Here is a 115,343-nt window from a genome sequence, read left to right on the forward strand (position 1 = left end):
TCGTGATGCCAGAAGCACAGGTTCACCAGCGCATGGTGTTCGACCATGACACCTTTCGGCTGTCCGGTCGTTCCTGACGTGTAAATCATATAAGCGAGATGATCCGCCGTTGTTTCCGTCTGCGGGTTCGCTTCATCATTTTCATCAAGCGGCAGGCTCAGAATGGAGCGGCTGCCGTCAAGCAGAATCGTTTCTCCGTTGTAGCTGTCCGGCACGTCCAGCGCTTCCTGTGTGAGAAGAAGCTTCGCGCCGCTGTCCTGCAGAATGTAGCTGATCCGCTCTTCCGGATAGTCCGGATCAATCGGCACAAATGCCGCGCCCGCTTTCAGGACGCCGAGTACGCCCGCGGCCATTTCCAAGGACGGTTTCGTCAAAATGCCGACACGTTCGTCAGCCGTGACGCCGCAGTCCATGAGAATGCGCGCGATGCGATTCGCCCTTGCGTTCAGCTCGCCGTACGTCCATTTCGTGCCGTTGTATGCCGCGGCCGGCCGGTTCGCGTAGCGGGCGGCCGTTTCTTCAAAGAGACGGTGAACCGTTTTGTCCCGCGGCACAGAGAGTGTTTTTCCTTTCCATGCATTAAGGAGGGCTTGTTTTTCTGTTTCATTCACCAATGAAAGCTCAGAAAGCTTCGCAGCCGGATTTTCCGCTGCGGCTTCTAACAGATGAAGCCAGTAATGCTTCCATGTCTCTGCCGTTTCCGGTTTAAACAGCGCGGTGTTATATTCAAGCACAAACGTTAAGCCTTCGTCTGTGTCCTCAGCCGTCATTGTCAGGTCAAACTTGGCTGTTTTTCTGTCAAACGGATGGTGCTTCAGCTCAATTCCTTCCATGACCAGATCTTCCGCATTTGCATTTTGCATTGAGAATACCGCATCAAACAGCGGATTTCTGCTCGTATCACGCTGCACCTCAACCTTTTGCAGAAGGTCTTCAAGCGGATAATCCTGCGCGTCAAATGCATGTAAAGCGGTTTGTTTCACTTCTTTAAGATAGTCCGTGAACGTTTTGTCCGCCTCCGGATACGTACGAAGCGCGAGTGTATTCACAAAAACACCGATGACGTTTGCGAGATCCGCATGTGACCGTCCCGCAACCGGCGAGCCGACAATGATGTCATGCTGTCCGCTCAGTTTTGAGAGAAAGGCGCTGTATGACGCCAGCAGCACCATGTACATGGTAGAATCCGTTTGTTTCGCAAGACTGCGAAGAGCCGACGTCTGTTCCTCAGTCAGAGAAAAGACCAGCTTGTCTCCTTCAAAGGTTTGCACGGCCGGACGGCTGTAATCAGCCGGCAGCGTCAATACCGGAAGCTCGCCGTCAAGCTCCCGAAGCCAATGCTTCTCCTGCTTGCGGTACTGCTCTGATTGAATAAATTTCTGCTGCCATACCGCATAGTCTTTATAATGAATCCGCAGCGGCTCAAGCGTTTCGCCGCCATACAATCGGGACAGTTCATCTATCAGCACGCCGACTGAAGCGCCGTCCGAAATGATATGGTGCATATCAAACAGCAGCAGGTGGTCATGTTCAGCCAGCTTGACCAGTCCCGTTCTGACGAGAGGAAGCTGATCCAGGCGGAACGGCCGGATAAAGCTCTGAATAATCCGTTCAGCATCTTCTTCAGAGGCTTCATAATATTCCATGTCGATATCAGCTTCCGCCCATATGCGCTGAACCGTTTCTCCATCCTTTATGTCAAATGTCGTTCTGAAGGCTTCATGGCGTTCTGTCAGCTGTTTCATGACGGATTTCAGCTTTTCTGCATCAAGCTTTCCTTTTAAGCGGAGCACAGACGGCATGTTATAGCTTGTTTCAGCGCCTTCCAGCTGCTGAAGCACGAACATCCGCTTCTGCGGTGAAGAAACCGGATACGTTTCCCGCTCGGCCGCCGGTGTGATGCTCTCAGCCGCCTTCCGCTCAGCCCCTTCAATCAGCTGCGCCAGCCCCGCAGCCGTCGGAGAAGTGAACAGATCCTTTAAGGTAAGCTGCACGCCGAATGTCTTCTGGATAAGGGCCAGCAGTTTCATCCCCGCTAACGAGTGGCCCCCGATCTCAAAGAACTGATCATGGACGCCGACACGTTCCATTTGCAGCACCTCAGCCCAAATATCCGCCAGTTTTTGTTCTGTTTCATTGCGCGGCGCCGTATATGCCACGGCATTCGCTGCGGTCACATCCGGCATCGGCAGCGCCCGTCTGTCGATTTTTCCGTTCCCTGTAAGAGGCAGTTCATCCAATTGAATAAAGACGGACGGAATCATATAAGCCGGAAGATCCTTCGCCGTATGCTCCCTCAGCTCCCGGGAAGAGATTTCTCGGAGGCCGACAACATACGCGCAAAGAAGTTTGTCACCCGCGCCCTGATCCACAGCGAGCACAATGCATTCCTGAATCTGGTCATGGCTTTGGAGCTGATGCTCAATTTCGCCAAGCTCAATCCGCTGACCGCGGATTTTCACCTGATGATCGATACGTCCGATAAACTCGATATCGCCATTCGGAAGCCATCTGGCCAAGTCGCCCGTTTTATACATCCGTTCACCTTCCTTAAACGGATGCTCTACAAATTTTTCTTCCGTCAGTTCAGGACGGTTGTAGTACCCTTCTACGAGACCTTCCCCGCTGACGCACAGCTCTCCCGCGATACCCGCCGGCTGAATGCGTCCGGCTGAGTTCATAATAAAGACTTCCGTATTGCTGACCGGTTTCCCGATCGGAACGGAGAGCGTATCCTCTTCAATGACATCCACCGGATGGTATGTCGCAAACACCGTGCTTTCCGACGGGCCGTACATATGAAGCAGTCTTCCTTTTCCGACTGCCGCCAGCGCTTTTTTGACATGTTCTACAGACGCTCTTTCGCCCCCGAACATGATTTTCCGAAGCGTCGTCAGACAGGACGGCTCCATATCAACAAGCAGGTGGAACAGGGCCGTCGTAATCATCAGAATGCTGACGTTCTCCCGTTTGATCACACGGGACAGGCGTGACATATCCAGCACCGTATCTTTCGGGACGATCACAAGCTTTGCACCGTTTAACAGCGAACCGAACATATCAAACATAAAAGCGTCAAAGACGTAGTTTGACAGACCGAGCACTGTGTCCTCTTCAGAAACAGTCAAATAGTTCGTGTTTTTTACCGTCCGCAAAATGTTGGCATGTGTGACGATGTTTCCTTTCGGCGTTCCCGTCGTGCCTGATGTATAAGTGAGATTGGCAATCGTTTTGGAATCAAACGGCAATGCTGGATTGCGAGAGTCCTTTTCATAGCTCGCCTCATCATCAGCAAGCACAATGACGCCTTGAAAACCGGCCTTTTCCGCAAGCGGCTTGAGGCTTTGCTGAGTCATGAGCACATTCGCCCCGCTGTCGCGGAAGAAATGCTGAATCCGCTGAACCGGATGCTCAGGATCAATCGGCACATAGGCGGACCCCGCTTTTAACACAGCCATAATGGAAACAATCATATCCATTGACCGTTCACACAGAACAGCCGCGGTTTTTCCGCCGCCTCCGACCGAAAGAATATGCCGCGCAAGCCTGTTGGCGCGTTCATTCAGCTGCTGATACGACAGGGTTTCCCCTTCGAACTGAAGAGCCGTCCGGTCAGGGTTCTTTCGGGCTTGTTCTTCAAAGATCTGCACGATCGTTTGCTCTTTCGGGTATGCCGTGCGTTCCGGGTTGAACCGCTGTAATTGAGTCAAAGCCTCCCGTTCAGAAAGCAGATCATATTCGCTGATTTTCGCATCCGGCTGAGCTGCCGCTCTCTCCAGCAGACGGACATAGTGCGCAAGCATGCGATCCGCAGTTGAGCGCTTAAACAGCTTCGTGCAATAATCCAAATCAAGCGCAATGCCTTCCGCTGTTTCCCGGGCCTGCATGGTCAGGTCGAATTTGGCGATATTGAAGTTTGTTTCATAAAGAGCCAGCGTCAGATTACCGATCTCCGGAATTCCGTCCGAAGCATTTTGCAGACTGAACATCGTGTCAAATATCGGATGCCTGCTCATGTCCCGGGGTACGTTCAGCTCCTCGGTCAGCCACTCAAACGGATAATCCTGGTGGGAAAACGCATCCAGCACCTGCTTGCGCACATGACCTAACAAGCCGGCAAATGTCTGACCCTGCTTCACGGAGCTTCGCAGCGCAAGCGTGTTGACAAACATCCCGATAAGCCCCTCGGTATCAGAGTGGTTTCTTCCCGCTGATGGTGTTCCCACGATGATGTCTTCCTGTCCTGAATACTTAGAAAGCAGCGTATAGTATGCCGATAACAGCACCATGTAAAGGGTGGCTCCGTTTTTCTCGGCAAGCTTCTGCAGCCGTTCCCGCAGCATTTTCGGCAGCTTGACGGACACGCGGTCACCTTCAAAGCTTTGCACCTGCGGCCGCGGATAATCAGGGAGCAGCTGAAGCACCGGCAGTTCCCCGCTGAAGACTTCTTTCCAGTACGCCCGCTCCTTCTTGTAGCCTTCTTTCGCCCGTTCCGCCTGCCATACGGCATAATCTTTATATTGAATGCGCAATTCAGGCAGCTGATTTCCCCCGTAGATGTCAGCCAGTTCCTTCAGCATGATGGAAATAGACACCCCGTCAGAAATCAGGTGATGCATATCAAACAGCAGCAGATGGCTATTGTGACCGAGCGTTTGCAGGCCGATTCTGAACAGCGGCGCCTCAGATAAATCAAAACGGCGCACAAAGTCCTTCATGACCTGTTCATTCGTTCTTCCGCGCGCTTCGATCATTTCAATATGAAACGGAACATGCTCGCCAATCACTTGTCTCGGCGTGCCGTCCTCTGATTGAAACGATGTTCTGAGCGCTTCATGCCTGCTGATTAAGGCAGAAAATGCACGCTCAAGCTTTTCACGGTCTAAAGCGCCCTCAATCATGGCCGCAGCCGGCATGTTATATCCGACTCCCGCGTCTTCAAATTGGCTTGCGATATAAGTCCGCTGCTGAGCGAGCGAAAGCGGATAGCTCGCCTGCTTCTCAGCCGGCTCAATTGCATTGAATGCCGGTCCTTCGTTTCGGTTTTCCGCATAATCGGCAAGCGCCGCAATCGTCGGATGCTCAAACAAGTATTGCAGCGGAATTTCAACGCCCATTTGCTTATGAATTTTCGTCAGAAGCGTCATTGCCTTTAATGAATGACCGCCTGACTCGAAGAAATGATCATAAATGCCCGCCTTGTCCATTCCGAGGACTTCCTGCCAGATGACGGTGAGCATTTCCTCCGTTTCATTTCTCGGCGCGGCATATTCGGATGAGCTGACAGCCTGCACATCAAGCGCAAACAGCTTTTTGCGGTCCGCCTTCCCGCTCGGCGTGAGCGGAATTTCGTCCGTTTTTGTAAAGTAAGCGGGCACCATGTAATCAGGAAGGTGCTTGGACACATACTCCCTGTACTCGGCAGGGTGAAACTCGGTTCCTTTTTCCTGAACGATATATGCGCAGACATCTAAGCTGCCCTGCTGATCCGGCCGTGCCAGCACGACGGCCTGCGCCGCGCCCGGAGCTTTTCTGAGCACCGTTTCAATTTCTCCCAGCTCAATACGGTAGCCGCGGACTTTCACCTGATCATCTTCACGGCCGATATATTCGATCGTCCCGTCCGGCAGCCAGCGCGCCATATCACCCGTGCGGTACATGCGGCCGCTTCCGTTAAACGGGTCCTGCAAAAACTTCTCTGCGGTCAAATCCGGAAGATTTAAATAGCCGCGGCCTACACCATCACCCGCGATATACAGCTCACCGGCCGTGCCGTCGGGCTGAAGCCGCTGGTGCTTATCCAATATATACAGACGGGCGTTGCCGAGCGGTTTTCCGATCGGAACGTACGCCGCCTGTTGATTCATTCCGTTATCGGCTGACATCTGATGCACGGACGCATCTACGCACGTTTCTGTCGGCCCGTAGACATTCGTCAGACGCGGCGTCCTGCCCGATTGATGAAAGAGCGTCATCAGCTGTTCAGCAACAGCCGCGGACAGGCCCTCTCCCCCAATGAGCATGTGGCTGAGTTCAATTCCGCTGACATCTCCCGCCGCAACCATCATCTGCAGATGCGCAGGCGTTCCGTCAGTGGCTTCAATCCGGTTTTGACGATAATAGTCCAGCAGTGCCGAGCCATTCGTTACAGTCGTTTTCGGCACGATATAAAGCGTCTGTCCCAAAAGAAGCGAGGCGAATATCTGTTTGACGGACGCATCAAAATGAAACGGAGCCAAAAGCGCCATTCTTAATGTCTGCTCACCGCATTGATAAATCTCCTGCTGCAGTGATTGCACCAGATGATGAACTTGCCGGTGCTCAATCATCACGCCTTTCGGCCGCCCCGTTGTACCTGACGTGTAGATGATGTAAGCCAGCCGGTCTGATTGTGTGCTGACACCGTCCGCAGCCGTCTCATACTGAACAGCCTCGTCAAAATCAATCCGTTCGGCATCCGCTGCAGGCGCCTGTATTCCGGCTTCCGTCAGAACAGCCTTCGCTCCGCTGTCCTCCAAAATGTACTGAATCCGATCCGCTGGAAAGTCAGGATCTATCGGCACATAGGCGCCGCCCGCTTTCAAAATTCCCAATATTGCCGCAATGACACGCTCAGAACGGCCAAGCAGCACCGCGACAGGAGAATCGGCTGATATCCCGGCTTGAAGAAGACGTCCGGCAATACGTCCTGACTGTTCATGCAATGTGCGATAGGACAATGTTCGGCCTTCATACACAACCGCGGGTTTGTCAGACAGTGACTTCACTTTCTCTTCAAACAGCCCCGGAATCGTCATCTCCTTGCGGTAATTCACCGGATTGCCGGAGGCCCGTTTCAGCAGCCGCTCTTTCTCGGATTCAGAAAGAAGAGTAAGTTCATCAATTATGCGATCAGGAGATGAAATCGCATCTTCAATCAGCGTGATCAAACGTTCAGAAACAGATTCAATCTCTTCCCCCTTGAAAATGTCGCTGCGATAGTCAAAATCAATTGTCAATTTCCCGGTGTCCCATCGTTCCTTCACATGAATTGAAATATCATTTGTACCGCTTCCGCTGAAAATAGGGTCTGTCAGGAAGGACAGATTCTCTTTTTTCTGCCACTGCATCACCTGGTACTCCAGAGCCACCGTAAACAATCTGCTCAGCGAACTTTTCGAAGCGCGCAAATCATTGACAAGCAGGTTATACGGATACTTTTGGTGGCGGAGAATTTTCATCAGATCCTTCATCCGGCCTTTAACGAATTCCAAGAACGACTGTCCTCCGTCAACGCTTGTCCGCACAGGCACCGTAGATACGAACATCCCGAGCATCTGCTTTTCTTTCGCATTCGTCCGGTTTCCCATAAACGTACCCGTGACAACGTCATCCCGGCCGGTCACTTTGTAGAGATAAGTGATCAGAGCTGACTGGAACAGAGACAGTACGCTGACTTTATGCTCCTCGCAGAATGAATGAATGCGGCCATATAAGTCGTGAGGAATTTCTTGAGAAAACCGTTTCGCATTAAGACCCGCATCTGCCTGGCTCCGTTTCAGGGACACAAGCTCCGGCACGGTCTCAAACTGCCCGTTCCAAAAATCCCGATCCTTTTTAAACCGCTTCGACTGCACATATTCCTGCTCTGTCAGCACATGCTCAATAAAAGAAGGAATCTCCGTCTGTTCCTCACTTGTCCCGCCTGAAAGCTCCAAATAAATATCAGTAATCGCATTGCCCAGAATCGTCATGGAAATCCCGTCTGAAATAATGTGATGCACATTAGCGTAAAACCAGACCTCATTTTCACTGATCGTGTGCACGGAAAAACGGAATAAATCCTGATCATATAACGCCAGAGGCTTGCCGGCTTCTTCACGCCCCCATTTGGACAGCTCGTCCGCAGAGCAGCCGGCTTGTCTGATATCCGTGTGCCCGATAGAGAGCGGACGGTATTCGCTCACATATTGAACGGGCTCCCCCTCATCATCAAGCCGCAGACGGATTCTCATCGACTCATACCGCCGGACGAATTCCTGTATCGCTTTCTCAACGTAATGAGCCTGTACGCCGTCTTCAGAAATGAGTTTCCCGAAACCGGCTAGATTTGAAATGCTTGTGTTCGGATAGAATTTTTCTGTATACCAGATACGTTTTTGAGCATTTGTTAAAGGATAAAAAGTTATTTCCATATGTGTGCGCCTCCCCTTTTTAAGATAAAGTTGTCAATTCTCCCTTAGAAACAGCCTCCCTCTATGTCCCTAACTCATTCTCAAGCCAAAAGAACCACTTACCTCCAAAAACGATCCCGATTCAATCACCGCCGAAATCCGTCATCCGTTCACCCGCGCAGTCCGAAATGCGGCATCAAATTTATGAGAAATCAAGACAAAAAGCCATTGATTGTAAGCACGAAAGGTTTACCTATTTCTGCATGTATTTCTATATATCTACTTACGTTCACTTTATATGAAAATATTGTTTTTATCACCGAAAAATGGGTGAAAAGTTTCATGCGGCACACCGAAAAAAAATCCGACGAATCCAGAGGGTATTTTGCGGCATCCCGCAATTTATTTTCAAAAATATTATTTACGTAAAATTAAAAATCTTTAAACTATAATGAAAATCTGTCGAATATCCAGTTATGGCAGAATGAAAAAAATTTACGTACGTAAGCTGACCCGGAAAAAACAGCGCAAGAACCGAAACAGACGGCCCGAATGTTCGCAATATGATTTCATTAAACCGCAAAAAAAGCACTCTATTTTACATAGAGCACTTCAAAAAGATTCCTTTATTGCAGTTTTATCAATGTTGATTAATTCCATATAATCTTTTCCCCACTTATACATGGCGTCCAGAATCGGCATAAGGCTTTCTCCTTGCGCCGTTAAAGAATACTCCACTTTCGGAGGGACGACAGGGTAAACTTCCCTGTGAACGATCAGATCCTGCTCCAGCTCCCTGAGCTGATTCACAAGAATTTTGTGCGTAATATCCGGAATTAAAGCTTTCAGCTCATTAAACCGCTTCGTCCCTCCTTTTCCCAAGTGCCACATAATCAGCATTTTCCACTTCCCGCCTATCACGGCAAGCGTCAATTCCTTTTCGCAATTAAACGTTTTCTCATCCATTCGGCTCACGGACAATTCTCCTTCCTCTTACTTTTTGTACGGTCATCATCTATTCATACACGCTTACTTTTTCACACAACTTTCGTCAGTTTATACTACCACGCAGTTTTGCTGAAACAAAGCGCATTGCCTGCGGGGACAGTATCCTCAAAGTAACTATTAGACTTCAAAGTGCGTACTTCTCAACATGCGGGGCACTCTATAGAATGGAAATACATGAAAAAGAGGAGTGGATATAAAGTGGAATTACAGCTGGCATTAGACTTAGTAAATATCCCGGAAGCAATTGAACTTGTGAAAGAGGTCGAACAATATATAGATGTTGTAGAAATCGGCACTCCCGTTGTCATTAATGAAGGACTGAAAGCCGTGCAGGAAATGAAAACAGCCTTTCCTCACTTGAAAGTGCTTGCCGATCTTAAAATCATGGATGCAGGCGGTTACGAGATCATGAAAGCGGCAGAAGCGGGAGCCGACATCATCACCGTTTTAGGAGCGACAGACGACTCAACGATCAAAGGGGCGGTTGCCGAAGCAAAAAAACAGCAGAAAAAAATCCTTGTCGACATGATTAACGTAAAAAACCTTGAAACACGGGCAAAAGAAATTGACCAACTCGGTGTTGATTATATTTGTGTTCACACAGGTTATGATCTTCAAGCAGAAGGAAAAAATTCATTCGAGGAACTGACGGCGATTAAAAAAGCGGTCAAGAGCGCTAAAACCGCAATTGCCGGAGGCATTAAACTTGATACGCTTCCTGAAGCCATCAAACAAAACCCAGATTTAATCATTGTCGGCGGAGGCATTACGGGAGCTGACAATAAAGCGGATGCTGCTGCTAAAATGAAACAGCTGATCACACAAGGATCATGAAAACGACTGAATACTTACATGAAATACTAAATGAAATATCCCGCACCGCAGCATTAATATCCGACAGTGAAGCTGACAAGCTTGCGGATCAGATTTTATCGGCAGATCAAATCTTCACGTCCGGAGCGGGCCGTTCCGGCTTTATGGCTAAAGCGTTCGCCATGAGGATGATGCACATCGGCCTGAACGCTTACATCGTCGGTGAGACGCTTACCCCTCCCCTCCAAGAAGGCGGTCTCGTCATCATCGGCTCAGGCTCAGGCGAAACAAAAAGTCTGCTTCATACGGCTGAAAAAGCCAAAAACCTTAACGGCATCATCACTGCATTAACGATTAACCCCGCTTCAAGTCTCGGCAAACTTGCGGATCTTACAATAACGATTCCCGGCTCTCCTAAGGAAGAGACCGGCGGAGACAGAAAGACGATTCAGCCGATGGGTTCTTTATTCGAACAAACTCTTCTGCTGTTCTACGATGCGGTTATTCTAAAAATCATGGAGAAAAAAGAATTGAATTCAGCAGACATGTTTACAAAGCATGCGAATCTGGAATGATTTGCTGACGGCCTTCTTATCAGATGGCCGTCTTTTTATCGTCCTGTTTCGCACGACACTCGCAGACGAAGATACCTCGCCGGTGAGCTTATCGCTATAATAAGTCAATTGACGATACGGCCGCAACCGTTCATTTCTGAATAGGGAAACGGCAAAAAACACTTTCTGATCGAATTTTTAATGAATAAAGTTGATTTGTGCGGATGGTTTTACAGATATTCAGCTGAATTGCGGCTGAGAAATATATTTTAACAGCTTTACAGCCGGCCGATTCTGCTTTATTCTTGGACCAGCTTAACAGCAATTTATAACTGGAGGTGATTGATACTCTTGAAAACATTAAAAGCACTGCTGCTTGTTCTTATCATCATTGCCGGAGCAGTCGCGGCCCTGATCAAGGGTGATCTTTTCTCAGATAACGAGCAGACCGTTCAGAAGAGTGATTACGACAAGGTAATCCTATTTCCGTCCGATCGATATCCGGAAACAGCAAAGCATATTAAGGACGCGATAAAAGAAGGACATTCCAGCATATGCACCATTGACAGAGACGGAGTACATAAGCGGCGTGAGCAATCTCTTAAACATGTGCCTGTCAAAACGGGATACGATAGGGATGAATGGCCGATGGCGGTTTGTAAACAGGGCGGAAATAATGCCTCCGTAGAATATATTTCTCCGGCAGACAACCGCGGAGCCGGCTCTTGGGTCGGACACCAGCTTACCAATGATCCCGACGGAACGAGAGTATTATTTAAAATCAAGTAAAAAACAGGAGGAACAGCGCATTGATTAAATCATGGAAACCGCAAGAACTGGCCATTTCTTATCATCAATTTACAATCTTCCAAAAAGATTCAGAACCGCCTGTTATCGATTGGACCGATGAAGCCATTGAAAAAGGATATGCGGAAGCTGACGGAGCTGTTTCATTTGAGGCAAGGAGAAATACGAGGGCATTTATCGTCCTCAGGCTTAACACAAGTGAACCGGTACCATCCTATGAGAAAAAAGCGACTGTTCCCTTTGAGGCTGTAAAAGATGGAATTGAGATTGAAAGCGTGATGTCAAAGCGGCTTTCTTTTAATATTCCGAAAGGCCGATACAGCCTTACCTGTTATTCAGTGCCTGCCGAAATATCCGATCTTCATGCGGATACGTATATTATTGATGCAGCCGCAATGTAAAAGAAAGCCCTGAGAGAATCATATTTCTCTCAGGGAACTTTTATAAACTTTTACCGTTTGTTTCAATTACATTTCGGTACCAATAAAAACTTTTTTTCCTGATCCGTTTCAAATCCTTTTCATCTTCTTCATCTCGATTGATATAGACAAAACCGTAGCGTTTTTGATAGCCGTTCAGCCAGCTTAACAGATCCGTGAATGACCAGCTGCAGTAGCCGATGAGACGAACTCCGTCACTAATGGCCTCTCTGCACTGTTCAAGATGGGAGCGTAAATAGTCAATTCTGTAGTCATCCTGAATTGAGCCGTCTTCTTCTATTTTATCGAATTCCCCCAGCCCGTTTTCTGTTATAAAAACCGGCAGATCATAGCGGCTCGTTATACGCCGGAGGCCGATGCGCAGACCTATCGGGTCAATCGTCCAATCCCAATTACTCGTCACGAGATTAGGATTCTTTTTCGTTTTAAACAGCCCCGGTATACCGGTATCCTGGTTTGTCCCTTTCTGACCAGTCGTGTTCATTTTCCCCTCCGATACACCGTCAAGAGGATTTCTTTCGTACGTAATCGTCTGATAATAATTAACACCGATAAAATCCGGCTTGCCTTTCGCAAGCAATTCCATATCCCCGGCTTCAATGGCGGGCGCCCAGCCCTTTTCCTTTAAATAATTGAAAGGAATTTGCGGATAAGTCCCCCGGCAATACATATCAAGCCACCAATGGTTCATAAATTCCTCTGCGTTTTCAAATGCAGTTATGTCTTCAGGGTGACTTGTAAGCGGATAAGCCGGTGAATAAGCGAAGCTCGGGCCGATCAAACCGTCAGGAACATATTGTCTGAAGGATTCAATCGCTTTGGCATTAGCTAAAAATGCGATATGATTCGCTGCATAAAATCGTTTTCTGTCCTTTACGCCGGGCGGATGTGCAGCTGTTATAAACCCGTTATGAAAATTATAATTCTGCTCATTTAACGTGACCCAGTATTTCACCTTGCCGGCAAATCTTTTGTATAACGCAATGCAGTAATCATTGAAATCATCAATAATTTTTCTTGATTCAAAGCCGCCGTATTCATCCATCAGCGCCTGAGGCAAGTCCCAATGATAAAGAGTCAGCACCGGCTCAATATCGTTAGAAATCAATTCATCGATCAGGTCTTCGTAAAATGCGACCCCTGATTCGTTAATTTCCCCTCTGCCATTCGGAAAAATTCTCGGCCAGCTGACAGAAAATCGGTAAGCTTTCAAACCCATTTCTGCCATCAAGACGATATCTTCTTTATAGCGCTCATAATGGCCGACTGCTGTATCACCATTTGAGCCTTTAAACGTTTTACCCGGTATTTTCGTGAATAAGTCCCATACTGAAGGTCCTTTACCGTCTTTATTCCAGGCTCCTTCAACCTGATAGGCAGCCGAGGCTGACCCCCATAGAAATGTATCAGGGAACAGGCCCTGTTTTTTATGTATCATGTGTTTCATCCTCCTGATGCGTATGATATTGATATCATACGTTATGAAACGCGTTTCAGAGCAATCCCGATAAAAACAAAAAAGCATCCGGCTTGCCGGATGCTTAAGAATGATGATGCCGCTTTTCCAATTTATGAGGCGGAGGCTTCGGGACAAACCCATTTTGTTTCATCATGTTAAAGCGCCTGTCCATATGCTGTTTAATATGTTCTGCTTTTTCTTTCGGCAGGACCCCGTACTCAACATATTTGGATATGACATGTTTTCGTTTTTCGAGCACTTCTTTTTCAAGTGATTCAATTTCTTTTTTCTGCTGTTCCGTGAGTGACATTGTTGAAGGCATTTTTGTTCCGGCGGCGTGTGCCGGCATTGTGAAAACCATTGCTGTAATGAAAAACGCAGCTAAAGACAATGCAGCTTTTTTCATGACTCTTTCCTCCTTTAACGTTTGTTATATGTTGCTCCCCCATCCATTTTTTATGCAAAAAAAGAGCGAAATTATTCGCTCTTTTCAATCGATTCGTCCGGCAGCGCGTATGTGACATACGTTCCCGCTACAAAATCGTGGATTGACCGTTTGTCTTCTCTCATACCGACCATGAATGCGCTCACGATCACACCGATTCCAAACGTCACCCCATATATCAGGCCGCCCACAAGCACTCTCAAAATCATAGTGAGAAAGCCTACCTGAGTTCCGTCTTTTTTGACGATGCGGATACCGCAGATCTTTTTGCCGATAACATAACCGTTCCAGTATACAGGGAGCAAAATACCATAAAGAGTCAAAATAATGCTGATCATTGCGCTCTCATTCGGATCTTTTCCTGTTGCCAGCATAAAAATAATCGCCAAAGGCACTGAAGTAATTAAATAGTCGAGTACCACGGCTCCCAATCTGATCCAAAATCCCGCCGGTCTGTAAATATTCATCGTGTTTCTCCTCGCTATGGCTTCAAAATCACTTTAATGTTGCCATCTTCTTTTTTGTCAAATATATCATATGCAGCAGGAGCTTCCGCAAGACTCATTTTGTGTGTAATGATATCCGTCGGATCAATTTCATTTTGTTCGATCATTTGATACAGCATCGGCATCAGATGAATAACGGGTGCCTGGCCCATTTTTAAAGAAACGTTGCGTGTGAAAAAATCGCCGAGCGGAAAGCCGTCCGCTTCAGAAATGTATGCGCCCGTGAGCTGCACGGTTCCGAACTTCTTAACGGCTTCTGATGCTGTAAGAATCGGACTGATCGTTCCGAACTGATTCGGTTTTTGCTCTGTTTTTTCTTTTGAAAGCGGCGTGCCGTCCATTCCGACACAATCAATCACTACATCCGCGCCCCCTGACGTTTGTTCATGCAGCAGTTTCCCGATCTCATCATGTTCTGAAAAATTGAAGGTCTCTGCTCCGTTTATGCGTCTCGCATGTTCAAGGCGGTGCGGGACTTGATCAACTGCGATAACCCGTTTAGCTCCTTTTTTCCACGCGAATTTTTGCGCCATTAAGCCGATCGGGCCTGATCCCAGAATAACGACTGTATCCCCTTTTTTCACTCCGCTGTGCTGGACGCTCCAAAAGGCGGTCGGCATGACATCTGACAGAAGCAGCACCTGCTCATCTTCAAGCTCACTGTCTGCCGGAACCAGAAAAGAAGAGAAATCAGCATAAGGAACACGTAAATATTCAGCCTGCCCGCCGGGATAATTACCGTTAAACTCCGAGAAACCGAATAAGCCGCCGGCATCTGTATGAGGGTTTGGATTTGATTCATCACACTGGCTTTCCATCTGGTGCTTGCAATAATGACATTCTCCGCAGCCGATGTTAAAAGGAATCACGACCCGGTCGCCTTTTTTCAGCTTTTTGACTTGACTGCCCGTTTCTTCAACGATTCCCATCGGCTCATGCCCGACGATATAACCCGGATCGGCGGGTATTCCGTTTTTATATAAATGAAGGTCTGAACCGCATATCCCGGTTGCGGTGATTCGAACGATGACATCTCTCTCATCTTGAATGGCGGGTGCCGGGACTTCTTTCACTTCCATATGTTCTTTTCCTTGGTATGTCAGTGCTTTCACACTTGGTCAGCTCCTTTTTCATCACTCCTTCCCTTTTCACCTGCTTCTAAACTTGGCCGGTATGTTATTCGGCCCGCTGAATATCCCATTGAAAAGGATCTTCAAGCTGCGACCAGTCGGAATCGAACTCAGACGGCGTGAGCAGGCACTGATCCAATTCCTTTGTAATGGCTGCTTCATCTAAATCTGTTCCGATAAACACCAGGTTCGTATGACGATCTCCGAATTGGTCGTCCCAATCTTCCAGAATCTCCGGTTCCTGCTGTTTGATCTGCTCCTGCTCAAGTTTCGGCATTGCCGCCACCCAATAAGAAACAGGCTCAATCGAAACCGCCGGACCCGCCTGAGACATCAGCAGCGCAAGGCTGTTGCGGGTTGCGCACCAAGCAATTCCTTTTGCGCGCACAATGTTGTCAGGCATTGATTGATGCAGCCAGCTGTCAAAACGAGCGGTATGAAACGGCAGACGCCGCGAGTACACAAACGAAGTGATGCCGTACTCTTCCGTTTCCGGAGTGTGCGCTTCATGACCTGCCGTCAGTTCCTTTATCCATCCTGCTGATGAACTCGCTTCCTCAAACTCAAATAAACCGGTATTCAATATGTATTCGGCGGGCACTTCTCCGCGGACGGACCGGATCAGTCTGGCACGGGGCTGTAATGCGCGAAGGACCGTTTCCAGCTGTTCAAGCTCTTTTTCGCCCACCATGTCGCATTTATTTAAAATGAGCACATCACAAAACTCGATTTGGTCAATTAATAAATCGGCAATCACCCGTTCATCCTCTTCTCCCGCCGCTTCCTTCCGGTCAAGAAGGCTGTCACCGGACTGGAAATCATGCCAGAAGCGGTTTGCATCCACCACGGTCACCATTGTGTCCAGCCTGCAGAATGTTGTCAGATCAATGCCCATTTCTTCATCTATATAAGAAAATGTCTGGGCAACGGGAATCGGTTCGCTGATCCCTGTTGATTCAATCACAATATAATCAAATCTGCCGTCTTTCGCGAGTTTCTCAACTTCGACTAATAGATCCTCACGCAGCGTGCAGCAGATACAGCCGTTGGATAATTCTACGAGTTTCTCATCCGTCCTTGACAAGCCGCCTCCCTGCTTCACCAATCCCGCGTCTATATTTACTTCGCTCATGTCATTGACGATGACGGCAATTTTTAAACCGTTGCGGTTTTGTAAAATATGATTCAAAACGGTCGTCTTTCCGGCACCAAGATAGCCGCTCAATACTGTAACCGGAATTTTTTTCATATAAATAGCCTCCTGACAAAATAGAATGATTACGATTTATATCCCGCACCTGCCCCTTTTTCATCATGATGTACATTGTTATAAATCGTAACCGTTACTATTTATTCTGATATATTCTCCGTTTAAAATCAAGTGAAAAATAATCAATCATAAAAAAGACACGCTGTCATACGTGTCTTCCGCCCAAACTTAAACATCCGCAGGACTGTTTTCAGTGCCATAGCTTTTTCTCCAAAAATAGCCTGCGGCCAGAACAAGCACAAATGCGAGCAATGCGATACATGAAAAAGAGATAAAACCGATCGCATAAGTTCCCGTCATCTGCTTCAATGATCCTAAAATATTGGGAAGGAAAAAACCTCCTATGCCGCCGGCCGCTCCGACGATTCCCGTCACCATTCCGATTTCTTTTGCAAAGTGCTGAGGGACAAGCTGAAATACTGCTCCGTTGCCCATACCGAGCGCCATCATTCCGATAAACAACAGAACGATCACCGTTGAAAGCGGAGGCAGGCTGCTGACTCCCGCCATACACAGAGCCGCGATGACAAACAGTACAGCGAGAACTTTCGCACCTCCCGCACGGTCTGAAATCCAGCCTCCTGCAGGGCGAAAGAAACTGCCCGCTGCAACACATATTGTGACGAAATCACCGGCATGGATTTTTGACAATTGATATTGATCAACGAAAAAAATCGCCAAAAAACTTGATAATCCCACAAAACCTCCGAAAGTGACGCCGTACAAAAGACAGAAACACCATGTCTCCTTCTGCCTGAAAACGTGAAGATAGTTTTTAAGCGGCTGCGGTGCGGGCTGTGCAGGAGAGTCCTTCGCCATGACGATAAACAGTATAAAAACGATCATCAACGGAAGAAGCGCAATTCCCATTACACTGTGCCACCCAAACTGTTCTGCGAGGCGGGGACCGAACAATGTCGCAAACAAAGTGCCGCTGTTGCCGGCACCTGCTATCCCCATCGCAAGCCCCTGCAAGTGAGGCGGATACCACCGGCTCGCCATCGGAAGCGCGACAGCAAAACTTGCGCCCGCCACGCCCAGCAGAATGCCGATCGCATACAGCTCAGTCAAAGAACGGCCACCGAATGCCCCCCAAAGCAGCGGGATCATTGTAATCAGCATCCCGATCACGGCTGTTTTCTTCGGACCGATCCTGTCCGTTAACACGCCTAAAATGATCCGAAACACAGATCCTGATAAGATCGGCAGAGCCACGACAAACCCTTTTTCAAAAGAAGATAACCCGAAATCCTGAGAAATATAAACGCCGAGCGCCCCCAGCATGACCCAAATCATAAAACTCACATCAAAATATAAGAAGGAACAGAGCAGAGTGAGCGGATGGCCGCTTGTTTTTAATTCCGACAGCTTCATAACATTCTCCTTTCTGGTCTTCTATCATTTCAAATTGCTGAATCAAGAATATATGACCGGCATTCACTGGAAAAGACATGTGTAAGATAATGCGACACATTTAATGCGTTAATCAGGCAATGTGCCATAATTTCTCATAGAGAAGCAAAACTTACAGGCAGCTGCAAAGGAGGTTTGGCGAATGAAGAAACAACGATTAATTGTTGCAGGGAACGGAATGGCCGGAATCCGCTGTATTGAACACATTTTAAAGATGAACCGTGACATGTTTGAGATTGTTATTTTCGGAACCGAACCTCATCCCAATTACAATCGCATTCTCTTATCCTCCGTTTTACAAGGTGAGGTTTCGCTTGATGACATTACGCTGAATAGCCGCGAATGGTACGAAAAAAACGGAATTACGCTTTCCACGGGAGAAACGGTTGTACACATAGATACAGAACGGCAGGTTGTCACAACGGATCGGAAGCGCAGCATGACTTACGATCATTTCATCGCGGCAACTGGCTCCTCTCCTTATATTCTCCCCATACCCGGAGCAGAGAAAGAAGGCGTCTGCGGCTTTCGGACAATAGAAGACTGCCAATCCCTTATCAATGCGGCCGGCCGGTATCAAAAGGCGGCGGTCATCGGCGCCGGTTTATTAGGTCTTGAAGCGGCCGTCGGCTTACGGCAGCTCGGCATGGACGTCAGCGTCATTCACCACTCTTCCGCCATTATGCAAAAACAGCTTGATCAAACGGCATCCCATCTGCTGCAGAAAGAACTGGAGCGAAAAGGCTTAGTCTTTCTTTTAGAGAAAGACACGGCATCCATTACAGGAAACTCACGGGCGGAAGGCATCCGTTTCAAAGACGGTTCTTCCATAGAAGCAGACCTGATTGTCATGGCCGCCGGTGTGAGGCCCAATATCCGATTGGCTGCATCTGCCGGACTTTCAGTGAACCGAGGAATCATCGTCAATCAATTCATGCAGACGAACAAACCGAATGTGTATGCCGTCGGTGAATGCGCGGAGCATGACGGGATTGTATACGGATTGGCTGCACCGCTTTATGAACAGGGAAAAGTGCTCGCACAGCATCTATGCGGCGTTCCGTGTGAAGGGTTTCAAGGCTTTGCACAATCTGCGGCCTTAAAAATAGCCGGTATTGATGTATGGTCGGCAGGAAAGGTGCACGAGGATGAGCACACAGCCGGCATATTGTTCCATGATGAGCATGGAGGCATCTACAAAAAAGCGCTCTTTGAGGACGATAAACCGGCCGGCTTTATTTTATTCGGGGACACGCGCGGTAAACAGCGGCTTCTCGACAGTCTTGTGAAGCAAAGGGACATTTCCATCGTGAAAAAACAGCTCATGGAACCCGATCAAGGCGGTATATCCTTTGAATCCATGCCACCCCATGAAACCATTTGCCAATGCAGCTCAGTGACCAAGGGCTCCATTGAAGAAGCGGTGAACAAATATGGCTTAAAAACCGCGGAGGAAGTGAAGCACATGACAAAAGCGTCCGGGTCTTGCGGGGGATGCAGGCCGCTCGTCGAAGACTTGCTGAAGTATATGGTAAGCGATGATTACACAAAACCTTCCCGCCAGCCTTCGTTTTGCGGCTGCACCGATTTGACGGAAGAAGAAGTCATCGCCGAACTTCGGCGCCGTCCATTCACTGATACCGCCGAGGTGATGGAAGTGATCGGCTGGAAAACAGAAAACGGCTGCCGCATTTGTATTCCGGCGCTTCACTACTACCTGGAAAGGATGCGGCCTGATTTTATGCAGTTCAATGAAATATCGGCAGAAGAGACATGCACCCTGATTCCGCAAATGTACGGCGGACTGACAAGTGCGGGAGAGCTCAAAAACATCGCAAACGTCATTGAAACATACGGCATCCCCGGCGTTTCAATTACTGACAGTCACCGGCTGAAGCTTTCCGGAATCAGGCCAAATGACCTTGCAACCATCAGAAAAGCACTGAACATGCCGGTTTTCTCCCCCCGGCACCGCTGGACGATTCAAATCAAAGCATGTACGTGCGGACAGCATCGCTCCTTTCAAGAGCTGGCAAGCAGGATTGAACGAGATACCGACACACTTGCCGTCCCCGCTTATGTATCCGTCAGCTTGTCATGTGAAAACAATTGCACCGATGTTTACATTCAGGATATCGGCGCGCTTCAGACACAAACTTGCTGGGAAATTTATATCGGGGGCGTCCGCGGAAAACAAGCCCGCGCCGGCAGCCTTTTTTGTGTGACGAATAACGAAGACAGTACCGCCGCTATGATGAAAGGCCTTATTCAATATTATCGCGAAACGGCTCACTACAACGAAGCGATTTATCAATGGGTTGACAGACTCGGCCTCGTCCATATCAGAGAAATGCTGTTTGAAGAAGATATGCGGACACAGCTTCTGAAAAATCTCCGTTCAGACATATCCCTGCTTCAAAACCTGTCTGCCGGGAAAACGCCATACGAAAGGATGAAGCTTTTTGACTGAACCGATGCTCCGTTATTTCCGTGACAAACTGCAAGATGTCCAATCGGAAAAAACATATGAGACGCAATGCCCGTTCTGCAGCATGCAATGCAAAATGCAGCTTACGGAACAAACCTTCGCGGCACGGAAGAAATACACTGCAATCGGCATTGATAATCCGACGACACATGGCCGTTTATGTACAAAAGGCATGAATGCCCATCAGCATGCCGTGCACTCTTCCCGCATTACACGCCCCCTGCTTAAAAAAAACGGTGAATTTGTGCCTGTCTCTTGGGCTGAGGCACTGAATCGCATAAAGGAACAAATCAATCTGATCCAAACCGAACACGGCAATGATGCGATGGCCGTCTATGGGAGCGCCTCAATTACAAATGAAGAAGCCTATCTGCTTGGAAAGTTCGCACGGGTCGGCTTACAGACGAAATACATCGATTACAACGGGCGGCTCTGTATGTCTGCCGCAGCAACGGCGGCCGGCCAGACATTCGGCGCGGACAGGGGCCTGACGAATCCATTATCGGACATTCCGCATACACGTGTCATCATCCTGGCAGGCACCAATATCGCGGAATGCCAGCCGACGATCATGCCGTATTTTGATAAAGCGAAAGAAAACGGGGCTTACATTATCGCCATTGATCCCCGGGAAACGGCGACGACTAAAATAGCCGATCTTCACCTGAAAATCAAGCCCGGCACAGACGCCGCTCTGGCAAACGGACTCGTCAAAATCTGCATTGACGAACAGCTTACAGACAAAGACTTTATCCGCACACGCACAAACGGATTCGATAAGCTCAAACGGCATACCGACGCTTTGGATCTGGAAGAGATCTCCGAGCAGACAAGTGTTCCTTTGGAGCTTATGCGAAAGGCCGCCGTGAAGTTTGCCAAGGAAACATCCGGCATGCTCTTTACAGCGCGGGGGATCGAACAGCAGACTGACGGTACCGCGGCGGTGAAAGCTTTCTTAAATATGGTGCTGATCACCGGAAAAATCGGCAAGCCCTTCTCAGGTTACGGGGCGATTACCGGTCAAGGCAACGGACAAGGCGCGAGAGAACACGGCCAAAAAGCGGATCAGCTTCCGGGCTACCGTTCTATCGAAATTGAAGAACACCGGGCGCATATTGCGAAGGTGTGGGGGATTCATCAGGATGAGCTGCCGCGAAAAGGTGTCTCAGCCTATGAAATGATAGAAAAAATAGATAACGGCGACATCAAAGGACTGTTTCTCATGTGTTCCAATCCGGCTGTTTCCGGCCCAAATGCGAATTTCGTCAAGCAGGCAATCAAGAAACTGAGATTTTTTGTCGCAGTTGACTTATTTATTTCTGAGACCGCGGCATTCGCAGATGTGATTTTACCCGCCTCCTCTTATTTGGAAGACGAAGGCACGATGACAAACGCAGAAGGCCGCGTGACATTAAGAGAAGCGAGCCGCACCTGCCCCGGCGAAGCGAAGCATGATTGGCAGATCATTTGTGATCTCGCATCCGCTCTCGGCAAGGGCCGCTACTTTTCTTATACGTCAGCGGAGGATATTTTTAATGAATTGAGAGAAGCGAGCCGAGGCGGGGTTGCCGATTATTCAGGCATCTCATACGACAGGCTCAGACGTGAAGGCGGCATTCATTGGCCGTGTCCGGAATCTGATCATCCCGGAACCGGGCGCTTGTTTACAGAATCATTTGCTCATCCGGATCAAAAAGCGGCATTAAGTGTGATTCCAAACGAACCACCTGTTCCTAAAGAGAAGCCGACAGCCGATTATCCGCTTTATTTAACGACAGGCAGAGTCATGTCTCACTACTTAACAGGCGTCCAAACAAGAAAAAGCTCTGCCTTGGCTGCAAGACATTTCGAATCCTTTGTGGAAATCCACCCAAAAACGGCGGCCGACTATCATATCGAAGACCGTGTTCTCGTGAAGATAGAATCCCCCCGGGGCAGCATCACGGTGCGGAGCAGATGGTCGGAGAACGTACGAAAAGACACGTTGTTTGTCCCCATCCATTGGTCTGACACGCAAAACGTCAACGATTTAATTGGTGAAGCCTTGGACCCGGACTGTAAAATGCCCGGTTTTAAGATGTGCGCGGTACGAATCAGCCCTATATAATTTTTCATAAAATTTTTAGATTTTTTAGTATTTTTTGTTACATTTCATAACATGCATCTTAAATATTTGTTTTTGCTGTGCTACGCTAAAAAAAACAAAGATAAGGAGCGGATCATCTGATGGGAAAAAAACAGCTAGTCCTTGTTGGAAATGGAATGGCCGGGGTAAGAGCGATTGAAGAAATACTGCGTGTTTCAAAAGACGAATTTGAGATTACAATATTCGGGGCCGAACCTCATCCCAACTATAACCGAATCCTTCTGTCAAAAGTGCTGCAAGGCGATACCGACATTCAAGACATTACGTTAAACGATTGGAACTGGTACAAAGAAAACAACATTCAGCTGTATACCGGTGAAACAGTCATCAAAGTCGACACGGAAAACAAAACCCTCATCACCGATGCAGACAGAATCCAGCCTTACGATGAACTCATCCTGGCGACAGGCTCTGTCCCTTTTATCCTTCCGATTCCGGGCGCAGACAAACAAGGCGTCACGGCATTCCGGGACATAAAAGATACAGACACGATGCTCGCCGCGTCAAAACAATATAAAAAAGCAGCCGTCATCGGCGGAGGACTGCTGGGTTTGGAAGCCGCACGCGGACTGCTGAATCTCGGAATGGACGTGTCTGTCATCCACCTCGCCCCATTCCTGATGGAGCGCCAGCTTGACGCAGCGGCGGGACGCCTGCTGCAAAACGAATTAGAAAAACAAGGCATGACCTTTTTCCTTGAAAAGCAAACCGAAGAAATTCTCGGTACTGACCGTGTCGAAGGCGTACGCTTCAAAGACGGCACAAGCATCGAAGCTGACCTGGTCGTCATGGCGGTCGGCATCCGCCCGAATACACAGCTTGGCACAGAAAGCGGCATTCCGGTAAACCGCGGAATCATTGTTAATGATTATATGCAGACTGACATTCCGCACATTTACGCGGTCGGTGAATGTGCCGAGCACCGCGGAATCGCATACGGTCTTGTGGCGCCGCTCTATGAACAGGCGAAAGTGCTGGCCAAACATATTTGCGGCATTGAAACAAAACCGTATGAAGGCTCCGTTCTCTCCACTCAATTAAAGGTATCAGGCGTCGAAGTCTTCTCTGCCGGTGACTTTAACGAATCAGAGGACAAAAAAGCGATTAAAGTGTTCGATGAGCAGGACGGCATTTATAAAAAAATCGTCCTGAGGGGCAATCAAATTGTCGGCGCTGTTTTGTTCGGAGACAGCAGCGAGGGCAGCCGCCTGTTTTCAATGATTCAAAAAGAAGCCGATATCTCTGAAACCTCCAAAATATCAATCTTACAGCCTCTTGATCAGGAAGCAGGCGCAAGCATGACCGCGGCGATGAGCGACGATGAAATCATCTGCGGATGCAACGGCGTTTCAAAAGGCGCGATTATTCAAGCCATTCAGGAAAAAGGCTGCACATCAACGGACGAAATCAAAGCATGCACCGGGGCATCCCGTTCCTGCGGAGGCTGTAAACCGCTCGTGGAAGACATTCTTCAATATACACTGGGCTCAGAATTTGACGCGTCCGCGCAAAAAGAAGCGATTTGCGGCTGCACCTCACTGTCGAGAGATGAAGTCGTAGAAGAAATCAAAGCCAAAGGGCTGTCCCATACAAGAGAAATCATGAACGTGCTCGGCTGGAAAACGCCGGAGGGCTGCTCCAAATGCCGTCCTGCCCTCAACTACTACTTAGGCATGATTAATCCGGCTACATACGAGGATGACAGAACATCCCGTTTTGTGAACGAACGGATGCACGCCAATATTCAAAAAGACGGAACATACTCAGTCGTGCCCCGTATGTACGGCGGCGTGACCAACTCTAAGGATCTCCGCAAGATCGCCGATGTCGTCGACAAATATGAGATCCCGCTCGTTAAAATGACCGGCGGCCAGCGAATTGATCTCATCGGCGTCAAAAAAGAAGACCTGCCGAAAGTATGGGCCGAGCTTGATATGCCGTCAGGCTACGCGTACGGAAAAACACTCCGCACGGTAAAAACGTGCGTAGGCGAACAATTCTGCCGCTTCGGCACGCAAGACTCCATGGCACTGGGCATTGCGCTTGAGAAAACATTCGAAGGGCTCAATACGCCTCATAAGGTTAAAATGGCCGTGTCCGCCTGCCCTCGGAACTGTGCGGAATCAGGCATTAAGGACCTTGGCGTTGTCGGCATCGACGGAGGCTGGGAGCTTTATGTCGGCGGAAACGGCGGAACCCATTTGCGCGCCGGTGATTTGCTGATGAAAGTAAAAACGAATGAAGAAGTCTTAGAATATGCGGGTGCTTACCTTCAGTACTACAGAGAAACGGCAAACTATCTGGAGCGGACATCCGCATGGCTTGAGCGCGTCGGTTTATCTCATGTCCAATCCGTATTAAACGATCCGGAAAAACGGCAGGAGCTCAACGACAGAATGAATGAAACACTCTCTGTCCACAAAGATCCGTGGCAATACTTCCTTAAAGATAAAAAAGCATCTAAAGATCTATTCGAAAATGTCGTCACGACTTCATAAAACAGTAAGGGGGAACGGACATGGTTAATAAAGATATGACAAAGGTTTGCATAGGCAAAGTAAACGAATTACCGGAGGAGTTAGGAAAAACCGTATATATAGAAGATAAAGAGCTTGCCGTATTTAAGCTTTCTGACGGGAGCGTCCGCGCCGTCGAAAACCGCTGTCCCCATAAAGGGGGCGTCCTGGCTGAAGGCATCGTCAGCGGAGAATACGTCTTCTGCCCGATGCATGACTGGAAAATCTCCTTAGAAGACGGAAAAGTCCAAGAGCCGGATCATGGCTGTGTCAAAACATACGAAACACTGATTGAAGGAGAGAATGTATACCTCCTGTATTGAGCAAAGACCGGATCACTTTTTCAAGTGGTCCTTCATTTTTTAAATTGCTGAAGGGATGACGCCATCATGAAAAACGGAATCGTATATTTTGTCGGTGCCGGCCCAGGAGACCCGGGGCTGATCACCGTAAAAGGAAAACAGGCTCTGGAGAAAGCGGATATTATTTTGTATGACCGGCTCGCAAACCCAAAGTTTCTTGAATATGCCTCACCGGACTGCCGGTTCATTTATTGCGGAAAGCTGCCCGACCGCCATTTTATGAAACAGTCTGAGATAAATGCCCTGCTGATTGAAAAAGCGGCGGAGGGCTGCACCGTCGTCCGCTTGAAAGGCGGAGACCCAAGTGTGTTCGGCAGAGTCGGCGAAGAAGCAGAGGCGCTTCATCAGCACGGCATCCGCTACGAAATGGTGCCCGGCATCACCTCGGGTATCGCAGCGCCGCTGTATGCGGGAGTCCCCGTCACCCATCGTGATTTCGCTTCGTCCTTCGCGATGATCACCGCTCATGATACATCATTGCAAGGCAGGCCGAATCTCGACTGGGAAGGGCTTGCCCGAAGCGTTCAAACGCTTGTGTTTTACATGGGCGTTAAAAATCTGTCATTTATATGCCGGCAGCTTACGGAGTACGGAAAATCCCCTTCCGTTCCCGTACTCGTCATTCAATGGGGGACGTGGGGGCGGCAGCGGAGCGTTAAAGGAACGCTTCAGGATATCCATGAAAAAGTTCAAAGCCAAAACATCACCAACCCTGCCATTATCGTCATCGGTGATATTGTCAATTTTCAAACACACAGCTGGTTTGAAAGCAAACCGTTCATCGGGCGGCATATCATGGTTGTCACTCATGGCGATGAAGAACATACATTGACAGACAAGCTGCGCGAGTATGGCGCCGATGTTATCGAATGGCCGAAGCGGATCGTTAAAAAAATGCCCGCAAACGAAAACATCCTGAAACAGATCAGCACCTTTGAACAACTATTTTTCACATCACGCCTTGCGGTATGCGAATTCTTTGACACACTGGCTTTCAAGCAGATCGACATCCGCCGGGTGACCGCAAGCCTGAATGCAGCAACTGAGGCCGCAAAGACGGAACTGACAAAACGGGGCTTTCTCCTATCCGAATGTCAACATGATTCTCCGCATTCACTCATTGTAGGAAGCCGTCAAGCGGCAGAAAACTTGTCAGAATCAAAATCATGCCCTTTTTATATCACCCATGAACATATCGCGGATGAGCGGTTCACTTCCATGATCGAACGCACGATCAGTGAGTCTCCTCTGCAAATGATTATCTGTACGGGCAAAGAATCCGCTCAGCATTTGATCAGCGCCGGAAAACAAATCGGCATATCACCGGATCCGTCGGCAAACCGCCCTCCCGTCATCTGCATGGGCGAAGACGTCCCCGCCGGCTGCGGGTTTACCGCTGTGAAAAACCAGGAGCAGTTATTTGCGTTTATACGAAATGAAATGAAAGACATGCTCGTTCACAGCTGATACGCCGGAATGCTTTTCTGACCCCCCAGACTCAACATCGGGGGTCAGCCTTTTTTATTGTGTCACCAATTTTTTATGATGAGTCGAATACATCGCCATCTGATCTGCCTGCGGGTCCAAATAGGCTTTGGCGCTGTTCACGGCGGTCGGCCCCTCCGTAAAACCGCCTGCAATCAATCTGAGCTTGCTTTCATAATGGGCGGCGTCACCGGCGACAAACACGCCCGGAAGATTCGTCCGCATATGTCTGTCAGCTTTAATCCTGCCTTCTTCTATCTCAAGCCCCCAGTCCTTCATCGGGCCGAGATCAATTTTAAACCCGTGGTTGATAATGAGCTCATCAAGCTTGATGACTTCAGAAAGTCCGGACTCAGTTTGGCAAACGGTGACGCTCTCGATCCGTTCCCCTGTGCCGTTGAGAAGCTTCAGACGATACGGCGCAAGCACCCGCACGGAAGACCGCTTCATTTTCGCCACGCTGCTTTCCAAACCGCCGAACTCCTCCCTGCGGTGCAAGACGGTAACAGACGCCGCAATCGGTTCCAGCTCATTCGCCCAGTCAACCGCGGTATCTCCCCCTCCGGAAATCACGACATGCTTATCTCGAAACGCATCAAGCTTCTCTACCTTATAATGAAGGTTCTTTCCCGAATAACGGCTCGCATCCGCGCTGTCAAGTTCATTGACCTCAAGCGTTCCCATGCCGACGGCCAAAATCACCGTGCGCGTATAGTGCTTTTCCCCTTTGGAACTTTCCAGCACAATGGTTCCGTCTTCCAGCCGTTCAAATCCGGTCACCCGCTGATTCAACACGATATCCGGCTTAAATGTCGCAGCCTGTTCCTTCAGCTGCTTAATCAGCTGTTCTCCGGCAATCCCGGGTATTCCGCCGATATCACGGATGATTTTTTCAGGGAAAAACATAGACACTTTCCCTCCGAGCCGCGGCAAAAACTCGATCACTTTCGTTTTCAGCTCGCGCATCCCGCAATAAAAAGCCGCAAACAGGCCGATCGGGCCTCCGCCTATAATCGTGACGTCGTACACCTCATGATTTTCCGCCATCGTTGTGCCTCCCGTTTATATCTATACTTCATAAATTTTTAATTGAGAATCAATATCAATGAAAGTATAACACATATTGAGGATCAGTGTTTATTCATTTCTCATCTTGCGGGAAAGGAGTGATTCAGAAGTGAGGTTCTGAGATTGATAAGCGGGAAGGTATTAAAACTGAAACCAGTACGGCGACTGGTTTCTTTTTTATCTCTTTTTCATCAGCATAATATCGAGATACAGCTGGCACCTTGTCCTGAAGTCGTTTAAATTAATTGATGTCATGTCAAGAATCTGTTTGATACGGTAGTTCAATGTGTTTTGATGAATAAAAAGCTGTTCTGCGGCTGGTTTTGTTTTGCAGTTATTGAGGAGATAGATTTCTAACGTTTTCAGCAGTTCTGTACTGCTTTCTCTGTCTTTGGCTTTTAATAACGCTAAATCATTGTTTACATATTCCAGTGAGGCGTTTTTTTCTTCGATGCTTTCAAGATAGCGGTAAATCCCGAGCTTACTGTATTCGTACGGGATATTTTCCTGGTTTCCGGTAATTTCGGCGGCCTTTATGACTTCAAGGGCCTCTATATAACTTTTGCCGAGCTTCAGGATGCTGCTGTATTCATTGCCGATTCCGATATAGATGGGAGTGGGGATCTTCTGAAAGTGAAAATGAGTCAGCAGTTTGTGGATGAATTCAGATGCTGCCGAAGTGCCGGAGCTTTTTTGCGAGAAGCTTGCGACGACGATGACAATATTGGAATCAATGGTTAAGACGTGACTGACTTTATCCCGCAAATTCAAGTACGATTTGATATTTTCCTTCACATCTTCGACTGCCTCCCCATCCCCATTTGCGGCGTGCAGGACGACTACCGAAAAAACCGACGGCAGCACGGCGTTCATCTTTTCCGCTTCCCGCCTGAACTCCTTTTCAGAGGAGAATTGCTGAAAGATCGCCCGTTTCACCAGGTCTTCCGCTCTCTCTTCTTTTTCCTGTTTCAGCCGGTTCGTTTTATAGATGATTTTTCCGACATGGAATGAAGTTTCATATAAAAAATCGAGCTCCTCGTCCGTCAAGTTTCGGTCGAGCTCCTGAATCCAGATGTAGCCCATCACTTCCCCTTTATGTTTTGCGCTTACAACCACTCTCTGATTCAGTCCGATACTGTCTATTTTTTCGACACGGAACGGTTCAGGAACGGTTTTCAGCTTTTCGATCACCCCGTCTTTCAGAAACCTTTCAAAAATCTGCACGGGGCATTTTTTTGAAAATATCGTCTGCTGGTTGGCGGAGTCGAAGTGATTAATGTAATAAGAATTATAGGCAAGCAAAAAGAAATCCGCGCTTTCCAGAATAACGGGCTTCTGCAATTCATAACTGATGAAATCAATTAATTTATCAATGTCCGTAAATGAAAAAACTCTCTCTAAAAGCTCTTCCATACCTATTTCTCCTATGCTCTTTTTATCTTTATCATACTCTGCGGGGTGACTTTTTGTATAGAAAAAAATTCACATATTCCCAAAACGGCACGATCCGAAAGCCTGTATCGTGAAAAGAGGAAAAAGGGCGGTCCCTTCTTCCTCTCGTTCCTTGCTTTTATTGAGAAAGTGTATCACGGTACTCATGAAACTGATCTGTGACATCTTTTGACGGAGCCTGTGTCAATAAGCTGACGACAAATACAGCGGCAAGGCTTACAGCAAAGCCCGGAATGATTTCGTACAAAAAGTCTGAAAGACCGGCATTCGCCCAAATGATTACGGTAATCGCTCCCGCAATCATGCCGGCGAGTGCCCCCCATTTCGTCATCCGTTTCCAAAATAAACTGAGCAGTACGACCGGCCCGAATGAAGCGCCGAATCCCGCCCATGCATAGCTGACAAGACCAAGTATCGTGTTGTTTTTCTCCCAAGCGAGCACCAAAGCGATGATTGACACCGCAAGCACTGCCATTCTCCCCAGAAATACGAGTTCCTTATCAGAAGCCGAACGCCTGAACATGGACTTATACAAATCCTCTACTAAAGAACTGGACGTAACGAGCAGCTGAGACGAAATCGTACTCATAATGGCCGCTAAAATCGCAGAAATGAGAAATCCCGTAATAATCGGGTGGAACAGAATGTTGCCGAGCTGAATAAAAATGGTTTCCGGATCAGCCAGCTTCAGTCCGTGCTGATGGTAATACGCGATTCCCGCAAGACCCGTAAACAGCGCGCCTAGTGCAGACAAAATCATCCATCCCATTCCGATCCGTCTGGCGCGTTTGATTTCTTTCACAGATGTGATCGCCATAAAGCGCACAATAATATGCGGCTGCCCGAAATAGCCGAGCCCCCACGCAAATAAAGAAATAATGCCGAGGACGGTCGTCCCTTTGAACATGTTAAACAGTTCCGGGTTGACGGAACGGATATCGGCAACGGTTTCCCCCGGTCCGCCCGTATGAAAAATCGTCACAATCGGCACGAGAATAAGCGCCGCAAACATAATGATCCCTTGGACAAAGTCCGTCCAGCTTACCGCCAAAAAGCCCCCGAACAAGGTGTAGGCGACAACGACGCCTGTCACGACCCACAGTCCCGTGTGGTAATTCAAAGCTAAAATGCTGTTGAATAAGACGCCTCCGGATACCATGCCGGATGATACGTAAAATGTGAAAAAGACGAGAATGACAAGACCCGAAAACAGTCTGAGAAGCTTCGTATGATCACCGAAACGGTTTTCAAGGAAACCCGGAATGGTGATGGAATTCCCCGCTTTTTCGGTATACGTTCTCAGTCTCGGCGCCACGAAAAGCCAGTTCGCCCACGCCCCGAGCACAAGCCCGAGCACAATCCAAGCGCCGCTTAATCCTGTCGAGAACATAGCGCCCGGAAGCCCCATCAAGAGCCATCCGCTCATATCCGCCGCTCCCGCGCTGAGCGCTGTGACGGCAGGGCCTAAAGAACGCCCCCCGAGCATGTAATCCGTCAGATTTGACGTCCGTCTGTAGGCGAAATAACCGATAAACAGCATGCCCGCCATATAAATACAAATGGAAATAATCAACTGAATGTTTGCTATGGCATTTCCTCCTCCGCTTTATATGTTTATGGTGAAATGGACACCCCCCGCGAGGAGGATGCCCATTCAGTCCCTCTTAAAACGTTTCACTGATTGTTTTCGCCTGCATGTGGAGGGCCAAATAATCCGGGCCGCCCGCTTTTGAATCAGTGCCGGACATTTTGAAGCCTCCGAACGGATGGTAGCCGACAATCGCTCCCGTACAATTGCGGTTGAAGTACAGGTTGCCGACATGGAATTCCTGTTTCGCCCGTTCAATATGTTTGCGGTTGTTTGTAATGACCGCGCCTGTCAGACCATATTCAGTATTATTTGCCACTTCTAAAGCTTCATCAAAGTTTGACACTTTAGAAAATGCCACGACAGGCCCGAAAATTTCTTCCTGCATGAGTCTGGCTTTCGGATCAAGGTCAGCGAAGATCGTCGGCTTAATAAAGTAGCCTTTTGAATCATCTCCGGTGCCGCCGCTTACTAAACGGCCTTCTTCTTTTCCGATTTCAATGTAGCTCATGATCTTGTCGTAAGAACCTTGGTCGATGACAGGTCCCATATACACGTCAGCGCTGTCAGGGCTTGCCGTCACTTTTGATTCAGTGATTTCGATGACGCGCTCTAATACTTGATCATACACTTTTTCATGGACAACTGCACGTGAACCTGCAGAACATTTTTGTCCCGCGAAGCCGAATGCTGATGTAAAGATGGATTGAGCCGCCAATTCAATGTCCGCATCTTCGTCAACGACAACCGTATCTTTACCGCCCATTTCTGCAATGACGCGTTTCAGATGCTGCTGTCCCGGCTGCACTTTCGCCGCGCGTTCGAAAATTCTCGTACCGACTTCACGTGATCCCGTAAACGTAATGATGCTTGTTTTCGGGTGATCGACGAGATAGTCTCCCACTTCCGCTCCGCTTCCCGGCACAAAGTTGACTACGCCTTTTGGCAATCCGGACTCTTCAAGCACTTCAACAAATTTTGCTGCAATAACAGGTGTAGCACTCGCAGGTTTTAGAACCACTGTGTTTCCAGTAACGATCGGCGCCACTGTTGTTCCTGCCATGATCGCAAACAAGAAGTTCCACGGCGGAATAACAACCGTTACGCCGGTCGGCGTGTATACATATTGGTTTTTCTCGCCCTCACGGCTGTTGACCGGTTTGCCTTTTGCCAGTTCGATCATTTGGCGTGCATAATACTCCATGAAGTCAATCGCTTCAGCCGTATCTGCATCAGCTTCGTTCCAAGGTTTTCCCGCTTCCTTGACGAGCAGGGCGGAGAATTCGTGCTTTCTGCGGCGGACTTTGGCAGCTGCGCGGAACAAAACGGCCGCTCTTTCTTCAGGGGATGTGTATCTCCACTCTTCGAACGCTTTCGCAGCTGCTTCAATCGCTTGCTCAGCGTGCTCCTGGGACGCCTTTGACACTTTTCCGACGACTTCTTCTTTATCAGCCGGATTGATTGAAACGATTTTCGCTTCCGTCTCTACCTTTTCACCGTTGATGACGAGCGGATAATCTTTTCCCAGATACTCATTTACCGTCGCAAGCGCTTTCTTAAATTCTTCAACGTTCGATTGATCTTGGAAATTCGTGAATGGTTCGTGTTTATAAGGTGTAGTCATTGTCATCTCTCCCTTTTTTACTTCTTAGTCATTCCTTTAAAGGCGAATGCGATGTTTGAGGGGCGTTCGGCGAGCCGTCTCATGAAATAGCCGTACCAGTCATCCCCGTAAGGCAGGTAGACTCTCATGCGGTATCCTTCTTCCACCAGGCTGAGCTGGGTTTGCGAGCGCATGCCGTACAGCATCTGAAACTCAAAACGGTCGTTTGGAATGCCGTGCTCTTTGGCAAGCTGTTTTGTAAACTCGATCATTTTGTCATCATGCGTGGCAACTGCCGTATAATGTCCTTTTAAAAGCTGTTTGCGGATGAGTCTTTTATAATTTTCATCGACGTCGCTTTTTTCAGGATAGGCCACCTTTTCCGATTCTTTATAGGCCCCTTTGACAAGCCGCAGAAACGGATTTAGCGGGCTGAGGTCATCAAGATCCTTCTCCGTTCTGTACAGATAAGCCTGCACCACGGTGCTAACATATTCATACCGGCTCCGGAAGTCTTTAAAGATATCCAGCGTCTTCTGGCATCTCGTTTCATCTTCCATGTCAATCGTCACCATGACTTTATGTTTTTCAGCCGTCTGGAGGATTTTCATCATATTTTCATAGACGAGATCGAGATCTATATCAAGACCTAAAGACGTCATTTTTAATGACACTTGGGAATTCAGCTGTTCATCAGCGATTAAGGCGATGGTCTGCATGCACTCCTCGGTGCGTTCTTTCGCGACATCACCGCTGTTGACAAATTCCCCCAAATGATCGACAGTAACTGACAGCCCTTGGCTGTTCAAATGTCGGATTGTCGGGATAGAACTGCGGAAATCCATTCCTCCGATGATTTTGCCGGCTGCCACACGGCTTCCCCAGCTTCGCGCCATCTTATTGAGAAAGCTGCTCTTGGATAAAAATAAGAAAAAATCTCTTGTAATCACTTCCAACCTTAACACCCCGCAATCTAAGAAGTATTTGTATGAGTCTATTGTAAATGGACAAAACATCCTCTCACAATATTCTAAAAATACAAAGATTCTGATAAATTTTTGTGGTTTTACCACAATCAGCTTCTTAGATAGCAGGCGGATTATGCCGAAAAAAGGCGGACGAAAATGACGGCAATCGTCAATTTCCGCCTTTTTCCCCCCACGCCTCTTCGACGGTCTGAATCAATAGCCGATTCAGTTCCTCTGTTATGTCAGGTTTCGGCGTTTTGATCGTTTTGACATAGTGCCCGATGCGTTCTATTTCTTCTTCTATAAATGCATGAATGATCGTATTTCTCGGTTCCGGAGCCAGCTCCTGACCGCTTTTTTTCCTTGTAAGCAGTGTATTGATTTCAGAAATGAGCGCTTCATCCGTCAATAAGGCATCGGCCAGTACGGGAAATGACATCGGCGGTACGGAGCCGAATGTTTCAATCCATCTGCAGGCAAGGAGAGGACGCAGAACGTAAAAATACTTTTTAATCTTCACTTCACTGCCCCGCAGTTCCGTTTTTTCATTCCGTTTTGCCATATTGAGATAATGATAGATGCCGGCTTCAGGCGAAAAGGCGCGGATTTTCAGTTTTCGAAGCTTTTCAGCCGCTGAGAAAGCTTCATAATAGATCATCTCCGAAGAGAGCCATTCCAAAAGAGGCGGATTTGATTTTTTAAAAAGCCTAAGCGCTTTTCTCAGTTCCCACCCGCTGATGTCAAGCATGTCATGAATCGGCTCTTCTATGACATCCCTATGCGGTTCGATCGAAAAGTACCATTCTTTTTTCGGCACATAGAGAAACCGTACATCGTAGTCGCTGTCGCTTGACGGAAATCCCCATGCGCGGCTCCCTGATTCTACGGCGTAAAGCACCTTGACGCCGTGCTGTTCTTCAATTCGTTTTAATTCTTCGATGATCCTTTGTTCCATCTGTATCCGTCCTTTTCCGTGATCATTCCTGAAAAAAGCCCAAGTACTTGGGCTTTTCGCTGTCGTCAGCCTTTCAGATGCGCTTTCAGAAAGGCCAGCTTTTCCGTATGGAAAGAAGGTATGTATTCATGTCCGAAATACCGGTAAACCTTCAATTGTTTTTCCGTTTCCAGATGATTGTAAGCGGCAAACACCGTCGACGGCGGAGTCACGCGGTCAATCAGCCCGATGGACATGAGCACCGGAACCTTTACGCGGTCCGCCAGATTCATGATATCAAAATAGGCCAGTGTATTCATCGCGGCCTTCTCCGTTTCAGGGCTGCCGTTCTTTCTGAAAAAGGAGTTAATCTCAAGATACGGCTCATCAAGAGCGACATCAATGGCCCGCTCAAAATTGCTTAAATAAGGATAATCGGCCGCAACCGCTCTCGGAATATCAGATAGTGCCGCCGCGGCGATTGAAAGTCCGCCTCCCTGGCTCCCGCCGATGACGGCGATCCTTGTTTCATCCACTTCATCAAAGCCGCTGATGACTTCCAAAGCCCGGACGGCGTCTAAGTACACGCCGCGGTAATAATATGTATCTTTATCTAAAATCCCTTTCGTCATCCAGCCGGGAACGTGTCCGTGCGGTGAGACGCTTGTATCTGTGCTGCTGTGCTGACCGCGGACAAGCATGCCGAACGCGGCATATCCGTGAAGCGCCCAATTTACGATGTCATGTATATCCCCGTCATAGCTCGCGTTATAGCCGTGATATTTCACGATGGCCGGATGCGGTCCTTGCCGGTCGGGAACGGCGTACCATCCCTCAATTTCCGCCTTGCCGAAGCTACGGTATGTCAGCCGGAATACTTTCACTCCATCAGCCGGGTAGCTTTCAGCCTTCAATTCAGGCTTTGCCTCTTCCTTTGCAAGCTCATGTAATGATGATGCCCAAAAATCTGAAAAGTCATGAGGAGCGGTTTTATTTGGTTTATAGGTTTGCAGTTGGTCGAGCGGCAAGTCGTATAATTGCATATCCGATTATTCTCCTTTGTTTTATAAGATTTAATTTTCTGACTCTATCTTAACACGATTTTACACTCATTTTCTAAACATTTTAATAAACGTTTGTTTAAAAACAAAAAAGCCGTGCGCTCACAGCGTCACGGCTCTTTTTACATCGGCTGATACAGGTCCCAGCCGATTTTTAACGTTTCTACGATATAATCGGCTATTTCTTCTGGTTCCAGATTATCCGTCGCCACTTTTGAATTATGTTTATCATAGATGCTTTGGCGCTCGTTAAAGAGCTGCTGCATTTCATCCATGGAACGGTTATGCAGAACGGGACGGCTTTCAATCAGCAGATCAGCCCGCTGCTTCCAATTCTCCCATGATAGATCAAGATGGAGCACGAGACAGTTTTCAAGGCAGCACTGTCTGATTTCCTCTTGTTTAAACGAACCGCCCCCAAGTGACACGATCTTGAATTTCGTATTGCGGCAAATATCTAATATATAATCCTTTTCGGTCTGACGGAAAAAGGCTTCACCTTTTTTCTCAAACATTTCAGGGATGGACATATTGAAATCTTTCTCAATCTGCAGATCAATATCAATGAAGTCTCTGTATAATTTCTTAGCGACCAGCTGGCCGATTGTTGTCTTTCCGACACCCATGAATCCGATCAGTACGATATTTCTTTCTCTTACGGGAATGGCACGTTTTGCGTTCATCTTCGGCGAAATCCTCCTAAGAAATGAAAAAGTTATGTTTATTATATGATAACTCAATATTGAAATATAGAGATAATGCAATGAAAGAAAACCCATCCTTTATAAGAAGAGATGAGTTTTTCTTTCTATCGGAGCGTAATGCGTTCCACCTTTCCGACAATGAAAATATAAGAAAATGCCCCGATAAATGCGACAGCGCCGACAAACAGAATCGCTCCGTTATATGAACCGGTCGCAGAAACGATAAACCCGATGATAAGCGGGGTGATAATACCGGCCATATTGGCGAAAAAGTTAAACACGCCTCCTGCCAATCCGATTGTCTCGCTTGGCGCCACCTCACTCAGCATCGTCCAGGATATATTGGACATGCCCTGCGCAAAAGAAGCAATGGATAAGATCGTCAAAACCGCAGGAGCAGAATCCGTAACATTCGCGAGCACGATGGAGCCTGTCAGCAGAAGACCGAGGATGACGGGCGTTTTCCGGGCAACGTTCACCGACACGCCCCGTTTCATCATTCCGTCAGACCAATATCCGCCGAACAATACGCCGAAAAAGGCGGCGATATACGGAATTGATGCGGCGAAGCCGACTTTTAAGAAAGCCATGTGCTTTGCCTCCGCCAGATAAGTCGGAAACCATGTCAAAAAGAAGAACAGCGTGGAGGCTACGGCGAACTGGCCGATATACAAGCCGACAAGCTTGCGGTATTTAAGAAGCTGGACGAAATCCGGCCACGTGATCCTGCCGGCTGATTCTGACACCTCTGTCAGTCCGCCGCCTTCTCTAATATAATCAAGCTCCTCCCGGTTCACTTTCCGGCACCGATTCGGCTCGTGATACATTTTGAACCAGAAAATGGAGAAAACAAGCCCGAGCACCCCTGAGGAAATAAAGACGGCGCGCCAGTCAAATGCCGTTAACACCCAGAATAAAACCGGTGTGGCGAACGCCAGCCCCACATATTCCCCCGCCGTATAAGCACCCGTCGCAAAGGCGCGTTCCCGCCTTGGAAACCATGTCGTGACAATCCGGTTGTTTGCCGGAAACGCAGGCGATTCAGCCAGCCCGATAATCAGGCGGCAGCCGAATAAAAATCCGAAACTGGCCGCAAAAGCCTGCACTCCGGTGAAAACAGACCAGATCAATAAAGAAACGCCGTACGTCCGTTTTGACCCGAATTTGTCCAAAATGAGCCCGCCGGGAATCTGCATTCCCGTATAAGTCCAGCTGAATGCGGAAAAGACGACGCCCAAAAGCGCGGGGCTTATGTTCAGCGATGTCTGAATGGACGGGGCGGCGATAGATACACTGGCACGGTCTATATAATTAATCGCAGTGATAAAAAACAAAAGAATCAGTATCACATAACGAGCGCGAGTCGGTTTATTGCGGACGGGACTGAAGTCCGTCAGCTCCGTTTCATTTTTCAATGGCTTCTCCCCCCTTACTCGAATGAAATTAATTGTACAACACTTCGGTCAATTATTTAATACTTTGACGCAAAAAAGCGCTAAACAATTTGTGTGCCGCACTGACCTGATGCAGACACACCCCGCTTATAAAAAAGTGTCTGCCCTTTTCACCTGTTTATCCGCATCGCACCCGGGGAAAAAGTACACATATGATAGACAGTTACGGGAGGATTACCGATGAAACTGAGTTTTTGCACGACAGGTTTTAAAAAAAAGCATATTCTCGACATCATTTCTTTCGCGAAGGAGCACTCCTTTGAGGGAATCGAACTGTGGTACGGACATGCTAAACAATATATAGAGGAAATCGGCCCGCTCGACAGGCTTGATCAGCAGCTTCAGGAGGAAGGCATCGGGGTGCCTGCCGTCAGTTTGTACACTGACTTCGCCACTCAGGATGAAAGGCAGGCGTTAAAGGATGTTCAAAGGGCATTAAGCGCGGCACGACAGCTGCACAGTCCCTTGATCAGAGTCTTTGCCGGCAATCTTCCTTCGCATCGGACGTCACCGGAAAAGTGGCAACGTGCGGTTGATCAATTTCAGCAGGCGGCACGGCTCGCAGATGACTATGAAGTCGATATCGGGCTTGAGATTCATTACGACACGTACGCGGATACACCGGAGGCGGCGCTGGCATTTTTGGAGGGTGTCGGACATCCGCGGGTCCGCACCATTTTTGACGGCTCCAACCTACACGTCAATCACGTTGACCAAATGCCCGCTTTAGAAAAACTGTATCATACCGTCAGCCACATTCATCTGAAAAACTATCACTGGAATTTTGACAACTGGTATCTCAGCAAGCCAACTCCGATTTTTCAAGGAGATCTCGATCAAAAAGCATTTTTAAAAGAGCTGATGAACAGACAATATGACGGTTTTGTTTCTCTTGAGTATTTTGGAGAACATGCCTTTACGCATATAAAGGAATCGCTCCGCGAATATACGTCTGTTTTTTCCCGCTGACTCTTCGATCGAAGGGTCTTTTTTGTATCATATAGAAAAAGGGGGATATCATGATGATCATTTGGATAAATGGGGCTTTCGGTTCCGGAAAAACACAAACAGCGTTTGAACTGCACAGAAGACTGAAACCGTCTTACGTATATGATCCTGAAAAGATGGGGTTTGCGATGCGTTCGATGATACCGCCGGATATCGCTGATGATGACTTTCAAAGCTACCCTCTGTGGCGGGAATTCAATTACAGCATGCTTTCCTATTTGTCAGATACATATCAGGGCATCATCATTGTGCCCATGACCATTACGAACGATCAATACTTCCATGACATGATCAGCAGGCTGAGACAGGATGGCCGGACCATTCACCACTTTACCCTGCTGGCTTCAAAGAAAACATTGCTGAAACGCCTGCGCACCAGAGCGGAAGGAAAAAACTCCTGGGCCGCAAAACAAATCGACCGCTGCATCAACAGCCTGTCTCATAGCCTCTTCACAGAACATCTCCATACAGACCAAATGTCTATTCAGCAGGTCGCAGAAACGATCGCTGCCCAAGCAAATCTGCCTCTTGAGCCTGATTCGAGAGGCAGCCTTCGAAGATTCACCGACAGATTGATGGTGAAGCTGAATCATATCCGCATCAAATAAAAAAACGTTTTGAAAACATGTCCCTGACCCATGCAAATGGATCAATAAATAAAAAGTCCCTCTGAAGGAATGTTTTTTTCAAATGAAGAAAAAAATTTCAGAAACATGGAAGGTATTTTATGGATAATCATCTAATTATTAACACTGTAATACATTTCATTTGAAAAGGGAGTGTTCGAAATGAAATTCAAAAAAGTGTTAACCGGTTCTGCGCTGTCTCTTGCCTTACTGATGTCTGCCGCTCCTGCCTTTGCCGCATCACCAACAGCATCCGTGGAAAATAGCCCAATCTCAACGAAAGCAGATGCCGGCATTAATGCCATCAAACTCGTTCAAAGCCCTAACGGCAACTTCGCTGCTTCTTTCGTTTTAGATGGAACAAAGTGGATTTTTAAAAGCAAATACTATGACAGCAGCAAAGGGTATTGGGTAGGGATTTATGAAAGTGTAGATAAATAAAAATGAGATAAACAAAAACCTCCCTTTCAAAAGGGAGGTTTTTTTCATTCTATTTCCACCAATCGTCAAACATTGATGCCGGCACCTGGCGCTTATGCTCCGTACTGAGGTAGCGTTTTTCCAGCGCCTCAATCACTTCGGAAGAAACGTCCTTGCCTTCTAAATAATCATCAATGTCATTGTATGTGATGCCCAGTTCGGTCTCATCAGTCTGCTGCGGTTTTTCATCAAGCAGATCGGCCGTCGGTAATTTCAAATACAGGCGTTCCGGCGCGCCGAGCTCTTCTAATAAACGTCTGCCCTGGCGTTTCGTTAATCCGGTCAGCGGCAGCAGATCAGCTCCGCCGTCACCGTATTTCGTGAAGAAACCGGTCACCGCCTCGGCCGCATGGTCGGTTCCGATGACAAGCAGCCCCTCTTGTCCGCCAATGGCATATTGAGCGATCATTCTCATTCTGGCCTTTACATTTCCTTTGTTAAAGTCAGACAGCTGATCGCCCGTGTCTTTTTTGTACTGATCGGCGAACGCGCTGACAGCGGACTTAATATCAAACGTCCAAGATTTATCAGGCTTAATGAATTTGAGCGCCATTTGGGCGTCATCCTCATCCTGCTGTGTGCCGTGCGGAAGGCGGACGGCGATAAATTCCGCGTTTCCGCCTTCTTCTCTGATGCTTTCAGCCGCCAATTGGGCGAGGCGTCCCGCAAGCGTGGAATCCTGCCCCCCGCTGATGCCGAGCACAAAGCCTTTGGCACCTGTTTTTTTCAAATATTGTTTCAGAAAGTTCACTCTGTCCTCAATTTCTTGTTTCGGATCAATTGAGGGCTTTACATGGAGATCATTCATAATTTGTTTCTGGATGCTCATCCCAATCACTCCTCCTGCATTGTTTCTTTATGATTCATTTCCCGTTCATGCTCAAAATGAATCATGCCACTATGTACGACTCTCTGTTAAATATAGCACAGGTGCGGATTTTAAGTGAATCAAATACACCGGGATCAGCTGATTTCCACCCGCAGCGCCGTGATGCTGTCTCCGTTGCATTTTCCTTTTTCGATCGGACAGGATGAAAACGCGACGAGGAGATCCATTTCCGCACGGAGCCGTACATAATCACCCGCGTCAGAAAGAGGCGTTTCGACTGATAAGTTCCCCTTCTCATCGAGCACCGTGTTCATAAAGATGGCAAATGGGTAATGCATATGCGGCCGCGGCACCCCGAACGGCTCAAGCGCCCCGCTCATATTGTCATAGCACGTATCCTGGAGCTCGTCTTTATGCTTTCCGTATAAAAGCCTGTTCATATCCGGACGGCAGGCGGGAAGCAGCAGGTCATGCTTGCCGACTGTATCCTCAATCAGCGTCAGCATCGGCTTGTATAAATTCGAATAAATATGATCACCCGTTTTTACATGAATGGACTGGTTGGCATCAATCGTCGCGCCCTGATCAAGATGTTCATAAAAGTCCTTGGCATGATACGCCGTGAAGTCAGCCACCTGCTGTCCTTCCACATCGACAACTTTTATAATCTGCCCTTTGTGAACCTTTAGACCAAGCCCTTTTTTCGGCGGTACGATAAATTGCTGTGTCATCAGACTGCTCCTTTTTTTCTTCTATTATGAACTCCGGCCGTTTGTTTCATGTAAAGCAATTTATTGGATGTATATTCCCCTTCTGACGGCTGCAATCTAAGCTTTGATAAAGGGGTTGAACTTCATGAGTAAATCACAGGACCAGCCTAAAGGAAATCTCGCTTGGTGGCAGCTCTCCTTAATCGGCGTCGGCTGCACAATCGGGACGGGCTTTTTTCTCGGGTCCAGCATCGCTATTGTCAAAAGCGGATATTCCGCGCTGATCTCATTTCTTATTGCCGGGCTTGGCACCTATTTTGTCTTTGAGCAGCTCGCCAAGCTTTCGGCTAAACAGCCCGAAAAGGGGTCTTTTTGCGCTTATGCGAGAAAGGCTTTCGGCACTTGGGCCGGTTTCAGCAACGGATGGGTGTACTGGTCGTCCGAGATGCTGATCACGGGAAGCCAGCTGACAGCGATCTCGCTGTTTACGAAGCATTGGTTTCCGAATGTGCCGCTTTGGATTTTCGCCTCCATCTATGCGGTGCTCGGTCTTTTGATTATATTTACGGGGCTGTCCGTTTTTCAAAAAACGGAAAATGTGCTCGCTGTTGTCAAGACGGCGGCGATTTTTATGTTTATCGTCATCGCCATATTGGCGCTGTGCGGTATATTTTCTCATAAACCGGATGTGCAGGTGCCGAACGAATCAAAGGATTTGTTCCCGCACGGAGCGATGGGGTTATGGACGGGACTGATTTATGCGTTTTACGCCTTCGGAGGAATTGAAGTCTTGGGGCTGATGACCGTACACTTGAAAAAACCGGAGGAAGCCTCAAAATCAGGCCGGCTGATGCTTGCCGTACTTGCGGTCATTTACGTCATTTCTCTCGGCCTGGCGCTGCTGTTAGTGCCGCTGGGCAAATTCACCGAACAGGACAGCCCGTTTATTACATCGCTGAAGGGTTTTCATTTAGATATCATTCTTGATATTTTTAACGGGATTTTTATTATTGCGGGATTTTCCACGCTCGTCGCCTCGCTGTTTGCCGTGACGACATTGCTTTGTACAATGGCCGATGACGGGGATGCGCCGAAATGCTTCAGGTTAAAGGAAAACAAAAAAATCTGCTGGCCTGCGCTCGGATTGACGTTTGCCGGACTCATCGTCTCCATCATCCTGTCACTGGTGCTGCCGAAAAACATATATGAACACATGACAACCGCGGCGGGCCTCATGCTTCTTTATACGTGGCTGTTCATTTTGTTCTCGGGCAAGAAACTGCTCGAAACGACAAAGATGGGAACCGCACAGATTGTTATCGCCCTTGTGCTGATTGTCGCGGCCGTCTCCGGGACGCTGTTTGAGAAATCGAGCCGGCCCGGTTTTCTGGTCAGCCTTTGTTTTCTCGCCGTCATTGCGATCGTGACATGGATCGTACAAAAAAAGCAGGGACACAGCCCTGCCGGATCATAGCTTATTTCGTCGGTTTAAACAGTCTTTTCAAATAAGAAAAGGGACACTTTGACACTTGCGTCTCATCATCACGGAGGAAATATTGCTTCCATTCGAAATTGTCTTTTCCTCCGTACCACCCCAATCGGGGATGAAGAGGGGCTTCATCATACGCCTCTAAGCGTTTTCTGATCAGCCGGCTCATGTTTCGTCCGAACGCGGTTGAATCATTTAATCCTTCGAAAATCCATCTCGGCTGAAACGCCAGCATAAAAAACGGGAAGCTTCTGCTTTGTCTCGCTTCATGCGCAGGCGTCGCGCACAGAATAAAATACGGCTCGCCGGCAAAGCAGAACTCCCATTTATAATGTTCAGGGTCTTCCGGCATATCTTCCGGCCAGTCATTCGGGTCGCAGCCGCTCAGCCGGTTTAAAAAAGACCAGAACAGCTCTTCATACGCCTCAATGGAATAATGCTCAGCTAAATCCTCAGGCGTATCAAAAATCACAAGCAGCGACGCGTATCTTCCGGTATCCCTTGAGATCTTTCCGTACTCTGACAGCAGCATCCCCACTTCCTCCGGGGTTCCCTCTTCGCGGGGATCACCCGCAAAGGATATCCGGAGCTGATCTGTCAAAAATCCCTGACGTCCGGGAATGCACGGAAACGTATCCGCTTTATCGCCTACTTTTTCTGATAGAAGCTCAAAAGCGATTCTCTGCCAATTTGGCAGATCCAATAACTTTTCCTCAAGGCAACTTTTTGTGTACAGCCCGCTTGCCATCGGCCCACCTCCAGTATCGTCATGATACGTTATGACGGAGATAGGCGATGGGTGACTCTTCTATTTATGAGATGAGCATTTGAATCCCCTGCCATCCGAAATAAAACCCGAAAACGATTAAAGACACACCTGCCGCTCCCGTCAGCCAGCGGAGCGCTTTTTCATGAAGGAGATTTCTGAAAGTGCTCGCGGCGACCGCCATGCAGAAATCCCAGATCAAAATGCCGAGAAGAATGCCGGAGCTGTAAATCAAAAGCTGATTTGCATCGAAGGATTCAGCGGTTTTGGCGAGAATGCTCCCGTATATGCCGAGCCAGAATAAAATGCTCAGCGGATTGGAAAGAGAAATAAAAAATCCCGCGCCGAATGTTTTGTAAAAAGCCGGTTTTCCTTTTCCGCTTCTGACATTCATGGCTTCCCTGATATTTTTTAACGTTTCGACTCCCGTATAGGTCAGCACGAAAAAACCGAAGAGCCACAAAAACGTTTTAACGAAAGGTGCCGTCAAAAATTGAGACAGCCCGAAATAGATCAGAATCATATACAGCCCGTCCGCGGCCATGGCGCCAAGACCGAAAATCCATGCATGCCAAAAGCCGTTTTTGATGCCTTTGTCAATTTGCGCCGCATTGACCGGTCCGACAGGTGCTGACAATGACAGCCCGAGAACGATGTAGCTTAAAAAGATGTTCATTGGCTTCCCCCTCATTCATGCAACTTGTACAAGTTATTCATGAATGGGCCGTGCTATGATACATTATTTTAATTTCTCAAGCTCGTCTTCCATCATGTCCGTCGCTTTTCCTAAAAAATCGAATATCAGCTGCAGTTCTTCTTCTTTATATTGCCGGCAAAGGCTGATCGTAGACTGGGATAAGGAGCTGAACAATTGTTTCACATTCGCTTTTCCTGCTGTCAGCGGCACGATGATCACCCGCCGTTTGTCTTCGGGGTCTTTTTTCCTCATGACATATCCCGCTTTTTCGAGCCGGTCAATGAGCGCCGTTACCGAACCTGTGCTGAGGCCGGTTTTTTTCCCAAGCTCGCCTGCGGTCATCGGGCCTGCTTCATTTAAGATATCAGCTGATTTCAAATCGGTCGGAAACAGACCGAGAGATTGAGCGGCCGCCTGATGAAAAAGGATCGTCCTTGTGGCCATCTTCCGGAATAACTGTATGGCGGTTTCCTCCGTCTCGCTTCTGGTATTTCTTGTTGACAACTGACAGGCCTCCCTATAAAATCAATTTATCTTGACGATCAAGATAATTTTCGGCAAATCTAATATGATCATAGCAAATTTAATGATCAAAAGTAAGTATGGGAGGAAAAAGCATGGAACAAACAGCCGCGAAGGACGCCTCGACGAAGTTTGTCGTCATCGGTCTTTTGCTGGGCATTTTAATGTCGGCTATGGATAATACAATCGTTGCCACTGCGATGGGAAATATCGTGGCGGACCTCGGAAGTTTCGATAAGTTCGCGTGGGTGACGGCATCATACATGGTAGCCGTTATGGCCGGTATGCCGATTTACGGAAAACTGTCCGATATGTACGGACGCAAACGTTTCTTTTTATTCGGTCTTATTCTTTTCTTAATCGGATCTGCATTATGCGGAATCGCCCAAACAATGGATCAGCTCATTATTTACCGCGTCATTCAGGGAATCGGCGGAGGCGCGCTGATGCCGATCGCCTTCACGATCATTTTTGATTTATTTCCGCCGGAAAAACGCGGAAAAATGTCGGGCATGTTCGGTGCCGTTTTCGGCCTGTCCAGCGTTCTCGGGCCGCTTTTAGGCGCGCTCATTACCGACTCCATCAGCTGGCACTGGGTGTTTTACATCAACGTGCCGATCGGTATTTTATCATTGTTTTTCATTCTGCGTTATTATAAAGAGTCCCTTGAACACAAGAAACAGAAAATCGACTGGGCCGGCGCAATCACGCTGGTGGTTTCCATTGTCGGTCTGATGTTCGCTCTTGAGCTCGGCGGAAAAACGTATGATTGGAACTCCGTGCAGATCATCGGTCTGTTCGCTGTATTCGCCGTGTTCTTTATCGCCTTTTTTATTGTGGAAAGAAAAGCGGAAGAACCGATTATCTCATTTTGGATGTTTAAAAACCGTTTATTTGCTACGGCACAGATTCTGGCGTTCCTTTACGGAGCCACGTTCGTCATTTTAGCGGTGTTTATCCCGATCTTCGTTCAGGCTGTGTACGGAAGCACCGCGACAAGCGCGGGCTTTATTTTGACGCCGATGATGATCGGTTCTGTTATCGGAAGTATGATCGGCGGAATTTTCCAGACGAAAGTGCGGTTCCGCAATTTAATGCTGATTTCCGTGGTCGCTTTCTTTATCGGAATGCTGCTGCTTTCCAATATGACACCGGATACGGCGCGTACGATGCTGACGGTATTCATGCTGATCTCAGGATTCGGCGTCGGCTTTAACTTCTCACTGCTGCCGGCCGCGTCCATGAACGATCTGGAGCCGCGTTACCGCGGAAGCGCCAACTCAACAAACTCGTTTTTGAGATCATTCGGCATGACACTCGGTGTGACGATTTTCGGAACCGTCCAGACGAATGTGTTTACCAATAAGCTCACAGATTCATTCAGCGGCATGAAAGGAGCGGGCGGCGCGATGCAGAACATCGGAAATCCGCAGGAGATCTTCCAGGCCGGCACGCGCGCTCATATTCCGCCGTACATTCTGGATCGCATTATTGACGCCATGTCGCAAAGCATCACATATGTATTTACGCTTGCGCTGGCGCCGATCGTCATTGCGGCCGTTACCATTTTGTTTATGGGAAAAGCGAGAGTAAAAACCTCTCAGGAAATGGCGAAAAAAGCGAATTAAAAAAAGCAGTACATGGCGTTTGTCATGTACTGCTTTTTTGTTTACTCTGCGAAATGCGGAGCGAGAATATCTTTCAGCACGTTTGCGCTGCGGCTGAATTGAGCCTGTTCTGTTTCATTCAGCTCAAGTTCCGTCACACCTGCGATGCCGTTCCGATTGACGACGGCCGGAACGCCGATAAAGACGTCGTTAACACCGTATTGGCCGTCCAGATATGTGCTGACGGTTAAAATGCTGTTTTCATTACGCAAAATCGCTTTTGTGATGCGGGCGAGGCTCATCGCCACTCCGTAATATGTCGCGCCTTTTTTCTCGATAATATGGTAGGCCGCGTTTTTCACATCGTCAACGATCTGATCCAGCTCGTCCTGTTTGTAAGCTGCATTTTTCTCCAGCAATTGCTGCACCGGCACTCCGCCGATATTGGCGTGACTCCATACAGGAAGCTCGGTATCGCCGTGCTCGCCGATAATGTGGGCGTGTACGTTTTGCGGAGCGGCTCCGAAGTATTCACTCAGCATATAACGGAATCGCGCAGAATCCAGTGTCGTGCCGCTGCCGATGACGCGTTCTTTCGGCAGCCCGCTGAATGTCCATGTCGCATAAGTGAGAATGTCGACCGGGTTTGTGGCAACGAGGAAGATGCCGTCAAATCCGCTTGCCATTACTTCACCGACAATGCTTTTAAAAATGGCGAGATTTTTTTCGACCAGCTCAAGTCTCGTTTCGCCCGGTTTTTGATTGGCCCCTGCACAGATGCACACGATATCGGCATCCTTGCAATCCTCATATGTGCCGTAAGACGTTTTGACCGGATGAGGCGCAAATGCCTTTCCGTGATTTAAATCCATGACATCTCCCATGGCTTTTTCTCTATTTACATCAATGATCACAAGTTCATCTGTGATCCCTTGGTTAATTAACGCAAATGCATAACTGCTTCCAACAAAACCTGCTCCGATTAATGCTACTTTGTTCACTCGTTCGTTCATCATGTATGCTCATCCTCCAGTGTTTCGTGGTGTCTGTTTTTATATTGTGAAGTATTTCACATATATATTGTGCAACACTTCACAAACTTTTGCAAGAGAAAAGTTTTATTTTTGGACAAAAAAATACCGGTGATGGTTTCCAGATTGTTGACAACACCCTAAAACGGAACCGTTTTAGGGTGTTGTCATCTTTTCAGCGTGATTGATTTCCTAACAGAAGCAAGGGTTTGATGTAATGATGTCTCTATTCATTAATGCGGAAGATAACCATTCAAACCAGAGTTGTTATACAAACCATTCTGCACATAATCAAAGCCGGGATGGTTCTGTCCGGGCACTTGGGCGCTGCCATTGTTAAAAATCACTTTAGCGTTGGCCGTATCCGCATTCGCAGGCAGCGTCAGCGTGTAAATTCCATCTGCATTCTTAGTCATGGCTTTCCCCGGCCACGATCCGGTTAATTCTATGGCCCCGCCTCCATCATGTTTATAGATATAAGCATTTACATTGCCCCAATGATCCGGATTTTGATAGCCAATGATGTTGGTTTGGGACGGGTCTTTTTTGACAAACGTGTATTCTTGGGTTCTCGATGCACCCTCGCCGTTCGTTCCGGTTAACTTGACGTTGTATGTCGTGCCGATTGGATCTTCTTTCCCGATCGTTAATCGGTCTCCATCCTTAAATGCTGTCTCCTGCCCATTATTGATTTGGTAAACGGCTTTTGTTGTTTTCGCATTTGCACGCAGGGTGACCGTCAGCTGATCATTGAAAGAATGGACTGCCTCTGTTTGGTAATTCTCAAGAAAGACATGAGGCGCATTTCCAATATCATCAGGATAAAGAACAGCCGCGGATCTGGCATTGATCGTACCTGTCAGTTTGCCGTTCGCTACTTGAAATGAACCGGCGCCGGCCCTATTATCATACCTGCCGTCAGGTAATTTCGTTGAAGTATTGATGGTGACAGAAGACGATCCTGCATTTGCCAGCACAACGCCTTTTGAGCCGCGCTGATTCATAAATATTTGATTGTTGCCATTCGGATTTGAGAGTTCCTCAGGCTGCCCGGCCATTTCATTGTGAAATTGATTGACCGCAGTGATCGCCTGGTCTTTAAATAAGGCGCTCCCGCGATCTCCTATTTGACTTTTTCCGGGAAATCTTACACCATTTCCTCCGCCCTCAGGCCTGGAAAAGAAAAGAGGCGTGCTTCCTGAGCGGGAACCAATCACTGCCCAGCCTAAACGAATATCGTCATCACTCATCCATGTGGACTCTTCATCATCATTGGCATACGTATCATGTGATTCCACCCATGTGACTAACTTGTCCGCAGACACATCAGATGCATAATGGGAGATATTCGACACACTCAGATTACGATTCTTTAAAGCGGATCTGATGGAATGCCCATAGTTAGAAGCCGTCACATTCATATAATTCGCATAAGCAGTATCTCTGGACGCGCTGTCTTGCAGGATTTCTCCGTATTGGAACTCCGCCGATGTATTTGTGATATTCGGCCAAAATTGGCTGCCGTAATTCCCATCATCCGGAAGCTCTATATGCTTGGCGGCATCATAGCGGAACCCGTCTGCTCCGTCATTCAATGCTCTTTCCAAGAAACCTTTCAGGTAGGCTTGCACCTCAGTATTCTGAGTATTCCAATCATACAGCCCAAGCAATGCATTTTGAGTGATGTCCCATCGGTCCGACCAATTTTTAATTTGTGTGTTTCCATGGGTCCAGTTTGGAATACGCTTAATCTCATCAGAAATCGCGCCATAATCGCTGGTGGTATGATTGACAACCGCATCGACAATGACTTTTACGCCATACTTTTCCGCGGCTGCACACATGTCCTTAAATTCTTGTTCAGTGCCTAAGTAACGGTTGCCGATTTGGTACGATGTCGGCTGATAGAGCCAGTACCAGTTCGACATGCTTTTATCTCCTTGGTTCCCTTCCTTTACTTGGTTAATCGGAGACGTCTGAATGGCTGCATAACCCGCATCACGAATCTCTTTCATATTTTGTGTTAACGTATTGAATGACCAATTCCATGCATGAAGGATGGTCCCGTTTTTGACCGATGAATCGGTCACCTCATTCGATTTGTTTGCAGTTTCAGCGTTTGCACCCGCTGGGCCTGACAAAACCAAATGAAACAGCAATAAAAATCCGGCGAATAACGGCAGTAAAGAGGTTTTGAATCGTTTTTTAAACATTTTTGACACTCCTTATTTGATTTTTGAAGACTGACTGCGGAGTCAAAAATTCCTCTTACTCTTTCTTCAGCTTCCTCCTTTCAATTGTTGTGAAGACTGGATAATTATGTTAACGCTTACATTTGAACTTACCACACACTCTCTATCAAAGCAACGCGGCAGAGTGAATTCAAATCTATATTCCTATCAAATTAAAAGACTTTTCTCTTATAAACAAAAAAAGAAACCACCTATCAAGATGATTTCTTTTTTATTTCTTTTATCGCTCTTCTGTAAGACAGCTTCACAATGACATACCGAAGCAGAAACAGAATGCCTCCGCAGACGATAAAAAGAAAGATCATTTTCAGCCAAGCAAAGAATGTATGGGGAAACCCCCTGTCGTACATCGTAAGCGCCGCTGCCGCAAAAGTGACCGCAATTGAATCTATCCGCTGCTGCTTCACCCGCTTTTTCAGTTCTTCTTTGGTGTCTATTCTCGGCATGAGCATTCCCGACGCTCCCGCCCTGATGCAATAATAAACAATTATAATGAAGAAAACCGCCAAGCTTCCGGCCCATTCCCTAAACGGACAGTTCAGAACAAGTCCGCGTACGATGATGTCAAGCAAAGACAGTGTGCCCACAAGCATTCCGACTTCTGACCAAATCATTCGTTCTTTCTCTTTCACACTCTCACTCTTTCCATTCACGTTTGAAAGTCCGTTCCGACGCTGATTCATGACTTCCTCCCGTACTATTAAGAATGGCTTACAACTCCCATTATATCTTGCCGATTCATAATGATAAACCGAAATATCATTGACAAAAATATTAATAAGGACCCCAATTGATCAGGACGCCTATGCAAATAAACACGAGGCCGATGACAAACCAAATCAGCGCCAGCGGAATCATGAAGCGAAGCCACTTTACGTACGGAATGCCGCTGGCAGCCAGTACGGCCATCAGCACGCCGGAAGTCGGATTGACACAGTTTACGACGCCTTCTCCGAGCATGACCGCTTCAACCGCGACCTGTCTCGTGATGCCCATCAGATCGGCAAGCGGCGCCAAGATCGGAATAAATACGACCGCCTCCCCTGAGCCCGATGAAATCAGAAAATGAAGCAGGGCGCTGGAAATATACATCCCGATTGCGCCTGCCATCGGGCTGAAACCGTGCAGCAGTGACGCAAGTCCATTGACTACCGTATCAAGCAGCTTTCCATGTTCCAGGATAACGGAAATGCTTCTCGCCATTCCGACGATCAGCGCGCCGTAAACGAGCCCCTGACAGCCTGTAATAAATGTTTTTGCGACATCATTTGCCGCCATTCCCGCAATCAGGCCGGACACGATTGAGATAAAAATGAACACGGCGGCCATCTCTGAATCAGACCAGCCAAGAGTAAGCGCACCGTATAAAAAGCCGGCAAGCGACAAAGCCGCGACAGCCAGAATCAATTTATGGCGGACGGTAAACGGGACATGCTTGTCCTCCGGCTCAGAAACCTGCGGGAGTGAACCTGCCGCCGGAAACCAATCGTTCCCCAGCAGACTGGCGTCCTTTGCTTTTCTGAGTTTTCTCGTATACCGATAAATATATAAAATAGATGATAACAGAAAACAAATGTAGACGGCAATCCGCAGGCCGATACCGGAAAACAGCGGCAGCTCCGCGATGCTTTGTGATAACCCGAGCGGTGAAGGCGATAAAATCGTCGCGTTAAACCCGGCATAACAGCCGATATAAATGACGGCCGCTCCGGCCACGGCGTCCCATTTCAGCGAACGGGCGACAATCAGGCCGATCGGAATAAAACCGATCACGGAATTAACGACGATGCCGGTTGTGCCGAGGATCGAAAATAGAGATCCGACAATCGCAATAAACAGCAGCTGTTTTGTGCGGAACGTACTGATGACATTACTGATCAATCCATTGATGGCGCCCGTTTTCTCCAAAATCGCAATGGTGCCGCCCGTAAACAGGATTAAAAAAATAATCGGCGCGGAACTTGTCATCCCTTCCTGAATCGCGGTAAAAAAAGCGATCGGGCTGACAGGAGACTGGTCTAAAGAATGATAGCTTCCCGGGACGGCGGACGTCACACTGCCCTTTGTCACCCTGTCAAATTCCCCCGCGGGAACGATGTACGACGCTATCGCGCATAGTAAAGCGGCAATGAACAGCAGCACATAAGCATCAGGCATCACAAACAATTTCTTCTTTTTCAATACAGGTTCGGCCTTGGGAACAGCCATACCATCACCATCCTGATTTAAATTTATAAACTATTCAGAAAATACAGATATGTGTGCTATATTATATACAGACCGATTGCCTGTTTTCAATATCAAAAATAAAAAACAGACAGCTTTTGAAGGAGGACTTACGGCATGAACAGACTCACAGAGCATGAGAAGCAAGTCATTATGGATATTTTTGACCACCTGCACGCCAATCCCGAAGTAAGCTGGAAAGAATATCAAACAACTGAATATCTGACTGAAAAACTGAAAGAGGCCGGCTGCCGGACCCGCACGTTTGATGATTGTACCGGTGTTGTCGGCGAAATCGGAGAAGGCTCGCCCGTTGTGGCTGTCCGGGCGGATATTGACGCGCTGTGGCAGGAAGTGGACGGTGTCTTTCAGGCGAACCATTCATGCGGACATGATTCACATATGACGATGGCGCTCGGCACGATGATGCTTTTAAAGAGTCAGCCGAAACTTCCGAAGGGCACCATCCGCTTTATTTTTCAGCCGGCGGAAGAAAAAGGCGGCGGAGCGCTGAAAATGATTGAAAAAGGCGTACTGGATGATGTTGACTTCTTATACGGCGTGCACGTGCGCCCCGTACAGGAAACGGCAAACGGCCGATGCGCACCGTCCATTCTGCATGGCTCAAGCCAGCATATTGACGGCCTGATTATCGGAGAAGAAGCCCACGGCGCGAGACCGCATCTCGGCCTTAACAGTATCGAAATCGCCGCTCTTCTCGTCCAAAAACTCAGCTTCATTCATCTTGATCCCGGCATCCCGCATTCCGTGAAGATGACAAAGCTTCAGGCAGGCGGAGAGAGTTCCAATATCATTCCGGGAAAAGCATCGTTCAGCCTTGATCTCCGCGCACAGACCAATGCCGCCATGGAGAAATTAACCGCCGAAACCGAAAGAGCCTGCGAAGCGGCTGCTGCCGCATTCGGCGCAAAAATTGAACTGCAAAAAGAACACAGCCTCCCGGCAGCCGAGCGAAACAAGGAGGCGGAAGCCATCATGGCATCTGCGATCAGCGGCATTCTCGGAGAAAAACATGTGGATGAACCTCTTGTGACAACCGGAGGAGAGGATTTTCACTTTTACGGGTTAAAGGTGCCGAACTTGAAAACGACGATGCTCGGCCTGGGATGCGGTCTGGAGCCGGGACTTCACCATCCGCATATGACATTTGACCGAAGCGCCATCTTTACTGGCGTTGAGATATTAACGGCCGCCGTCCTCAAATCGTTTGAAGCTTAAAAAAAAGCAGCCCGTTACAGGGCTGCTTTTCTTCATTACTTCTTCAAATCTTCAATTGAATTGACGTTTTTCATATACTGAGGAACGACCAGACCCATCTTGACGCCTGTCAGACTCGTTCCTACATCTTCATATTTGCCTTTATATTTAGACGCATATGCCTTATGGGTATTCGGAAGCCAAGCAGACAATGACGCATCCGCGCTGCCTGTCGCAATCGCAGTCCACATCGGTCCTGCCTCCACTTGCGTCAGCTTCACGTCATAGCCGAGGTCTTGAAATACTTTTCCGACCACGTTCGTACTTGCGATTTCACTGTCCCACGCCACATAAGCCAGGTTGATTTTATCCCCTTTGACTTTATGAGCGCCTTTTGTCCATTGAGCTACTTGATCTTTGTGTTTTTTCACATATTCAGCAGCGGCTTTGGCCGGCTTTTCGCCTTCCTCAACGGCAATCATGACTTCTCCCATATCGTCCTGCGTCCATTTGAACTGGCTGAGAACTTTGGCCGCGTTAGGCTGTTCCTTACTGAAGCCGGTTCTTGTAATCGTATGAATCTGCTCGGCAGTTCCGTACGTTTTTTTCGGATCATCAAGGAACTTCAGCTTGTATCTGGAGAACATCCAGTGCGGCGTCCAGCCCGTTACGATGATCGGCTTTTTCCGGTCATATGATTTCTTCAATGTCGCCGTCATGGCAGCACTTGACGCCGTGACGACATTCCAGTCTTTCAATCCGTAATCGTTCACGGCCTCATCCGTCAGGGCCATGATCCCCGATCCCGGATCAATACCGATAATGGTTTTGTTCACCTGGTCCGCAGCCGTTGCCTTACCATCAGTCTGCGAACCGCAGGCAGCCAAAGAAAGAGCCAGCGCAGCGGTAACGCCGACACCGATGATTTTCTTAAGCATCAGGCATTCCCCCTGCTCTTCTTCTTCACTTTAATGTTTTGCGTGATACGGTCGAGTGTAATCGCTACGATGACGATCGCGATACCCGCTTCCACTCCGACACCGGTTTTCAACTGTGTCACGGCGCTGTATACTTCAGAACCGAGGCCCGGCGCACCGACCATGGCCGCGATAACGACCATTGACAAAGCAAGCATGATGCTTTGGTTAATACCGGCAAGAATCGTTTTTGTGGCAAGCGGAAGCTGGACCTTGAACAGACGCTGAGACGTCGTTGAACCGAATGCTTCCGTCGCTTCGATCAAATCAGCCGGAACTTGTTTAATACCGAGAACCGTCATGCGGATCGTCGGAGGCATCGCGAAAATAACAGATGCTACGACGCCTGGCACAACCCCGATATTAAAGAAGAAAATTGCAGGCAGCAGATATACGAAAGCCGGCATGGTCTGCATTAAATCCAGAATCGGTGTGACAATGCGGCGGACCGTTTCTTTCTGAGACGCCCATATGCCGATCGGAACCCCGATAATAATGGAAATCAAAACAGATGTGACGACAAGCGCCAACGTTTGCAGCATCGGCGACCAATAGCCCAAATAATCAATAACAAGGAATCCGATTAACGTAAAGAGTGCAATTCCTCTCGTACTGATCCACCAAGCGAGAGCTGCAAAAATAACAGTCAATAAAATAGACGGGATGAAACCCAAACCGCTCACAATCGCGTTTACGAAAGCGGCCAAACCGTTTGAGATTCCGTCAAAGAAACCTCCGAACGTCATGGTAAGCCAGTCAACAAACCGGTCAACGATATCTGCTAACGGAATTCTAGGCAATCTGTCCATTTACTTCACCCCCTGAACAGAAGAATCCTGAGCTTGTTCAGCAGAATCTTCAACATTTATATAATCGTTATTTCCTGAAAGCGCGCCGATTAATGCGCCTTTCACGACAATGCCTTTCATGCGGTCCTTATCGTCCGTGACGGCGATCGGAATATTCGCATCAGACACGACATCGAAAATTTCCGTCAAGTACGTGCTTTCGTGCACAGTCGTAAATTCAGTATTTAAAATATCCTGAAGCGATAAGTCGGATTCCACCGCTTTTTTCGCATCCGCCGCGTGAATGACGCCGAGAAGCTGTTTCTGTTTATCAACGGCGTAAATAGAAGAAATACCGAGATTCTTCATGAGCTGCAGCGCTACACGAGGCCCTTTGTCAATCCGCACGGTTTCAGCGCGCTTCATGATGTGGCCCGCTGTCAGAACTTTGGATAAATCAACGTCCTCAACGAATTTCTCAACGTATTCATTGGACGGGCTCATCAGAATTTCTTCAGGCGTCCCGATCTGAACGATGTTACCGTCTTTCATCAGCACGATTCTGTCGCCGATGCGCAATGCTTCATCAAGATCATGCGTGATGAAGATGATCGTCTTGCCGACAGAGTCATGAAGGTCTAAAAGCTCATCCTGCATGTCTTTGCGGATCAGCGGATCAAGCGCACTGAAAGCTTCATCCATCAGAAGAATGTCAGGATCATTCGTCAATGCGCGGGCAAGTCCGACACGCTGCTGCATTCCTCCGCTGAGCTGATCTGGGAATTGGTGTTCAAAGCCTTCAAGACCGACAAGTTTAAGCGAATCAAGCGCTTTTTGCTCACGCTCTTTTTTGTCGACGCCTTGAAGCTCCAGGCCGTATTCCGTATTTTCAAGAATTGTTCTGTGCGGAAACAGTGCAAATTTTTGAAAGACCATGCTGATTTTTTTCCGGCGCACTTCCCGGAGCTGGTCTTTTGACATATTTGTTATCATGTCACCATCAATATAAATATTCCCGGCAGTCGGTTCAATAAGCCGGTTTAACAGCCGAACTAAAGTTGATTTACCGCTCCCCGATAGACCCATGATGACAAATATCTCCCCATCATATACATCAAAGTTTGCTTGATTGACACCAACGGTTGATCCGGTCGCTTTCAGGATCTCTTTTTTGTTTTTTCCGCTGGACAGCATCTGAATGGCTTTTTTTGTCTGTTTTCCGAAAACCTTAGATACATTTTCGACTTTTATCTTAATTGGTTTCTCATCCAAATTCATATTTTCCCTCCATAATAAGCAATCTTTAATACCGTAACACGTTTGTAATAAGTCAAACAAACATCATAATCCCTTTTATTTTGTATCATTACTTTAAAAACATCCCTGTGTCTTATTTTCCTCTGGTATGCTTCTAAATACTCTCTAATCCTCCTTATTGAGGATAAATTATAAAGGAAACCGGGCTTTTATCAGGCTTGAGAACGTTTCCATCGAATGTGCTGCAAACTGATTTCCTATCCTTTTTTTACAAATACAAGAATTTTTTTGCGACATTGTCCCGGAAAAAGAAGTTTTCCCCTCCTAAAAATAAGGGATATTAAGGAAAAATATAGGTCTGCCAACAGACAGCTCACTAAAAAAAGCACCTCAAAAGGGTGCTCATTGCGCAAGCTCTGTCTGTTTCGTTTCTTTTCCGAGAATAATAATGGTGATGACGGCAACCAGGATGGCCGCACAAAAGACGGCGAAAATTGCTGTAAACGAAACGTTCCGGGCTGCAAGCGATCCGACGAGAAGCGGACCGAAAATGCCGCCGATTCTGCCGACCGCCGCCGTTGTGCCGGAACCGGTCGCACGGATCGCCGCAGGATACTGCTCCGGTGTATAGGCGTAAAGCACGCCCCATGCGCCGAGATTGAAGAAGGACAGCAGCATGCCGGCCGCGAGCAGCATGGCCAGTGAATCCGCGGCACCGAAGAAATAAGCGCTGCCCGCCGTTCCGAGCAAATAGATGACTAAGATGGTCTTCCGCCCCGCTTTTTCGATCAGCCACGCCGCAGAGAAATATCCGGGAAGCTGGGCAAGTGTCATCAGAAGGACGTATTCGAAGCTCTCAATCATGCTGTAGCCTTTCATCAGCATCACGCTCGGCAGCCATAAAAACATGCCGTAATATGAAAAGACGACGCAGAACCAAACGACAGACAGCAGCACCGTCGGCCGGATATACGGTTTCGTCCAGACACTTCCCGCCTGCCCGCGTATGCTTTTTTTCTGCGGCAATGCCTGATGCGCCGGTGATTCCGGAAGGCTTTTCCGCAAGTACAGCGCATAAAATGCGGCCAGCGCCGTTAAGAGCAGCGCGGCCTGCCAGCCGAATGACGGTATGACAAAGTAGGAAATCACCGCCGCAAGAAGCCAGCCCGCGGCCCAAAAGCTCTCAAGCAGCACGATGATCCGTCCCCGCTTTTCGGGAGCGGACGCTTCTGACACGAGCGTCGAGGCGACAGGCAATTCCCCGCCAAGCCCCATTCCGATCAGAAAACGCAATATGAGAAAAACCGTCAATCCCGTTGCGAAAGCGGATATGCCGCTTCCGACAGAAAAGAATAACAGCGTGATCATAAACACTTTTTTCCGGCCGATCCTGTCGGCCAGCATTCCGAATACAAAGGCGCCCGCTGCCATACCGATGGAATTGACGCTTCCGATCCATTTCATTTGATCGGGTGTTAAATTCCAATCAGTGTGAAGCGCGGCGATAATAAACGACAAAATTCCGACATCCATCGCATCAAACAGCCAGCCCATTCCGGCAATCGCCAGAAGTTTTCGCGGAGTGACGGCAGGTTGTTTGTTCATAAGCAGCACCTCAAATCGAAAATGATTACCGTATAAGTTTACACCTGTCTTTACACATTGTCATTATCTTTTTTCGCAAAAAAATCCCGCTTGCCGTAAGCAAGCGGGGTGTTCGTTAATTCTTTAAGACTGCGTTTTTAATATTATCCTGAAGCTGTTGAATCCGTTTCGCGCCGTCTTCTCTGATACGTCTGTTCTCTTCTTCGATCTGTTTCGTTTCCTGCATACCGCTGACAATCGTATTCCAAGACGTTTCAATCGTCTCAATGTCAATGCTCGGACGGCCTGCCATACGGGCAATCTCCACGCTTTGGTTTGAAATATTTTCAGCGTTGCGCTTCAGCATTTCATTCGTGCGGCGGTCAAGCTCGCTCATTGAATCAGCCACAAGCTTTTGCCGTTTGACTGTGACAGCCTGAATGATGCCGTTTTTGAAAATCGGAATCGTAATGACGAAAGCGGAATTGATTTTCCCGATGAGCTTCGTATTTCCGCGCTGAAGGAGGCGGATCTGCGGCGCCGTTTGCAGCGCCACCATCCGCGCCATATCTAAATCATAGACACGTTCCTCAAGCGCCTGAAGCCCGTCACGAAGCGTATCGAGCTGCATTTGCGCAAGCTGGTTTCCGCCGGCCGCTTTTTCTTCATAAGAAGGAATGAGCGCCTGCATTTCCTCAAGCTTCATCTGCCCGGCAACGACATATTTTTCAAGCTCCATGTAGTAGTTAATGTTGTTTTCATACATCTCTTCTAGCGTATGGTTCGTCTTTGCCATTTCATCTTTGTATTTTGAAATTTCGACGTGGATTTTTTCAATTTCTCCGCCCAGGGTGCGGTACTTTTGAAAAATCTTTTCAATCATGCTGTTGCCGCGTTTGAACATTTTAGCGAGAAATCCTTTTGGTTCATCGAAATCATTTTTGTCGAAACGGTCCATGATTTTTCCGAGCTGCGTCAGCATTGTGCCTGAATCCGTGACACTTGTTGTTTTCATCATATTTAAGATGCGGTCTGAGAACTTCGAGATTTCAACTGCCGGTTCTTTTCCGTACTCAAGCAGCTCCATTTGGTTTTTCACGTCAATCTGCTGCGAAATGCGCTGCACCTCAGGGTCTTGGCGCAGCTGCACCCTGATGTCATCTGCTTTTTGTTCAGAAATCTCTTCATTTTTATCAAGAACAAGCGGATTTTGATTTTCTGTCATGTTTATTTACTCTCCCTGCTTTTGCGTAATGGTTCTAAACAGCTTTCTTACGAGTGACGGCTCCTTATATTCCTGCCGAAACACCATGTCCTCCAGCCAATGGACATCAAATTGGCTTTCTTCAATATAATGCTCAATATCTTGATGCCCCGGCGGATTATACAAGATGATATCGACGCCGAATTTATTTAAAAACAACAGAGCGGCGGCGTCAGAACGTGTGAGTTCGCCATTTTGTTCCGTATGATATAAAACGAGTTTCGGAACGGTTTGGGCGTAATCAAACGTCTGAATCAATTGCAGCAGCGAAGCGGGCAGGTTCGTCGCCTGGCGGAACAAATAGATTGCGGCATCCCTTGCCTGCTCCCCGGGCAAAGCCTTCAGCCCTGGGTTTCTGCACATGTCAGAAATCACATTGGCGATGGCGCTCTGCACGCCTGAAGGCAGATGCTTGTACTGCCAGATGTTGCTTCTTTTCAGCCTGTCCGCGTCAATCGCTCCTTCTTCGTTCAAAACCTGACTGTAGTGATACTGGTAGTTGGCTTTCAGCTCTTCCGTAAACGGAAAACTGCGGATCATGTGTGTCTCCTGATAGTCTGCGGCGGTATGGAGTCTGTTCCAATATTCTTTCGTATCTTTGGAAACCCCCATCACTTTCGCAAAAAGGTTCGGAACGGCCACCCGCTCCCTGTCCGCTTTAAATTGCGGCCGGATAAACGCCCGCTCCTTCGCAATGAGAAATAACTCATCATACGTCGTTTTTAATGTCACGGACTGCGGGGTATGATCCCTGAACTGCCAAGGCTTATACATCATAGATTCCTCATGATTCAGCACATGCTCAATTTCTTTCGTTGACCGGTAGGCCGTCGTGGACGTTCTGTCCGGCTTTTCTTTCGGGAATGGCTCAAGGCCGCCTGTTGCGGGGAGCTTTATCACAAAGCTGAGTTCCTCATCCGGATCAATCAAGCTGAACGGATCTTCCGCAGCCGGATGAAACAATAGGACGTCACAGCCGATCAGCATTATATAATAGAGAAAATAGAGCTGGCTTTTGGTAGCGTCTCCATACCACACCACCTTCGGCATCTCACGCTCTATATCGGCTTGTTCAAGCCATGGATTCAGGTGGTTCAGCGAAAACTTTGACACATCCAAGAGCACACGCCGGAAATCGGGATGATTCAGCCCGTTTTCATGCCGGTCCGCAAAGGTTTCCAAAAGCGTCATAAACGCGGTTCTCAGCCGGCGGTGCATAAGCGGATCAGCGTGTTTGGCAAGCAGCCTGCCTCCATCGAGAAACGCGACAAACCTGGAAACCGAAAGCCCTTTCTCCTTTTGATTGACGGAATGAATGTGCTGGAGCGCCTGAAACGTTTCAGGCGCGATAGTCTTATCCAGCGTCTCGCTTAACACATGGATGTTTTCATGAGAAGACAGCTCGAAAAGCTTATTGTAATACTCCGTCTCATCATAAGGAGTGCCCAAAATCCGGACGGCAAGCCGGGTAAACGCCAGCCCGTTTTCCCGCTCATAACCGGGACGTTCCGGCAGCGGCCGCATCAGAAACGTTTCCCAGTCACCGTTTTCCGGCTCGGCCTTTCGGATCACCAATTCTTCCTGCCTCATCATTTTCCTCCTTTCTCTTCATGATTATCGGTACAAAAAAGGAAGGAAATGAAACTCTCCCTCCTTTTTTGTTTTATTCTTCTTTAGATGCAGCCGTTTGCTCCTGAACCTGCTTTTGTTTGTTGAAATAGTGGATAATAAACGTTACCACAAACGCAGCGATGATGATTCCGAAGAACACCACGTGCGGCATTTCATAATCAAAGGCGCTCGCCGCCATTTTCACGGCGATAATCCCGATCAGCACAAAAGCCGTGTTTTCAAGCTCAGGGATTTTATCAATTAAAACAAGGAATACTTTTGCGACTGTACGCATCATGAGAATGCCGAGCATACCGCCGATCAAGAGCACCCACACTTTTTCCGATACCGCAAACGCGGCCAGAATGCTGTCAACAGAGAAGGCCAGATCCATTAACTCAACTGAAACGACAGTGGCCCAGAAAATTCCGAACGTACGGACCATCCATGAATTTTTCTTCATGCCTTCCGTATCGTCATCACCTTCTCCGATCCAGAAATGCTTAATGACGAGCCAAGCCAGGTACAGCGCGCCAAGCACTTTGATCCACCAGAACTTAATGAGCAGCATTCCGATCCCGATAAAGATAAAACGGAAAATATATGCCCCGAACAATCCGTATGTTAATGCTTTCTTCCGCTGTTTTTCAGGCAGATGCCTTACCATCACCGCAAGCACTAACGCATTGTCGGCCGACAGCAGCCCTTCCAGCAGAACCAAGGAACCGATCAGCCCCCATGATACAGGGTCAGTCAGCACCTCACCCCACATTTTCCAATCAAAAAAGGAAGCGTAGGTCGACATAATATGATGTAGAAAATCCAAGTTTTTTCCTCCTATTTAGTAAAACGGTAATTTCCTGCTTACACCTGCAAGCCGTAATTCCGGCAAAGTGATGCCAGACCGCCGGAAAACCCGCTGCCGATGGCGTTAAACTTCCACTCAGCCCCATGGCGGTAAAGCTCACAAACGACAACCGCCGTTTCAATCGAGAAGTCTTCCCCTAAATCGAAACGAAGCAGTTCATTCTGGCTGTTTTCATCGACGACGCGCACGAACGCGTTAGACACTTGTCCGAAATTTTGGCCGCGCGCTTCCGCATCATGAATCGTGACGGTGATGCCGATCTTTTCAATATTTGCGGGTATTTTTGAGAAGTCGACGATAATTTGTTCATCGTCTCCCTCGCCCTCGCCCGTCCGGTTGTCTCCCGTATGGATGACGCCCCCGCTCGGGTGTTCCAGGTTATTGTAGAAAACAAAATCAAGATCATTTACACAGTTGTCATGGGCATCGACAAGAAAAGCCGACGCGTCAAGGTCAAAGTCATGCCCTCCGGAGTACTTGTTCGTATCCCAGCCTAAACCGATCACCGCTTTTGTAAGACCGGGGTTCGTTTTTGTCAGATCAACACGCTGTCCTTTCGCCAATTGAATAGCCATGTGCTGTCTCTCCCTTCTGTGTTTGATATGGTTCAGCCGATTTGCAGGCCGTAATCTGTCGCAATACGGGCCAGTCCGCCTTGGTAGCCTGAGCCGATCGCGGAAAATTTCCATTCGCCGTTATGTCTGTAAAGCTCCCCTGCGATAATGGCTGTTTCAATTGAGAAATCTTCAGCCAGATCATAACGGATCAGCTCTTCATTTGTTTCTTCATTGACAATGCGCACGAACGCGTTGGAAACTTGTCCGAAGTTTTGGCCGCGCGCTTCCGCTTCATGAATCGTGATGACGAATGAAATTTTGTCAATAGCGGCAGGCACCGCGCTCAGGTTGACCCTTACGCTTTCGTCATCGCCTTCGCCCTGGCCTGTCAGGTTGTCGCCTGAATGTGCGACAGAGCCGTTTCCGCCTTCAAGCTGATTATAGAAAATGAAATCATCGGGCGACGCGCATCTTCCTGCTTCATTTAATAGAAAGACGCTGGAATCTAAATCAAAGTCATGTCCGCCGTCGTATTTGTTTGTATCCCAGCCAAGGCCGACAACGACTTTAGAAAGACCCGGATTTGTTTTAGTCAAATCTACTTTTTGTCCTTTTGCCAATGAAATTGCCATGAGTGCACTCTCCTTTTTATCGTTTAGGCGTATCGGTTAACGATATCGCCGATTTTTGTATCGTTTGTGCCTTCTCCTACTGCGGCGAATTTCCACTCGCCGTCCTGGCGGTAGATTTCAGCCGCGATCAGGCTCGTTCTGCCTGAATAGTTATCTCTTAAATTGTAAGTCACCAGTTCTTCGCGATTAGCCTGATCAACAACGCGGATGAACGCGTTTTGAATCATGCCGAAGTCCTGTTTTCGTCTGACGCAGTCGTAAATATTGACGACAAACACAAGTTTATTAATCTGAGCGGGCACTTTCGCTAAATCGATGAGAATTTGTTCATCATCGCCGTCGCCTTCACCCGTCAGGTTGTCACCCGTATGTACGACACCGCCGCACCGGCTTTTCAGATTGCCGAAATAGATGACGTTTTTGCTGTCTGTCATTTTATCATTTTCAAGCATCAGTACGGAAGCGTCACAGTCGATATTGGCACCGCCTCCGCCGAACAGCTTTCCGAAAAAGCCCCCGGATGATACAGGGTCCCAGCCGAGTCCGACCAGCAGTTTTGACAGGCCGGCTTTTCCTTTTGTTAAATCAATCCGCTGTCCTTTTTGTAAAGAGATCGCCATATGATTCACTCCTATTCTGTAAGGGTGCCGCTAAGCACGCCGCAAGTGCGCATTTTTACTAAATTCCAGGACAAGAATCCCGGTGTTTATTAAGATATACGTCTTTTATTATATCAAAGTTTCATAAAACATAAGAATTTTTGGCGAAAAACGGCGAAAAATCACTTCCTATATTCTCCTTCGTTCCGGAGAGAATAGAGAAAACAAAGAAATTGACGGGGACTGAACATTTTTCCTATCCTTATATCAATACATGTCAGGAAAGGGGCAGACGAGTGATTGATTTAAGCATACTTGATCAGGCGCCCGTATCCAAAGGAAACGGGCCGCACGAGACGCTCCGCCGTTCAGCGGAGCTCGCCCGCCTCAGTGAAGGATGGGGCTATAAGCGGTACTGGTTTGCCGAGCATCACGGCACAAGAGGGCTCGCAAGCGTTTCGCCGGAAATTATGATCGCTCATACCGCCGCAGCCACAACGTCCATCCGTGTCGGATCAGGCGGCGTGCTGCTGCCGCAGTACAGCCCCTATAAAGTCGCGGAAACTTTCCGTCAGCTTGAGGCGCTGCATCCGAACCGGATTGACCTCGGGGTCGGACGCTCACCGGGCGGCACAACGAAAATCCGGCTCGCCCTCACAGACGGGGTAAAGAAAAGCATGACCGAATTCAACAGGCAGCTTGAGGATTTATCATCCTTTCTGACAGATTCGATTCCCTCGAACCATGCTTATGCAGGAATAAAAACAGCGCCTTTGATTGAAACAGCTCCGCAGCTTTGGGTGCTCGGACTCGGGGAAAACAGCGCCAGACGCGCCGCTCTTCAAGGTGCGGGCTATGTCTTCGGCCATTTCATTAATCCGGAACGCGGGGAAAAAGCTTTTCAGATCTATCGGGACCATTTCCGGGCCTCCGCCCATTTTTCCGCTCCCGCCTCGCTCTGTGCCATTTTCGTCATATGCGCGGCTACGGATGAGAAAGCGGAAGAACTCGCCTTAAGCCAGGATTTATGGCTTCTTCGTGTCGGAAAAGGCGCCGACAGCCGCGTGCCGAGTGTGGAAGAAGCGAAGGCTTATCCGTATTCGCCGGAGGATCGTAAACAGATAGAAGAAAACAGGAAGCGGATGGTGGTCGGCTCTCCTGCCGCAGTGAAACGCCGTCTGCTTGAACTTTCCGAGCGGTATCAGACAAAAGAGATGATGGTGCTGTGCAACGTCTTTGATTTCGAAGCAAAAAAAGAGTCATATGAGCGTCTTGCTGATATATTTCTGTAAAAAAAAGCCGTCAAACGGAGCAGCAGATGAGACTGCTGCACCGCTTAACGGCGGTTTTTTCGTTCTTTTCCTTTTTTAAACGCATTCCAAATCCCCTGCAGCGTAAACCCGAGCAGAAGCAGAATGATTAACAGTAAAGTGATTGACGGCCCCGGAGGCGTTCCGAGCTGGTACGAAGACGTCAGCCCCATGAACACACTGAAAAGAGAAATAATAATGGCCGCCGCAAACACCCATTTAAACCCTTTGGCAATACGGATTGCAAAAGCCGCGGGCAGTACGAGGAGCGCGGAAACGAGCAGCACGCCGATAATCGGAATAATGACCGAAATCGCCAGCCCCGTCACGATGCTGAATGACATTGACAGGAGGTTTGTGTTAATGCCTGATGTCTTAGCCGTCGCCTCGTCAAAGGTAAGCAGGTAGAGCGGTCTGTTTAGTATAATAAAATAAAGCAGAATCAGCAGGGTAATGCCTCCGATAATATAGACCTGCTGCTGGCTGACCGTGACAAGCGATCCAAATAAATATTGATCGATGCTCATCGACGCGCCGCCTTTTGACAGGCTGATCAGAAACATCGCAAACGACAGCCCGGCCGCCATTAAGATTGCGATAGATACCTCTGAATATGTACGGTACGCCCGCCGCATGTATTCAATGCCGATCGCTCCGATCGTGACGACAACGATGCTCGCCGCCGTAATATTGGTACTGAGAAAAAAACCGATGGCCACGCCCGACAATGAAATATGAGACAGCGTATCCGCCATCAGCGCCTGTCTTCTCAGCACGAGATATACGCCTAATATCGGCGCCATAATTCCGATCATGCTTCCCGCTAGAAAAGCTCGTCGCATGAATTCCAAGTCAAACATTTCCATCCGCCTTTTTCCCCCCTCTCAAGCCGTATGACTTTATCCAGATACTGCTGTACTTCGTTTTGTTCGTGTGTCACCATGACGACGGTGCGGTTGTGATTTTTCACCTGATGGTGCATAAATTCGTAGAAACCCTGTCTGCTTTCATAATCAACCGCGGTTGTCGGCTCATCAAGCATCAGCAGATCCGGATTGCTCGCAAGCATTCTCGCAATGCAGATTTTCTGCTTCTGTCCGCCGGATAAATCGCCGATTTTCCGGTGGCGGAAATCCCACATTTCCACCATCTTCAGCGCGTTTTCCACCTCGTGGTGATCCGTTTCGTTCAATCGTTTAAACCATTTTCCTTTCGTATAACGGCCTGATTGCACAAGCTCCAGAACCGTGCTTGGGAATCCTGCGTTAAATGAAGAAATCTGCTGCGGAACATAGCCGATTGTCAGGCGTTTTCCGGCTGCATTTTTTTTACTGATCTCGGCCGTTCCTTCCCAAGGTCTGAGCATGCCAAGCATGACTTTCATGAGCGTCGATTTTGACGCGCCGTTCGGTCCTGTAATGCCGACGAATTCGCCGCTTTTGATTTCCAGCGACACGCCGTCAAGCACCGGTGTATGCGAATAACCAAAAACGATATCTTTTAATGTAACGAGATTCATGCTGACCTTCCTTTCCCGCATAGAAATAGTGTGCACCCCGCGGCGCACACTATGTTATTTAACCAATAGCGAATCTTTCAGTGCATCAAGGTTTTTCTCCATAATGTCGATATAACCGATGCCTTTATCCCGTTCTTTTTGGCTTAAACCTTCCAGTGTATTGAGCACTTCCGTTTTCGCGCCGATTTCACCGGCAAGTGTATCTGCAACTTTAGGCGATGCAACTTCTTCAAAGTAGATGATCTTCACATCATGCTTTTTGGCAAACGTTTTGAGATCCGCCAGTTTGGCCGCACTCGGCTCTTCTTCAGGAGAAAGGCCTGCAATCGCGACTTGTTTTAAGCCGTATTCTTTGGCGAGATAGCTGAATGCCGCGTGCTGTGTGATCAATTCTTTTTTCGCCGCTTTATTTAATGTTGTACGGTATAGTTTATCAAGATCCTGCAGTTTTGCAATATATTCTTTACTATTTTTCTCATAGTATGCTTTATTCTTCGGGTCCTGTTTTACGATCTGCGCCGTAATGGTTTTGACCTCTTTTTGCGCAAGAACCGGGCTGAGCCACACGTGAGGGTCCATGCTGTGGCTGTGGTCATGACCGCCGTGTCCATGTTCCTCTTCCTCTTCATCCGAACCTTCGAGTAAGTCAATTCCTTTTGACGCCTTTACAAACTTCGCATGATCAGAGCTCATGCTTTTTTCCGCTGAAGGAACCCATGTCTCCATATATTCGCTGTTGTATACGAAAAGATCGGCGTTTTGAATGCCGGCGATATCTTTCGGCGTCGGCTCCCAATCATGGGGTTCGACCGAAGACGGGATGAGAATGTCTACATCGCCTTTGTCTTTGACAATTTGTTTCGTGAATTCGTACATAGGATAAAAGGTCGTCACGACGTGCAGTTTGCCGCTTTTCGAAGAACCTGACGAACCTTTTGAAGATGAATTGCCGCAGCCCGCCGCGATTAAAAAGCATGCCGCAATGACAATGATTCCGCTCCATTTTTTAAACAAGCCGTTTCCCCCTGTTCTGCAAATCAGAATGATGACGATTTCCAAAGCGTACTTTCTCTTTCATTTGTTACCTATACCATAATAAAACGAAGTAATTACGTTTTGCAAGATATTTTTTTCTAAATTGATATCCGATTTACCTAAAAAGCCCCCGCCATGTATGGACGGGGGCGTCGTATCACATATCAGGCAAGCAGATAAACTCTTGTTTCATAAGGGCGGAATGTGATGCGGGATTCCGTGCCGCCGTCATTTTCATAGTTGCTGAGAAGCAGCTCGGCCCTTTCAGGTTCGGAGCCGTCCGGCCAATAAAAGGCGGCTTCTTCTTTCGATACGTTGCTGATGGACATGAGTTTTTGTCCGTTTGCCTGTCTTTCATACACAAACAGCTGCGGGTCATCAGGAAGCAGCAGGGTGTAGCTGCCTTTTATGATATCAGCATACTGTTTTCTCAGGCGGATCAGTTTTTTGTAAAAGTTCAATATAGAATCGGGATCATCCTGAGCCTCGGCCGCATTGACGGTTTTGTAATTGGGATTGACCTTCAGCCACGGTTCGCCCTCCGTAAATCCGGCATTCTTGCTGCCGTCCCACTGCATCGGTGTACGGGCATGGTCCCGGCTTTTCGCCATAATGGACGCCATGACTTCTTCTCTGTTGCGGCCCATTTCAAATACCCTTTTATGATACATATTGACGGTCTGAATATCTTGATAATCCTCTATTCTGTCAAACGGAGCGTTTGTCATGCCGATTTCTTCTCCCTGGTAAATGTACGGCGTGCCTTTCATGAAATAAAGCAGGGCGGCAAGCATTTTGGCGGATGCTTTGCGGTATGTGCTTTCGTCTCCGAAACGGGATACGATCCGGGGCTGGTCATGATTGCACCAATACAGCGTATTCCAGCCTTGATGTTCCAGTTTTTCCTGCCAGTCTGTGAGCACTTTCTTTAAATCGGACAGCTCAAGCGGTTTTACATCCCAATGCTCTTGGCCCGGCTTTTGATCAAGCTCCATATGCTGAAAATGAAAAATCATATTCAGTTCATGCTCATCGGTTCCCGTGTAGACGAGCCCTTCCTCAGGCGTCACTGATCCGGCCTCGCCGACTGACATCACGTCATATTTGGAAAATACCTCTTTCGTCATTTCTTTTAAGTAATCATGTATCCGTGCCCCGTTTGGCCGGAAAGGCTTCGGATCGGCCCGGCGGGCGATGTAATCTTCATATGGCGGCAAATATTCTTTTTTTGACAGAAGATGAAGCTGGTCTATTCGCAATCCGTCCACGCCTTTATCGAGCCAAAATCTCATCATCTCGTATACTGATTGCCGAACCTCGGGATTTTCCCAATTCAGATCGGCTTGTTTGACGGCGTTCATATGCAGATAATATTCGCCCGTATGTTCTTCGTACTGCCAGACGGATTGTCCGTAATCCGACACCCAATCGGTCGGCGGGCCGTCCGCGGTGCCCGGCCGCCAAATATAATAATCGCGGTATTTGCTGTCCGGATTCATTTCCGCCTCTTTGAACCAAGGATGCTCCGTGGAGGTATGATTTAAGACGAAATCCATCACAAGCTTTAATCCGCGGCTGCGGCATTCTGTAAGCAGATCGTGAAAATCCTCCATCGTTCCGTAGGATTCCATAATCGCTTGATGATCCGTCACATCGTAGCCGTTATCAACGTTTGGCGACGGGTAAATCGGGCAGATCCATATCACATCAGCGCCAAGTTCTTTTATATAATCGAGACGCGCGATAATCCCCCGCAGGTCGCCTATGCCGTCGCCGTTCGTATCTTGAAAGCTTCGCGGATAGATTTGATAGACAACGGCGTCTTTCCACCAGTCACTTGCCATCTTGCGGCCCTCCTGTTTTTTAGAGAACCATTTCCTTTATGATCCTTCCCTAAACAAAAAAGAGAAGGTTTCCCCCCCTCTTTTATCTGTCCAGCTGAGACGGATAAAGCGTCATGCCTCCGTCGACGAAAAGTGTCGTTCCGGTCACGTAACTCGCTTCTTCCGACACCATCCATGCGGCGGCCGCGGCGACTTCTTCCGGTTTGCCGAAGGCGTTCATCGGAATTTTTTTCAGCTGGGCCTGTTTATGTGTTTCATCTTCCAGATCCTTATTGGACTCCGTGGCGATCGTGCCGGGAGCGATGGCATTCACCCGGATGCCTTTGTCTGCGTAATTGAGCGCCATCGTTTCCGTCATCATTTTGATTCCGCCTTTGGATGCCGAGTACTGCACGTTTTCAGGGCGGGGTATTTGCTGATGAACGCTCGATATGTTTAAGACCGTTCCTTTTTTGCCGCGCTCGAGCATATGTTTCAGTGCCGCTTTCGCCCCCAAAAAGGTGCCGGTCACGTTGACGTCGATGACCCTTTGCCAATCCTCCAGGCTCATTTCATGGGGCATCGCTTCGGCTCCGTTAAAGCCGGAATTGTTGACCATCACGTCCACGCCCCCGAAATGCTCCTGCGCGGCATGAAACAGCGCCTGAATCCCTTCTTCTGAGGATACATCGGCTTTTACGGTGACGGCTCGGCCTCCCGCTTTCTCAATGATGTCCGCCGCTTCTTCCGCTCCGGAGGAATCACCGAGGTAGTTCACAACCACATTCATCCGCTCCTTGCCGAAGCGTTCGGCAATGGCCTTTCCGATTCCTTTCGAAGAACCTGTTACGATCGCTGTTTTTCCCTGTAAATCCTGATACATTGTCTCTTTTCCTCCCTGATGTTAATACAGAGCATGTACCCGGTTTTGATCGGCTGAAAACAAAAGGGATCATAAAAAGAACGATGAAACCGAAGCTCCCTCGTTCTTTTTTTCGTTATGCGTAGTTGTTCATTTGCAGCCTTTTTTGCACGCCGACAAGCCTGCTGAAAAAATAAGATGCCGCTTTGTAGTTCTCCCGTTGATGAAAGAAATGAGCCGCGTCCTGAAGCAGTTCCTCTGTGTCAGCCAACAGCTCTTTTGATTCCAGAATGTCAAAATACTCTTTGAGCGAATCCTGTCCGCCTTCCCCCTGATAAAGCTCTTTAATCAGACGGAATTTCGTCAGATAGATCTCATCTTCCCATTCCGCCGCGCTTCTCATGCCCCGCGCGCAGCTGGCGGCGGCTTCACTGTATTTTTCCGTTTTAAAGTAGATATGCGTGAGTGAAAAAACAGCCTGGATGACCTGCCGGAAGCTGTGTGCTTCAAATCCGGCGGCCGCCCGTTCAAAATCCTCCGCCGCCTTGCAAAAGTCACCCAGACTGTACATACAGTGCCCGATATTATAATAGGCTGCAGCAATCATATATTGATCATCAAGCCGCTCCGCGTGCTCCAAGGCGCATTCGAGGTATTCCAGCGCTTTTTTATGCTGCTGGGCGTCCATCAGATTTCCGGCAATGATAAATTTGCACTGCACCCTTCTCATTCCGTATAATTCATATTTCTTGTAAATATCAAGCGCCTGTCCTGCGTAATTCATCGAAAAGAAAGTCTGCTTGATATGATAGTACACCTCAGAAATTTTATACAAAAACTCGGCTTTCTCTATGTCATCTTCCACATATTCAAGTTTTTCCTCAGCCCGCTTATAATGAGAAATCGCTGAGATGAAGTTTTTCTGCTTAAATTCATACATTCCCCTGAAATAGTAAAAATAATATTCCAGTAAGCCGGTCAGCTTTTGCTGGTTCATCTCAATCTCAGTGAGCATTTCAGAGAACGGAGGCTGGCAGTCGCCGTCTTTCATGGGTTTTAATTTATCCAGCATGATGCGGTGCCGAAATTCCATCAATGAAAAATACAACAATAAATCCTGGTTCTCTTCCATATCTTCGAGTTCAAATTGAATCTCCCGCTTCAGCGCTTCAGCTTTATCGGCTTCAAACGCGCGGATCAGCTTATACCATTCATTCATCTTTACGGCCACTTCTTCAGATGGAATCTTGGATTTCATAGATTTGCCTCCTTCCTCCGGCTACTAATTATGTTATATTTTATCATAGCAAATTTATGGCAGTGAGCAAACAAAGATTTTAACCAATTAAAGAAAGAGAGAATTCACCATGAAACTATCAGTCAGAATTGCGCTGCTTTTGATCCTCTTCTTTTCCGCAGACCTATGTTTTTCCTATGTGCAGAAAGAATTGAGGCCGCAGACGGCATTACAAGACAGAGCCATTCCAAACGCTCTTCATCCGCTCGTGAAACAGAATGCGGAGCTATTGCAGACGGCCGCTCTGAAAAAAGGCATCACCGTCGTTATCACAGAGGGTTTCAGATCAATTGAGGAACAAAACGAATTGTACCGTCAAGGACGTTCAAAAAAAGGAAATATCGTCACCTACGCAAAAGGCGGGGAATCTTACCACAATTACGGCCTTGCGATCGACTTCGCCCTGCAAAAAAAGGATGGAAGCCTGATTTGGGATATGACGTACGACGGAAACCGAAACGGCACGCCCGATTGGCTTGAGGTCGTATCGATTGCCAAAACGCTCGGTTTTGATTGGGGAGGCGATTGGAGAGGCTTTAAAGATTATCCTCATTTACAAATGATCCCTGGCTAATAAAACCTTTTCTTTTTTCGCTTTTGCGCATCAATGTACGGAGGATAGACAGGCCTGTACACAAGCTTATATCCTTCATTGCCGGACGGCGTAAAATCGCGCTGCCACTCCAGCCGCAGATGGAAATCGGATAAAAAAGCGGCCTTTGCTTCTTCGGGAGTAACGGCCGGCACCGGATTGATCTTCTCCAGCTGCTCCGGGTCAATGTCAGGCGCCATGTAAGCTTCCACAAGCCCCGTTACGGGACTGACAAGTATTCTCGCAGCGCCGAACCGCAGCGGAATATCCTGATGCCATATGGAAAAATGGAAGCGGAACCTGCCCCTTCCGTCCGTTTTCACCGGGTTCATTTTAAAAAACTCGTCCGCTCTCGGATAAAGCTTGTATAAAAATTGAAGCGCGACGGCCTCACACTCTTCCGCAGAATAAAAGGCCGGGCCCTGATGCTCAATAAAAGATTTAAAGGCTGTCATTTTCCCTGTCTTTTTGTCCGTTTTCATCTTCATTGTATTTTTGTTGCTGCTTTCAAAATAGCTTTCGATACTCAAATCTTTCCGTTCCGGAACCGATCCTTTCCGCCATGTCGTTCCGATCTCATCCCCGAGATCGCGACGCCGCGTCTGAACCATATCCGCGGTAAACCCCATTAATTCATCCAGGCTGATTTCCCGTTTATGTTCAAACGCGGGAAGCGGTTTTGCCGGCTCATTCCTGTCTTCGCAAAGCTGCTGATCCGGCACGATATCATCTTCACCGGCCGGATAGCTGTAAGCCGGCAGAATCGGTTCATAGACGAGACGCGGTATTTTCTCAAAATTGACCACATCATAGACGAGACTGAATGTCAGCACACTCATATAATGCGAGACGACTTTTTCCCGATCGACGAATGTTTCCGGAACGGGCGCTTCACCCTTATCCCCGTAATAGATAAACTGCACGACGAAGCCGCTCCTGGTTACATCAACGAAAAAACCTGAATCGGGAAGCGGCCGGCCGAGCACTTTTTTTGTATAGATAAATCGGATGCACCCATTGCGTTCTTCCTTCGCCTGAAAGATGAAATTCATAAAAGTAAGCGGGCGGTGTCTCGCCGCAAACCGAAGAGCCGTCAGCTTTAATTCGGCGTCTGACAGCTGCATGTCTGAACCCGGACAGTCGTTGCGTGAATAGGTAAGCAAAGATCCGTCGTCGCCCAGCTCAATCGTGACCGTTTTATCCGGCTGGTTACGATCTTTCCATATATAATAGGCTTTCGTTTTTTGTTTTTCATCATAATCTTCTATTTCAAGCTCATAGTGCGGCGATATGTTCCCGATTTCCAGCGCTTTTTTTCTCAGATGTTCTTTCAGCAATGGGGTCATCCTTTCAGAAGAGTGTATAAAAAAGAACTGTTTTTTATTATATAAAAACGTCCTTATCCTTTTAAAGGGAAGAAAGTGCCTTTTATGTGTCTATTTTTAGCAAAGAGGGAAAAGAGCCGTATTCAGAGCGGCTCTTTTTCATACAAATGTCACATTCCCCGTGAAAGACCCGGGACGAACGCCTATGACCTTCAGCCTATTAAACTCGTGATCGCTTCTCCCGTATGAGCCTCAATAAACCGCGGGAAAACCGGCTTGTATACGAGCCTGTACACTTTTCCGCAGCTGTCGTCATCGTAACAATGGTCCCAAGCGAGCTCTGCTTTGATGGCCCGGCGGATCGCATCCTTCGCCTCTTCCATTGTCAATGAAGGAACGGGATCGATTTCCTGGAGCTCTTTCGGATCAATTTCCGGCGGCATATAAAAAGTGACAAGACCCGTCTTTTTGCTGACACAGATTCTCCCCTCTCCGAATCGCAAATCAACGCCGCCCGAACAAGCCTTATATGTAAGTCCCACGTTTTCTCCTTCATCATCCGGCTCATCATATTGAACCCGGAAATACTGATCCGCTTCCGGAAACATGGCGAATAAAAAGCGGATGGCCCTGTGATGGCATTCTTCCTCGGAAAACACCGGTTCGCCTTCAACTTTTATAAATGACATCACCCCGGTGAGCCGGCCCGATTCTTTATCATACCTTGTTTTCAATACGTGTTCATTCCGTTCTTTTAACAGACTTTCAAAGCTTTTATCTTCCCGTACGGATTTTGTTTTTTCAGGACGCCAGGCAATGCCGATACAGCCCTCTCCAAGATCGCTTTCCCTCTCTTTATAAAAACCGTCGTGCAGCCCGATCATGTCATTGATGCTCATCTTTTCCGCTTCAGGTGCAGGGCGTGAAATCGGGACATACGGCAGCGTGTCGTCTTCCAGCTCTTCATATTCGTCTATTTCTTCATTCTCTTCCTCTTCCTTCAGATCGGCCGATATCGGCCGCGTCGGAGACACGATTTCATAGACGAGATGGGGCTTGTCATCCCCCTGCACATAGACGGACTGATGCAGCACGGTGAACAACAGCTCTGCTTCAATATGTTTGACAAAGTGAGCCAATGCTTCCCGCTTGTCCGCAATTGTTCCGGGTCTTACAAGATTATCGGCCTTCCCATGGTAAGAAAAGCCGGTTACTTCCCCTGTCAAAGACAGATCGACGTAAAACCCGGTCAGCGGGAGCGGCAGACCGTCAGCCATCTGAACATAGGAATATCTCACATCACCATCATTGGCGGAGCCGCTGTTTTCCAATTCGAACTCAGCCAATGCCCCAGGACGATGGGTTTCTAAAAACGCCCGCATCCGTTCTTCTATGTCCGATTCCGAAAGAGGCGGCAGATCAGTCCGGAAAGCCGGACGGGATAAGTATTTCAGTTTTCCGTCCCGGTCTAATTCGACCATGATGCCGGCTTCCGGATCATTCTTATCTTCCCACCAAAACAGAACCTCATCTTCCTGGTATTCTTCCACATTACTCTCATAGCGGGCAGGTACGTTTCCGATTTGGAGAGCCAGCTGTTTCAACTCTTCTTTTTTCATCATAACACTTCCTTTTCTTCCAAAAAGATTGATGATTACCAAGACTCTTTTATACAAAACTAGTATAATTAACCTGTCTGTCTTCATGACTATCGAATTAATAACAACAGGGGGTAAACCAGATGTCCATCAAAAAAATGAGCGCCGTGTTTTTCATTCTGCTTCTCACGGCATTTACCGCCGCATGCAGCAGCGAAACGAGCGGCGGCCAGGAAAGCAGCACGGCGAAAGTGAAAATAAAAGAGACGGCATGGGCCGCTTCAGACGATACTGAACATTCGGCCGCGCTGAAAGTAACGGTCACCGTCAAAAATACGGGCAAAGACCCGCTTACCGTCAAAAGCAGCGACTTCTCGCTTTATCAGGATGACGCAAAAACAGCCAAGGCCGATAAGGAAGACTTGTTGCAGAGCGGCACGCTTCATGCGGGTAAGACAGTGACGGGCAATCTGTACTTCACGGCTGACGAAGGCAAATCCTATGAATTGGTATATCAGCCGCAGGCAAAAGACGCGAAGCCTTTATCTTATAAACTGAAAGTCAAAGGCACAGCCTCAAACGCAAAACCTGACCCGGCGGACGCATTATCCGCCTACATTGATGTGATGCTGTACGGCAAGCACAATAAAGATTTCACCCGCCTGACCGGTGTAAATGAAAAAATGACGGCCGCCGCATATCAGGAATCGGCGAAAGCCAGCTTTATCACCTCAGCAGGCATTTCACAAGAACAGGCGGATTCAAAAGCCATTACCGCTATTATTGACGCCATGTCATCAGCGCTTCGGGATAACACGGAGCTCAAGGTGCATACCAAATCCATGTCAGGCAAAAAAGCCGTCCTTGAAGCAAAAGTGACGCCGCTTGATATGTCTCCGCTTGCGGGCCAGCTGCAAGACCGCGTGCAAGACTATGCCGGAAAGCACCCTGATGCTGATGAAAACGAAATTGTCAGCCACCTTCTTTCTGTCTATCCGGAAGAGTTTATGCGCCTGAAACCGGCTTCTTCTTCCGTTACAAGAGAAATCGAGATGAAGAAAAACGCCCGCGGCCAGTGGTATCTGGATACAGACGCCGATCTGGAAGGATTGACAGAAGCGTTTTTGAAAACGTCCTGACAACAAGAAAGGAAATAGCGCAGGCTATTTCCTTTTTTTATTTTCACTTAAAGATGTCACTGATAAATTGAACCTCATCTTCGGTTAACTGCACATGAAGCGCGTCCAGATTGTGTTTCAGCTGGTCGGGGCGCTTGGCTCCGGGAATGATCGCATCCACCGCCGGCTGCGACAGAAGCCACGCGAGTGCGATATGCGCTGTCTGCACCCCTTTTTCTTCCGCAACGGCCCGAAGCTTATCCACTCGCTCCAGGTTTTGGTGAAAAGCTTCTCCCTGAAACAGCGGCCTGTTCTTTCGGCTGTCCTCAAAGACTGTGTCTTTTGTAAACTTTCCCGTCAGCAAGCCGGAAGCAAGCGGGAAATAAGGAATAAAGGAAATACCGTTCTTTTCACAATAAGGCAGCAGATCATGCTCCGCCTCACGCTGAATCAGTGAATATTCCGATTGAAAAACCTCTAAATAGCCGTCGGCGTTAAACTCCTGCAATTGCCGGAAGCTGAGATTGGACGCGCCGATTGCTCTGATTTTCCCTTCGTCCTTCAGTTCTTTTAACGTGCCCGCCACTTCGGAGAGCGGTGTTTTGCCGTCAGGGAAGTGGACGTAATACAAATCAATCACGTCTGTTTTCAGCCGCTTCAGGCTGTTTTCCGCCTCACTCCGGAGAAATTCACGGCTGTTGTCCAGCTCGATCTGTCCGTTGACCTCTTTGTGCGCGCCTTTTGACGCAATCACGAGGCTGTCCCGCACGCCGCGCTCTGCGACAACTTCACCGATTAACTCTTCGGAACGCCCCAAACCGTATATAAACGCCGTATCAATAAAATTGACGCCGCCGTCCAGCGCTGTGCGGATGAGTTCTTTTCCCGTTTCATCATTAAGATTCGGAAACAGATTATGTCCTCCGACCGCATTAGCGCCAAAGCCGATACGCTTTACCCGTAAATCTGTCCTGCCCAGCGTACGTGTCTCATCCATGGCTCAGGCTCCCTTCCTTTTATCGCTCTGTTTAGTATTAGATAGACGGTAAGAATTATCCTGCCTGAGAGCCTATCTATAGAAAAAACCTTGAAAAGCGTTTGCCCTTCAAGGTTTTTTGCTGTGTATTAAGATGTCAGAGCTGCGGCGAAGCGTTCGGCTTCATCCGTGAGAGCACCCTCGATTTCCTTATAGCGGCTGGAAATCGTTGAGGCGCTGACGCCGTACTTCTTCGCCAGCTTGGCTTGAGAAACGGACGCGCCGTTCAGAGAAATGCTGTTCACGTAATATTCGACCGCCGCTGCGAAAGCTTCAGGCTTTCTGATCGTCGGTGTTTTTTTGACACAGAACGTTTTCCACAGATCAATCACGGCCGGAACCAGCTCAGCCGGGTATTCATCCCCGCTCAGGCCTTTTTCAATGGCGTCTGCCGTTTCCTTCTCCATGTCGTTGGCCCACTCTGTCTGTTTTTCTTCAGCAGCCTGCTCAGGCTCTTCCGCCGTTGTTAAAAGAGCGGCCAGCACAGTGTCGAAGTTTTCCTGCATAAAGCGCTCAGGCGATTTTCCTTCCGCAAGGGCCGGGGCCGCCGCCTTTTTCACTTTGCTGATTAGAGCTTCGGTCCGCTTCACAGGGAAGATCGTAAATTGCATGAAGAACTCCGCTTTTTCCGCTTCGTGGATCGGATAGCCTAGAATCAGGCTTCCCGCCGGCGGAAGATCCTGCTGGCTGACGTCCATTTCCACTTTGAATTGTTTCTTCGTCATCACATCTTCAAAGTGAATCATTCCTTCTTTCACATCTTCAAGCACCATAACGGCAGGTGTCATGCTTGTCCATGATTCAACGATTTCCCGTGTTTTCGGGCGGTTGATGCCGCCGGCTTTTTTCTGAAGATATTCTTCAAAAATCGTCTTGCCGCCTGCCAGCGGACGGAAGAAAATTCCCCAGATGCCGAGGTTGAAGACTCCGATGTCTTTTGTCTGTCTGTCCAGCTCCGTAATGAACGCGTGCTGGTTAATAAATGATGATATGCCGTCTCTATGTGCTGTAAAGGCGTACTCCATTAGGCTTTCCTGAATCTGTTTCGCTTCTTTTGCCGCGATGTCTGCCGGAATGGCAGCTTCTTTGCTTCCGCAGCATTTTTTATATTTCTTCCCGCTGCCGCATGGGCAAGGGGCATTTCTTTTCACTTTTCCCACAATAAACCCTCCGAATTCTGATATAACTTTATTATTTTAACAAAAATAACTTCAGAGGGCTTGGTTTACGGCGAAAAAAGAATATGGAAGAAAAAAAAGACCCCGGGGTATTCTCATTCTCCGGGGCTTTGAAACTGTTAATTTGTATTTTGTCCGCCGCCGTTCAGACCTTCTTTAATCAGCCCGTTTACTTGGCTGTTCATCAAAAGTCCGATGTGTCCGACACCGTGAATCTGCACGTTTTTCCCGCCGATCAGCCGTGACAGCGGGTTCAGGACGATTAAGTCCGCTGAGCTGTAAATCGATGTATATAAAATCTTTTGGTTCGGATCAGTCCCCGGAAGCGCCCGGTTGGTCACAAGGCCGTTCGCTCCGCCCAGTGTGACGACGTTTGCGATTTTGTCTCCGCCGTCAAGATTTTTAATGTAATAGAGCGTGTTGGCGCCCCCCATGCTGTGCGCGACGATATCGACTTTACTCGCACCTGTTTCGCTGAGCACTTTTTTCACGTAATTGGACAGTCTCGGCGCATTGTGTCTGTTGTTTCCGGTTTTGTCTAAGAAATCGATGGCGTACATCTCTTTTCTTGACCAGCCTTGGGATGCCAAGTATGTTTTGATTCCCGCGAAGTTAAAGGACGCCCCGCCGATTCCGTGGACCATGACAACAGGGTTATGCCCTGAGGAGGCTTTCGATACGGTCGGCTGGAAGGCAAATACGGAAATGACGGACAGCATACAAACTGTAAGGATGACTAGGATTTTGCTTTTTATATGTTTCATGAACTTTCCTCCTGCTATGTAATATTTTTGCAGTTTTCATTCTATTAGAGGAGAAAAGGAAAAAATAGTGTATTTTTTACTGTTTTCAACAATTTAAAAAAGAGCGGAAAAATGAGAAAGACGCCCCTTTCCCGAAAGCACGCTTATGCTTTAATACGGCATACCAAAAAAGGAGAGAACACCCGGTTCTCTACTCCTAGTACTCATTGAAATAGGTTTGAATCCGCTTAGGGTCATGCGTTTTTGTCAGCGAAAGCATCAGAAGAATCCGCGCTTTTTGAGGGTTGAGAGAGTTTGAAGCTGTCAAATGGTCTTTTTCATACTCTCGATTAGGTGTTACCGTTCCGTTTCCCGTCCTTGTGGAGCGGACGACCGCCAGCCCGCTTTTGACCGACTTTACGGCGCCTTTTTGGGCCTCATCAGACATTGAGCCGTTTCCCGGGCCTGCAAAAATAATGCCTTGCGCTCCTGATTTTACGGCGGCTTCAAAGAGATAGCTTCCGTCATTTTGATAGCCGTATATAATATCGACCTGCGGCAGTTTATCAAGTTTATCTATCTTGAAATCTGTATCCTTCGTATGCTTTCGGGTCATGATGTTATTAAAATAGACGGCATCAGCAATTGTTCCGATATAACCCATTTCTTCCGATTTGAATGTGTCGGCCGCGGTTGTATTGGTTTTTGTCACATAGCGCGCCGAAGCGATTCTGTCATTTAATACGACAAGCGTCCCCTTGCCTTTCGCATCAGGCGCAGCCGCTGTTTTTACAGCGTTATATAAGTTGGACGGCCCGTCCGCTCCGAGCGCCGTGGACGGCCTCATTGACCCGGCGACAACAACGGGCTTGTCACTTTTGACCGTCAGATTGAGAAAGTAGGCGGTTTCCTCAAGTGTGTCTGTTCCATGTGTAATGACAATGCCGTCTGTATCATCAGACTTGAGCAGCTTGTTTACCCGTTTTGCAAGTTTCAGCAGTGTCTCGTTATTCATATTCTGGCTGCCGATATTCACAACCTGTTCTCCGCTCACATGCGCGACCTCTTTTATCTCCGGAACGGCCTGAATCAGGGCATCAACTCCGATTGCCCCCGCCGTGTACTCCGTAGCGGACGTCTTTGAAGGAGCAGCGCCTGCAATTGTGCCGCCGGCGGCAAGAATTTTAATATTCGGAAGTCCGTCTTTTTTCGCTGGGGCTGCGGCTGGCATCCCGGGCGGTGTTTCTTTCGCTTGAGGAGATTGGGAGCAGCCGGCCGCGATGAAGAGCAGAGCCGTGATAAATGTAATGAAGGGCATGAATTGTTTTTTCATTCTTTTCTCTCCTTTTCTTTATTTATGAAGTTTTTCCTCTCACCGGTCAACGCGCTTGTCAGGCATTCTTCCGAAGAAAATAACCGTTAAAAAACCTTGACACCGTCATGCGAAATCAAGATAATAGACCAGTCACTATATTTTAAATTTGTCAAAAATCAGTAAGGTGGGAACATTATGAGCTATGGAGATTCTCGTGAAAAAATCCTCGCCGCGGCAACCAGGCTGTTTCAGCTTCAGGGGTATTACGGCACGGGGCTGAATCAGATTATTAAAGAAAGCGGTGCGCCGAAAGGTTCTCTTTACTATCATTTTCCGGACGGCAAAGAGCAGCTCGCCATTGAGGCTGTCAATGAAATGAGCCATTATATCCGTATGAAAATAAAAGAAAGCCTTGATGCCCATCCTGATCCTGCGGAAAGCATTCAAGCGTTTTTACAGGACTTATCAAGCCAATTCACATGTCCGGAGAACTTTGAAGGGTTTCCTGTCGGTTTACTGGCTGCCGAGACGGCTTTAAAGAGCGAAAAGCTCCGGCAGGCCTGTCAATGCGCTTATCAGGAATGGGAGAATCTGTTCGCGGGCAAATTGAGATCAGCCGGTTTTTCTGATGAGAAAGCGGCGGAAATCAGCACTGTTTTAAATGCCATGATAGAAGGCGGCATCATTGTGTCCTTAGCCAAAAAAGACAAAATGCCGATCCTCCATATTTCTAAACAAATCCCGAACCTGCTGAAGACATAAAATACGAGAGACATGTACGTATAGAAAGAGAGGAGAATGATTTTGGAAAACGCTCAGCCTTCCAAACAATATAAAGTCATGCCGATCATGATTTCTTTACTGACGGCAGGGTTTATCGGCATGTTCAGTGAAACGGCGCTGAATATCGCCCTGACTGACCTGATGAAGGAGTTACATATCACTCCTGCGACCGTCCAGTGGCTGACGACGGGCTATCTGCTCGTTCTCGGTATTCTTGTCCCGGTATCGGGTCTGCTTTTGCAATGGTTTACGACGAGACAGCTGTTTATCGTTTCACTCGCTTTTTCCATTATCGGCACGCTGATTGCAGCGCTTGCGCCGAGCTTTCCGTTTCTTTTGGCGGCAAGAATCGTGCAGGCTTTAGGAACCGGGCTGCTGCTGCCGCTGATGTTTAATACAATCCTCGTCATCTTCCCGCCGCATAAGCGCGGAGCGGCAATGGGGACGATCGGGCTTGTCATCATGTTCGCTCCTGCGATCGGTCCGACGTTTTCAGGGCTTGTGTTAGAGCATTTGAACTGGCATTGGATTTTCTGGATTTCCCTGCCGTTTCTTGTGTTGGCTCTTTTATTCGGCATCGCCTACATGCAGAACGTGTCTGACATTACAAAACCGAAAATTGACGTGCTTTCCATTATTCTGTCTACGATCGGGTTTGGCGGCATCGTATTCGGATTCAGCAATGCGGGCGAAGGATCAGACGGCTGGTCAAGCCCGACGGTTATCGGTTCACTCACTGTCGGTGCGATCGCGCTCATCTTATTTTCCATCAGGCAGCTGACAATGAAGCAGCCGATGATGAATCTGCGCGCTTTCCGCTATCCGATGTTTGTTCTCGGTGTCGTGATTGTGTTTATCTGTATGATGGTTATCTTATCGACAATGCTCCTATTGCCTATGTATTTACAAAGCGGACTGATGCTGACGGCGTTTACGTCCGGGCTCATCCTGCTGCCGGGCGGTATTTTAAACGGCTTTATGTCTCCGGTGACGGGGCGCCTGTTTGATAAATACGGACCGAAGTGGCTTGTCATTCCCGGATTTGTCATCACGGCAACTGTGCTTTCGTTTTTCTCAAACATTAACGGCGCTTCAACGGCGCTTCTGATTGTCGCGCTTCATACATGCCTGATGATCGGCATTTCCATGATCATGATGCCGGCGCAAACGAACGGCTTAAACCAGCTGCCGCCGGAATTTTATCCGGACGGAACGGCCATTATGAATACGCTCCAGCAGATGGCCGGCGCAATCGGCACTGCGGTGGCGGTCAGCATCATGGCTGCCGGCCAGAAGAATTATATGAGCACCGCGAAAAACCCGAATGATCCTTCCGCATACTCTCACGCGCTGATTGCGGGCGTCCAGCACGCCTTTATCTTCGCGATGATTGTCGCTGTTATCGGCTTGATCAGCGCCTTCTTTATGAAACGGGTCAAAGTGAATCACTCATAAGAAAACAGCAGGCTCCCCGTGAGTCTGCTGTTTTTTATATACCGCGCGCTTCAGCCAGTTCATCAATCGCATAGATCAGATCATCGGCCGTGTTATAGAAATGAGGCGCCAGCCGGATGATTTGTCCGCTGGGTGCGCATACGATGTTTTTCCGCCTCAACAGCGCAGCCGTTTCCGCCGCTTTTTCATCCCGTATGGAAATCATGCCGGGTCTGTCATCGGCAGACGGCGGCCCTGTGAGATTCAGTCCTTTTTCAGAAGCGTATTCATACGCAAATGCGCTGAGTTTTTTTACTTCTTGGTGAATGCGGTCTGTGCCGGCATCGTTTACTAGAGATAAAGCCGCCTGTGCCGCATATATGCTGATAAATGCCGGGGTTCCGGTCTCAAAGCGTTTGGCTCCGTCCGCATAAGAAAAACGGGTTAAATCCAGCATCGACGCCCGCTGCTGCCCGAACCACCCGGTGACTTTCGGCTTCAGCCGTTCGGCAAGTTCCTTTCTGACATAAAGAAACGCCGTTCCCGGTATGCCGAGCATATACTTTCTCGCACCCGCGGCCAGCATATCAACTCCCCATTCTTTTACATCAATCGGGATGTGCCCCGCCGATTGATAAGCATCGACAAAAAGAAGCGATCCCTTCTTTGCGGATATCTCGGCAATGCGCTTCATATCCTGGACAAAACCGGACGTATATGACACATGGGGCACACAGGTGAAAAGCGTCTGTTCCGATATGTACGTCTCATACCGCTCTAACGGGATCATTCCATCTTCAGACGGCACGACTGAAAGCTCCATCTCAGTCTGCGCCTTCAAAATGTGGGCGATCGCCGGAAAATCCAATTCCGTATACACCGCCTGTTTCTTTCGGCAATCCGGTAAAGCAGAAATGACGGCCGAGACAGCAGCCGTTACTGAAGGTAAAACGGCGATTTCTTCAGGATGGGCGCCGATCAATTTCGCAAATTCACACCTTGCCTGCTCCGTTCGTCCAATGGCTTCTTCCCAGTTTCCGCCATGCTGAAGCAGGCTTTCCTGGTAGTCATTGATCGCTTTTGAAACCGGCAGGGCAAGAGCGCTTTGAGAGCAGCTGGCGAGCATCGTATGTGTGCGGAGCGCCGGAAATAAAGATCGGTATTGCACCAGAGGCGAATTCAAGACATGTTTCCCCCTTCGGCAGGAATATATGTCCATTATAGAGTATGGTAAAAAGAAAAGGAGGGTTTTATATGGAGAAAAAAGTATTGCTGACAGGCTTTGACCCCTTCGGCGGGGAAACGGTCAATCCTTCATGGGAAGCGGTCAAACGGCTGAACGGTGCCGCTGAGGGCCCCGCCTCTATCGTATCTGAACAAGTACCGACCGTTTTTTATAAGTCCCTTGCCGTGCTGCGCGAGGCGATCAAAAAGCATCAGCCTGACATTATCATCTGTGTCGGACAGGCAGGCGGCAGAATGCAGATCACGCCGGAACGGGTCGCGATCAATCTCAATGAGGCGCGCATACCGGATAACGAAGGAAACCAGCCTGTCGGGGAAAACATTTCTCAAGACGGTCCCGCGGCCTATTGGACCGGCCTTCCGATCAAACGGATCGTTGAGGAAATCAAAAAGGAAGGCATTCCCGCGGCTGTATCCTACACGGCGGGGACGTTTGTATGCAATCACCTCTTTTACGGCCTGATGGATGAAATCGCCTGCCATCATCCCCACATCCGCGGCGGGTTTATACACATCCCGTACATTCCGGAGCAAACTTTGCAGAAGTCTGCGCCGAGCCTCAGCCTGGATCTCGTGACAAAAGCGCTCAAAATCGCCGCGGTGACCGCCGCGGCGCATGAGGACGATATTGAGACCGGCGGAGGCGAACTTCACTAAGCTGCAGACGGCGCCTCGGCCCATTTCTTCCGGTAAACGATGCGGGACAGCGTCACACTGATTTCATAGAGGACGAGCAGCGGAATCATGACGAGAAAGTCAGACATAAAATCCGGAGGCGTAATCAGCACAGAGACGACGATCAGCACAAAATACGAAAGCTTCCGCGCCTTTGCCAGCCGGGTTGGATTCACGATTCCGAGCCGTGTCAGAAACATGACGGCCAGAGGCATTTCAAATAAAAATCCGAACGGCAATGTAAGATTCAGCATAAAGGTAAAATACTTGTCCGCCGTAAATACCATGTCAAAATGGCCGGCGGACAATTGTGTTAAAAATCCGAGCACAATCGGAAACAGCACAAAATACCCGAAGGAAATTCCGATGATAAACAAAACCGAAAGCCCCGGAATGTAAAGCAAAGCGGCGCGGCGTTCAAACGGGGTCAAAGCCGGCGCCGTAAAACGCCAGAGCTGAAAGGCCGCAACCGGAATCGTTGCCGTAAGGGCGCATATTCCCGCAATCATCATATACACCCATAAAATCTCGCTCGGCCCTAAAACGGCCAGCCTGCCATCCAAATCCTTGATCAGCCAGTCATAAATATCCTGCACAAACCAGCAGGCGCCGATAAAACACACGAGAAAGGCGATAACGGTTTTAATGAGACGCTGCCGGACTTCCTCTAAATGCCCGATCAAGTGGGTTTCTTTTTTATCCAATCGTACATCCTCCTTATAGAGAAAGAGGCAGAAGCGGATTCGTCTGCCCCCATGTCAGGATTCAGCCTGCCGTTTTGTCTTTCTCAGCCGTCTGCTTGTCCGGCTCTTCATTTGAGACCAGTGTTTTTGCGGCGCTTTTAAATTCAAGCAGCGTGCGGCCGGCTGCACGGCCGATTTCCGGAAGCTTTGAAGGTCCGAAAATGATGAGAGCGATGACGAAAATCAGGATCAACCCGGGAATGCCGATATTTGAAAACATGAGTGTGCCTCCTTATTGTGAGATTTTGGCCCGTTTCTTTCTCATTTGCTTTTCATGCGCATTGTTATGGGCGAAGAAACGATCCTCTTCCACCTCGTTCGACTGCTTTAAACCGCCTGCAACCGCAGCTTGAGAGACCTTCCGAATCCCCGTCTGGTCTTTCTGATAAATGAATGAAGCCCGCGTGGATACCTCAGCCCCCGGCTCCGTCACGTACGGCACCACTCTGTAATCCGCTCTCCATTGGGCAGGGGTCACCGTACAGCGGACATAGCCGCGGTAATCGTTGAAAAACTTAATATGCGGGTTTTGTTTTAAGATCTGATCCGTATCGGCCCGTTTATCCGCCCCGTTTCCTCCAGATGTAATGGAAGTCCCGACGAATTCGGCTCCGAAAATCTTTGAATTCGTTTGGTTAAAATCGGTATGCAGGTTTGACGCCCAGCTTGCGTGAACATCACCTGTCAGCACGATGACATTGTTCAGATTTTTGCTTTTTATAAAATTGATGACCCGCTCCCGCTGAGCCGGGTAGCCGTCCCATGAATCCATGCTGTATATCGGATTGGCGGTTGTTCCGAAATTCCATTGCGCGAAAAAGATTTGCTGCGCCAGCACATTCCACTTCGCTTTTGAGGCGGCTAAATTTCCGAAGAGCCATTGCTCCTGTTCTGTCCCCATCAATGTACGCTTCGGGTCTCTCCACTCATCAGAAGGCGGCTTATTCCCGTCGCCGTTGGCCTGATCATCTCTATACTGTCTTGTATCAAGCACATTGAACGATGCCAAATTGCCATAAGAAAATTGCCTGTACAGCCGCATATCAGGACCGTTCGGCAATGACATGCGCCTGAGCGGCATGTGTTCATAATAAGCCTGATAAGCTGCGGCCCTCCTGAGCACAAACGCTTCAACGGATTGGCCTTTTTCAGGGATAACATTGGCATAATTGTTTTCCACCTCATGATCGTCCCACGTCACGACCCACGGAAATGCGGCGTGGGCGGCTTTCAGATTGGCATCAGAGCGGTATTGGGCATGACGGTTGCGGTAATCTGACAGTGTATACACTTCAGCGCTGCTGTGCGTCCTGACATTTCCCGTTTTTGACACATATTCGTTCGGTCCGTATTCATAAATGTAATCTCCGAGATGGAACACGAGATCAAGCTTTTCCTTCGCCATATGTTTATACGCCGTATAATAGCCGTGTTCATACTGCTGGCATGAGGCAAACGCAAACGTCATGGCGGATACGTCAGCGCCGGGAGCGGGCAGCGTTTTCGTCCGGCCGACGGGACTGAGCTCATGCCCGCTTTTAAACCGGTAATAGTACACTTTATTGGGCTTGAGCCCGTCCGCCTCGACATGGACGGAGTGTCCGAGATTCGGCTTGGCCATTTCCGTTCCGCGTTTGACGATGTGACGGAAATGTTCATCAGTAGCGATTTCCCATTTTACCGGCACGGCCTGCTTCGGCATGCCGCCCCCATTCAGCGGGTCCGGGGCAAGACGCGTCCAGAGAATGACGCTGTCAGACAGCGGGTCGCCGGAGGCTACGCCGAGGGTGAACGGATAGTTTGAAAATTTCGGAGCGGCATTCACTTCAAACGCGCCGATGGATTGCGCGATCGCTAACCCGAGGGAAAGACCGGCGATTTTCCCGGCGCCTTGTATAAATGCGCGGCGGTCAAACGTATTGTTCTGAAAGCTTTTGTTCTCCAATTCCTTGATCCATTCATCTAAACGGCCGTCATGTGTCATGTCAGTTCCCCTTTCGTCTCATTGATCGCCCTTATTATAAAAAAGAAATGTTAAACCGCTATGAAGAAGTGTGAAGGGTTTGTAAGGCTGAAAAATGGACGGCGGGAGACATTTTTCACATTGTTTCGACAAACCTTGCCCCGCCGGGAGAAAACCCCCTCTGTTTCTTTTTGGCTTGTCATCCGTCAAGCGCACTTTTTTCCTATTTTTCTTCACAAAAAATTAAAAAAACACCGTTCATTCTAAGAACGGTGCGCCCGGGATTAAAATGTATTGTACACGTTTTCGCACGTCTCACCTGTCGGCTGATAGAAGCAGTGGGATCTGAATCTGGCGACAAACGGCTGGCCATACCAAGTCTGCGGGCAGTTGCCCGGCGGCTTAAAATACCACAGGCTGAATTTAGCCGGCCAAAACCGTTCTCCGTTAATCGTCCGGCGGGCAAGCCTCCGCTCAGATTCACGCGGTCTCTGGTAAAAGTATCCGTGAGTCACCGCTTCAAACGCGTGCGGCTGAAACACCATCTGCCTGATGGTGCGCAGGCCTTTAAAATCAGAACAATTCGCCCGCACCCTATTGATTCCCACATTGCCGACCAAAAGCATTCCCTGCTTCCCTTCGCCTTCCGCTTCCGCCCTGAGCAGCCTTGCCATTAGATCGACATCGGCGCTCGACGCTTTTACGACTGCCATCATGACACCTCCCGTATTTTCTCCTTTCATCATATTCAGCAGCGGCCCAGTGATGACAGCCAAAAGCCAGAAAACAAATGTTCACGAAAAAAGGGTTTATATTTCACGTTATGAGGAAACATACTAACATGATTTCCATAAGGAGGAATTCGCATGGAACACATTAAAGCGCTTGCCATTAAAGGCATTATGACCATCATTATTCTGTATCTGATACTCGGCTTAGGTTTTCGCTTTACATTCGGCGACGTGCTGCTGATGACCATTGTGCTGGGAGCCGTTTCCTACTTTACGGGCGACCTGTACGTGCTTCCGAGGTGGAATAATATCACGGCGGCGTCCGCTGATTTCGGAATCGCGTTTCTTGTTGTCTGGCTGATGGGAATGCCGCTGTCCATGGGCATTTCCGGAGGAAGACTGGCGTTTGCCGCTCTTATTTCCGCCGTCATCATCGCCGTCGGAGAATATTTTTTCCATATCTATCTGATGAGAAAAGACTTGGGCGGGTCCCGTTTTTTAGAACCCCGGTCCGAATAACGTAAAAAAGGCCGGATAACGGCCTTTTTCGTTTGATTTCACTGATCAATATGCTTTCTGATAAAATGCAGCAGCGTATTTCCTTGAGCGGTCAATATGACGCCCTTCGCGCCGCACTTCGGACAGGGCGTCCCTTCCTGCTCCTGGCCGGTTCCTTCACAATGCGGACACGTGAGCTCGAGATCGTCGGTTGCGATCACCATGAATATCCCTCCTTTTTTGATTGTCTGTCCGTCTCCAGTCACTTTCCATGGCCATCACCTCCTTAACAACACAAAAAAACCCCGTCCATCAAAGGACGAGGTTTTCGCGGTGCCACCTTTATTAACGGCTGAAAAGCCATTCTCTCAAAAAGTACAGAAACAAACGGTTTCAATACTCCTTTCTTGATAACGGGGAAAGAATCCCGGCACCGCCTACTGTCATTTCAGCGCAGCAATTCAGAAGCCCATTCGGCACCGGACGGGGATCGGTTCACAGCGGCCACCGACTCTCTGAACCCCGCGCGCTGATGCGTACTTACTCTTCCTCAGCATTGTTCATCCGTTCTTTTATTTTAAAATGTATCATACGCTGTCATCCGGCGGAAGTCAATAACCTTTCGGATCGGACAGGCCGAGCATGTCCCGCGCCATTTGCATATGCTCCTCTTGCCCCGTCTGAAGCGCGAATTTCGCCGTTTCCACGGGATAAGCGGCCTGCCATTCTGTCACATGCTCCTGCATTTTCGGCCAGACGCGCCCGCCTTCAGCTTCGTAGCTCTTCATCAGCCGTTTTGTTTCTTTTTCTCCTAATATCACTTGATAAAGGACAAAATCCTTGGCCGGATCGGCAACCTTTGCCTCTGTCCAATCGAGGAGACCCGTCACACGCTGATTTTCGCCGATCAAAATATGCGGAGGATGCAAGTCGCCATGGATCAGCGCGGAAAAATCAGGCCAGTACGAACTGTCATTTATCCACGTTTGCCATCTTTTCCAAAGCGGCTCTGAGACCCCGATTTCTTTTTTTATGTGATCCATTGATTCCGCCGCCCTTTGCCTGACGTCATCCGGTTTTATGATTTCAATTCCGGATCTGGAGGCCGCATCCGGGTCTGCCCCGTGCAGCTCGGCTAATGCCGCGGCAAGCGAGCCGACAAAACCGTCTGAAGGCGGCTCGTGTTCCATATTCCAGACATACTGTTTCTTATCCAGATCAATTGCGGCAGCTGGTATTCCGTCCAGTTTCGGATAAGCGATCAGTTCCGGTGTATGAATCCGCCAATCGGGCACTGCTACCGCGGCATGGCTGCGGAGAAACGCGAGAACGCCGCTTTCTGCAGCCGCTCTTTCGATAACATCGGGACGGCGCGGCTTTCGGAGCACCCATGTCATGCCGCTGTCATCTTCAGCAAATACGACTTGGAAGTCCATACCCGTTTCATTTATGTCCGCCCCTTCATATTTTAACCGTAAGCCATTTTCCTTTGCGATGTTCAGAACGGTTTCTATTTCCCTTTGTTTTGTCACTTCGTTTCCCCATTTCCCTTATTTACTGACACAGAGCTTCGCCTGAGGCGGAGGAGAAAGAGATATGTGAAGACGCCAAAAAGAGGGCGGCATAATCGCCGCCCCCTCATTATTACTTCAGGTTCCTTTATTCAGGCAGACAATCCCGGTTTCCTCCGCGCTCAAGGCAGAGACATTGACACTATTTTATTAGTGCGAAAACCGGATTTTGACTTGCCATCAGGACCCCTCCGTTCTTTCTTAGTTAACATTATTTTACACAAAAACCTTATATACGTAAACCCTATTTATCAGCTTACCGGATGCCTCCGCTGACAAATTTTGATCCTTCGCGTAAATCTTTCGCCTCCAAAAAGAAGACGTGAATGAATTTTTTCATATTCACTTTAACCGGAGAAAGCGGCACGGTTTCCTTAGCCTGCATTTCTTTCATTCTCTTGCTGACAGCGGGGAAATCAAAGAATTTCGAGGCGTAATATTCAAATTTGGGGTTTGAAAAATCAGTTGTGCCCAATGAAGCGAAATGGTTTAACGAATGAATGACGGCCCTTCTGATCCGCTGTTCCGAGGCCTTGATTTCTCTGTTAACCTCGGCTTGTGCCGCCGCAGGCCCCAGCTTCCGGATGGCGACGTTTGTAAACATCTGCTTTAAAGACGGGATGTTTCTTTCCGCCTGTTCATCCTCAAATAAATAGTGAAGGACAGCCATAAGGTCATGCGCCCCGCTTTCTCCCACGATGCCTAATTCCGATAAAAGAAATTTTCCTGTTTCTTTGATTGATTTCTCGTGCATCCCCCCCGGCCCGCTTTTTTTCGGCTCATTCCGCTGAATAAGACGGCTTAACGAGTGTTGGATGTCGCCGATCGAGGTTTCCAGTTCAATCCGCTCTTTTACTTTTCGCAATACGGTGACGATCTCGATTTTGTTGATCGGTTTGTGGATAAAGTATTCGATGCCGAGAGAATAAGCTTCTCCCACCATTTCCTTTGCCTCCACCTGCGATATCATCACCGCTTTTCCGTTGTACGATCCCTGAAGATGCCGGATCGTCTCAATCCCGTCCCGCCCCGGCATCAGCAGATCAATTAATAAAATATCGACTTGTTTAAAATGGAGATAATGCCCTTCAATCTGGCTTCCGTCCTCTGCCTCACCGACGACTTCGCCTAAGTCCTCGTCCTCGATCATCTGTTTTAAAATGGAACGGATCGCCCGGTCATCATCAGCTATAAAAAAACGCATATTATGAGTTCATCCTTTCTGCAATCAAATGCTTCACCGGCAGTTTAATCGTAAATATGACGCCTTTTGGCTTGTTATGAAAGGAAATGTCTCCGTCAAGTTCAGTTACGATTTCCTTCACGTAAGTAAGCCCGATGCCCGTTGAAGGTGTGCCGAATTCATCGTATTTGGACGTAAATCCGGGATCATAAACGACCTCTCCGATTTTTTCCGGAATGCCGGGACCGTCATCTTCCGCCTCAAATTCGGCGATCTCCCCCTCCGCCCTGCGCAGCGCGAGGCGGATCTCACCCCTGTCACCCATGGCTTCGACGGCATTGGCGGTCAGATTATTTAAGATCGACAAGACGGTAAAGACGTGATAATCGGGATGCTCTCCTTCAATCACGCTCCGGAATTGAATGTCCTTGCCTAAAGATTCGGCGTATTTTTCATTGATTCGGATGACGATGCCGACCAGAGCGGCGGCATTCATGTAATCCCGGAATCTCTCATTGGAAATCAGCTTCGACAGGCCGGCGAATATTCGCTGATTGTCTTTTTTCACTTCATGAATTTCTCCCGCAAGGCGCAGCATTCGGCTCCCGAGCTCCCGGTCGTTCCCGCTCATTTCCCGATATAGCTGATAGGATTCTTTCGTCACATGCTCCGTCGTTTTCAGCGTTTTTTTCAAATGAATCGTTTCTTCATATAAGTTAGACACAATCATCAGCATGTGCTCATGCTGCTTTCTCGTTTGTTTTTCCCTGACCTGAGATTCGTGCAGCTTCATCACGTTGAAAAAACTCAGCACAATAAATGTGTGAGAAACAGCGATAACCGCAATATCCGCCAGCTTGTCCGGCATCATAATCTGCCGGCCGCCGGAAAACTGAACCGTCATTTCAACGGCATCGGACGCAATTTCAATGAGAAAACCGAGAAACCCGATCATCAGCGGCCGATCCCAAAAAAGCCTGACCTTCAGCACATAAAACAAGCAGGCATATGTAAAGTAAAAAAAGAAACTGGGATATTGGCTGAAAAAAGCCTCCGTAAAGCCGGCATGCTCTCCTCCCCAGCACGCCAGGCCGATCCGGAATGCCACAACGGCTGCACCTGTCAACAGCCCTGACAATACTGCCGGCACATGCCGAAGCAGCAGCAGAAAAAAGAAAAAAGCCGGGGCGCCGAAGCTGATCCGATATACCTCATTCAGGGGGTAAAATTTCAGTTCCCCCGCCAGCGGCACGGTGATCAGCATAAGGGCGAAAAGATAGCCGTCTTTTTTCAGTAAATAGTCGAGCCTGATCATAATCACTTCCTTCTTCTGTCTATTTTGAACAAGACCGATACAGTCCGCAAATTTCTTTAGACCCGAATGGCGGGACACTCCGGCTGATTTATAAATCTATCGGCTTATTTTAAGAATGATTTTGTCGTATTTTGTATGATTCTGTAGATGTCATTATACATTAACATGGAACACGCTATTTTTGAAAACGTTTTCCAAGACCGGTTTCCGCTTCGGACAGGCTTGCAATAGAGGAGGAATGTTATGAAAGATATGGTCAGAGAGCGCCTTGAAAAAGAGGAACTGGCTTCACTTTTACAAGATTGGGTCGAGCATTACCGACCGTTTTCCGTCAATGGAAAAAGCGCAAATTATATACCCGCCCTCGGAGAAATCAACGACTCTCAGCTGGGCATTTGCATATTAGAGCCGGATGGCTCAATGATTCATGCCGGTGAATGGAATGTCCCGTTCACATTGCAGAGCATCTCAAAAGTCATCAGCTTTATTGCCGCCTGCATGAACAGAGGCATTTCTTACGTGCTGGATCGTGTGGACGTGGAACCGACGGGTGATGCGTTTAATTCTATCATTCGGCTTGAAATCCATAAACCCGGGAAGCCCTTCAACCCGATGATCAATGCCGGCGCCATTACCGTCGCCTCGCTGCTTCCGGGTGAAACGGCGCATGATAAATTAGAATATCTATTTTCCGTTTTTGAAAAATTAATAGGAAAACGCCCTCACATTCACGAGGAGGTCTTCCGTTCTGAATGGCAGACCGCGCATCGGAACAGAGCGCTCGCCTACTATTTAAAAGAAACGAACTTTCTCGAGGCGGATGTGGAAGAAACGCTTGAAGTGTATTTAAAGCAGTGCGCCATGGAGGGTACAACCGAGGACATCGCTTTAATCGGATTGATACTTGCGCATGACGGCTACCATCCGATCCGACGGGAACAGGTCATTCCGAAAGATGTCGCGAAACTCGCCAAAGCCCTGATGCTGACATGCGGGATGTACAATGCGTCAGGAAAATATGCGGCTTTCGTCGGCGTCCCCGCCAAAAGCGGGGTATCCGGCGGCATTATGGCATTGGTTCCCCCAAGCGCCAGAAGAGAACAGCCTTTTCATAACGGCTGCGGCATCGGCATTTACGGTCCGGCCATTGATGAATACGGCAACAGCCTGACCGGCGGCATGCTGCTGAAACATATCGCACAGGAGTGGGAGCTCAGTATTTTTTAATCAAACGAACCAAGAGGTGATTGGATGCAGGAATTCTTTGAAAATGTAATCGGCTCGGCAAATGATTTTTTATGGTCAAAACTGTTAATCGTACTGCTTCTTTCTCTGGGACTGTTTTTTACGTTCAGATCAAAGGGTCTGCAAGTCCGCATGCTGAAGGAAATGATCCGGGTTTTGAAGGAAGGCGCGGCCGCCCGGACAAAAAACAGCATTTCCCCGTTTCAGGCATTTTGCATCAGTATGGCGGCGCGTGTCGGAACCGGGAATATTACCGGAATCGCCATTGCGATCGCACTCGGCGGTCCGGGCGCTATTTTCTGGATGTGGATTATCGCAGTCATCGGTTCGGCTTCAAGCTTTGTTGAAAGCACGCTGGCCCAAATTTATAAAGTAAAAGATCAAAACGGATTCCGCGGGGGCCCGGCCTATTACATGGAAAAGGGCCTGAAGAAACGCTGGATGGGCGCGCTGTTCGCCGTATTAATCACACTGTCATTCGGAGTTGTTTTTAATTCCGTTCAATCCAATACGATCAGCGTCGCCTTTCAAAACGCATTCGGCACCAGCCGGCTTACATTGGGCATTATGTTAATCTTGGTTTTCGGCGGCGTAATCTTCGGCGGCGTCAAACGAATTGCGAAAATGGCGGAATACATCGTAGTCGTTTTGGCCGTTTTATATATCGGTGTCGCTTTCTTTGTCATTCTGACGAACATCACCCAATTGCCCGGCGTTCTGTCCCTAATCGTAAAAAATGCGTTCGGCATTGATCAAGCAGCGGGCGGCGCTTTAGGTGCGGCCTTGATGCAAGGTGTAAGACGCGGGATTTTCTCAAATGAAGCGGGTATGGGAAGCGCTCCGAACGCGGCGGCGACAGCTACGACGAGCCACCCGGTGAAACAGGGGCTCATTCAGGCATTCGGCGTCCTGACGGATACGCTCGTCATTTGTACAAGCACGGCGCTTATCATTTTATTTTCAGACGCTTATCACCAGCCGGGACTGAGCGGCATCGCGCTTTCTCAGGCCGCCTTGAGCGACCATGTCGGCGCGTGGGCGTCAGGTTTCCTTGCCGTCTTAATGCTTTTGTTCGGCTTCAGCGCTCTGATGGGCAACTATTATTACGGAGAAACCAATATCGGATTTTTAAGCCAGAACAAAAAATGGCTGTTCATTTACCGCATCTGCGTGCTCGGAATGGTACTGTTCGGCTGTATTTCCAAAGTCCAGCTTGTGTGGGATATGGCTGACTTATTCATGGGCTTAATGGTGGTTGTGAACTTAATCGCGATTTTCCTTCTGTCGAAAAAAGCGTTTGCCGCTTTGAGCGATTATGTCCGGCAAAAGAAAGCCGGAAAAGACCCCGTCTTTTACAGAGATGTGCTCCCTGATGATGACGGGATCGACTGCTGGGAGTATTCAGACATCGCGAAAAGTGCGAAAGGCAAACACATTTCCTAAACAAAAGGTGTTCGGGCAGCGTCCTGAACACCTTTTTTCTGCCGGTTCATTGACAAAGAGAATAGCGTCCATTACCCTTTTTATATATTTTCAGTAAAGTCAGAAAGGAAGGCCTATGAATCCCATTACACAAATATTAAATGAATACCCGGTTATGATCATAGACGGCGCGATGGCAACCGAGCTTGAGCGGATGGGCTGTGATTTACATGATGATCTGTGGTCGGCCAAAATTCTTTTGGAGAGGCCAGAACTGATCAAACAGGTGCATGCAGAATATTTTGCCGCAGGCGCTGATTGCGCGATCACCGCCAGTTATCAATCGACAATTGAAGGATTTGCAGCGCGCGGCATCCCGGAAACCGATGCGATACGTCTCATTCAGACATCTGTTGAACTTGCCGCACAAGCACGCGATGAATTTTGGGCGCATGAAGAAAACCGTTTACACCGGCCCAAACCTTTGGTCGCCGCTTCTATCGGGCCTTACGGCGCGAGCCTCGCTGACGGCTCAGAATATCGCGGGCATTACGGACTGACGGAGGATGAGCTGATCAGCTTTCACCGCCCCCGGATGAAAGCCCTTATAGAATCCGGCGCCGATCTTTTGGCCTGTGAGACCATTCCGTGCCTGTCAGAAGCAAAAGCGATCACAAGGCTGCTGGAGGAATTCCCCGGCACTTATGCATGGATCAGCTTCAGCGCCAAAGACGGACGGCATATCAGCGAAGGCACGCCAATTTCCGAATGCGCGGCCCTGCTTGACTCCTGCAGCCAAATCGCAGCGATCGGCATCAACTGCACAACGATTGAACATATTCCGCCGCTGATAGAAGAAATCAAACGGTCAGCATCCAAACCGATTATCGCCTATCCGAACTCCGGCGAACAATATGACCCAGTGACAAAAACCTGGAAAGGCGCAGCGTGCGAAAACCATTTCGGAAAAAGCGCGCAAAGCTGGTACGAAAACGGCGTGAGCCTGATCGGAGGGTGCTGCCGGACGAAACCCGCGGACATTCAGGCCATTGCCGATTGGGCCAAAACCTTAAAAACAACTTGACTAATCGGAATAGTTTGTATATTCTATTCAAAAAGCCGGTTCGCCGGAATCTCGTGCCGTTCGCCGGCATGAGATTTTTTATTAGAACGGCCCTCGCAGAAAGTTGGAAAACAATGAACAACAAGAACGAGACGAATTTTCAGAGAAGTATGAAAAGCAGACACCTCTTTATGCTATCACTCGGAGGTGTGATCGGAACGGGGCTGTTTTTAAGCTCTGGGTATACCATTCATCAGGCGGGTCCGGCGGGCACCATTTTCGCTTACCTTTTGGGCGCGGGCATCGTCTATCTTGTCATGCTTTGCCTTGGTGAACTGTCAGTGGCCATGCCGGTGACGGGCGCATTCCACACCTATGCGAAGACCTATATCGGGCCCGCGACGGGCTTTACGGTCGCATGGCTGTACTGGCTGACGTGGGCGGTGGCGCTGGGCTCTGAATTCACGGCGGCCGGGCTTTTCATGCAGCGCTGGTTCCCGCATACTTCGGTTTGGATGTGGAGTGCGGTATTCGCTCTTTTCATCTTTTTATTAAACGCCTTCTCCGTGAAATTTTTTGCTGAATCGGAGTTTTGGTTCTCAAGCATTAAAGTCTTAGCCATCTTACTGTTTATTTTATTGGGCGGAGCAGCGATGTTCGGCATCGTCCCGATGAAAAGCGGTGAGGCCGCACCTATGCTGTCGAACTTTACGGATGGCGGCAGCCTTTTTCCAAATGGCTTTTTCCCGATACTGATGACGATGCTTTCAGTAAACTTTGCTTTTTCAGGGACGGAGTTGATCGGAATCGCCGCAGGGGAAAGCGCCGATCCGGAAAAAACCGTTCCGCGCGCCATTAAGACCACAGTCTGGCGGCTGGCGCTTTTCTTTATCGGAACGATTTTTGTGCTGTCAGGGATGATCTCCATCAAGGAAGCCGGTGTGATTGAAAGCCCGTTCGTCACGGTATTTGACAGAGTCGGCGTGCCTTATGCGGCCGATCTGATGAATTTCGTCATTTTAACGGCGCTACTGTCTGCGGCCAATTCAGGGCTGTACGCGTCATCACGTATGCTGTGGTCCCTGTCTAAAGAAGGGGAGCTTCATCCCGCCTTTGCCAGGCTGACCTCTAAAGGCATTCCTTTTAACGCTCTGATCTTCAGTATGATCGGCGGCATTCTGTCGTTGTTGTCAAGCGTATTTGCAGCGGATACAGTCTATCTTGTTCTCGTCTCCGTCTCAGGGTTTGCGGTAGTGGCTGTGTGGATGAGCATCGCCGCATCGCAATTTTTGTTCCGAAGACGGTTTCTTACAGAAGGGCACCAGCTTTCAGACTTGAAATACAGGACGCCGGGATATCCGGCCGTACCGATAGCGGCCTTTCTCCTGTGCCTCGCCTCCTGTATCGGCATCGCTTTTGATCCGAACCAGGCCATCGCCCTTTATTGCGGAATTGCATTTATGGCCGTTTGCTACACCGCTTATTACTTGAAAAACCGGAAAAGCAGAGCCCGCGTGCAAGCCGTAAAATCCCAATAACCAAAAAAAGAACCCTGCAGCGCAAGGGTTCTTTTTTCATTTATACTTCAACCACCCACCTGAACGAATCCCGCACCTTCCCGACTTGGATGCCGGCAATCGTTTCATAGAGCCTTTCTGACACTTCACCGATCAAACCGTTATTCAGTTCAATCGTTTCTCCGTGAATGTGCAGCGCGCCGACCGGCGAGATGACGGCCGCGGTTCCCGTACCGAATACCTCTGACACCTCGCCTCTCATCGCAGCCTCATAGATGTCATCAATGGCGACCTGTTCTTCCCTGACGCGGATGCCCCAGCTTTTTAACAGCTCTATCACAGATGCGCGTGTGATGCCCCCGAGAATGCTTCCGTTTAACGCCGGCGTTACGGCCTCTCCGTTTATGATGAAAAAGATATTCATACTCCCTACCTCTTCGGCATATTTCTTTTCCACCCCGTCGAGCCAAAGCACCTGATCATACCCCAGTTCTTCGGCTTTCCGCTGAGCCTGTAAGCTGGCCGCATAATTTCCGGACGTTTTGACGTCGCCCACTCCGCCGGTGACGGCACGCACATACTCATCCTCCACATAAATCCGGATCGGTTTCAGCTGATCGCCGTAATACGAACCGACAGGCGTCAGAACAACCATGAACTTGTAACGCTTTGACGGCCGGACGCCTAAAGAAGGCTCAGTCGCAATTACAAACGGACGGATATATAAAGAGGTTCCTTTTTCTATCGGTATCCATTCCTGCTCCAGCTCCACCAATTGTATCAATGCCTCCAGCGCCAGCTTCTCGTCAAGAGGCGGCATGCTCATCCGCCGTAACGATTTATTCAGCCGTTTTATATTTTGGTCAGGACGGAACATCAACACCCGTCCGTCTTCTGACCTGTAAGCCTTCAGCCCTTCAAATACGGCCTGCCCGTAATGGAAAACCGATGCGGAAGGATCCAGATGGACCGGTTCATAAGGGGTGATTCTCGGATCATGCCACCCTCTCTCCTCTTCGTAATCCATGACAAACATGTAATCTGTGAAGTACTTGCCAAACCCCAATGAAGCGGAGTCCGGTTTTTCTTTTCTTGCTGTGACCTTACGTCTTTCAATCAGTTGATTCAACAAAAGCACACCTTTCTTGTAATTATTAAAATTTTCAGTCTTTTATAAGCTGCCTGTTTTCTCTGCCTGAATCGTGTATGCACAGATATATGAGGATGCAGTTGACCGTATCATATCAAATATACCACTTATAAGAGGATAATTATCACAATTTTTGATATTTTCAAGCGAAAATCTAACTTTATTTTATTCTCCTTCATTTTTTCCAATGAGGACTTTCTGTCATATTAAATGATTGCGCTTACATAATGTAAAGCAATCCTTTCTTTCGCACAGTCAATAATGTGACAAATTTATGGCGGATAGGAAGGTGGTTGCCGCCTGCTTCACGAATTACGTATGAAATGCGCAAGTAAAAGGGGGATTCGCTTGAAAAAATTTATCGCATTCCAGATTTTGATCGCTTTAGCCATCGGAGCATTGATCGGCCATTTCTTCCCGGATTTCGGGATGGCGCTGCGGCCCGTCGGAGACGGATTTATCCGCCTGATTAAAATGATTGTCGTGCCGATCGTGTTTTCAACCATTGTTATCGGAGCCGCCGGCAGCGGCAGTATGAAAAAAATGGGCAGTCTCGGCATCAAAACGATTATTTGGTTCGAAGTGATTACGACGCTTGTTCTGGCGCTCGGTCTGTTATTGGCGAACGTGCTGAAGCCGGGAGTCGGACTTAACCTCTCTCATCTTGCTAAAAAAGATATTCACGAGCTTTCCGGCTATACGGAAAAAGTAGTCGACCTGAAACAAATGCTTCTTGATATTATCCCCGTTAACATCATTGACGTCATGGCGAAAAACGATCTTCTCGCCGTCATTTTTTTCGCGATTTTATTCGGTGTTGCCGCAGCCGGCATCGGCAAAGCCTCCGCACCTGTCATGAGTTTCTTCGAATCCACGGCAAATATTATGTTCAAACTGACGCAGATGGTGATGGTCACCGCTCCGATCGGCGTTCTCGCCCTGATGGCCGCCTCCGTCGGGCAATTCGGAATCGCGCTTTTGCTTCCGATGCTGAAGCTGATCGGCACTGTGTTCCTCGGGCTGTTCCTGATACTCTTCGTTCTGTTTCCGATCGTGGGGCTTATCTTTAAAATCAAGTACTTTGAAGTGCTGAAAATGATTTGGGATCTGTTTTTGATCGCTTTCTCCACGACAAGCACAGAAACCATTCTGCCTCAGCTGATGGATCGGATGGAAAAATACGGCTGTCCGAAGCGGGTCGTCTCCTTTGTGGTTCCGTCAGGTTTATCGCTGAACTGTGACGGCTCAAGCCTCTATTTATCGGTGTCCTGTATTTTCCTGGCGCAGGCGTTTCATGTGGAAATGCCGCTTTCTCAGCAGCTTCTGATGATGCTTGTCCTCGTGATGACAAGCAAAGGCATTGCCGCCGTCCCGTCAGGCTCACTCGTCGTGCTTCTGGCGACAGCGAATGCCGTCGGTCTCCCCGCGGAAGGCGTCGCCATCATTGCCGGTGTCGACCGCGTCATGGACATGGCGAGAACCGGCGTCAACGTGCCCGGCCATGCGGTCGCCTGCATCGTCGTGTCCAAGTGGGAAAAAGCATTCAAATATAAAGGACCCGTCACGGCAGACCAGACCGCCCGGACAGAAAGTATGTAAACACAAAAAAGACCACCTCATTGGTGGTCTTTTCTATTAATCAATCGCCGCATGATCCTCTTTTTCAATCAAAGCAAGGCGTTCATTGATTTCTTCCTGAGTCATTTCGTGCTCTTTCACATACATGTTGCGTTCGTTCGTACGGCATTCGTGACTGCAGCTGCGCATGTATTTGTATTCATTCTCAGGTGTGCAGATCATTTTTTTATTACATGCCGGATTTGCGCAGTTCACATAACGCTCGCACGGCTCACCCGTGAAATAATCTTTTCCGATGATAACGTGCTCTACGCGGTTGACCGGTACGCTGATTCTTTCGTCAAACACGTAGCACTGTCCGTCCCACAGCTGCCCTTGCACTTCAGGATCTTTACCGTAAGTGACGATACCGCCGTCAAGCTGGGACACGTCTTCAAAGCCCTTCTTCAGCAGCCAGCCGGAAAATTTCTCACAGCGTACGCCGCCTGTGCAGTACGTGAGGATTTTTTTGCCTTCAAGCATGTCTTTGTGCTCTTCAATCCAGTCCGGCAGCTCACGGAACGCCTCAATATCAGGTCTGACCGCTCCGCGGAAATGACCGAGATCATACTCATAGTCGTTTCTGGCGTCGATCACGATCGTGTCAGGGTCCTGCATTTGCTCATAAAAGTCTTTCGGTTTCAAATGCTTGCCCGTCGTGACATTCGGATCAACATCATCTTCGAGACGAAGCGTCACCAATTCTTTTTTATGGCGCACAAACATTTTGCGGAATGCATGTCCGTCAGCCTCGTCAATTTTGATCGGCATGTCGGCAAAGCGCGGATCAGCTTTCAGCGCATTCATGTATTGTTCCGTCTGTTCAACCGTTCCGGACACCGTACCGTTAATGCCTTCCTCAGAAATCAAAATACGGCCTAACAGACCGAGCTCCTTACAAAACTTCAAATGCTGAGCCGTGAACTCCTCAGGCTCATCAATCTTTACATATTTATAATAAAGTAAAACTCTATATTGTTTTTCCATGATTTATACACCCTGTTCAATTATATTAATGATCGCACACTCTACTATATCATACAGGAAAACGGGCGAAAGATGAACATTTCCGTCCGTACTCTTTCTTCCAGTCACGCTTCGCCTTTTAAAACCTGCTGAAAATAAAACCGATACGTATTGCGCAAAAAGGTCTCAAGCGAAAGGCCGGCCGCGGTCTGATACTTGCCGATAATAAACGGAAAACGTTCACGGCCTTTTGTCCGCAGAAGATCGGCGCTGTCTTCAGCCAGTTCTGAGATGAGCGCCTCAATGACAGGCCGGCATGCGTCCCGCACGGCTTCAAGAATTTGCTGATCCCCTGTATGCTGGTACTGCTCTATCAGCTTTGCCAAATCCTTTTCTTCCATAATGTTCACTTCCTTACACCATATAAAAAAGAGGAGCAGCTTTTATAAAGCGGACGCCTCCTCCTGTGACTCCGCATAACCGATGATCTGGCCGACCTGTAATTCACGGCCTTCAGTCAGGTTATCCGAAGGGGTAAACATATCTTTCTCGAATACTAAAATAACGGTCGATCCAAATGAAAAATAGCCCAGCTCTTCCCCCGTCTCAAGCCTGTTTCCGGTGTTTGTCTGAACGATCGAGTTAATATTCATCGCACCTACCGGAATCATGAGCATCTGCTGATCAGCACGGGTCAGCTCGTACACATAACGGTAATTTTTTGAGAGCACATCTTTCCCGTACTTTAACCCCATCGTATTAACGGGATAGGAGCGTTTCCCCAGCTCGGCCAGCTTCTGATACGTGCAGCTGACGGGAGAATGGAAGCGGTGGTAATGTCTCGGGCTAAGGTAAAGCACGGCAAAACACCCGCCGTTATACTTGTGATCGGCGCTTTTAAACCCCGTCAGTTCGGCGAACGAATAATCCTTCCCTTTTACCATGAAAGTTTGATTGGGATTAATCATGCCCACCGTCTGAACGACGCCGTCCACCGGGCTGACGATGGCGTTCTTCTCTTTTGCCACGGGGCGGAGATTCAAATTAATATCACGAATAAAAAATGACGCCAGTGAATCAAAGTCAGAAGCCGTGCGTTCCGTTTCATTCCAGTTGATGCGATAGTGTTTGGAAAACAGCGGAATCACCGGCTTGCTCAGTTTCGATTCACAGAAGTTTTTAATGAGATAAGACGTCAATCGATTATTAGTCAGTTCAATCAATGAACGATAAAGAACTTTAGCGGCAGTATTAAACATTGATTACTCCTATGAATTTTCCTATAGTAATAAAAATAAAACACCATAAAAACGCTCCGATGGCGGCGAAGCATAAGTAGGTTTTGAATTCCATTCTGCCGATTCCGGAAAAGTAGCAGGTCACGTGTCTGATGCCGGGGATGAAATAACCTAAAATAATGGTGTACGGCCCGTACTTCTTCATCCACCTGTCTACTTTCTCCATCCTCTTTTCCTTCAGGCCGACCCATTTCCCGAACTTATTAATAAACGGCCGGCCGGCTTTTCTGCCGATGAAGTAGCTGATAATCATCCCAAGGAGCGCTCCGATAAAGCTGACCAGAATGGAGAGCCCGTAATTCAGCACGTTTAAATGAGCGAAGTAGCCCACAAGCGTCATCATGACTTCATCCGGAATAGGCAATCCGATAATTCCGAGTGTCAGCATAAGAAAAATTGCGATATATCCGTAATCGGATATTAATTGCTGAACTAATTCCATCTTCTGCTCTCCAGGTTTTCAGGCGCCTGTTTTTTAAAGTGCGGAAATTTAATGTTGCTGACCATTAAATAACCGAGCGCGATCGTTCCCGCCCCCAGAAGAAAAGCGTTATTGATAAAGCTCAAAATGACAAGACACATACCCGCAAACGGAATAGGCATCCCGATAAACGTCGGCAGCTTGCTTTGTTCAATATTAAATCTGGAAAGACGGATCATCCCGCAGATGCTGTAGGAAAGCGCGATTAAAATTCCGATGAACGGAATCGTATATAGTGAAACACTGTAAGCGAGCATGGACGGCGCTACGCCGAACGTCACGAGATCAGCAAAGGAGTCAAGCTCTCTTCCCATCTCCGATACCGCGTTCAGCTTACGGGCGGCCAAACCGTCAAAGAAATCAAGAAACATCCCGGTGAAAATAAAGATCACCGCAGAGTGTATATTATGATACAAAAGGGAATGAATCGATAAGAGCCCGCAAATAAAATTTCCAATTGTAATCATACTAGGTATATAATTCACAGTTTACACAAACCTCCAATTAAAACCATATCAAATCGGACTGCGTATGCATAAAGACTCCATTTTACGGAAACATAAAATGGAATTCTTTCAATGCTATCATTCAAATTCTTTTATTATACAGCATTTGGTGTTATTTGAACAATCTAATCTGGTGATTTTTGTTTTTTGCCGTTCATATTAAGGTAAGCAATCATGGTTTCCTCTATTCCGGATTACCCTGCTTAAATATTCCATGCCGCGGTCCGGATTGTCCGTTCTTGATGAATGAAAAGCCGTATGATGTATTGTTATTTCCTTCTCTGTGAAATGAGAACATTACATATAACGATTGCGGACATAAAAAGTTTCAAGAGTTGAAAAGTCTGACTGATACAAAGCGGCCCATACATTATCTCACAACCCCGTTTTCCAGTATATAGTCTGTCCAAACAAAAAAGGCGCCTTACCATTACGGTAAAAACACCTTTTAAGATCATTTTATGTAATTGATAAATGACTGAGTGCTTCGGCCGCTCTTTCTCTGGCCTCTTCAACGGTCCCGGCTGCAGAAAGCGCAACCGCCATACGGCGTCCGACTTTCGTGACGGGTTTACCGAATACGCGGACCTGAGTGCTTTTTACCGCCAAAGCCTTCTCCAAACCTTCAACCGCATAATCAGCAAGCTCTTTTGGCGCCTTCAGCGGACGGCTTGCCCCCGGCGACAGCTGAGTGATTTCCGGAATCGGGAATCCCAATACCGCGCGGACATGCAGCGCAAACTCCGACAAATTTTGCGTCACAAGCGTAACGAGCCCCGTATCATGCGGACGGGGAGACACCTCGCTGAAATATACTTTATCTTCAGTAAGGAAAAGCTCCACCCCGAACAAACCGTATCCGCCGAGCTCGTCCGTTATGCTTTTCGCAATGTGTTTCGCCTCTTTGATCTGCTGTTCCGTCATATGATGAGGCTGCCATGATTCAATATAGTCACCGTCTTTTTGTTCATGTCCGATCGGCGCGCAAAAGGACGTACCGTTCGCCGCGCGCACTGTCAGAAGAGTGATTTCTGATTCAAACGGAATGAATTCCTCAACGATGACCCGGCCGTTTTTCACCCGGCCGCCTTCCATCGCCATGTCCCAGCAGCTTTTCAGCCCGGAAGCCGAGCGGCACACGCTTTGCCCTTTTCCGGAAGAGCTCATCAGCGGTTTTACTACGCACGGAAAGCCGATTGTTTCCGCCGCTTCTTTAAATTCTTCATATGTATTCGCGAATTCATAGCCGGCAGTCGGAAGATGAAGCGTCTCTGCCGCAAGCCGTCTGATGCCTTCACGGTCCATCGTCAGCTTTGCCGCACGCGCATTCGGAATGACGTGAAAACCTTCTTCCTCAAGCTTCAGCAGCTCATCCGTCGCAATGGCTTCCACTTCCGGCACGATCAAGTCCGGTTTTTCTTTCTCAATGACTTCTCTGACCTGCGCTTTATCAAGCATATCAATCACATAGCTTTTGTGTGCGGCCTGCATGGCGGGAGCATGCTCATAGCTGTCAACGGCTACAGTGACAACCCCGAGCCGCTGCGCTTCAATGACGACTTCTTTCCCCAGCTCGCCTGATCCTAATAACAACATCTTCTTCGCCTGATACATGTCCTTTGGCCCCTCCCTTTCTATACCCCACTCATTATAACGGAAATATTCAAAAAATAAAGACAAGATAGATAACAAACTCTATCCTGTCTTTTGTTCTGATTCGAGCGATTCAATCGCCGCTGACACGTCCTTCTCGCGATATTGCCCCATTAAGCATAACGATTCTTCCGCCCGGCAGGCGTGAGAAGCGATGCGGCGCTTGGCTTCCTCATGGTTGTCAAGGATGCCGAGATCACAGAGGCTGACGGGGAAACCGAGCCGGCTGTAAAACGGAAGCAGCTCTTCAATCTCAGGTCTCCGATTCTCAAGCGCGAGCTGCACCAATATGCCGTAAGCAACCTTCTGGCCATGCAGCACCTGATGTGTCTCCTGAAGAAAACTGAGTCCGTTGTGGACCGCATGCGCCCCTGCCATCCTGCACAAACGGCCGCCATACCCGCCGACCGTTCCCGCAAGCATAATGATCGTTTCCGCCGTATGGATGAACGGCACGGACAGCTCGCCTTTCTCCATGCTTCCGACGGCCGCTTCACTGTAACGCAATAACAGATTACGGATATATTCCGCCTGTCTCAGCCCCGCCTGCGCCATCAGCGGCGCCGCCTCCTCCGTATTTCTGATGACCGCCTCAGCCTCATACCATTTCGCCAGCGTATCACCGATCCCGCTTTTCATATATTCAATGGGAGAGGAAAGTAAAAACAGCGGATCAACAAGCGTCAAATAGCTTGAACGCTTATGATAATCCACTCTGATAAAATTGCCGCTCTCATCATACATGACACTTAACGGCGTACTTGCCGCACACGTCCCCGCAATGGAAGGAACCATCACAGCCTCTATATCAAGCCGGTCTGCCGCCGCTTTTGCCAAATCCAAAATCGTGCCGCCTCCGATACCGATGATCACATCCGCGTCTTCCGCCTGCTCACAGACCTTACGCACCGCCTCAGGTGAACAGTATCCTTTATGCTGAATCACATCCCAGGAAGAACCGCCGCCGTAATCGGAGAACGCCTGATAGGATTTGATTCCGGCCACAATAACGGGTTTTCTGAATGTCTCCAGCAGCCCCGGAAGCTCTTTTGCGATTCCTTCCTTGCATATGTACTGATTCGGGCCGCTTCGGACGATATCTTCAGGCTTCATTCGAATCTCTCCTTTGGCTGGAATTTATATATATTTTCCCACTTGTCAGAAAATACATCAACCGGAGGTGCTCAGCGCTTCGCTTCTTCCGCCTCCAAAAACAGCTCATCAAGCCGCTCCAAAGCCTCTGCCTTTTCAAAACTGCTGAACCACAGATCATCATAGGAATCAAGGATGCGGTAATGGTGGGAAATCAAATGCTGCTGCAAGCGGAACTCGCCTTTTTTCTCGATGGCTTTCCACCACACCTTGCCGCCCATCGTCTTCCCCTTCGGCCTGTCAATTGTGCGGTGAGCAACCGTTTCAATGACCTCCAGCGGATCATCTCCTAATACGGATTGCAGTGTTTCACTTGATCTGAAAAGCGCGCAAACCGCCACAACGTGCGGCCATTCCGCAAGCGCCCGCCCTTTCTCAATCTGCACCAGCGACTTTTTAGAAAGGCCGATCACATCCGCCATTTTCTCCTGTGTGTAGCCTCTCTCCGACCGGATTTTCTTCAGCTGGACTGAGACAAGCTCAGTCATATAATCTTGATCCATCTCAACCTCCATATTTATCAATATAGCCATTTTACACCGCGGCACGCCTTTTTTATATCAGAACATTTTCAAACGAATCAAAAGAACCCGGGATTGGCTTATCATTGAAGCGATGTACCTTTCCGCATAATCCAGAATGATGCGGTGAATACAAACGTACGCCCGAAGAGACAGGTGCGGGCTCCCTGGCGGTTGAGCTCCGGAGAAAATAAAAAGCTGCCGCAGCTGCAGCAGCTAAAACTTTATAGACCGGAAAATCGGCATTATGAAGCGAATACAATCCATCTTGCACTATAATTGACACGTTTTTTCGAACCCTGATTGACCAATTTAAATCTGTATGAATCTCCTTTTTTTAACGAAGGTGTTTCAAAATAAGTCGTTCCGTTTTTCTTTGCATTGGCGGTTTTGATTGTTTTCCAGGCACCTTTGCCGTTGACTTGCTTTTGGACGTATATTTTATACGTGCCCTTCCCTTTACTGTTGGATTTAAAAGTCACGGCTCTCAAGCTGTACTTTTTTGTCGTTTTAGTGAATTTAGGGTGATATGTATTGATCACATAGTTAGTGAAATACCCGCTTTTATAAGTATGAAGCCAGTCTTTAGCCTCTGCTTTTTGCGGAGAAGAAAAACCCATAAAACCAATTCCGCTGATTAAAAGAGTAAAAATAATGATGAGCGACTTAAAAATCTTTTTGCTTTTCATCGAGAAAATCCTTCCTTCCTGTAACTATTTACCCTATTTATGTTAATGACAATATAGCCAATCATAAATCCGTCCAACTAACCATTTTGACCGCAGGAAGAGATGTGAACAGCCCTTGAAATGACTATATGACTACTACTTATGATTCTTGTTATTTTTGATTAAGTGATAAAGTTACTTTAAGCCGCTATTCATTTTGTTGTTTTTGTATCAATTGTCATAGCGAGGTCTTTTCCTATCAATGCCTCTTTCGGCGTTTGTGCTGCGGCTGTATGATGGGGCTGTCCCTGCTTGAACAAACTCATAAACCCATGACAAGCTGTCATACGTTTGCCACCTATGAATGAACGCACACTACACGCAATGGAGGGATTACAATGGACGAAATGGTCCTGGAAACACAACAATGGCTGAATGAGACGTACAAAGGCAGACACGGGTACAACAAAGTGCCGGAAAACGGAAAAACGGGCTGGGATACCATTTACGGTCTGACACGGGCGCTTCAAATTGAGCTTGGTATTTCAGAACCTGCCGATAACTTCGGACCGACGACACAAAGATTGTTTAAGCCGTTGAAAAAGCAGGCTCCCGATTCTAAACCGACAAACATGAATTACATTCTGCAAGGGGCGCTGTGGTGTAAAGGTTTTAACCCCGGCGGATTTTCAGGCGTTTTCTATGAAAATACCGAAAGCGCTGTAAAAGAGTTTCAAAAAGCGGCCGGGCTCACTAAGCAAGACGGCATCGTCACGGCACTCATTATGAAAGCCTTGCTGGATATGAGCGCTTTTCGGTTAGTAGCGGGAGGCGACAAAAGAATCCGCCAAATCCAGCAGAACCTGAACCGGGATTACAATGACTACATCGGCTTGATGCCTTGTGACGGCTTATATGCCCGCGATACAAACAAGGCTCTCATTTATGCTCTGCAAAAAGAAGAAGGCATGAGCACAAGCGTCGCCAATGGATTTTTCGGGAACGGAACGACCAGCTTATGCCCTACCTTGACTCCCGGCGATTCACGGACAGGCTTTGTTTTGATTGTTCAATACGCGCTTTACTGTAATGGGGAAGCGTTTGATCCCGGTGAATTCGACGGGAAATACGGCGTCGGAGTTGTATCGGCAGTGAAAGCTTTCCAAAAGTTTATGTGCCTGCCGCAGACTGGTTATGCGGACATGCCGACGATTAAAGCTTTATTATCAAGCTCAGGCGACACAACGCGGGCTGCTTCAGCTTGTGACACCGCTGCCATTTTGACGGCAGATACGGCTAAAACTTTGCGTGAGAATGGCTATAAGATCGTGGGAAGATATCTGACCGGGAATGTGCGGACAAGCAGCGGACTGACATCGAAAGCGTTAACGTCAAAAGAACTTTCCGCGATTTTCCATGCCGGCTTAAGCGTGTTTCCGATTTATCAGGACGGCGGCTATGAATCTTCTTATTTTGTAAAAGACCAAGGAACGAGAGATGCGTACAGCGCTGCATCAGCCGCCCGAAGATTAGGCTTTCCGTCAGGAACGACCATTTACTTTGCCGTCGATTTCGATGCGTATGATTATGAAGTCACAGATAAAATCATCCCTTACTTTCAAGAAATCAAGTCAGCTTTTATGAAAATGCAGGCGTTCTCAACTGCGCCGAAATATGAAATCGGTGTATACGGACCGAGAAACATTTGTATCCGGACGTCAGAAGCAGGTCTGACCAAATATAGCTTTACGGCTAACATGTCGACCGGATTCAGCGGAAACCTCGGATACCCGATGCCGAAAAACTGGGCTTTTGATCAATTTTATGAAGGAACGATCGGAAGCGGAGCGGGAAAAGTCGCCATTGACAAAGACGGATACTCCGGAAAAGACTCGGGTGCAAGCAGCGTCCATCCGCCTTCTGATCCTGTGTATGATGCAAGACTAAACACATTAACCAATATTCTGTCAACAATTCCAGCATTGGAAAATTCATCTGGTCTGGCCAATATGATGTTCGAATTCGGTACAACCGAAACCATTTTAGCCTCTCCAACTTTAGATATCTTATTGTCTACTTCAATTCTGTATACGATCCCAAGTGAGGGGTCTGCTAATACAATGACAATAACGAATGGAAAGCCCGGGGCTTATGTTACTGGTTTACTGGGAGATACACAAACAATACTTACGGCTTCAGACATCCGTTCTTATCAAAATTTATTAGACAATCTGAGCCTATCTGTAAGAAACGGTTATCTGGAAATGGCAGTGACCCCATCTGCTCAATCATTAGATGTTTCAATTAAAATCTATACACCTGACATTCCAGTTGCCGATGGGTCCACAACTGGACTTACGACCATGTTTACGTTTAGAATTAAAACGTATAAAGGTGTACCGGTTTCAGCTGCAGAAAGTGAATTAGCGAAGGACTGGGATCTTCTCCCTTCAGGCCTCGTTATTGTTGCAGGGGTGTCTGCTTTCTATTTCTCCTCTAAGATCCTTACTGTTGAAAAACCGACCGAGAATAAAACAGTAGAAGCGGTAACTGAATTCGCCGCAGTTTTACTAGCCCTTTACGCTTATATGACTGATCTCTACTAATCAAAGAAAAACTGCATGAATATCTTATTCATGCAGTTTTATTCCTATTATTTTTTTGGAGGTTTCACTCATTGAATGAAAATCAATCCGCATTTAACACAGCAAAGCAAACTGCACAAAGATTGTTAAAATGTAAGAATGAACAAGAAATGATGGACTTTTTAGCTGAACAGGATGTACATACGCTCAGTCTTTTAAAGTACTATTACTCTGCTCCGGCTCTTCCTTTTCAAATGCTCATGAAGATTGCTTTTTGCTGTATAGTGATGGCGTTGATCTTCACTTCATTCTTGTTTATTCAAGTCAAAACACTCATACCTGTTCCCATTTTATCTGATCTGTTGCCGGCAGTGTTTTCACTGTTTACAATCGGATGTATTGTCGCGTTTTATATGTTTTTTTCGCGCGAAAAGAAAGACCGGTTACCTGACAGCCGCTTAAGAAGAAACACTTACTCCTTCCGGGTTATAAATATGATAAATACAAATCTGGAAAAGAAATATCGTACACTGGCTTCTTTAGCGGGCGGTAAACAAAGTGATGATACACTCGAAGAAAGCATGAAGCAGATTAGCTCTTGTAAAAATGATGAAGAACTGATGAAATGTCTTGAAGAACAAGATACTGAGAAGTTATTCAAGCTGAAAAATCAGTTTTCCAAACCTGACTCCTCATTATTTGATTTTATGAAATGGATTTTTATCGGAAGCGTTATTGCTATGTTTCTGACTGCACTTTTCTCAGGTCAAGTCAGCTATGTTCATGTTCCCCGCCTGCTTCCGTATCTCCTGCTTTTTTTATTCGCCAGGGGCTTAATATATCTAATAAAACTGCTGAAACTGTACCAAAAAGGGCCTTTGCACTCCATTCCTCACTTTACAAAGAACGCTGAAAACATCCGTATCACCGGAATGATAGACTTTGTCCTCGAACAACGATACAAAGACATGATCAGTTAAAAACCCCTCTGCTTAAGGGGTTTTTTATTATGCAATTCCTTCACCCCCCTTATCAAAAAAGGCTCTTCCCCTTTGGAAATAACCGGAACACCCAATTTCGTTTTCAATATAATGAGGTAGTGGATCTGCAAAGAAAGAAGGGCGACATGATGGGTATCATTAATGGCAAAATGTTCATTGACCGATTAAATCAGCTTGGAAATGAGATTTGGCTCGATGGTGAAAAGATCGAGGGACAGATTTCTGAACATCCCGCATTTAAGGGCCTTCTGGAAACGAAGCGCTCTCTTTATGATTTGCAAACGAAACCGGACATGAAAGATCAAATGACTTACAGTCTTCCCGGTAAAAAAGAACGGGCCGGGCTTTCATACCTGCAGCCGAAAACGAAAGAAGACGTAAAAAGAAGAAGAAACATGTTCGAACATTGGGCCAGACACACGCACGGAATGATGGGACGAAGCCCGGATTATATGAATACCGTGCTGATGAGCTTCGCCTCCTCTGCCGCGCTTTTGAAAGACCGCGAGCATTGTTTTCCGGAACATGTTCAAGCGCTGTACGAACGCGCTGCTGCTCAGGATCTTTCTTTTACGCACACGTTTATCACCCCTCAGGTGAATCGTTCACAAATGGGTGTAAACGTATCGCCGACACCTATCTCGGCAAAAGTCGTCGATAAAAATGAAAAAGGCCTCATCATACACGGCGCCCGGATTTTAGCCACACAAGGCGGCCTGACGGATGAAGTGCTCGTGGTTTCTCTGCCTAAAATGTATTTTGAATCGGATGAAGCGTTCGCTTTTTCAATCCCTTCCAATACAAAGGGAGTAAAATTCATCTGCAGGGAATCTTTCGTACTCGGAAAATCATCGTTTGATTATCCGCTCAGCTCAAGATATGAAGAAATGGATTCTATCGTTGTATTTGATCACGTTTTGGTCCCTTGGGAACGCGTATTTTTTTATAATAATTACGAGGCGGCTTTTGATTTTAATATGAAAAGTTCTTTTAACGCCTTCGCATTTCATCAAGTTATCACGAGACAAATTGTAAAGACGGAGTTTCTCCTGGGCCTCGCCCAAACGCTTGTCGAAGCGATAGATGTGGGCGAATATCAGCATATTCAGGCTAAGATGGCTGAAATCATCACCGGTCTGGAAACGATGAAAGCCCTTCTGGAAAAGTCGGAGAATGATGCGGAAACAGATGAATGGGGTTATATGCGTCCGAGTGTCACTCCGCTTCGTGTGGTCAGCGCGATTTTTCCCGACATCTACCCGCGCTTCACGGAAATCATTCAGCTGATCGGGGCAAGCGGAATGGTGACTTTGCCGACTGAAAAAGCGTTCCGTTCTGACATCAGAGGAGACCTTGACCAATATTTGCAGGCGGCCGAATTGAACGCCGAAGACCGGGTAAAAGTGTTCCGCCTCGCATGGGATTTGACCATGAGCCCCTTCGGAACAAGACAGACACAATATGAGCGGTACTTCTTCGGTGACCCCGTCCGCTTAACCAGCCATCTGTACAGAAGCTATCCGAAAGAAGAACAGACCGCGGTCATCAAGGAATTCCTGCACATTCATAAATAAAACAAAGCAGAGAGCGCATCTCTGCTTTTGATAGCTGGATCGGCTGCCGCCGATCCTATTTTTTATTTTGGCTGATCACCACCATCGTAATATGCGATAACGCGAAAGAGACAAGCGTATACACAACGGCCCACCCGATAAACGAGAAATTCAATACGGTAAATGTGCATATAAGGCAAACGGCTAAAGCGGCAGCCGGCATAATGAACGCGTTTTTAAACAGATACGTTCCGGCGACTGACAAGATGATGATACAAAGCGGCAGAACACCGAACGCAAAATCCAATTCATCAATCAACAGATGCACTCCCTTCGCTTTTCTTAGTTCGGCCTAACACATCTTATGCCTGAGTACAAAATCGAGTACTTCAAATCTTTCGCGCTCCGGCTGATATTCCCTCCGGTTATTTATTCAAAAAAATGAAAACTTTCCTTAAAGCGTTTACATCCACGTCAGACTGTGATAATTTAAGAAAGCGCTATCATACACAAGTTAATGATTTTTGGATGGAGATGAGGAGAACCAGGAAACCCCGCCCTTTCACAAGGGTGATTTCTGGTTCTTTTTGTCATTTTCAAGGAAAGGAGTCATACATACATCATGATAGACGTTCAGCAAAGGGGAGGATATGATGTTTCAATTGTTTAAGCCGGCTCCGCATATTGAGAGATTGGATGATTCAAAGACGGATGCGGCCTATAAACGGCTCAGGCTGCAAGTATTTTTGGGGATTTTCATCGGGTATGCCGGGTATTATTTGCTTCGCAAAAACTTTGCCTTCGCTATTCCTTATTTTCAGGAACAAGGGTTTTCAAAAGGGGAACTCGGCTTGGTGCTTGCGGCCGTATCAATCGCTTACGGCTTCAGTAAATTTATTATGGGGATGGTGTCTGACCGCTGCAACCCGAGGTATTTCCTTGCGACAGGTCTGTTTTTGTCAGGTGTCGTAAACATTTTATTTGTTTCCATGCCATGGGTCACGTCAAGCGTGACGATTATGTTCATTTTTATGTTTATTAACGGATGGTTTCAAGGAATGGGCTGGCCGCCTTGCGGACGAACGATGGCTCATTGGTTTTCCATCAGTGAACGCGGCACGAAAATGTCGATATGGAATGTCGCCCATAACATAGGCGGAGGTATTCTCGCCCCGCTCGTGACTCTCGGCATCGCCATGTTTGTTACTTGGAAAAGCGTGTTTTTCTTTCCGGCGATTATCGCCATCGTCATTTCATTTGTGATTGTTCTTCTCGTTCGGGACACGCCGCAATCCTGCGGGCTTCCGCCGATTGAAGAATACCGGAATGACTATCCGAAACATGCGTTCAAAGACCAGGAAAAAGAGATGACGACCAAAGAAATTCTTTTCAAATACGTGCTGAATAATAAATTTCTGTGGTATATCGCATTTGCCAATGTCTTTGTTTATTTCGTTCGGTACGGTGTCGTTGACTGGGCGCCGACTTATTTGACGGAAGCGAAAGGATTCTCTCCTGAAGATTCCAGATGGTCTTATTTCCTTTATGAATATGCGGGAATTCCGGGAACGATTTTGTGCGGCTGGATCAGCGACCGGTTTTTCAAAAGCCGCCGCGCGCCGGCAGGCGTACTGTTCATGGCCGGCGTATTTATCGCTGTATTGGTCTACTGGCTTAACCCTGCCGGTCATCCGCTCATCGATAATATCGCGCTGATCAGCATCGGCTTCTTAATCTATGGACCTGTCATGCTGATCGGGCTTCAGGCCATTGACCTTGCGCCTAAAAAAGCGGCGGGAACGGCAGCCGGCTTAACCGGGTTTTTCGGCTACATCGGAGGCTCTGCTTTCGCCAACGCCATCATGGGTTATGTCGTAGACCGCTTTGACTGGAACGGCGGCTTTATCATGCTTATCTCCTCATGCGTGCTGTCCATCGTCTTCTTGGCTATGACGTGGAATACGGGCAAGCGGGCGGAGCATGTGTAAGAAAACAACATAAAAGATTAATATTTTTGCAGTACAGCATTTACAACGATTTTCTACACTAGAGACAGATATTGATTTTTAAGGGGGAAGAAAACATGCGGAAACATAAATTGTTTGCTTTGGTATTGCTTTCATTCGGTTTATTGTCATTCATCGTCACGCCTGTATCGGCGGCGGGAAAAGGAAACCTCTTGTCTCCTGACAGAATTTTGACCATTGCCCATCGCGGTGCTTCGGGGTATGTCCCGGAGCACACGATCCTTTCTTATGAAACTGCGCAAAAAATGAAGGCTGACTATATTGAGCTGGATTTACAAATGACAAAAGACGGCAAGCTGATCGTCATGCATGATGAAAAATTGGACCGCACCACAAACGGACAAGGCTGGGTGAAGGATCATACATTAGCCGAGATTCAAAAGCTCGACGCCGGCTCTTGGTTCAATAAGGCCTATCCGGAAAAAGCAAAACCGCAATACGCCGGACTTCGCGTTCCCACACTTGATGACGTGTTAAAACGGTTCGGCAGACATGCAAACTATTATATTGAAACAAAGGCGCCCGAAACATATCCGGGTATGGAAGAAAAACTGATCGCTTCACTGAAAAAATACAAATTGGCAGGTAAGCATGCGAAACT

The 115,343-nt window shown here is 48.1% G+C and carries 101 protein-coding genes and 1 other annotated feature (1 of these 102 running past the window's edge); of the genes, 32 read left to right on the forward strand and 69 right to left on the reverse strand.

What is annotated here, in order from left to right:
- Together srfAA and hxlR are read right to left on the reverse strand one after the other, a co-directional pair.
- Positions 1 to 8,174, reverse strand: an 8,174-nt coding sequence (gene srfAA / locus G9F75_RS14695; RefSeq protein ID WP_167409196.1) for a surfactin non-ribosomal peptide synthetase SrfAA, incomplete at its 3' end; no start/stop codon positions are given.
- A 591-nt stretch (positions 8,175 to 8,765) separates the two neighbouring features.
- On the reverse strand, positions 8,766 to 9,128 hold the full coding sequence (gene hxlR, locus G9F75_RS14700) for a transcriptional activator HxlR (protein ID WP_021494206.1): 363 nt from the start codon (positions 9,126 to 9,128) through the stop codon (positions 8,766 to 8,768).
- 231 nt (positions 9,129 to 9,359) lie between these two features.
- Between hxlR and hxlA the strand changes: the two genes are divergently transcribed.
- From hxlA to G9F75_RS14720, 4 genes are all read left to right on the forward strand, one after another.
- Positions 9,360 to 9,995 carry a 3-hexulose-6-phosphate synthase gene (gene hxlA, locus G9F75_RS14705; protein WP_014416875.1) on the forward strand — a complete coding sequence of 212 codons (636 nt, stop codon included), beginning with the start codon at positions 9,360 to 9,362 and terminating at the stop codon, positions 9,993 to 9,995.
- A complete protein-coding gene (hxlB, locus tag G9F75_RS14710) occupies positions 9,992 to 10,549 on the forward strand; it encodes a 6-phospho-3-hexuloisomerase (protein WP_021494205.1) in 558 nt (185 codons plus the stop codon). Before hxlA ends, hxlB begins: the two co-directional genes overlap by 4 nt.
- 330 nt (positions 10,550 to 10,879) lie before the next feature.
- On the forward strand, positions 10,880 to 11,317 hold the full coding sequence (locus G9F75_RS14715) for a NucA/NucB deoxyribonuclease domain-containing protein (RefSeq protein WP_003156588.1): 438 nt from the start codon (positions 10,880 to 10,882) through the stop codon (positions 11,315 to 11,317).
- Positions 11,318 to 11,337: 20 nt separating this feature from the next.
- Entirely contained in the window at positions 11,338 to 11,736 is a 399-nt protein-coding gene (locus G9F75_RS14720) for a competence protein ComJ (protein WP_014416873.1), read from the forward strand.
- A 40-nt stretch (positions 11,737 to 11,776) separates the two neighbouring features.
- Here G9F75_RS14720 and G9F75_RS14725 read toward each other — a convergent pair whose 3' ends face one another.
- From G9F75_RS14725 to G9F75_RS14750, 6 genes are all read right to left on the reverse strand, one after another.
- Positions 11,777 to 13,213, reverse strand: a complete 1,437-nt coding sequence (locus tag G9F75_RS14725; RefSeq protein ID WP_021494204.1) for a glycoside hydrolase family 1 protein — start codon at positions 13,211 to 13,213, stop codon at positions 11,777 to 11,779.
- A gap of 103 nt (positions 13,214 to 13,316) precedes the next feature.
- Complete coding sequence (locus tag G9F75_RS14730) at positions 13,317 to 13,595, reverse strand: YckD family protein (RefSeq protein WP_263612330.1); 279 nt, start codon at positions 13,593 to 13,595, stop codon at positions 13,317 to 13,319.
- Between the two features lie 116 nt (positions 13,596 to 13,711).
- Positions 13,712 to 14,146: an RDD family protein gene (locus G9F75_RS14735; RefSeq protein WP_021494203.1), complete on the reverse strand. Its 435-nt coding sequence runs from the start codon at positions 14,144 to 14,146 to the stop codon at positions 13,712 to 13,714.
- A 14-nt stretch (positions 14,147 to 14,160) separates the two neighbouring features.
- Positions 14,161 to 15,297 (reverse strand): zinc-dependent alcohol dehydrogenase, encoded by a 1,137-nt coding sequence (locus G9F75_RS14740; protein WP_007609290.1) that lies wholly within the window; start codon positions 15,295 to 15,297, stop codon positions 14,161 to 14,163.
- 64 nt (positions 15,298 to 15,361) lie between these two features.
- On the reverse strand, positions 15,362 to 16,564 hold the full coding sequence (locus tag G9F75_RS14745) for a GTP-binding protein (protein ID WP_095273256.1): 1,203 nt from the start codon (positions 16,562 to 16,564) through the stop codon (positions 15,362 to 15,364).
- Positions 16,565 to 16,753: 189 nt separating this feature from the next.
- Complete coding sequence (locus G9F75_RS14750) at positions 16,754 to 17,959, reverse strand: MFS transporter (protein WP_014416869.1); 1,206 nt, start codon at positions 17,957 to 17,959, stop codon at positions 16,754 to 16,756.
- A gap of 181 nt (positions 17,960 to 18,140) precedes the next feature.
- On the opposite strand from G9F75_RS14750, the gene nirB reads away from it, so the two are divergent.
- The 5 genes from nirB (at position 18,141) to cobA (ending at position 26,977) form a co-directional block, all read left to right on the forward strand.
- Positions 18,141 to 20,468 (forward strand): nitrite reductase large subunit NirB, encoded by a 2,328-nt coding sequence (gene nirB / locus G9F75_RS14755; RefSeq protein WP_167409197.1) that lies wholly within the window; start codon positions 18,141 to 18,143, stop codon positions 20,466 to 20,468.
- Positions 20,461 to 22,593 carry an assimilatory nitrate reductase catalytic subunit NasC gene (nasC, locus tag G9F75_RS14760; protein ID WP_167409198.1) on the forward strand — a complete coding sequence of 711 codons (2,133 nt, stop codon included), beginning with the start codon at positions 20,461 to 20,463 and terminating at the stop codon, positions 22,591 to 22,593. Before nirB ends, nasC begins: the two co-directional genes overlap by 8 nt.
- A 119-nt stretch (positions 22,594 to 22,712) precedes the next feature.
- Positions 22,713 to 25,130, forward strand: coding sequence for an NADPH-nitrite reductase (nasD, locus tag G9F75_RS14765; protein WP_103527169.1), 2,418 nt, complete (start codon positions 22,713 to 22,715; stop codon positions 25,128 to 25,130).
- 20 nt (positions 25,131 to 25,150) lie between these two features.
- Positions 25,151 to 25,471, forward strand: a complete 321-nt coding sequence (nirD, locus tag G9F75_RS14770; RefSeq protein WP_007409365.1) for a nitrite reductase small subunit NirD — start codon at positions 25,151 to 25,153, stop codon at positions 25,469 to 25,471.
- 66 nt (positions 25,472 to 25,537) lie between these two features.
- Positions 25,538 to 26,977: a uroporphyrinogen-III C-methyltransferase gene (cobA, locus tag G9F75_RS14775; RefSeq protein WP_100261589.1), complete on the forward strand. Its 1,440-nt coding sequence runs from the start codon at positions 25,538 to 25,540 to the stop codon at positions 26,975 to 26,977.
- Between the two features lie 54 nt (positions 26,978 to 27,031).
- Here cobA and G9F75_RS14780 read toward each other — a convergent pair whose 3' ends face one another.
- The 9 genes from G9F75_RS14780 to G9F75_RS14820 all read right to left on the reverse strand — a co-directional run bounded on the left by G9F75_RS14780 (position 27,032) and on the right by G9F75_RS14820 (position 37,788).
- The gene (locus G9F75_RS14780) at positions 27,032 to 28,042 is read right to left on the reverse strand and encodes an NAD(P)/FAD-dependent oxidoreductase (RefSeq protein ID WP_167409199.1); all 1,011 of its coding nucleotides are present in this window, start codon (positions 28,040 to 28,042) and stop codon (positions 27,032 to 27,034) included.
- Positions 28,043 to 28,240: 198 nt separating this feature from the next.
- A complete protein-coding gene (gene putR / locus G9F75_RS14785) occupies positions 28,241 to 29,476 on the reverse strand; it encodes a proline utilization transcriptional regulator PutR (protein ID WP_021494194.1) in 1,236 nt (411 codons plus the stop codon).
- Positions 29,477 to 29,633: 157 nt separating this feature from the next.
- Positions 29,634 to 31,088, reverse strand: coding sequence for a sodium/proline symporter PutP (putP, locus tag G9F75_RS14790; protein WP_167409200.1), 1,455 nt, complete (start codon positions 31,086 to 31,088; stop codon positions 29,634 to 29,636).
- Between the two features lie 91 nt (positions 31,089 to 31,179).
- On the reverse strand, positions 31,180 to 32,727 hold the full coding sequence (gene pruA / locus G9F75_RS14795) for an L-glutamate gamma-semialdehyde dehydrogenase (RefSeq protein WP_100261588.1): 1,548 nt from the start codon (positions 32,725 to 32,727) through the stop codon (positions 31,180 to 31,182).
- A 17-nt stretch (positions 32,728 to 32,744) separates the two neighbouring features.
- The gene (locus tag G9F75_RS14800) at positions 32,745 to 33,656 is read right to left on the reverse strand and encodes a proline dehydrogenase family protein (protein WP_100262117.1); all 912 of its coding nucleotides are present in this window, start codon (positions 33,654 to 33,656) and stop codon (positions 32,745 to 32,747) included.
- A gap of 187 nt (positions 33,657 to 33,843) precedes the next feature.
- Positions 33,844 to 34,629, reverse strand: coding sequence for a nucleotidyltransferase domain-containing protein (locus G9F75_RS14805; RefSeq protein WP_128496426.1), 786 nt, complete (start codon positions 34,627 to 34,629; stop codon positions 33,844 to 33,846).
- A gap of 65 nt (positions 34,630 to 34,694) precedes the next feature.
- Positions 34,695 to 35,651, reverse strand: a complete 957-nt coding sequence (gene cah, locus G9F75_RS14810) for a cephalosporin C deacetylase (protein WP_167409201.1) — start codon at positions 35,649 to 35,651, stop codon at positions 34,695 to 34,697.
- 140 nt (positions 35,652 to 35,791) lie between these two features.
- On the reverse strand, positions 35,792 to 36,352 hold the full coding sequence (locus G9F75_RS14815; protein WP_003156609.1) for a shikimate kinase: 561 nt from the start codon (positions 36,350 to 36,352) through the stop codon (positions 35,792 to 35,794).
- 125 nt (positions 36,353 to 36,477) lie between these two features.
- Positions 36,478 to 37,788 (reverse strand): MFS transporter, encoded by a 1,311-nt coding sequence (locus G9F75_RS14820; protein ID WP_007609271.1) that lies wholly within the window; start codon positions 37,786 to 37,788, stop codon positions 36,478 to 36,480.
- A gap of 219 nt (positions 37,789 to 38,007) precedes the next feature.
- On the opposite strand from G9F75_RS14820, the gene G9F75_RS14825 reads away from it, so the two are divergent.
- The 3 genes from G9F75_RS14825 (at position 38,008) to G9F75_RS14835 (ending at position 39,902) form a co-directional block, all read left to right on the forward strand.
- Entirely contained in the window at positions 38,008 to 38,796 is a 789-nt protein-coding gene (locus G9F75_RS14825; protein WP_167409202.1) for a sugar phosphate isomerase/epimerase family protein, read from the forward strand.
- A gap of 53 nt (positions 38,797 to 38,849) precedes the next feature.
- Positions 38,850 to 39,443 carry a tunicamycin resistance ATP-binding TmrB gene (gene tmrB / locus G9F75_RS14830; protein ID WP_029973916.1) on the forward strand — a complete coding sequence of 198 codons (594 nt, stop codon included), beginning with the start codon at positions 38,850 to 38,852 and terminating at the stop codon, positions 39,441 to 39,443.
- 180 nt (positions 39,444 to 39,623) lie between these two features.
- Complete coding sequence (locus G9F75_RS14835) at positions 39,624 to 39,902, forward strand: antimicrobial peptide LCI (protein ID WP_007609269.1); 279 nt, start codon at positions 39,624 to 39,626, stop codon at positions 39,900 to 39,902.
- A 49-nt stretch (positions 39,903 to 39,951) separates the two neighbouring features.
- On the opposite strand, the gene nadE is transcribed toward G9F75_RS14835, so the two are convergent.
- A complete protein-coding gene (nadE, locus tag G9F75_RS14840) occupies positions 39,952 to 40,770 on the reverse strand; it encodes an ammonia-dependent NAD(+) synthetase (protein ID WP_014416856.1) in 819 nt (272 codons plus the stop codon).
- A gap of 134 nt (positions 40,771 to 40,904) precedes the next feature.
- Positions 40,905 to 41,501, reverse strand: a complete 597-nt coding sequence (locus tag G9F75_RS14845; protein ID WP_014416855.1) for a DUF1989 domain-containing protein — start codon at positions 41,499 to 41,501, stop codon at positions 40,905 to 40,907.
- A gap of 124 nt (positions 41,502 to 41,625) precedes the next feature.
- Here G9F75_RS14845 and G9F75_RS14850 point away from each other — a divergent pair, with 124 nt between their 5' ends.
- On the forward strand, positions 41,626 to 42,954 hold the full coding sequence (locus tag G9F75_RS14850; RefSeq protein WP_014416854.1) for an amino acid permease: 1,329 nt from the start codon (positions 41,626 to 41,628) through the stop codon (positions 42,952 to 42,954).
- Between the two features lies 1 nt (position 42,955).
- On the opposite strand, the gene G9F75_RS14855 is transcribed toward G9F75_RS14850, so the two are convergent.
- The 3 genes from G9F75_RS14855 to G9F75_RS14865 form a co-directional block, all read right to left on the reverse strand.
- Complete coding sequence (locus tag G9F75_RS14855; protein WP_103527177.1) at positions 42,956 to 43,717, reverse strand: YqcI/YcgG family protein; 762 nt, start codon at positions 43,715 to 43,717, stop codon at positions 42,956 to 42,958.
- A 64-nt stretch (positions 43,718 to 43,781) separates the two neighbouring features.
- Positions 43,782 to 44,411: a LysE family translocator gene (locus G9F75_RS14860; protein ID WP_007409057.1), complete on the reverse strand. Its 630-nt coding sequence runs from the start codon at positions 44,409 to 44,411 to the stop codon at positions 43,782 to 43,784.
- A 63-nt stretch (positions 44,412 to 44,474) separates the two neighbouring features.
- On the reverse strand, positions 44,475 to 44,936 hold the full coding sequence (locus tag G9F75_RS14865) for a MarR family transcriptional regulator (RefSeq protein ID WP_032872770.1): 462 nt from the start codon (positions 44,934 to 44,936) through the stop codon (positions 44,475 to 44,477).
- Positions 44,937 to 45,049: 113 nt separating this feature from the next.
- Here G9F75_RS14865 and G9F75_RS14870 point away from each other — a divergent pair, with 113 nt between their 5' ends.
- Entirely contained in the window at positions 45,050 to 46,582 is a 1,533-nt protein-coding gene (locus tag G9F75_RS14870) for an MDR family MFS transporter (RefSeq protein WP_160216714.1), read from the forward strand.
- A gap of 41 nt (positions 46,583 to 46,623) precedes the next feature.
- Here the strand turns inward: G9F75_RS14870 and G9F75_RS14875 are convergent, their stop codons facing one another.
- From G9F75_RS14875 to G9F75_RS14890, 4 genes are all read right to left on the reverse strand, one after another.
- The gene (locus G9F75_RS14875) at positions 46,624 to 47,577 is read right to left on the reverse strand and encodes an L-lactate dehydrogenase (protein WP_014416851.1); all 954 of its coding nucleotides are present in this window, start codon (positions 47,575 to 47,577) and stop codon (positions 46,624 to 46,626) included.
- A gap of 248 nt (positions 47,578 to 47,825) precedes the next feature.
- Positions 47,826 to 49,805 carry an alpha-amylase gene (gene amyE / locus G9F75_RS14880; RefSeq protein ID WP_072177578.1) on the reverse strand — a complete coding sequence of 660 codons (1,980 nt, stop codon included), beginning with the start codon at positions 49,803 to 49,805 and terminating at the stop codon, positions 47,826 to 47,828.
- 233 nt (positions 49,806 to 50,038) lie between these two features.
- A complete protein-coding gene (locus tag G9F75_RS14885) occupies positions 50,039 to 50,527 on the reverse strand; it encodes a DUF6773 family protein (RefSeq protein ID WP_014416849.1) in 489 nt (162 codons plus the stop codon).
- A gap of 91 nt (positions 50,528 to 50,618) precedes the next feature.
- A complete protein-coding gene (locus G9F75_RS14890) occupies positions 50,619 to 52,052 on the reverse strand; it encodes a YfcC family protein (protein WP_029973923.1) in 1,434 nt (477 codons plus the stop codon).
- 135 nt (positions 52,053 to 52,187) lie between these two features.
- Here G9F75_RS14890 and G9F75_RS14895 point away from each other — a divergent pair, with 135 nt between their 5' ends.
- Entirely contained in the window at positions 52,188 to 53,309 is a 1,122-nt protein-coding gene (locus tag G9F75_RS14895; protein WP_128496421.1) for a M20 peptidase aminoacylase family protein, read from the forward strand.
- A 35-nt stretch (positions 53,310 to 53,344) separates the two neighbouring features.
- Here the strand turns inward: G9F75_RS14895 and G9F75_RS14900 are convergent, their stop codons facing one another.
- The 10 genes from G9F75_RS14900 to G9F75_RS14945 form a co-directional block, all read right to left on the reverse strand.
- Positions 53,345 to 54,226 carry a glycine betaine ABC transporter substrate-binding protein gene (locus tag G9F75_RS14900; protein ID WP_014416846.1) on the reverse strand — a complete coding sequence of 294 codons (882 nt, stop codon included), beginning with the start codon at positions 54,224 to 54,226 and terminating at the stop codon, positions 53,345 to 53,347.
- Entirely contained in the window at positions 54,226 to 55,074 is an 849-nt protein-coding gene (gene opuAB, locus G9F75_RS14905) for a glycine/proline betaine ABC transporter permease subunit OpuAB (protein WP_003156639.1), read from the reverse strand. The genes G9F75_RS14900 and opuAB overlap by 1 nt, the downstream gene beginning before the upstream one ends.
- Positions 55,075 to 56,331: a glycine/proline betaine ABC transporter ATP-binding protein OpuAA gene (opuAA, locus tag G9F75_RS14910; RefSeq protein WP_003156640.1), complete on the reverse strand. Its 1,257-nt coding sequence runs from the start codon at positions 56,329 to 56,331 to the stop codon at positions 55,075 to 55,077. It lies immediately after the preceding gene.
- Between the two features lie 381 nt (positions 56,332 to 56,712).
- Positions 56,713 to 57,915 carry an MFS transporter gene (locus tag G9F75_RS14915; protein ID WP_021495281.1) on the reverse strand — a complete coding sequence of 401 codons (1,203 nt, stop codon included), beginning with the start codon at positions 57,913 to 57,915 and terminating at the stop codon, positions 56,713 to 56,715.
- Between the two features lie 115 nt (positions 57,916 to 58,030).
- On the reverse strand, positions 58,031 to 59,119 hold the full coding sequence (locus G9F75_RS14920) for a toxic anion resistance protein (RefSeq protein ID WP_007609246.1): 1,089 nt from the start codon (positions 59,117 to 59,119) through the stop codon (positions 58,031 to 58,033).
- A gap of 6 nt (positions 59,120 to 59,125) precedes the next feature.
- A complete protein-coding gene (locus G9F75_RS14925; RefSeq protein ID WP_095273271.1) occupies positions 59,126 to 60,748 on the reverse strand; it encodes a YceG family protein in 1,623 nt (540 codons plus the stop codon).
- A gap of 73 nt (positions 60,749 to 60,821) precedes the next feature.
- Positions 60,822 to 61,595: a TerC family protein gene (locus tag G9F75_RS14930; RefSeq protein WP_003156644.1), complete on the reverse strand. Its 774-nt coding sequence runs from the start codon at positions 61,593 to 61,595 to the stop codon at positions 60,822 to 60,824.
- A gap of 38 nt (positions 61,596 to 61,633) precedes the next feature.
- Positions 61,634 to 62,212: a TerD family protein gene (locus tag G9F75_RS14935; RefSeq protein ID WP_003156645.1), complete on the reverse strand. Its 579-nt coding sequence runs from the start codon at positions 62,210 to 62,212 to the stop codon at positions 61,634 to 61,636.
- Between the two features lie 32 nt (positions 62,213 to 62,244).
- On the reverse strand, positions 62,245 to 62,826 hold the full coding sequence (locus G9F75_RS14940) for a TerD family protein (protein ID WP_003156648.1): 582 nt from the start codon (positions 62,824 to 62,826) through the stop codon (positions 62,245 to 62,247).
- A 23-nt stretch (positions 62,827 to 62,849) separates the two neighbouring features.
- Entirely contained in the window at positions 62,850 to 63,446 is a 597-nt protein-coding gene (locus tag G9F75_RS14945; RefSeq protein WP_015239102.1) for a TerD family protein, read from the reverse strand.
- 275 nt (positions 63,447 to 63,721) lie between these two features.
- Here G9F75_RS14945 and G9F75_RS14950 point away from each other — a divergent pair, with 275 nt between their 5' ends.
- A complete protein-coding gene (locus tag G9F75_RS14950; protein ID WP_167409203.1) occupies positions 63,722 to 64,717 on the forward strand; it encodes an LLM class flavin-dependent oxidoreductase in 996 nt (331 codons plus the stop codon).
- 44 nt (positions 64,718 to 64,761) lie between these two features.
- Here the strand turns inward: G9F75_RS14950 and G9F75_RS14955 are convergent, their stop codons facing one another.
- From G9F75_RS14955 to G9F75_RS14980, 6 genes are all read right to left on the reverse strand, one after another.
- Complete coding sequence (locus G9F75_RS14955; RefSeq protein WP_007409044.1) at positions 64,762 to 65,601, reverse strand: metal ABC transporter permease; 840 nt, start codon at positions 65,599 to 65,601, stop codon at positions 64,762 to 64,764.
- Entirely contained in the window at positions 65,559 to 66,254 is a 696-nt protein-coding gene (locus tag G9F75_RS14960; RefSeq protein ID WP_021495283.1) for a metal ABC transporter ATP-binding protein, read from the reverse strand. The genes G9F75_RS14955 and G9F75_RS14960 overlap by 43 nt, the downstream gene beginning before the upstream one ends.
- Before the next feature lie 54 nt (positions 66,255 to 66,308).
- Positions 66,309 to 67,268 (reverse strand): metal ABC transporter substrate-binding protein, encoded by a 960-nt coding sequence (locus G9F75_RS14965; RefSeq protein WP_029973931.1) that lies wholly within the window; start codon positions 67,266 to 67,268, stop codon positions 66,309 to 66,311.
- A gap of 185 nt (positions 67,269 to 67,453) precedes the next feature.
- Positions 67,454 to 69,133: a glycoside hydrolase family 13 protein gene (locus G9F75_RS14970; RefSeq protein ID WP_167409204.1), complete on the reverse strand. Its 1,680-nt coding sequence runs from the start codon at positions 69,131 to 69,133 to the stop codon at positions 67,454 to 67,456.
- 82 nt (positions 69,134 to 69,215) lie between these two features.
- On the reverse strand, positions 69,216 to 69,995 hold the full coding sequence (locus G9F75_RS14975; protein WP_014416838.1) for a glucose 1-dehydrogenase: 780 nt from the start codon (positions 69,993 to 69,995) through the stop codon (positions 69,216 to 69,218).
- 115 nt (positions 69,996 to 70,110) lie between these two features.
- Positions 70,111 to 71,232 carry a response regulator aspartate phosphatase gene (locus G9F75_RS14980; protein ID WP_014416837.1) on the reverse strand — a complete coding sequence of 374 codons (1,122 nt, stop codon included), beginning with the start codon at positions 71,230 to 71,232 and terminating at the stop codon, positions 70,111 to 70,113.
- Between the two features lie 109 nt (positions 71,233 to 71,341).
- On the opposite strand from G9F75_RS14980, the gene cwlK reads away from it, so the two are divergent.
- On the forward strand, positions 71,342 to 71,845 hold the full coding sequence (gene cwlK, locus G9F75_RS14985) for a peptidoglycan L-alanyl-D-glutamate endopeptidase CwlK (protein WP_021495286.1): 504 nt from the start codon (positions 71,342 to 71,344) through the stop codon (positions 71,843 to 71,845).
- Here the strand turns inward: cwlK and G9F75_RS14990 are convergent.
- Both G9F75_RS14990 and G9F75_RS14995 read right to left on the reverse strand, forming a co-directional pair.
- Complete coding sequence (locus tag G9F75_RS14990; protein WP_094296351.1) at positions 71,842 to 73,200, reverse strand: YcdB/YcdC domain-containing protein; 1,359 nt, start codon at positions 73,198 to 73,200, stop codon at positions 71,842 to 71,844. The genes cwlK and G9F75_RS14990 overlap by 4 nt on opposite strands.
- 200 nt (positions 73,201 to 73,400) lie before the next feature.
- A complete protein-coding gene (locus tag G9F75_RS14995; protein ID WP_167409213.1) occupies positions 73,401 to 74,807 on the reverse strand; it encodes a YcdB/YcdC domain-containing protein in 1,407 nt (468 codons plus the stop codon).
- A gap of 122 nt (positions 74,808 to 74,929) precedes the next feature.
- On the opposite strand from G9F75_RS14995, the gene G9F75_RS15000 reads away from it, so the two are divergent.
- A complete protein-coding gene (locus G9F75_RS15000) occupies positions 74,930 to 75,925 on the forward strand; it encodes a DUF5105 domain-containing protein (protein WP_017419346.1) in 996 nt (331 codons plus the stop codon).
- 43 nt (positions 75,926 to 75,968) lie between these two features.
- Here G9F75_RS15000 and G9F75_RS15005 read toward each other — a convergent pair whose 3' ends face one another.
- The 4 genes from G9F75_RS15005 to G9F75_RS15020 all read right to left on the reverse strand — a co-directional run bounded on the left by G9F75_RS15005 (position 75,969) and on the right by G9F75_RS15020 (position 80,194).
- Complete coding sequence (locus tag G9F75_RS15005) at positions 75,969 to 76,901, reverse strand: aldo/keto reductase (protein ID WP_167409205.1); 933 nt, start codon at positions 76,899 to 76,901, stop codon at positions 75,969 to 75,971.
- 128 nt (positions 76,902 to 77,029) lie between these two features.
- Positions 77,030 to 78,100, reverse strand: a complete 1,071-nt coding sequence (locus G9F75_RS15010) for a helix-turn-helix domain-containing protein (RefSeq protein WP_095061498.1) — start codon at positions 78,098 to 78,100, stop codon at positions 77,030 to 77,032.
- A 137-nt stretch (positions 78,101 to 78,237) separates the two neighbouring features.
- Positions 78,238 to 78,882 (reverse strand): lipase EstA, encoded by a 645-nt coding sequence (estA, locus tag G9F75_RS15015; protein ID WP_021495291.1) that lies wholly within the window; start codon positions 78,880 to 78,882, stop codon positions 78,238 to 78,240.
- Positions 78,883 to 79,078: 196 nt separating this feature from the next.
- The gene (locus G9F75_RS15020) at positions 79,079 to 80,194 is read right to left on the reverse strand and encodes a type II asparaginase (protein WP_021495292.1); all 1,116 of its coding nucleotides are present in this window, start codon (positions 80,192 to 80,194) and stop codon (positions 79,079 to 79,081) included.
- 177 nt (positions 80,195 to 80,371) lie between these two features.
- Between G9F75_RS15020 and lmrA the strand changes: the two genes are divergently transcribed.
- Together lmrA and lmr(B) are read left to right on the forward strand one after the other, a co-directional pair.
- Complete coding sequence (gene lmrA / locus G9F75_RS15025; RefSeq protein WP_014416828.1) at positions 80,372 to 80,938, forward strand: transcriptional regulator LmrA; 567 nt, start codon at positions 80,372 to 80,374, stop codon at positions 80,936 to 80,938.
- 36 nt (positions 80,939 to 80,974) lie between these two features.
- On the forward strand, positions 80,975 to 82,414 hold the full coding sequence (gene lmr(B), locus G9F75_RS15030) for a lincomycin efflux MFS transporter Lmr(B) (RefSeq protein WP_007609218.1): 1,440 nt from the start codon (positions 80,975 to 80,977) through the stop codon (positions 82,412 to 82,414).
- A 34-nt stretch (positions 82,415 to 82,448) separates the two neighbouring features.
- Here the strand turns inward: lmr(B) and G9F75_RS15035 are convergent, their stop codons facing one another.
- A complete protein-coding gene (locus G9F75_RS15035; RefSeq protein WP_022552533.1) occupies positions 82,449 to 83,576 on the reverse strand; it encodes an aminotransferase class V-fold PLP-dependent enzyme in 1,128 nt (375 codons plus the stop codon).
- Positions 83,577 to 83,647: 71 nt separating this feature from the next.
- Here G9F75_RS15035 and pcp point away from each other — a divergent pair, with 71 nt between their 5' ends.
- Positions 83,648 to 84,295, forward strand: a complete 648-nt coding sequence (pcp, locus tag G9F75_RS15040; RefSeq protein WP_022552532.1) for a pyroglutamyl-peptidase I — start codon at positions 83,648 to 83,650, stop codon at positions 84,293 to 84,295.
- Here the strand turns inward: pcp and tatC are convergent.
- The 4 genes from tatC to G9F75_RS15060 form a co-directional block, all read right to left on the reverse strand.
- Positions 84,292 to 85,017, reverse strand: coding sequence for a twin-arginine translocase subunit TatC (gene tatC, locus G9F75_RS15045; RefSeq protein ID WP_021495296.1), 726 nt, complete (start codon positions 85,015 to 85,017; stop codon positions 84,292 to 84,294). The genes pcp and tatC overlap by 4 nt on opposite strands.
- 61 nt (positions 85,018 to 85,078) lie before the next feature.
- Positions 85,079 to 85,276: a twin-arginine translocase TatA/TatE family subunit gene (locus tag G9F75_RS15050; RefSeq protein WP_003156681.1), complete on the reverse strand. Its 198-nt coding sequence runs from the start codon at positions 85,274 to 85,276 to the stop codon at positions 85,079 to 85,081.
- Between the two features lie 12 nt (positions 85,277 to 85,288).
- Positions 85,289 to 87,040 carry an alkaline phosphatase D family protein gene (locus G9F75_RS15055; RefSeq protein WP_014416824.1) on the reverse strand — a complete coding sequence of 584 codons (1,752 nt, stop codon included), beginning with the start codon at positions 87,038 to 87,040 and terminating at the stop codon, positions 85,289 to 85,291.
- Between the two features lie 263 nt (positions 87,041 to 87,303).
- Positions 87,304 to 87,732, reverse strand: a complete 429-nt coding sequence (locus G9F75_RS15060; protein WP_021495299.1) for a cell wall hydrolase — start codon at positions 87,730 to 87,732, stop codon at positions 87,304 to 87,306.
- A 153-nt stretch (positions 87,733 to 87,885) separates the two neighbouring features.
- Between G9F75_RS15060 and G9F75_RS15065 the strand changes: the two genes are divergently transcribed.
- Positions 87,886 to 88,269 carry a DUF2512 family protein gene (locus G9F75_RS15065; protein WP_003156684.1) on the forward strand — a complete coding sequence of 128 codons (384 nt, stop codon included), beginning with the start codon at positions 87,886 to 87,888 and terminating at the stop codon, positions 88,267 to 88,269.
- Between the two features lie 38 nt (positions 88,270 to 88,307).
- On the opposite strand, the gene G9F75_RS15070 is transcribed toward G9F75_RS15065, so the two are convergent.
- The 4 genes from G9F75_RS15070 to glnK form a co-directional block, all read right to left on the reverse strand.
- Entirely contained in the window at positions 88,308 to 88,472 is a 165-nt protein-coding gene (locus G9F75_RS15070) for a tryptophan RNA-binding attenuator protein inhibitory protein (RefSeq protein WP_021495300.1), read from the reverse strand.
- Positions 88,473 to 88,560: 88 nt separating this feature from the next.
- Positions 88,561 to 88,811 (reverse strand) — a binding site (T-box leader).
- Between the two features lie 48 nt (positions 88,812 to 88,859).
- Positions 88,860 to 89,780 carry a macrolide 2'-phosphotransferase gene (locus G9F75_RS15075; RefSeq protein ID WP_095061510.1) on the reverse strand — a complete coding sequence of 307 codons (921 nt, stop codon included), beginning with the start codon at positions 89,778 to 89,780 and terminating at the stop codon, positions 88,860 to 88,862.
- Positions 89,781 to 90,075: 295 nt separating this feature from the next.
- Positions 90,076 to 91,023, reverse strand: a complete 948-nt coding sequence (gene glnL / locus G9F75_RS15080; RefSeq protein ID WP_094296344.1) for a glutamine utilization two-component system response regulator GlnL — start codon at positions 91,021 to 91,023, stop codon at positions 90,076 to 90,078.
- A gap of 1 nt (position 91,024) precedes the next feature.
- Positions 91,025 to 92,317, reverse strand: coding sequence for a two-component system sensor histidine kinase GlnK (glnK, locus tag G9F75_RS15085; protein ID WP_109566664.1), 1,293 nt, complete (start codon positions 92,315 to 92,317; stop codon positions 91,025 to 91,027).
- Between the two features lie 243 nt (positions 92,318 to 92,560).
- On the opposite strand from glnK, the gene G9F75_RS15090 reads away from it, so the two are divergent.
- From G9F75_RS15090 to G9F75_RS15105, 4 genes are all read left to right on the forward strand, one after another.
- The gene (locus G9F75_RS15090; RefSeq protein ID WP_007409011.1) at positions 92,561 to 93,544 is read left to right on the forward strand and encodes a glutaminase; all 984 of its coding nucleotides are present in this window, start codon (positions 92,561 to 92,563) and stop codon (positions 93,542 to 93,544) included.
- Positions 93,545 to 93,568: 24 nt separating this feature from the next.
- Entirely contained in the window at positions 93,569 to 95,005 is a 1,437-nt protein-coding gene (locus G9F75_RS15095; protein ID WP_167409206.1) for an alanine/glycine:cation symporter family protein, read from the forward strand.
- 115 nt (positions 95,006 to 95,120) lie between these two features.
- Positions 95,121 to 96,068, forward strand: a complete 948-nt coding sequence (gene mmuM / locus G9F75_RS15100) for a homocysteine S-methyltransferase (RefSeq protein ID WP_021495304.1) — start codon at positions 95,121 to 95,123, stop codon at positions 96,066 to 96,068.
- A 113-nt stretch (positions 96,069 to 96,181) separates the two neighbouring features.
- On the forward strand, positions 96,182 to 97,585 hold the full coding sequence (locus tag G9F75_RS15105) for an amino acid permease (RefSeq protein WP_161620106.1): 1,404 nt from the start codon (positions 96,182 to 96,184) through the stop codon (positions 97,583 to 97,585).
- 40 nt (positions 97,586 to 97,625) lie between these two features.
- Here the strand turns inward: G9F75_RS15105 and G9F75_RS15110 are convergent, their stop codons facing one another.
- A complete protein-coding gene (locus G9F75_RS15110) occupies positions 97,626 to 98,693 on the reverse strand; it encodes a branched-chain amino acid aminotransferase (RefSeq protein WP_015416722.1) in 1,068 nt (355 codons plus the stop codon).
- Positions 98,694 to 99,062: 369 nt separating this feature from the next.
- On the opposite strand from G9F75_RS15110, the gene gltP reads away from it, so the two are divergent.
- The gene (gene gltP / locus G9F75_RS15115) at positions 99,063 to 100,313 is read left to right on the forward strand and encodes a glutamate-aspartate/proton symporter GltP (RefSeq protein ID WP_007409006.1); all 1,251 of its coding nucleotides are present in this window, start codon (positions 99,063 to 99,065) and stop codon (positions 100,311 to 100,313) included.
- A gap of 36 nt (positions 100,314 to 100,349) precedes the next feature.
- Here the strand turns inward: gltP and trhO are convergent, their stop codons facing one another.
- The 10 genes from trhO to G9F75_RS20135 all read right to left on the reverse strand — a co-directional run bounded on the left by trhO (position 100,350) and on the right by G9F75_RS20135 (position 107,923).
- Positions 100,350 to 101,318, reverse strand: a complete 969-nt coding sequence (gene trhO, locus G9F75_RS15120) for an oxygen-dependent tRNA uridine(34) hydroxylase TrhO (RefSeq protein WP_014416813.1) — start codon at positions 101,316 to 101,318, stop codon at positions 100,350 to 100,352.
- 104 nt (positions 101,319 to 101,422) lie between these two features.
- The gene (locus G9F75_RS15125) at positions 101,423 to 101,698 is read right to left on the reverse strand and encodes a hypothetical protein (protein WP_022552524.1); all 276 of its coding nucleotides are present in this window, start codon (positions 101,696 to 101,698) and stop codon (positions 101,423 to 101,425) included.
- Between the two features lie 42 nt (positions 101,699 to 101,740).
- Positions 101,741 to 102,556: a phosphatidylserine decarboxylase gene (locus tag G9F75_RS15130; protein WP_021495306.1), complete on the reverse strand. Its 816-nt coding sequence runs from the start codon at positions 102,554 to 102,556 to the stop codon at positions 101,741 to 101,743.
- Positions 102,549 to 103,037, reverse strand: a complete 489-nt coding sequence (locus G9F75_RS15135; protein ID WP_021495307.1) for a DedA family protein — start codon at positions 103,035 to 103,037, stop codon at positions 102,549 to 102,551. The genes G9F75_RS15130 and G9F75_RS15135 overlap by 8 nt, the downstream gene beginning before the upstream one ends.
- A complete protein-coding gene (gene pssA / locus G9F75_RS15140) occupies positions 103,028 to 103,561 on the reverse strand; it encodes a CDP-diacylglycerol--serine O-phosphatidyltransferase (RefSeq protein ID WP_007409002.1) in 534 nt (177 codons plus the stop codon). Before pssA ends, G9F75_RS15135 begins: the two co-directional genes overlap by 10 nt.
- A 480-nt stretch (positions 103,562 to 104,041) precedes the next feature.
- The gene (gene purT / locus G9F75_RS15145) at positions 104,042 to 105,196 is read right to left on the reverse strand and encodes a phosphoribosylglycinamide formyltransferase 2 (RefSeq protein ID WP_021495308.1); all 1,155 of its coding nucleotides are present in this window, start codon (positions 105,194 to 105,196) and stop codon (positions 104,042 to 104,044) included.
- Between the two features lie 81 nt (positions 105,197 to 105,277).
- Positions 105,278 to 106,348 (reverse strand): iron-containing alcohol dehydrogenase family protein, encoded by a 1,071-nt coding sequence (locus G9F75_RS15150; protein ID WP_167409207.1) that lies wholly within the window; start codon positions 106,346 to 106,348, stop codon positions 105,278 to 105,280.
- Between the two features lie 71 nt (positions 106,349 to 106,419).
- Entirely contained in the window at positions 106,420 to 106,890 is a 471-nt protein-coding gene (locus G9F75_RS15155; protein ID WP_003156718.1) for a helix-turn-helix transcriptional regulator, read from the reverse strand.
- A 263-nt stretch (positions 106,891 to 107,153) separates the two neighbouring features.
- Complete coding sequence (locus tag G9F75_RS15160; RefSeq protein WP_007609154.1) at positions 107,154 to 107,597, reverse strand: hypothetical protein; 444 nt, start codon at positions 107,595 to 107,597, stop codon at positions 107,154 to 107,156.
- A gap of 191 nt (positions 107,598 to 107,788) precedes the next feature.
- On the reverse strand, positions 107,789 to 107,923 hold the full coding sequence (locus tag G9F75_RS20135; RefSeq protein WP_021495310.1) for a hypothetical protein: 135 nt from the start codon (positions 107,921 to 107,923) through the stop codon (positions 107,789 to 107,791).
- A 51-nt stretch (positions 107,924 to 107,974) separates the two neighbouring features.
- On the opposite strand from G9F75_RS20135, the gene G9F75_RS15165 reads away from it, so the two are divergent.
- The 3 genes from G9F75_RS15165 (at position 107,975) to hpaB (ending at position 112,736) form a co-directional block, all read left to right on the forward strand.
- On the forward strand, positions 107,975 to 110,182 hold the full coding sequence (locus tag G9F75_RS15165) for a glycoside hydrolase domain-containing protein (RefSeq protein WP_029973952.1): 2,208 nt from the start codon (positions 107,975 to 107,977) through the stop codon (positions 110,180 to 110,182).
- A 473-nt stretch (positions 110,183 to 110,655) separates the two neighbouring features.
- On the forward strand, positions 110,656 to 111,141 hold the full coding sequence (locus G9F75_RS20140) for a hypothetical protein (protein WP_225513878.1): 486 nt from the start codon (positions 110,656 to 110,658) through the stop codon (positions 111,139 to 111,141).
- A gap of 149 nt (positions 111,142 to 111,290) precedes the next feature.
- Entirely contained in the window at positions 111,291 to 112,736 is a 1,446-nt protein-coding gene (gene hpaB / locus G9F75_RS15175; RefSeq protein ID WP_021495313.1) for a 4-hydroxyphenylacetate 3-monooxygenase, oxygenase component, read from the forward strand.
- 55 nt (positions 112,737 to 112,791) lie between these two features.
- Here the strand turns inward: hpaB and G9F75_RS15180 are convergent, their stop codons facing one another.
- A complete protein-coding gene (locus G9F75_RS15180) occupies positions 112,792 to 113,034 on the reverse strand; it encodes a DUF2651 family protein (RefSeq protein ID WP_007408994.1) in 243 nt (80 codons plus the stop codon).
- A gap of 334 nt (positions 113,035 to 113,368) precedes the next feature.
- Here G9F75_RS15180 and glpT point away from each other — a divergent pair, with 334 nt between their 5' ends.
- Positions 113,369 to 114,703, forward strand: coding sequence for a glycerol-3-phosphate transporter (gene glpT / locus G9F75_RS15185; protein WP_003156725.1), 1,335 nt, complete (start codon positions 113,369 to 113,371; stop codon positions 114,701 to 114,703).
- A gap of 95 nt (positions 114,704 to 114,798) precedes the next feature.
- On the forward strand, positions 114,799 to 115,343 hold the 5' portion of the coding sequence (locus G9F75_RS15190) for a glycerophosphodiester phosphodiesterase (RefSeq protein WP_007408993.1). Its footprint extends 343 nt past the window's final position; 545 of the gene's 888 nt are visible here — the first part of the coding sequence; the start codon lies at positions 114,799 to 114,801; its stop codon lies beyond the right edge, outside the window.

The sequence above is a fragment of the Bacillus sp. EKM208B genome, from assembly GCF_011800725.1.
GTDB lineage: Bacteria > Bacillota > Bacilli > Bacillales > Bacillaceae > Bacillus > Bacillus velezensis.

Excerpts from the sequence above, each read along its gene's own strand:
- hxlB (WP_021494205.1), top strand. The coding sequence starts at position 9,992 with ATGAAAACGACTGAATACTTACATGAAATACTAAATGAAATATCCCGC.
- G9F75_RS14725 (WP_021494204.1), bottom strand. The coding sequence starts at position 13,213 with ATGATACATAAAAAACAGGGCCTGTTCCCTGATACATTTCTATGGGGG.
- G9F75_RS14730 (WP_263612330.1), bottom strand. The coding sequence starts at position 13,595 with ATGGTTTTCACAATGCCGGCACACGCCGCCGGAACAAAAATGCCTTCA.
- G9F75_RS14735 (WP_021494203.1), bottom strand. The coding sequence starts at position 14,146 with ATGAATATTTACAGACCGGCGGGATTTTGGATCAGATTGGGAGCCGTG.
- G9F75_RS14745 (WP_095273256.1), bottom strand. The coding sequence starts at position 16,564 with ATGAAAAAAATTCCGGTTACAGTATTGAGCGGCTATCTTGGTGCCGGA.
- G9F75_RS14750 (WP_014416869.1), bottom strand. The coding sequence starts at position 17,959 with ATGAAGCTGTCGGAATTAAAAACAAGCGGCCATCCGCTCACTCTGCTC.
- nirB (WP_167409197.1), top strand. The coding sequence starts at position 18,141 with ATGAAGAAACAACGATTAATTGTTGCAGGGAACGGAATGGCCGGAATC.
- nasD (WP_103527169.1), top strand. The coding sequence starts at position 22,713 with ATGGGAAAAAAACAGCTAGTCCTTGTTGGAAATGGAATGGCCGGGGTA.
- nirD (WP_007409365.1), top strand. The coding sequence starts at position 25,151 with ATGGTTAATAAAGATATGACAAAGGTTTGCATAGGCAAAGTAAACGAA.
- cobA (WP_100261589.1), top strand. The coding sequence starts at position 25,538 with ATGAAAAACGGAATCGTATATTTTGTCGGTGCCGGCCCAGGAGACCCG.
- G9F75_RS14780 (WP_167409199.1), bottom strand. The coding sequence starts at position 28,042 with ATGGCGGAAAATCATGAGGTGTACGACGTCACGATTATAGGCGGAGGC.
- putR (WP_021494194.1), bottom strand. The coding sequence starts at position 29,476 with ATGGAAGAGCTTTTAGAGAGAGTTTTTTCATTTACGGACATTGATAAA.
- pruA (WP_100261588.1), bottom strand. The coding sequence starts at position 32,727 with ATGACTACACCTTATAAACACGAACCATTCACGAATTTCCAAGATCAA.
- G9F75_RS14805 (WP_128496426.1), bottom strand. The coding sequence starts at position 34,629 with ATGGAACAAAGGATCATCGAAGAATTAAAACGAATTGAAGAACAGCAC.
- cah (WP_167409201.1), bottom strand. The coding sequence starts at position 35,651 with ATGCAATTATACGACTTGCCGCTCGACCAACTGCAAACCTATAAACCA.
- G9F75_RS14815 (WP_003156609.1), bottom strand. The coding sequence starts at position 36,352 with ATGAACGCAAAACGTGCCATTCCCGTAAGAGAAAGAAATATCGTACTG.
- G9F75_RS14825 (WP_167409202.1), top strand. The coding sequence starts at position 38,008 with ATGAAACTGAGTTTTTGCACGACAGGTTTTAAAAAAAAGCATATTCTC.
- tmrB (WP_029973916.1), top strand. The coding sequence starts at position 38,850 with ATGATCATTTGGATAAATGGGGCTTTCGGTTCCGGAAAAACACAAACA.
- G9F75_RS14835 (WP_007609269.1), top strand. The coding sequence starts at position 39,624 with ATGAAATTCAAAAAAGTGTTAACCGGTTCTGCGCTGTCTCTTGCCTTA.
- nadE (WP_014416856.1), bottom strand. The coding sequence starts at position 40,770 with ATGAGCATCCAGAAACAAATTATGAATGATCTCCATGTAAAGCCCTCA.
- G9F75_RS14845 (WP_014416855.1), bottom strand. The coding sequence starts at position 41,501 with ATGACACAGCAATTTATCGTACCGCCGAAAAAAGGGCTTGGTCTAAAG.
- G9F75_RS14850 (WP_014416854.1), top strand. The coding sequence starts at position 41,626 with ATGAGTAAATCACAGGACCAGCCTAAAGGAAATCTCGCTTGGTGGCAG.
- G9F75_RS14855 (WP_103527177.1), bottom strand. The coding sequence starts at position 43,717 with ATGGCAAGCGGGCTGTACACAAAAAGTTGCCTTGAGGAAAAGTTATTG.
- G9F75_RS14860 (WP_007409057.1), bottom strand. The coding sequence starts at position 44,411 with ATGAACATCTTTTTAAGCTACATCGTTCTCGGGCTGTCATTGTCAGCA.
- G9F75_RS14870 (WP_160216714.1), top strand. The coding sequence starts at position 45,050 with ATGGAACAAACAGCCGCGAAGGACGCCTCGACGAAGTTTGTCGTCATC.
- G9F75_RS14875 (WP_014416851.1), bottom strand. The coding sequence starts at position 47,577 with ATGATGAACGAACGAGTGAACAAAGTAGCATTAATCGGAGCAGGTTTT.
- amyE (WP_072177578.1), bottom strand. The coding sequence starts at position 49,805 with ATGTTTAAAAAACGATTCAAAACCTCTTTACTGCCGTTATTCGCCGGA.
- G9F75_RS14885 (WP_014416849.1), bottom strand. The coding sequence starts at position 50,527 with ATGAATCAGCGTCGGAACGGACTTTCAAACGTGAATGGAAAGAGTGAG.
- G9F75_RS14890 (WP_029973923.1), bottom strand. The coding sequence starts at position 52,052 with ATGGCTGTTCCCAAGGCCGAACCTGTATTGAAAAAGAAGAAATTGTTT.
- G9F75_RS14895 (WP_128496421.1), top strand. The coding sequence starts at position 52,188 with ATGAACAGACTCACAGAGCATGAGAAGCAAGTCATTATGGATATTTTT.
- G9F75_RS14900 (WP_014416846.1), bottom strand. The coding sequence starts at position 54,226 with ATGCTTAAGAAAATCATCGGTGTCGGCGTTACCGCTGCGCTGGCTCTT.
- opuAB (WP_003156639.1), bottom strand. The coding sequence starts at position 55,074 with ATGGACAGATTGCCTAGAATTCCGTTAGCAGATATCGTTGACCGGTTT.
- opuAA (WP_003156640.1), bottom strand. The coding sequence starts at position 56,331 with ATGAATTTGGATGAGAAACCAATTAAGATAAAAGTCGAAAATGTATCT.
- G9F75_RS14915 (WP_021495281.1), bottom strand. The coding sequence starts at position 57,915 with ATGAACAAACAACCTGCCGTCACTCCGCGAAAACTTCTGGCGATTGCC.
- G9F75_RS14920 (WP_007609246.1), bottom strand. The coding sequence starts at position 59,119 with ATGACAGAAAATCAAAATCCGCTTGTTCTTGATAAAAATGAAGAGATT.
- G9F75_RS14925 (WP_095273271.1), bottom strand. The coding sequence starts at position 60,748 with ATGAGGCAGGAAGAATTGGTGATCCGAAAGGCCGAGCCGGAAAACGGT.
- G9F75_RS14935 (WP_003156645.1), bottom strand. The coding sequence starts at position 62,212 with ATGGCTATTCAATTGGCGAAAGGACAGCGTGTTGATCTGACAAAAACG.
- G9F75_RS14940 (WP_003156648.1), bottom strand. The coding sequence starts at position 62,826 with ATGGCAATTTCATTGGCAAAAGGACAAAAAGTAGATTTGACTAAAACA.
- G9F75_RS14945 (WP_015239102.1), bottom strand. The coding sequence starts at position 63,446 with ATGGCGATCTCTTTACAAAAAGGACAGCGGATTGATTTAACAAAAGGA.
- G9F75_RS14955 (WP_007409044.1), bottom strand. The coding sequence starts at position 65,601 with ATGGAAATGTTTGACTTGGAATTCATGCGACGAGCTTTTCTAGCGGGA.
- G9F75_RS14960 (WP_021495283.1), bottom strand. The coding sequence starts at position 66,254 with ATGAATCTCGTTACATTAAAAGATATCGTTTTTGGTTATTCGCATACA.
- G9F75_RS14970 (WP_167409204.1), bottom strand. The coding sequence starts at position 69,133 with ATGGCAAGTGACTGGTGGAAAGACGCCGTTGTCTATCAAATCTATCCG.
- G9F75_RS14975 (WP_014416838.1), bottom strand. The coding sequence starts at position 69,995 with ATGTATCAGGATTTACAGGGAAAAACAGCGATCGTAACAGGTTCTTCG.
- G9F75_RS14980 (WP_014416837.1), bottom strand. The coding sequence starts at position 71,232 with ATGAAATCCAAGATTCCATCTGAAGAAGTGGCCGTAAAGATGAATGAA.
- cwlK (WP_021495286.1), top strand. The coding sequence starts at position 71,342 with ATGAAACTATCAGTCAGAATTGCGCTGCTTTTGATCCTCTTCTTTTCC.
- G9F75_RS14995 (WP_167409213.1), bottom strand. The coding sequence starts at position 74,807 with ATGAAAAAAGAAGAGTTGAAACAGCTGGCTCTCCAAATCGGAAACGTA.
- G9F75_RS15000 (WP_017419346.1), top strand. The coding sequence starts at position 74,930 with ATGTCCATCAAAAAAATGAGCGCCGTGTTTTTCATTCTGCTTCTCACG.
- G9F75_RS15005 (WP_167409205.1), bottom strand. The coding sequence starts at position 76,901 with ATGGATGAGACACGTACGCTGGGCAGGACAGATTTACGGGTAAAGCGT.
- estA (WP_021495291.1), bottom strand. The coding sequence starts at position 78,882 with ATGAAACATATAAAAAGCAAAATCCTAGTCATCCTTACAGTTTGTATG.
- G9F75_RS15020 (WP_021495292.1), bottom strand. The coding sequence starts at position 80,194 with ATGAAAAAACAATTCATGCCCTTCATTACATTTATCACGGCTCTGCTC.
- lmrA (WP_014416828.1), top strand. The coding sequence starts at position 80,372 with ATGAGCTATGGAGATTCTCGTGAAAAAATCCTCGCCGCGGCAACCAGG.
- pcp (WP_022552532.1), top strand. The coding sequence starts at position 83,648 with ATGGAGAAAAAAGTATTGCTGACAGGCTTTGACCCCTTCGGCGGGGAA.
- G9F75_RS15050 (WP_003156681.1), bottom strand. The coding sequence starts at position 85,276 with ATGTTTTCAAATATCGGCATTCCCGGGTTGATCCTGATTTTCGTCATC.
- G9F75_RS15055 (WP_014416824.1), bottom strand. The coding sequence starts at position 87,040 with ATGACACATGACGGCCGTTTAGATGAATGGATCAAGGAATTGGAGAAC.
- G9F75_RS15060 (WP_021495299.1), bottom strand. The coding sequence starts at position 87,732 with ATGGCAGTCGTAAAAGCGTCGAGCGCCGATGTCGATCTAATGGCAAGG.
- G9F75_RS15065 (WP_003156684.1), top strand. The coding sequence starts at position 87,886 with ATGGAACACATTAAAGCGCTTGCCATTAAAGGCATTATGACCATCATT.
- G9F75_RS15070 (WP_021495300.1), bottom strand. The coding sequence starts at position 88,472 with ATGGTGATCGCAACCGACGATCTCGAGCTCACGTGTCCGCATTGTGAA.
- glnL (WP_094296344.1), bottom strand. The coding sequence starts at position 91,023 with ATGCGTTTTTTTATAGCTGATGATGACCGGGCGATCCGTTCCATTTTA.
- glnK (WP_109566664.1), bottom strand. The coding sequence starts at position 92,317 with ATGATCAGGCTCGACTATTTACTGAAAAAAGACGGCTATCTTTTCGCC.
- G9F75_RS15090 (WP_007409011.1), top strand. The coding sequence starts at position 92,561 with ATGAAAGATATGGTCAGAGAGCGCCTTGAAAAAGAGGAACTGGCTTCA.
- G9F75_RS15095 (WP_167409206.1), top strand. The coding sequence starts at position 93,569 with ATGCAGGAATTCTTTGAAAATGTAATCGGCTCGGCAAATGATTTTTTA.
- mmuM (WP_021495304.1), top strand. The coding sequence starts at position 95,121 with ATGAATCCCATTACACAAATATTAAATGAATACCCGGTTATGATCATA.
- G9F75_RS15105 (WP_161620106.1), top strand. The coding sequence starts at position 96,182 with ATGAACAACAAGAACGAGACGAATTTTCAGAGAAGTATGAAAAGCAGA.
- trhO (WP_014416813.1), bottom strand. The coding sequence starts at position 101,318 with ATGGAAAAACAATATAGAGTTTTACTTTATTATAAATATGTAAAGATT.
- G9F75_RS15125 (WP_022552524.1), bottom strand. The coding sequence starts at position 101,698 with ATGGAAGAAAAGGATTTGGCAAAGCTGATAGAGCAGTACCAGCATACA.
- G9F75_RS15130 (WP_021495306.1), bottom strand. The coding sequence starts at position 102,556 with ATGTTTAATACTGCCGCTAAAGTTCTTTATCGTTCATTGATTGAACTG.
- G9F75_RS15135 (WP_021495307.1), bottom strand. The coding sequence starts at position 103,037 with ATGGAATTAGTTCAGCAATTAATATCCGATTACGGATATATCGCAATT.
- purT (WP_021495308.1), bottom strand. The coding sequence starts at position 105,196 with ATGTATCAGGCGAAGAAGATGTTGTTATTAGGATCAGGCGAGCTGGGG.
- G9F75_RS15150 (WP_167409207.1), bottom strand. The coding sequence starts at position 106,348 with ATGAAGCCTGAAGATATCGTCCGAAGCGGCCCGAATCAGTACATATGC.
- G9F75_RS15155 (WP_003156718.1), bottom strand. The coding sequence starts at position 106,890 with ATGGATCAAGATTATATGACTGAGCTTGTCTCAGTCCAGCTGAAGAAA.
- G9F75_RS15160 (WP_007609154.1), bottom strand. The coding sequence starts at position 107,597 with ATGAAAAGCAAAAAGATTTTTAAGTCGCTCATCATTATTTTTACTCTT.
- G9F75_RS20135 (WP_021495310.1), bottom strand. The coding sequence starts at position 107,923 with ATGACAGCTTGTCATGGGTTTATGAGTTTGTTCAAGCAGGGACAGCCC.
- G9F75_RS15165 (WP_029973952.1), top strand. The coding sequence starts at position 107,975 with ATGGACGAAATGGTCCTGGAAACACAACAATGGCTGAATGAGACGTAC.
- G9F75_RS20140 (WP_225513878.1), top strand. The coding sequence starts at position 110,656 with ATGATAAATACAAATCTGGAAAAGAAATATCGTACACTGGCTTCTTTA.
- hpaB (WP_021495313.1), top strand. The coding sequence starts at position 111,291 with ATGGGTATCATTAATGGCAAAATGTTCATTGACCGATTAAATCAGCTT.
- glpT (WP_003156725.1), top strand. The coding sequence starts at position 113,369 with ATGTTTCAATTGTTTAAGCCGGCTCCGCATATTGAGAGATTGGATGAT.